Below are 115,343 nucleotides of genomic sequence, written 5' to 3'. Positions count from 1 at the left end.
AGCAAAAAAAATGCAAGGAAATGATAGCGTGCAACCACAACGTGAAGCACGTGTTAATGAGATCAAACAAGCAGTTGAAAATGGAACTTACAATATTGCGCCGAAACAAACAGCTGAGAAACTTTTGAATTTTTGGAAATAGGGTTGTCTGGCAGATAATAAATAGGTAACGATTAAAGTACTATTTGAAAGCAGAGGGAGGACAGTTTTATGTCCATGCAAGAAATTAATGCGTCTTTACAACAATTATTGGAGCTTCATCAAAGCTTGTATTCTATCTCTAAAAGCAAAACAGACGTCTTGAAAGATGGCGATACGGATGAATTACAACAATTGTTAAAAAAAGAGAAAAAGCATGTGCAAGCAGTGAATCAAATTGAAAAAAGACGCCTTGAGCAAGTTTCTGCATGGGCAACGTCTAACCAGCTTGATTTAGAAGAACCAAACGTTACCTCACTATTAGAAGTAGTAGAAGATACGACAGAAAAGCAACAGTTAGAAGATATAACAACACAACTAGCTGAAGTATTAGTTAACTTAAAACAACAAGAACAATTGAACCAACAATTAACACATCAATCATTGCAATTTGTTCAATTATCAATGAATATGATCGCACCGACGATTCAAAGTTTTAATTATGGTAACCAAAATAAATTAAATTCGGATAAAGAAACGAAGCGATCCGTATTTGACTCTAAGGCATAAAAAGGAGGTAATTCGATGGTATCAACATTTAGCGGATTAGAAGTCGCAAAACGCGCACTTAGCACCCAACAAGCTGCACTCTATACAACTTCGCACAACATCGCCAACGCTAATACAGAAGGTTATACGCGCCAGCGTGTAAACTTTGAGCAAGTATCTACACTATCTGTTTCACGTTATACAGAAGGTGTGAAATCAGACATTGGGAGTGGTGTCCAAGCTGGTTCAATTGAACGAATTCGTGATCGGTTTTTAGATGTGCAATACCGCAATGAGAGTAGCAAGTTAGGCTATTATGAGCAACGTGCGGAAGCAATGGCGCAAATGGAAACAATTATGAACGAACCATCTGAAGAAGGTTTAGCTTATACCATGAGTCAGTTCTCCGATGCTTTACAGGACTTATCAACTAATCCAGAAGACTCTGGTTCACGATCTGTTGTAAGTCAGCGAGGACAAGCCGTTGCAGATACCTTTAGTTATCTTTCAACATCACTTGAACAAGTGCGTGGAGATCTGAATAGTCAAATAGATGTAACGGAAACAGAGTTTAACTCTATCCTTACACAGATCAATAATTTAAACGAACAAATTGGCTCAGTTGAACCACACGGTCATGTACCAAATGATTTGTATGATGAACGTGATCGTTTACTTGATAGTCTTTCTGCTATTGCTAATGTCAGTGTAAGCTATGAAAAAAGTAGTGGCCAACCAAGTGAAATTGCAATGGGTAAAGCAACTGTAACGTTAAACGGTGTTGGACAAGATGTCACATTAGTAGATGGCAATATATATCAAGTAAACCATATGGAAGTCACTTCTAATGAAAATAATAACGTCGAAAGTTTTACCTTTTCAAATCCAAATGACACAACTGCAACACCTGTAACAATAGATGCCGCAGATTATGCTTCAACAGGCGAATTGAAAGGTTTAATGGAAATGAACGGTTATGTTGACGCAGATGGAGAAGCTGCTGGTTATTATAATGAAATGTTAAGTGATCTTGATCAGATGGCTGTAGCATTTGTAGCCGAATTTAATCGTGTTCACCAAAACGGTTCTAATTTAACCGATGATGCTACAGGTGATTTCTATACAATCGATCCTGCTGCAACAAGACCAGCGGCTACGATGGCAGTTTCAGAAGATATTATCAATGATCCAAAGAGAATAGCAGCAAGTTTATCTGGTCCAAGTGGTGATGGAGAAAACGCAATTGAACTATCGAATGTATTTTCAAAATTACAAGCCGATTATGAAGTTCCAGCTGAAGGTTTAGGTAACAAAACCTCAATAAAAAGTTTTTATGAATCAATGATCGGTCAAATGGGTGTTGTCACACAGGAAGCAAATCGTATGGTTAGTAATGCAGGAGTACTGCAACAACAAGTAGAAGAAAATCGTTCTTCTGTTAGTGCTGTATCTCTAGATGAAGAAATGACAAATATGATTAAGTTTCAACATGCATACAACGCAGCTGCAAGAAGTATGACAGCAGTAGATGAAATGCTAGATCGAATCATAAATAACATGGGATTAGTAGGAAGGTAGGTTAAGATTATGCGTGTAACACAAAGTATGTTGACGAATAATATGCTTAAAAACCTCAGTAGTAGTTACAGTAATTTAGATAAATATATGGACCAGTTATCAACAGGTAAAAAAATTAATCGTCCTTCCGATGATCCAGTTATTGCAATGAAGGGGATGAATTATCGTACCCAAGTATCTGATGTGGAACAGTTTCAACGCAATATTAGTGAAGTAAATAACTGGATGGATAATTCAGATTCGCAATTAGATGAAACAACACAAGCATTACAGCGTCTTCGAGAATTAGCTGTTCAAGGTTCTAATGGTACGTATGAAGATGGACAACGTGAAAATATTGCAGCAGAAGTTGACCAATTAAAAGAACATCTAATTGACATTGCTAACACAGAGGTTAATGGTAAATATATATTTAATGGAACGAGTACAACAGGTGAAGCACCTGTAACTGTTGATGAAGATGGTAATGTTACAGGTGTTTCAACAAATGATGACGCAGTCCGAATTGAAGTAACGGATGGAACAAAACTGCAAGTTAATGTTACAGCAGGAAATGTATTCAGCGAGGAATTTTTTAAGGATATCGAAGCTTTTTCAACTGCTTTAAAATCTGATACTGATGAAGACCTTGATTCCCATATTGCAACAATGGACACACATATTAATAATACAGTAAATGAACGTGCTGATCTTGGTGCGCGTATGAATCGAGTAGAACTGATCGTAAATCGGTTAGAGAATCAATCAATTTCGGCTAATAAAATGATGTCTGATAATGAAGATGCAGATTTAGAAGAAGTTATTATTCAACTTACTACACAGGAAAGTGTTCATCGTGCTGCATTAAGTGCTGGTTCACGTGTGATTCAACCATCATTATTAGATTTTCTAAGTTAAGTAAAAGACTTGTCGCCGCTTTTGTGACAAGTCTTTTTTCAAATACCTTAAAAGGAGGATCCACCAATGGATTTCCCCCAAATACGTTTACAAACAAGAGCCGCTCAAATCAGTATTCAACATACAGAAGGACAACAACAAATTCGGCAACCCAAAGCACAACAAACCATCCAACAACCAAAGGGAGATTTAAAAATCAATACGACGCCTTCCAGACTAAGTATTGACCAATCCGAAGCTTGGGCAGATTTAGGCTTTAAATCCGTGAAAAGAATGACAAGAGAACAAGCACAAGAAGGAAAACAAGCAGTCTTTGCAGCGATCTCAAGGCGAATTCAACAAGGTGAAGAATTAATGAAGATAGAAAATGGTGGAAATCCAATTTCAAAACAAGCTGTTGATAATAGCCAAGACCCACCAAAGCAATTTAATATTGGTTGGATTCCATCAGCTGGATCAGTAAAAACGTCTTATCAACCAGCTAAAGTTAACATTCAATACACGGCACAAAAAGCTAACATTCAAACACAAGCACAAAAGCCAACAACCAATTATCAACCTGGAGCTGTGGATGTTAGTCTAGCACAGAAAAATCAACTGGATATTGATTTTGATAATCTTAAATATAAAGGTATCGGTGGTTTTGAAATTTTAATATAGAAAAGGTGAAAACATGCAAATAGAAACGAAATACTTTAATAAAATAACGATTGACGAAAATAAATTAATTGATTTTCCACAAGGTATTCCAGGTTTTATTGAAGAAAATCAATTTGTCTTATTACCATTAGAAAAAGAAACATTGTTTTATGTCTTACAATCTACAAAAACAAAAGAACTTGCATTTGTAGTAGTTGATCCTTTTCACTTTAGCAAAGATTATGAATTAAACATAGACGATAATACGATTGAAATGTTGCAGATTAAGTCAGAGGAAGATGTACAAGTGTTTGTAATAATGTCCCTAAAGGAACCATTTACTTCAAGTACTGCAAATCTTCAAGCACCAGTTATCATTAATCAAAAAGAACAAGTTGCCAAACAATATATTACGAATAGTAAGTACTATACGACAAAAGAAACAATCTTCACAAAAAATAGTACCTCCAAAAGGGAGGATTAAGATGTTAGTACTGACAAGAAAGGTAAATGAAACAATTAAAATTGGTGATGACATTGAGTTAAAAGTGTTAGGTATAGACGGAGATCAAATTAAGCTAGGAATTGATGCGCCAAAGAATATTGATATTCACCGAATGGAAGTTTATTTAGATATTCAAGCCGAAAACAGCGAAGCAGCAAGCTTTTCAACCGATTTGTTACATTTATTAAAAAAAAATTCAAAAAAAGATTAAACATCTGAAACATTCCTCCGATATTATATATGTAAAGCTAAACAGTACTAAAGACGGCCGCTTTAGTACTTTAGTGAAAACCACATGGATGTGGGAATACAACAAAACTCAAGGAGGAAATTATAATGAGAATTAATCACAATATCGCAGCATTAAACACACACCGTCAATTAGGTAGTGCAAACAACGCACAACAAGCTTCAATGGAGAAATTATCTTCAGGTCTTCGTATCAATGGTGCTAAGGACGATGCAGCAGGTCTTGCAATTTCAGAGAAAATGCGTGGTCAGATCCGTGGTTTGGATCAAGCTTCTACTAATGCTCAAGATGCCAACTCTTTATTACAAACTGCAGAGGGTGCTTTAAATGAGACACATGACATCCTTCAACGTATGCGTGAATTAGCAACACAATCTGCCAACGATACGAATACAGATACGGATCGTGCTGAACTACAAAAAGAAGTTAATGAACTTGCTTCAGAAATCACTAGAATTGGTGATAATACTGAGTTTAATACAAAGACTTTACTTGATGGTGAATTTAGTGCTACTTTCCATATTGGTGCTAATGAAGGACAAAATCTTTCTATCGAAGTAAATGATATGCGTTCGGACGCATTAGAAGTAGGTACTGTTTATACTGCAGATGCAACTGATGGAGCAACAATACTTGGACAAGATGGTACTACAGTATTGGGTACTTGGCAAGATGAGGTAGCTGAAAGTGCACCAGGAGCTGGTGATGGAACTGTTGCAGGTTATTTTGATGGTGCTGATCTAGTTTTAGAAGCAGAGACACAATTTGCAGCAAATACAAAAGGTGCAATTGGTATTGATATTTCTTCACAAGGTACAGCTGATACTGCAATCACAACAATCAACAATGCGATTGAAACAGTTTCTGCTGAGCGTTCTAAACTTGGTGCTACTCAAAACCGTTTAGATCACACAATTAACAACTTGGGTACATCTTCTGAAAACCTAACTGCTGCGGAATCTCGTATCCGTGACGTAGATATGGCGAAAGAAATGATGAACCAAACTAAGAATTCAATTCTTGCACAAGCATCTCAAGCTATGCTAGCTCAAGCAAACCAGTTACCGCAAGGCGTGCTTCAATTACTACAATAATATTAAATTATTCGAAAGAGACTCTAGCAAAGCTAGAGTCTTTTCTATTACATTAAAAGGATAGAAATTATTTATATTTATTTAGTGATTCCACAAAATTTCACCCTCAATCGCAAAACAAATTTCTTCGAGTTGATATATTCAAGACAAAAAATAGATTATAGCGTATGGTTATTTTAGTGTAATTCTTAATTCATGAATAGTTAAAATGTTAGAACAATCCGTTAGTCCATTTAGGAAATACTATTGATTTTAAAGCATAAGTAATTGCACTACTGCTAGCAATCGTTGTAGTGTTTTTTATTGTCAAGCAATTTTTTTGAAAAATATCTACACATATACGAACAATACTCCGATAATAGAAGAAATAGTATATCGAGAAGGAGATGGCACTTGCCATGAATGTTGAGGATATTAAAATTGGATCCCAACTCCTGCAAAGAAATGAGAACACGACGTTTTCGACACCTGCGCGAGATAAATCCAAAGATGAGAAATCTGTAGAGTTATATCAACAAGTTAAAGAAAATAGTATGGATCAGCCAAGTCGTGCTCAAACAGAACAATTAGTGGAGCAGTTAAATCAATTATTAGAACCACATTTTACAGACATTAAATTTGAATTTCATGAAAAGTTGGAAAAGTATTATGTTACAGTAATAGATTCAGAATCAAAAGAATTAGTAAAAGAAATTCCACCTAAAAAAATGCTGGATGTTTATGCATCGATAGCCGAGGCAATGGGATTGATCGTAGATGAGCGAATTTAACAAAGAGGAGTGATTATATGGCTTATAGTGTAGATACAGCAAGTAGGGTAACAGGTCTTGCATCTGGAATTGATACAGATACAATGGTAAAAGATTTAATGGCTGCAGAACGTTTACCATTAGATAAGATGGAACAAGATGTTTCATGGACAACATGGCAACGTGATTCTTATCGTGATATGAATAAGTTGTTTTATGATCTTGATCAACAGACTCTAGATATGAAATTGCAAAAAACATATCAATCCAAAACATCTGCTTCGACAAATGAAGCAGCAGTCACAGCAACAGCAACAGCTGGTGCTACTAACAGTTCGTATTCAATTGGGGTAAATTCACTTGCGACAACAGCTATTAATGTAAGTACAGCTGGTATTTCTGGAACAACAAAGATTGATCAATATGGGAAATTGAGTGAACAAGATTTTGGTGGGACTGATATCACTGGTGATGGTTCATTCGATATATCGTATTTTGATGAAAATGGGGCAGAGGTAACAACAAATATCGTGTATACAGCTGATGATACGTTAAATAGTGTACTTAAAAAAATCGGTACAGCAACTGGTAATGAAATTCGCGCAACATATGATACGCAAAGTGATAAGATTATTATGGAACGAACAACAACAGGTAATTATAATACAAATGGCAGTGAAATTGGATTTACAACAACAGGTTTTCTCGCTGATACATTGCGATTAGACACCGCACAAGAGTCTGGTGGAACAGATGCTACATTTACTTATAATGGTGTTGAGTTTACATCCAAAGAAAATTCCTATACATTAAACGATGTAACATTTAACTTTACGAGTGTAACTACTTCAGCAGCAACAATAACGATAGATAATGATATTGATGCATCATATGATAAAATTATGGCGTTTATTGAAAGCTATAATACAGCAATTGAAACAGTTAATGCTGCTTTACAAGAGGATCGCTATCGTGATTATAAACCGTTAACAGAAGCTCAAAGAGAAGAATTATCAGATACTGAGATTGAACAGTGGGAAGAAAAATCGAAGAGTGGTCTATTAAAAGGGGATACGACCTTATCGAATGGATTATCCTCTATGCGATATGGCTGGTATAGTAATGTTGATAATAGTAGTAATTTTAATAGCATCACAGATATAGGAATTTCTACTTCATCAAACTACTTAGACCGTGGAAAGTTAGAAGTGAATGAAGATAAGCTAAAAGCTGCCTTGCGAGAAGATCCTGATTCAGTCTATAAATTATTCTCTAACGATGTGGAAGGTTCTGGTCGTGGTATTATTAATCGTTTAGAAGACTCGATTGCAAGTACAATAAAAAATGTTGAAGTAAGAGCAGGGAAAGCAAGCTCAACTGAACAACAATATACATTAGGTAGAAAATTGAATGACATGGAAGATCGGATTTCAGCATTTGAAGATCGATTACGGTCTATAGAAGACCGTTATTGGACGCAATTTGGTGCTATGGAGAAAATGATCCAACAAATGAATTCGCAGTCTAGTTACTTGTCACAACAATTCAGCTATTAATATAAGGAGTGTTAAGATTTTATGGTTTATCAACAACAATACCAAGCGTATAAAAACAATTCAGTTAACACTGCCTCACCAGGTGAGTTGACGTTAATGTTGTATAATGGTTGTTTGAAATTTATTAAACAAGCAAAAAAAAATATGGAAGAAAAAAACATAGAATTAAAAAATACAAACATTCAAAAGGCACAAAAAATCATTAGTGAGTTCATGCTTACATTAGATCCAAAAGCTGAAATTACCAAAGAAATGATGCCGATGTATGATTATATAAATCATCGCTTGATGGAAGCGAATATCCAAAATGATATCTCGGCTCTCGACGAAGCTTATGGACTTGTCGAAGAATTTCGTGATACGTGGAAAGAAGTTGTAAAACAGACACGTCAACAGCAATATGCACAAGGCGCGCAAGTTTAATGGAAAGAATGGAAAGGCTAGAAGATATCTCGATGAAATTGTATCACTTATTAGATCAACCGATGTTAGGAATTGATAGAGAAAAGATGATTAAAGATGCTCAAGAATTATTAGCGGAACGCGAGTTGATTTTGCAAGAGGTGAAAGCACCATACACCGAAGAAGAAAATGAAATTGGGCAAAGATTAATTCCAATTGATAAGAAAATCGAGCAAAAGCTTAATCATCTTTTCACGAATCTAAAAGTAGAAATGCGTTCGGTTAAGAGACAAAAATCTTCTAATCAAAAGTATACAAATCCATACGAAAATGCGTCAAACTTTGATGGGACTTTTTTAGATAAAAAGAAATAGGTGATAACATGGTAGGAATGAAAGATGGTGATTACCAGCTGTTACGAGAGTATAAAGAGATGTTGCTTGTGATGAGCGAAGGATTCACATATGTAAAAGATAATTTATCAGAAGAGGCACCTGCTAAAGTCCAAGATGTCTTTAATGATTTGTTAGCTTCATTTCAGCAACTTAATGCCACACACGGGCAATTAGCGAACATTTTTGATGAAAGTGATGAGATGGAAGCATTGCTAAATGAATACAAAGAAATCGTTAAATTATTATCCGAATGGTTTGAGAAGAAGTCAAATGAAGAGAAAAGACAACTACTCAACGAGAAAGTTGTCCCTGCATTTGAAGCATGGAAAGAAAAAATCATAGCATTTGTTGAACCGTATACGGTGCAATAACCAAAGAAGCTCTTGAATCTAAATGATTCAAGAGCTTCTTTTTAAATTAATACATACTATTGCCGACTGCAATGCTGAAGAAAATTAGTAGTATAAGTAATAGTCCGTATAATGCTGTTCCAACAATACTAGTTACCAAACCCGCAACTGCCATACCGTTCCCAGCTTGTTGATAATTCGCAATTTCCTTTTTTGCCTTGCTTGATAAGACAATACCAATAATGCCGAAAATGAAACCAATCCATGGAATGACAATAGATAAGATACCAAGAACCAACGAGGCAATTGCCTTTCCATTTGTTACTGGTGCCTGTTGATAGTGTTGCTGCTCCTCCATATAAACACGTCCTTTCATTAAAAACTCCTGTTTATTATACCACTTTTTTATGGCTATAGAATCTTAAATTCCTTTCATAAGTATTATTGTATTAAAACGTTTTAATCAACGAAAATTGTGATGTAAGCTTATCGAGGCATCTTTTTAACTGTTATAGGTTTAGTTTTGTTCAATCTTGAGATAAGTGATGAAAAATCAAAAGTTATTAACTTAAAGAAAAATTTATCAGAATTTCTAGGATTCTCATTCCCAGAAATCAGGAAAGTAAAAACTAGGTTTAGAACCTTTCACTTCCATTTTATGTAATTACAGGGTAAAATACATAATAAAGTGGGGATTTGATGAAGAATAAAGTATGGTTTTTAGTAGCCACAGTTTCTATATTTAGTTGTACATGCATGTCTCCACCTCAAATTAATTATGCACGTACTACCTAAAAGTGTACATTCTTATTCAATCATTTTTGTGTATTACTAAGTTAGCATTTATACGTAGATTCATATCTCATGCGGTGTGCTTTTCATTTTAAGATCACTTGAATACGTTCCGAGATTACATGTCGTTTCATAAGCATTCTTTCCATCAATCTAATGCGACTTCCAAATATATTCTATTGGCATAAGATTGGTTACTCGTAATATATTCTACAATTGACGCAACATAAAAATCGTATATTTGCCACGTTTTAAATCTAATTCCGGTATTATCATTTTTTTATTAGACCATTCATAATTCCTACACATTTAAAAGTAACTTTTTAGTAATCCCTTCCAACTGTTTAGCCTTTTGAGAATTAAATGTTTTCATGGATACAACAGGTTTTGAAAGTCTATAAGCTGAGAAACTCTGCGATCTTGATTCCTTTAATACGTCAACAATACTATTCACGATTTCATCAACCTCATGTCCTACTAGACGGTGAACTACTCTCAAGAATATTCTCATTAATGGATTCGCAAAGACTGATCTAGCCCCAGATGTTCTTACAGCCATTGGATTATATAAAATATAACGAACGCCCTTGCGTTTGAATCCTGCACCCAACAAGTCATTTAGCCGGTTGGCATTGCCGTTAGCCTTCACGCTGTTAAACTTGCGACGATATTCTAAATCGTCAAAGTTGATGGGGCTGTAGATACCGGGGGTAGCAACATTTAAAATAAAAGAGTCATCATTAAATGCTAATCGATTTGAAAGGATATACCGACTTAAATACTGCAAAGCAAAGGTGAATTCTAAACCTTCTTGTGTGATAAAAGCGTCTTTACGAGATGTTTGTAGGACAGCGCAAAGAATCAATCCATCGATTGCGCCATAGGTCCTTTGGATATTCTCGATAATACGGTAGTTTTCCGAAACAAGACTCAGATCTGCTTGAAGATAAATAGCATTAGGTAGATCACCTTTATTTCTGCTTACGATAATGACCCTATTCCCAGTTGCTAAATAATACTTCGCCAGTCCTTTGCCAATGCCACTAGTACCTCCTGTAATTAACAATGTTTTCATTATTGAATCCCCTTTATTTTTGGTATATTATTTGTACTAGTATGATTATCGTACTAAGTGATATTCATTTCAAGTACGCAAAAATTCCTTACTAAGTACGGTGGACAATACTAAGGAGTGAAAAAAACAATGAACATACCGAATTTACAAGAATTAATGGCCCAAAATTTAAATAATCAAGAAAACTGCAATCCTAGTTTTAACCCGCTTGATCCTGTTTTCAATGTCTTGCAGGGGAAGTGGAAGAATCAAGTACTATTTGAAATTATCGCTTTAAAAAGCGCTCGTTTTGGTCAGCTTAATCGAGCTATCCCAAAAATTACAAATACTATGCTAACTACGACGTTACGAGAGCTAGAAAAGGATGGTTTAATCACAAGGAAACAATATAATGAAATCCCTCCACGTGTTGAATATACAATTACAGAAAAAGGGAAAGATTTACTTCCCGTTTATTATGAAATGTATAAGTGGGGCATCAAGTATCAAAAGGAATAAGAATTGAGCTTGTTTTTGCAGAAAATTTCTGGGGAAAATATATTTTTTCATTTACTTCGTTGGAGAAAGAGTGTGAATTGGTTAAGTGAATCGTCTAGTTGACGTGTTTCTTCTATCCACGTTTAACTTTAAACAATCATAAATCCATTCATATGTTGACCAAGGAGTTGTCGAATGTAGCAACTTCTATTTTGATAAATCACAGATAATATAACAATATGGGGGAAATCAACTAATTACCACAAAGTTATTTGCTGCACAGTACAAGACTACGATGCAATAAATAACTTCTGTTTCAGAATGATTTATTACTATTTTCGCTAACACTAACGGAAAACGTTACTTGAAGAAGAATAGGTAGTTATGGGCATACTTTTTAACTATCGGTTATAATAGAAATATAACCGATTAATCGGTATTTCACGAGTTAAAATATAAGGTAATAGGAGTTGAGTGGATGGTAGAGTCGAAGAAATTCCCGCTTATATCAGATAATCTCTCTATCGATATAGTTAACACTGAAATTGTAAGACGTGGAGAAAGGCAAGATCTATTAGTGGAGGAAGAAGACTTACTTAATTGGCTTGATGATATGAAAGTAAACTTGTTTTTGAATAAAGAGGATTATGAAAAGATTGAATCTCAAATTCGAAGTATCTTATCAAGGCTTTTAGAAATGCGCGCTATTTTACGCAATAATTTTGAATTAATAGCTGATGGACAGCCAATTCAAGAGAAATTTATAACTCTTTTAGAAAAAAAGATTGAGAATGCACCATTTATATATAAGCTTGTAAATAATAAACTTATACCTAAGCCAGTTGGAAAAATTGAGGATGTGTTAGAATCGTATATTGCTTATGACGCATTAAGCTTAATCCATCATAATAAGTTGTCTTATCTCAAACATTGCTCAAATCCTGAATGCGTCCTATTATTTATTGATGAGACTGGTCGTCGCAAATGGTGTTCAATGAAAATTTGTGGGAATAGGAACAAGGTTGCTCAATTTCAGTCAAGAAAAAAAAGCTAATATAGTAAAGGATCAACTCTTAGAAGGGTTGCTTTTTTTTAATTACAATAACTAACCTTTAAAATTAATATTGACAGGTTAGTATTAAAGAGTTAAACTAAAGCTATAAATTAAAAGGAGGAAAAAAATGGGTAATAAAAGTATCTCAGATCAAGAAAATCGAAGTGTTACACGATTAGCATATTTCTTGAAAATGCGAGGAGAGGGAAGGAGCACATTAAAAATAGTGCCAAAGGATGCACTAACAGGACTAATTGGAGGTTTTCTAACTATTTTTTCTTTAGTTATACTGACTAATATTACATCAATAGGATGGTTAATAGCGCCATTTGGTGCAAGTTGTGTGTTAGCGTTTGGTGTTTGGAATTCTCCGTTATCACAACCCAGAAATATTATTGGTGGACACGTTATTTCAACTTTCGCAGGTTTGTCTGTCTATCATCTATTTGGTGCTAGTCCCTGGTCAATAGGTCTAGCAGTCGGTCTAGCAGTTGCTGCAATGATGTTGACAAAAACGACACACCCTCCAGCAGGTGCTGATCCACTTGTTGTTATGATGGGAGAATATAGTTGGGGACTTCTAGTTTCACCGGTTTTAATAGGTTCAGTAATCATTGTATTACTTGCATTATTAATCAATAATTTACGTAGTGATAGGAAATACCCAACTTTCTGGGTTTAAATTTTACATAAAAGGAGACGATGAAAATGAGTGGTTTTATCTTTGAGCAATTATGGTTTGCACGCAACAATACAATTGAACGGGTTTCAGAATTAGATGAAGCGTCATCGCTTATCACACCAGAACATTTCAATAATAATATAAAATGGAATTTAGGACATATCTATTTAATTCATGAAAAATTCGCTTTTCATGTAACTGGAGAAGAAACTAAAATACCAGGTAATTTCTTAGATATTTTTAGTCCAGGTACAAGACCTAGTGAATGGATAAATGTAGAAATACCTAAGCTTGATGAATTAATTACAATGTTAAAAAAACAAGTGGATCGGATTGAAAAAACACAGAGGTCACAATTGAAAACGTACGTAGACAAACCATATACGACATCAACTGGTCTTACTTTATCAACGGTAGAAGCACTTCTTAGCTTTTGTTTGTACCATGAGGGAATGCATTTTGATGCAATTAAATCAATTAAACGGATAATTCAAAGTGAAATGTAGATGATGAATATCAAGTTGGAGATTCATGAATGGGAGAATATAATCTTGGTTCGATCGAAAAAGGAGCTATTGTATAGCTTTTTTTTTAGCTCTGTTAAAGGTTGATATTAATAATTTAATTCTTCGTACAAAGGGTCTTTATAAAATCAAAACATTAATAATTATCAAATAAGAAGATTGTTTCGACCTTTCCGGTTAAATTGAAAGTATAGTAATGTTTTTCATGCTCATAACATCAGTGATGACGAAGCGGTGGCTCATGCTTTTAATTAATTAGTTTAGCTAGTTATAAGAGAAGGAGAGGAGAGCATGGTAGGGTTACTATCTCTCCTGTTTTTTATGTAAAAAAACGCCTACCTATTATTTAAAATATTTATGATGAATCATTAATTGACATTTTTCAGTATCTTAGCTTCATGACATGGCTTCCGATGTCTAAAATTCTTGCTACAATTTCTCTAACAAGCCTTCTCCACACACACCCAGAACGATTTTAATCAAGAAAAAATAAAAAGGGATAGTAGTAGTCTGTACCCCTTATAGTGGTCATACTAATCAAAATCTCTCGTGAAACATGATTATTTGGGAAGCAGTACCTTTAGAAATTAGTGCAGCATCGGTAAAGAATTCAAGTGCATCTTCATCTACGGGCCATAAAAAGATGAAAAAAATGAAATCTATAATGAAACTCGTAGGAAAACTAGCAAGAATACTGGTGGCAATAGCTAAAAGTCATGAACCATATTGTTCTCAGAAAGTACAACCATTTGCAGCTATAGCAGCTTAATTCTAATTGTAAACCAAGTATGACTTTAAAGTGATTAATAGTAGTTTAATAATTCTTGAATGTTGGCTTATTCGTAGGATTACAGAGAAAGCGCGGAGTACTGGATACCGTTGTACCTAAGGCACTGACCCGTTTGCGCAGCAAAAACGGCCTCCACCCCTTGGATAGGCATGACGAAGGAATGAAAGGGCAAATGACCCGTTGAGACATGGGAGGGATAGCCTCCAGGGGCGGCGTGGAGAATGCCTACAGTATCTTATGGAAATAAATGGAGCTATTTATAACTCCTCTATTCCCGTATGCCTTCATATAGCCTTTATTATCAAAACTCATTCCATTCATCCGTCATTGTTCTTAGAAGTGGTCTGGAATCCTGCGTATAAGCGAGCATTTGTGAGTAAATAGAATCTAACTGAGGGAGTACAAGCATACTATTCAATAAAAAAAACGATATTGTGCAATCGAGCGTGGAAGACCATAAGCTAAGCCTAATTCCAAGTTGAAATATAGGTTTTTTATGGGTAAACGTTTGTAATGCAACAAACAACAGATGATCACACTATACTCTTTGATTGTAGCTTAGGGTAGTCGACTACTTGAAAATAAAGTTCAATTTTCTGCGTGCGGTGTAGGTTCAGGAAGTTAAATTCAAAGTCCAGCGGGAAAAGAAAGATCTGAAGATCCACTTCGGAAAGCAACTGCCCGAAGCGAAAATCAACATGGCAGTTACGCTGGAATAAATATTTTTAAATAACAACAATAATATAAAAGAAAAAAGCAGATTGTAGTTAAATACAATCTGCTTTCCTCATCTATCTAAAAGTTCTCTTTAATCTGTTGTGCTTCCTTAACTGTCTCTTCCATAATAACCGCTAGTTGTTTGTTGCTGTCTGTTTGTTCTGTGACAGAAGCACTTAATTCTTCTAAACTAGCGGAAGCTTGTTGGATGATCGCTGCAAGGTCATTGGTTGATCCTTCAACTTGGTTTGATTGGCCTTGCACTTTTTCGGCCATTGTAGTGAAACTTTTTAATTCACTGTGGAGCTTACTCATTGTTGTAGCAATTTGTTCAAAATAGCTTGTTACTTCATTTGATGAGGTAACGCCATAGGAAATTTTTTCTTTGCTTAGGGCCATTTGCTCAATTGCTTCTTGGTTACTCGTGTTAAGTTCCGTTAGATTACCTGTGATTTTCTCGGTTATTTGTTGTGTGTTATCTGCTAGTTTGCGAATTTCGTCTGCTACAACTGCAAATCCTTTTCCAGCCTCACCTGCACGGGCCGCTTCGATTGATGCATTTAATGCTAGTAGATTAGTTTGTTCGGTAATATCTCTAATTGTCCCCGCAAATTGATTGGTTTCAGCGATTTTATTAGTTAACACAGCAAAGGTATTGTTTAATTGGTTGATCACACTTTCCACTGCTTGGTTATTTTGGTTAAGACTGTCCATTTTTTTCTTACCATTGTCGGTTAATTCACTTGCTTGAATTGACTCTTTATATAGCATTTCTGATGTACTGTGGACATGGTCAATACTTTGTTTTGTTTGAATCGTGTTCTCCGAAATATCCGTAATTTGTTCAGATTGTGTTTGACTTCCTACAGCAATTTCATTGATGGCGATTGTCATCTCATTTTGTGATATGACATTTGTTTGTAGTTGTTCATTCACTTCAGAAATTTTTTCGACAATAGATGTGACGCTTTGTTCGATAATCGTACGTTGTCTTTCTTTATCTAGATTATATTGTGCTGAATCAGCTAACATGTCGCCTAGACGCTTATTTTGTTGACTGGATAAGTGAATTAATACAAAGAAGATCAAGCCAAATAATAAGTAAAGTAAGACGGTGTAACTAACTAATTCTTTTACAACAGTTGCTTCTGCTGTCATTGAATTAAAAAAGATGATTCCTAGTCCTAGTACATAGCCATATAAAAATATACCACGCTTCATTTGTATGGCGGAGAAAACAGTTAGAAAGAACAAGATTAAAACTATTTGTGCACTTCCACCTTGTGTAAATAAAAAGATATAAATCGATCCATAAAATGTCGTGATGAATAGGTATGGGACAATTGTTGGTTTTTTCCATATGCGTTGTAATAATACGTATGCGATAATACCGATCAGTAGTTCTGCAAGATAGAATAATAGTGTTGTCGTATCACTCCCAAAAAATGCATTTATTGTACCAGTAGCTAACGTGATCGACATGACGATCAACATTAACGTATTTTTCTTCAGTAGATCTTGCCACTTCATTTTTTCTATTTCATTCAATTTTAAAAACTCCTTTTCTAAATAGACCTTTATCCTTATATATCGGTTGAAAAGATGAAAAAATTTAGTTCGTTTTACTTATCTAGGTAATTTATTTTCATACTTTTTTCTTAATTCGCTTAATTTTTCCAATCTATTTACATTTTCAGCTGTATGTTGCATGCCAATCGAAATAATTAAATTCTCTATTAAAAAAGTTGGTGCAATCATTGAGTGAAAAGCGTGTTCTTCGCCACGACTTGCAAATAAGACAACATCAGCTTCCTTGGCAAAATCGAATATGACTTGATCGGTAATAATAATCGTTTGATAGCCAACCTTTTTAGCATGGTCTAAAATCACTTTTGCTTCAGGAAGTAGGCGGACAAAGCCAAAGATAACGACAACATCAGTTTGCTTCACATGCATTAGCTCTTCAAAAATTTCGCTACCGCCTTGCTGAATAATTGATATGTCACAGTCAAAGCGACTCATGCGGTACTGCATTAATGTAGCCAAACCAAGTGATGGCCCAGGACTATACAAATAAACTTTTCTAGCTTCCGTAAGCAATGAAACTGCCTTTTGAAAAGCATGGTTGGAGACATATTCCATCGTTTGATGTAAATGATGAACCGCAGCTTCTAATGTATGAAATTGCAAGGAGGACTGTTTTTCTACTTTATCTATTAAATCCTTCCATTTTCCAGCGGGTGAGACTTCTAGGCTTGTCTGCATCTTTTTTTTGAATGCTTTGAAATTGTGAAAACCGACAGCCTGCCAAAAACGGGAGACAGAAGCAATGCTAACATTAACTGCAATCGCAATTTCATTTTCCGTTGAGAGCAAGACCTGTTGGGTATTTTTTTGAATATAATTTGCAATTTTAACTTGCGTTGGTGACATGGATGACGTATCCCAATCGAAACTGATCATATGTGTGCGCTCCTTCTTGTACAGAATACTTTCAGACTAGCATATTTCAATCTAAAGTAGAGCTTTATGAAAGAAAATTTACATAATGATAAATAACGTTAATAAATTTACATCTTCTTTACGACAAGCCTAAAGTAGATTAATAACCCTACCTTACAATGAAAGTAAGTTAATATGAGGAGGGAAAAGAAAATGAGTCAATTAAAAAAAGAGCGCTACACATTAACACAAGCACAGAAAATGATGGTATTTATTTTATCAATGTCCTTATACGGTTTATCGAACATGATAACAGAATTGGTACCATCGGTTAATCTCGGTCCAATTGAATTTTCAATTGAGTATTTTGCTTTTATCCCACTTACGTTATGTATGTTGTTTCATCCGTTATATGCCGCAATTGGTGCGGCATTAGGGGAAGTTATTTTTGGCGAAATTATGCTTGGTCAATTCGGTGGATTTGGTGAATTAGAGAAGTTTATTGCTTTCTCATTAGCCATGTATATTGCTGGTACACTCGTGCGTGATCCACGTAATAAACGCCAAGTTGCGGTTGCAGCAATGATGGGTGTCATTATTCACCAAGCGATTAGCTCGATGGTTGATATTATGAAAGTTTGGGTTGGGGTGGAAGAGTTAGAAGCAGTATCTGGCTTAGCAGAGAGTGTCGTTATTATTGAAGGATTTGCGTTTTTAAATGATGTTCTGTTCTCCGGTATTCTGTTTGCTTTACTTCCAACGGTATACTTGGTTCCGCGTTTATACGGGAAGATGGAGCCTTTACTTGGGATGAAACCTCGTGATAATCAGACAAGGTATTCGCTTGGTGAAATTGTTGGGCCGCGTTTAGTTGTACTTGGGATCTTCTTAGCTGGTGCAGCGTTTCTATTTGAATATTTATCAGAGGCTGGTTTTAATTGGGAATGGGAAGCGGACTTTGTTGGGATGTTTGGTGATGGATTTATCTGGGTTAGTATTGCAGTCGCTGCAATCGTGGCAGGTATTACAATTGCTGTAATGATCAAGAAAAAGGCTACCAATTTAGAAGAAGAAAGGATTTCATAAATGACTGCACAAATTGAAATTGATCAGGTTACGTTTCAATATCCAGGTGGTGATGCACCCGTTTTAGAGAATGTATCCTTATCTTTAGAAAAAGGTACATTCGTCGCAATCATGGGTAGTAACGGTAGTGGTAAATCAACCTTATGTAAGCTTCTTAATGGCTTGATTCCACATTATTATGTAGGAGATTTCAGTGGAAAAGTAACTGTCAATGATCTTGTAACAACCGAACAAAAAGTAGCAGAACTGTCTCATGATGTTGGCTATGTGTATCAAGATTTTGAGAACCAATTGGTGAGTCCACGTGTTTTAGAAGACGCGAGCTTTGCGCCACTAAATTTTGGCTATGCTGATTTTAAAGAACGGGGAAAACGTGCTTTAGATCGTGTTGGTTTAGTCGGGTATGATCAAGAATTCATCTGGCAATTAAGTGGTGGTCAAAAGCATCTATTAGCTCTAGCTGGTGCGTTATCACTTGATCCTGATATTTTAATTATTGATGAACCTGTCGCACAACTCGATCCCCAACACGCGGAAGAGATCTATCAGATTTTACAAAGGATAAATGAAGAAGATGGCAAGACAATTATCGTAATTGAACACCATACAGAATTTATTGCATCATATTGTAAAGAGGTTGTTTTAATGGATCAAGGAAAAGTGGTTTGGAAAAAAGAGACAAATGCTGCCTTGCAAAATGTAGAGGCGTTGGTTGCTAGTCAAATCTATCCGCCGCAAGTAACGCAAGCATCTTATCAACTTGGGAATACGCAAGCTGTGAAATTACCGATCACACTAGCGCAAGCACGCACTTTTTTTGAAAAAGAAGAGCGAGTAGGAAGTCTGCTTGAAGAATCTGTCGAAGTAAGACCATTGCGTGAAACGATAGTCGAAATGAAGGACGTTAGTTTTTCCTATAAAACGATTACGCGATCGAAAAATCAAGTCTTAAATGGAATTGACTTAACGATTCATCATGGCGATCATATTGCATTAGTTGGCAATAACGGTGCAGGAAAATCTTCATTAATGCGTCTGATCACAGCCTTGGTTAAACCTGAAGCAGGCAATGTAATGGTTAAGAATATGAATACACGGGATGTTTCACCCGAGAAGTTGGCTGATCTTGTCACCTATGTCTATCAAAATCCAGAGCAAATGTTTATCGAGGATAGTGTACGTAAAGATGTTGAATTTTTCTTAAAAGCTAGGAAAGTAGAAGGCTATCAAGAAAAGGTTGATAAGATTCTCGAGCAATTCGAATTAACGGATTTACAGGATAGGGATAGCAGATTGATGAGTGGGGGACAGCAACGCCGGGCATCACTTGCGATTGGTGTTGCGATGGATCCAGAAGTGATTCTCTTAGATGAACCTACAGCAAACTTGGATATTGCGACCCGTAAACATATTACTAGATTAATTAGTGATTTAGAAGAAATTGCCGCAGTAGTAATCGCGACACATGATATGCAGCTTGTTGCAGAATGGGCGAATCGAATTATTGTCTTAAACAACGGGCAAATCATCCATGATGGTGATCGAGCTTCTGTGTTTGGTAATGCAGCATTGTTAGATCGCGCTGGATTGAAAGCACCGCAAATATTGGAGCTTAGTAAAGCACTACAGGTTGAACCTTTAGCTTATACGGTAACTGATTTTGTTGCTGCTTGGAAGCAGAAGGAGGAATTTGATGGAATATACGCGTAAGTTCTCCGATAAATTATCAGTAGAACAGATGAAAATCGAATTATTAAATACTGCTTATGGAAATGGTGATACATTTTTAGCAAAATTAGATCCGCGTACACTGTTTACTTGGTATCTCTTTTTCGGTATTGTGCCTTGGTTTATTCATAATCAAGTTGTCTTGTTAGGGATGTTTGCGTTGATGGTTGTGCTTACTTTTTTCGCGAAAGTCAGTCCGTTAATTGTCTTTATCCTTTGTTTAGGCTTACTTGGACAAGGCGGTTATCTTTTAATCGCATCACTCTTTTTTGGTGGCGATGTATCGGTAATTATTCCATTGCTCGTCTTGACGTTAAAACTGTCGGTGATCTCGCTTGCTAGTATTATTGTCTTTTGTTCAATGGATCCCGAGAAATTGAGTAATGGCCTGTTGAAAATTGGTGTTCCTGGCCAGGTTTCGTTCAGTATTGCGTATGGATACCGGATGCTTCCTAGTTTGTTAGAGGAATATCATCATGTTTTCTTATCATTTCGCTTACGTGGAAAAGCACCAGTTCGACATGGCTTTTTATACTGGCGCTCGATTACTTACTTTTGTAAAATAGCTGTCTTATCGTTTTATCCGCTGTTATTAAGCACAGCGAAGCGGGCACGAACAACTGTTGAAGCACTAGAAACGAAAGGTAGCTTCTACGGATTCAACCATCCAAAAGTGAAAAAGATTAAACTAGCCCATTTGCGAATGAGACGTAGAGATTACGCGTTTTTAGTTTTATCGATTGTTTATATGGTTGGTGTGTTTATGTTAGGAACTATTTCTTAATAAAAAGGAGAATACTAGAATGAAAATTGATTTTCATAGTCATGTAAAAATATCAAAAAAATCAATGTTTATGCCAGATTATTTTGCAGAAATGATGGAAGAGGCGAGTAAAAGTGGATTAACGGCACTTGCCATGACAGAGCATTTTAATACGAAACGATTTATGGACATTTATGATTATATCGATGGCAAATATACTTATGAAAATGGCTATTATGTAGTTGGCGATATCCGTGTTTTTCCTGGCATTGAGGTTGATGTCAAAGAGGTTGGACATATCTTATTGATAGGTGATCGCAACGATATATTGGAGATCCGTTCTGCACTTGAACCTTACACAGACCCAGCCAATTTTATTGAATTTGATCAATTGATGGATTTTGCGGCGGAATATAATATTTTGAAAATTGGTGCTCATCCATTTCGTAAGGGTACCCCATTAACACATTTACTGCCAGAACAATTACGCCGATTAGATGCACTAGATTTAAATGGTAAAGATTTATACGCACAAGGTGTGGAACCATACTATACGCAATTGATCGATTTTGCGAAAGAACTAGGTTTACCAATTGTCGGAGGTAGTGATACCCATCAATTCCTCCAGTATAGCGCTGTGTTTAATCAGTTTGAACAAGTATGCTCTACTGTTGGGGAACTAAAGACGGCAATTAGGAATGGGAATTATCAAGTAGAGATAGCAGACAATTTAATGATAAAAGTAAAAGCAGCTGCATTAGTGAAAAAATATATGAAAAAGTTGTTAGAAGATCAAACAGCTGTTAGATAAAAAATACGCGTGTGAGAATCGAGCGATTATAAGCTCGGTTTTTTTATTTGTTTATTTAAAATGTGTACGGTTTGTAAATTTTTTTAACAAATAGTTTTGCATACTGTTAGATGACAGCGTTAACAAAATGTTGATATATCAGTGTTCAGAGGTGATTGTAAAATTTTCTATCGTATTTTTTAAATTTTCGACAAATTTTTTATGAGTTTATGCAGGAATAAGACAGGGTAATATAGAAATATAGATATATAAAGGAGGACACTTATTATGAAATATAACATTCGTGGAGAAAACGTTGAGGTAACAGGGGCAATAAAAGAATACATTGAGAAAAAGGTTAGTAAGTTAGAACGTTATTTTGATACACCCCCAAAATCAGATGTAAACGTGAATCTAAGTGTCTATAAAGAAGAACAAAAAATTGAAATTACCATCCCGATGATAAATCTATTATTGCGTGCTGAGGAACAACATACTGATTTGTATGCCGCAGTTGATTTAGTAGTAGATAAGTTAGAAAGACAAATTCGGAAATATAAAACAAAAGTTAATCGCAAAGCTCGTCAACAAGGTGCACCAAAACATATTTTTGCGGAAATGGAAAAAGAAATAGAAGAAGGATACGATGAGGAAGAAGATGGTTTAGAAGTTGTTCGTACAAAACGATTTGACTTAAAACCAATGGATTCTGAAGAAGCGATCCTACAAATGGATATGCTTGGACATACATTCTATGTATTCACAGATGCAGAATCAGGAGACACAAACGTTGTCTATCGACGTAAAGATGGAAAATACGGTCTAATTGAAACAAGTTAACTATTACTTAATAATAAAGGGTTCCGCTTAGGCGGAACCCTATTTTGATGGAATTTTTTACTGGTGGAAGGCTTTGGGGCAATGTGCAGTAATTTAATCTGATGGAAGAGGGTGTTAATTCGGCGGAGTTGAGTGGTAATCCGGCGGAAGTGCCTATTAATTCGGCGGAGCGAGCAGTAATTCGACGGAAGTACCTGTTAATTCGGCGGAGTGAGCAGTAATTCGACGGAAGTGCCTGTTAATTCAGCGGAGCGAGCGTTAATCCGACGGAAGTGCGCGTTAATTCAGCGGAAGTGTGTATTAATTCGGCGGAGCTAAGCAGTAATCCAACGGAAGCACTATTACTCGAGTAGTCTATCTAAATAGTAAACGCGTCCTTTTGTTTTTCCTGTACTACTTAATTCTAAGTTTGCTAGGATACGCTTAGTTGCAGATTCAGATTCTAGGCCAAGGAATTGCCGTGCTTGTTTATTTGTAATAGAAGTTCCAAATAGTTGCGCATATTCGCGTAGTGCTTGGATATGGGCTGTATTATTTTTTTCGTGGCAAATTGGGCAGTACCAGTAGCGTTTTATGCGGTGCATTATATTTCTTAATCCATTAGATTGGCAACTTTGACACCATACGCCTTTACGAATTCTTTGGTCTGGTATCTGATATCTTTCGACTACAGAATAATGGTTAGCTTGATGCTTTTTATTTAGGAAGTGTGCTAGTTTATCGAGTTGTCTTTTTTGATAAACTACTTTTGAATGCGCGCTTTTAACAGCATTAATTCGATTGGGTAGTCGTTCGTTAGTGAGGATATCATCATATTTCTGGTCGGATTGAAGAATAACCCGCGGATGGGTAAATGTCACGATTGGGTGAATTGGAATTGCAGGAAATCCAGACTTCGCCAAAAATTCCCTCAGTTGCCTTTTCTGCACATCTGCTTGAATTTCTGGATTACGGAATGTCTCTGAAATTTGATCGAGGGTCCGAATCATCTGGTCGTTTTGATTAAAGGTAATCGTCCCTTTCATATTCTTCGCTTCAATGATAAAACAAATGGAACGTGTTAAGAGTAGTGCATCAATCTGGAATGCATTAGCTTCAGCTGGTAATCGTAATCCATATAAAAGTAATGTTTCCTTTATATTCGTTAAATTAAAGTAATAGTCTAATGATGTTTCACCAAAATAGCCAGCAGTCTCTCTGCCAAGGAGATTATCGAGCTTTTCATAATTAGGATTGGAACGGTCGAGCCGAGGGAGGAGTACTTCTAGTTGCTTAAGTAAGGGGTTCTTTACAGGGGGACGAATGATCAAAATAGATACCTCTTTTCTATTAAATTAAAGTTATTATACAATAAAAAAAGTCTCTAGCAAATACTAGAGACATCAATCAATTTGAAATAGTATTATTAAAGCGAATAGAAAATGCCTCAATCGTAAAAGCTGCCATGCCATATGCAGTGGAATGAGAGGTAAGACTTGAAAATTTAATTTTTAAGTCTTCTTGATGAAAACCGATCGCATGATTCTTGATATACCTTTCAAGCGCAGGCCGAATCCATTTTTCGGTTGCAGCCATTTGGTTGCCGATAATTACTGCTTGAGGATTAAAGATATTAATGCTGTTTGTTAATCCAACACCGATATATTCCCCAATCTCTGCAAATAAATCAATTGCTTCAACTAAACCATTATCAGCTAGCGCAACGAGCGTTTGAATTGGTGTGACATCATTTTTTTCAATTAATCCTAACCTAAGAGCCTTTTCAAGCAAGGCACTTTCAGATGCATAACGCTCCCAGCAACCTTTGTTCCCACAACGACAAGGAATGCCATCTTTTTCAATCGTCATATGTCCAAGTTCTCCAGAGAATCCATTAAATCCTTTAAAGAGTTTTTCTTCTAAAATCAGACCGACACCAATACCAGTTCCAATACTACAATAAACCATATTACTAAAATCTTGACCTACCCCAAACACCTTTTCACCATATGCACCAGCATTTGCTTCATTTTCTATCACAATTGGTAAATTAAAACGTTCCTCTAGTACGTGTAACAAATGAATTCTTTTCCATTCGAGGTTTGGAGCTAGTAGCAATTCACCATCATTACTTACAACGCCTGGAACACCAATGCCAATGCCGACTACACCATAGTGACTTTCTGGTGCAGCCTGTTGAAGATCTTCTATTATTTCAAATAAACGTAGCATGACGTGTTCAAATGTCTTATCTTTAAAATGAACACGCTGTTCACAAATGATATTTCCATTCAGATCAGTTAACAAGCCTAATATGTAATTCACGCCTAGGTCGATTGCAATTGAATAGCCTGCAAGGTGATTAAATAAAAGCATAACAGGTCGTCTACCACCGCTGGATTCTCCTGGTCCTGACTCCCCAATAATATTTCCATCGATTAGTTCACTTACAAGAGAGGATACTGTTCCTTTGTTTAATCCAGTAAGTTGGGCGACACGAGCACGTGAAATGGGTGTGTTCGTTTTAATTGTTTCAAGCACAAGTGTCTTATTTTCCTTTTTGACAACATGCTGGTTCCATGTTTGATTCATCGTTGTTCACATCCTCTTTGTATTTATAATATTAAACTTTCGCAGCGTGAAGTTGGCAAAAGATAGTGTATAAATAGGAAATCACACAATCTATAGTTGAAGTTGACTTCGTGCTCATTTCGTAAGCAACATTGCGACATAACGATCTGGAAATATACTTCGCTTTCCGTAGGCACGACTTCAGCTAACTTAGTAAAGCAAATGTTTTGGTGGGTCGAGTAACCACAGACCCAAAAGACGCTTTACTAAATGGATCTTTCAGCCCGTGGGATTGCGATTACTCATTCCATCGAAAACATTTGCTGTTCCCACAGGACAAGGAATGCTTCAAAGAGTTCACATCGTACGAAGAAAATAGATTTATATTTTCAAGGAGTCTCCCCCATTTGCTTCCTTTGCTTGATATCATATCTTTTCGACATGTAATTAAATTACGTTCTTGATAATATTACAGTAGATTAAACAAGCGTATCAAGTTAAATGGGTGACACTCCTGCGGAAAGGGAGCCCATTTCACTTGAGCAGCGGGTCCGTTTCACCTGCATTTATAGATGTTTCATAATAAAAGAATCTTTTATAAATCAGTCAAGGATTAGCAATTATTTTTTATGTTATTACTAATGTATCATAACATAAAAAATAATACTAAAAACTTTGTTTATTCACTAGACAAACTTAGTTAAGCTTGCTATACTAAGCCCATAGTAAGATAAAAAAACGTTTCAAGAGAGGTAGGTTTTTTTTATGACAGTATTTGAAAGCGTTAACAAGATTAAATATGAAGGTGCTCAATCGAAGGATCCGCTCGCATTTAAATTTTATAATCCAAATGAAGTAGTTAATGGGCAAACAATGGAAGAATATTTACGCTTTGGTGTTGCGTATTGGCATACCTTTACACAAGATTTATCGGATCCGTTTGGAGCAGGAACTGCCATTCGTCCATGGGATAAATTCACAGGAATGGATCAAGCAAAAGCTCGAGTGGAAGCCGCGTTTGAGTTTTTTGATAAATTAGGAGTGAAATATTTCTGTTTTCATGATGTTGATATCGCACCAGAGGGTGATACATTAAGAGAATCGAATAAAAATGTAGACACAATTGTTTCAATGATGAAAGGTTATATGAAGGATAGCGGTGTGAAGTTACTTTGGAACACCGCTAATAACTTTACACATCCACGTTTTGTGCATGGCGCAGCTTCATCAAGTGATGCGAATGTGTATGCATATGCTGCAGCTAAAGTGAAAAAGGGATTGGAAGTAGCAAAAGAACTTGGGGCTGAGAACTATGTCTTTTGGGGTGGCCGTGAAGGATACGAAACATTACTAAATACAGATCTTAAATTGGAACAAGATAATTTAGGACGCTTCTTTCATATGGCAGTTGACTATGCGAAGGAACTTGATTTTGATGGTCAATTTCTAATTGAACCAAAACCTAAAGAACCAACTACACATCAATATGATTATGATAGCCAATCAGCACATGCATTTTTGTTAAACTATGGTTTAGAAAAACACTTTAAACTTAATATAGAAGCAAATCACGCAACATTGGCTGGACACACATTTGAACATGAATTACGTTATGCACGTATAAATGGCATTTTAGGTTCTGTCGATGCAAACCAAGGTGATCCATTACTCGGATGGGATACAGACGAATTCCCAACTGACTTATATTCTACTACACTAGCAATGTATGAAATAATCAAAAATGGTGGACTAGGTAAAGGTGGTTTAAACTTCGATGCGAAAGTACGAAGAGGATCATTTGAGCCGGAAGATTTATTTTATGCGCATGTAGCAGGAATGGATAGTTTTGCAGTAGGTTATAAAGTGGCTAGTAAAATGATTGAAGATAATGTGTTTGAAGATATTCTATCAAATCGTTATAGCACATATAACGAAGGAATAGGTCTTGATATCGTAAGTGGAAAGACTGATTTCAAAAAGTTGGAGGCACATGCTTTAGACTTAGGTGAAATCAAGCATAAATCTGGTCGTTTAGAGCTAATTAAATCGACAATTAATCAGTATTTATTACAAGTGATGGCAGAGAAATAAACGAGGTGAACAGATGAAATATGTAATTGGTATAGATTTAGGCACAAGTGCAGTAAAGGTTTTATTAGTAGATCAAGATGGAAATGTAGCAGATGAAGTAACGAAGTCGTACCCGTTAATTCAAGAAAAAGCTGGTTACAGCGAACAAGATCCAGAGCAGTGGGTTATCCAAACAAAAGCAGCATTGAAAGAGTTAACAACGAATTATGCTGGCGATACCAAGGATATCCAAGGTTTGAGCTTTTCAGGTCAAATGCACGGACTAATTCTTTTAGATAAACAGCATAACGTGTTGCGCAATGCGATTTTATGGAATGATACACGGACAACGAAACAATGTCAGGAAATATATGAAAAAGTCGGGAAAGGCCAGTTTATTTCCATTACCAAAAATTTAGCACTAGAAGGATTCACGCTACCAAAGATTTTATGGGTCAAAGAAAATGAACCAGAACTGTTTGCAAAAGCAACGAAATTTGTATTGCCGAAGGACTACCTTCGTTTCCGCTTAACGGGTCAAATTGCAATGGACTATTCTGATGCAGCAGGTACTAGTTTACTAGATGTTGGTGCGAAGAAGTGGAGTGAGGAAATCTGTGAAACACTAGCGATTCCGTTCTCCCTTTGTCCACCACTAGTTGATGCAGAAACAAACGTTGGCACGATTGCAACGGAATTTGCTGAAGAAACAGGACTTAATCCAGAAACGAATGTTTTTGCAGGTGGAGCAGATAATGCATGTGGCGCAATCGGATCTGGCATTCTGTCTGAGGGGAAAACGTTCGCAAGTATTGGTACCTCTGGTGTAGTGCTATCTTACGAACCAACTGGTGAAAAAGATTATCAAGGAAAAGTGCACTATTTCAATCACGGTGAAAAAGATACTTATTATGCGATGGGCGTCACGTTAGCTGCTGGTCATAGTCTATCTTGGTTTAAAGACACTTTTGCACCGAATGAAGACTTTGATGCGCTCTTAAAAGATGTTGGTACAGTCCCAGTTGGCGCTAAAGGGTTGCTTTTCTCACCTTATATCGTTGGAGAACGAACACCGCATGCGGATGCAACAATTCGTGGCAGTTTTATCGGGATGGACAGCTCGCATCAGTTAAAAGATTTTGCTAGGGCGGTCTTGGAAGGTATTACGTTTTCGTTACACGAGTCGATTAAAATATTTCGTGAGAACGGTAAGCAGATTGATACGATTTATGCAATTGGTGGCGGCGCAAAAAACAAAGTATGGTTACAAATGCAAGCAGATATCTTTAATGCTAAGATAATCAAATTGAAGAGTGAGCAAGGACCTGGTATGGGAGCGGCTATGTTAGCGGCGTTCGGCTCAGGTTGGTTCGATTCGCTAAAAGATTGTGCAGATCACTTTTTAGAAGAAGCAGAAACCTACCAACCAATTCATGAAAATGTAGCAAGCTACCAGCAGTTATTTGAGCTATATCAAGACATTTACAAGCAAACAAAAACAATAAATCAAGGCTTAATGGCATTTCGTTAATAAACAACAAAGATATGATAAGGACTAGGTTGTTTAGTAGTTCTTATCATATTGTTTACATACATAGTAGATAGCTCATTTTTGAAAAAGAAAGGGATGGATTAATTGGGGAACTTATTTAGCAATCCAACTGTTCCGTTAGAAGATCGTTTAAATGATTTAATGACAGCGTTAACATTAGAAGAGATGATTACCCTTTTATCTACTTCGCAAAGTGCAATTCCGCGTTTAGGCATGGAAGCATACGCGATTGGTGGAGAAGCGGCGCATGGTATAGTAGATCGAAAAGGCGGTCAAACAACCGTCTATCCGCAACCAATCGGTCTATCAAGTACATGGAATAAAGCATTACTGCATAAAGTTGGCTCAGCAATTGGGGACGAAGCGCGGATATTTTACTACCAACAAGATCATAAGACGGGTTTAACATTATGGGCACCGACGATTGATATGGAACGTGATCCGCGTTGGGGACGTACAGAAGAAGCATACGGTGAAGATCCTTATTTAACAGGACAATTATCCAAAGAATTGATCAAAGGTATGCAAGGTGATGACCCTTTTTATTTAAAAATGGTTGCAGCTCCAAAACACTTTTATGGCAATAATAATGAATATGGACGAGGAAGTATTTCAAATAGTATCGATCCTAGAAATCGACATGAATATTATCTAAAAGCATTTGAACCGGCCTTTGTCGAAGCAAAAGCATTATCCATGATGACCGCTTATAACGGTGTAAATGGGATTCCGGCAATGCAGTTGAAGGAGATAGAAGAGGTAGTCAGAGACACGTGGCAAATGGACGGTTTCATTGTCAGTGATGGAGGCGCACTTAGTTTAAACGTCGAGGAATATGGTTATTATGACAGTCTCGCGAAAGCATTAGCTGATGCTTTTAAAAAAGGGATTGATTGTTTTGTTGATGATAAACAAACCGTCGAAGATGCAGCAAAAGAAGCGCTAGCCAACGATTGGATATCCGCTAAAGACATTAGAAAAGCTGTTTCTAGAATCTTGAAAGTCCGTTTTCGTCTCGGTCATTTTGATGCTGATCCTAGTAAGAATCCATATGCGAAATTAGAAAAGGAGACGATGTGCAGCCCGGAGCGTTCGAGGTTAGCCTTGAAAGTAACAGAAGAAGCACTTGTTTTATTAAAAAATGATAACAAGATCCTACCATTAGATGAAGAAAAACTTCAAAAAATAGCAGTAATTGGTCCAACAGCAACAGAAGTATTTCGTGATTGGTATACGGGCTATCCACCCTATGCTGTTTCCCCGTTAAAGGCTATTACGAGTAGATGCTTCCGACAAGCTGTTACTTACACCAGTGGTCATGATCGTATTGCACTAAAAGCACTAGATAAACAGCAGTATTTAGCTATTTCAGAAGATGGTATTGTCCATGCAGATGCAAAATCTATTACAGAAAGTGCGCAATTCATACAGGAAAACTGGGGTTGGAACGCTAACCTACTAAAAAGTGTATCGACAAATAAATACCTGACATTACCGGAACTAGCAAACGTGTTACAAACAAATAAAGAAGAAGTATTTGACTGGTTTGTTCGTGAGAAAATCGGTTTTTATCCGAACGATGAAAAAGCTTCGACATATCATCTTACTTCTTGGAAAGAGGAACCATTAGCGGTACTAGATGACCAGACAATTTCATCCGGCATAAAAGCAGATACGTTTGAAAAGGTTGTGATCCAATCAGGTATTGAGCAAGCTGTAGAACAAGCAAAACAGAGTGATGTTGCGATAGTTTGCGTAGGGAATCATCCAATGGTTAATGGTCGAGAGACAGAAGATCGCCCTGGTATTTCTTTACCGGAACACCAACAACAGTTGATTCAAGCAGTTTATCATGCAAATCCTAAAACTATTGTTGTAGTGATAGGCAGTTATCCATTCGCGTTAAATTGGGAACAAGATCATATTCCAGCAATTTTATATAGTGCACACGGCTCCCAAGAGCTTGGTACAGCTATAAGTAATGTTCTGTTTGGAGATACGTCTCCCTCTGGAAAACTGAGTATGACTTGGTACAAAAATACTGATATGCTGCCAGATATCTTTGACTATGACATTATCAAAGGTAAACGCACTTATATGTATGCAGACGAGAACATTCTTTATCCATTTGGACATGGGCTCCATTACGGAGATATAGTCTATCAAAACTTAGAAATTGATCAATCAGAAATAGTTGAGAATTCAAAAATAAAGCTAAAAATTAAATTGATCAACAAAGGTGAGCGTACCATAAAAGAAGTTGCCCAAGTCTACGCCACGATAGTAGATTCACAAGTAAAACGACCAAAGAAAAAACTAGTTGCATTTGAGAAGGTCAAATTAAATCCAGGTGAATCACAAACCGTTTCTTTCCCTGTTATGGCGGATCAATTACAGGTTTATGTTGTAGCAGAAGAAGCATTTTGTTTAGAACAAGGAAGGTGTATCTTTTCTGTCGGATCCTCAAGTGAAGCTATCTATGTAACAGCAGATCCAATTCCTGTCATTGGTCGTCAGTTGACAGAACGCTCTTTAACAAAGCGAACGATGGCAGAGAATTATGATGATTACGAGCGTGTAATTATTGATAAAGGAGAACATGAACAAAACTGTATTACCAATCAGTCAGACGGTTGGATTTGTTTTAAACAGGTGAATTTTGAAGTGATTAATCAGTTGCAATGTCGTGTTACGACGGATGGTGGTAGTGGAGAAATGCATTTTCATTTGGATCGATTAGATAATGATCCCGTCGCTACAGCAGTAATTGAAACAGGATTTCCATATCAATGGCTTGATCAACAGGTCAATATTGAAACAAGTAAAGGAAAACATGATATCTATCTTTCTTTTAAAGGTCCAATTTCTCTTTTAACTGTTCAACTAATGAAGGGAGAAGAGTAATCATGAAGATAAAAGACAAGATACCTTTGAGAGGTGTTTGGAACAAAACCCCCGCTAAGAAATGGGAAGAAGCTTATCTTGCGGGAAATGGTACGCAAGGTGTGATGGTATATGGTGACCCAATGCACGAAACGATAATTGGTAACCATTGTCGGTTATTTTTGCCACAAGGTAATAGCCACCAGCTACCAGAAATGGCAGAACATTTACCAGAGGTGAGAGAATTAATTCGTACACAAGGATACAAAGAAGCCTTAAAGTTTTACTACCAAAAAGCAAAACAATCTGGTTATCCAGGATTAACAATGAGTGATCCATATCACCCAGCTTTTCATTTGCATATTGATATGCCAGTAACAAATTATCAGAGCTATTATAAAAGTATAAATTATCAAACTGGTGAAATCGCAGTGAATTTTACAGAAGGAACGACAGATTATCAAAGTAAAACATTTGTATCCCGATCAGACGATGTTATTGTCTATCAATTAGAAGCGAATAAGGGAATGATTGATTGCAATGTAAGCTTAGCTAATTATGATAATCAAGGGTTAGATAGTAAGAAACAGTTAAGTGAAGAAGGGATAACAGCTCATTACCGTTATGTAAATGGTGCAGGTGGTTATGATGTTGTGATACGTTTGATTGCACCAGATGCTATATGTGAACAGAAGTTAGACAAAGTGCGTATTCGAAACACAACGAAGCTCCTCATAATCATGAAGATCTTCCCTTATCAGGATGAAAAAGATAGTAACATGGACAGTTTAACTAGTGTGATAGGGTTTGATAAAACTTATCAAGATTTATTTCAAGCACATGCTAGAATACATCAAGAAATGTTTGATCGTGTTGCGCTTAATCTTACAACTGATACACAACGCCAGCGCAATATTGAAAGCTTATTGGACGAAGCAAAGGAAAATTCCGTTTTACCTCAAGCATTAATAGAAAAAATCTATGATGCAGGTCGTTATATGTACCTATCAAGTGCAGGGGAGCTAACGCCAAATTTACAAGGGATTTGGACCGGTACATTTCATCCAGCATGGAGTGGAGATTTCACTTTTGATACCAACGTCCAGTTATCAATCGCAGCCGCACTATCTAGTAATTTATCAGAAGGATTGGCAGGTTACTTTCGACTCCTTAAAGAGTTACTTCCAGGGTTTCGAGAAAATGCACAAAAGTACTATGGGTGTAGGGGAATTATGTCATCCGCACATTCTAGTAACACCGGAAAGCATATCCATTGGAATGAGGAATGGCCGCTCCATTTTTGGACGTGTGGTGCTGGATGGCTTGGGCATTGGTTTTATCAATATTATCTGTTCACAGGTGATAAGAAATTTTTAGCAAAAGAGGCAGTACCATATTTAGAAGAAGTGGCACTATTTTATGAGGACTTTTTAATAAAAGATTCAGATGGAACGTACCGCTTTACGCCGTCTTATTCTGCAGAGAATGGCTGTGCAGATAATGCAACGCAAGACATCGCAGTCGCAAAAGAAGTGTTGCAGCATTTAATAGCTAGCTATCATGTCTTACAAATTCATTCACCAAAAATTGACCAATGGCAAGAAATACTAGATAATCTGCCAGGCTACCAAATAAACGCTGATGGAGCGTTAAAGGAATGGTCAACAGCAGAGAGTGAAGAAAATTTTAATCACCGGCATTTTTCTCACTTATATCCAGTCTTTCAAAGTAGAGAGTTTACCGAGGAAAGCGAGCCGGTGCTCTGGCAAGCAAGTAAAGTGGCATTTGATAAACGGTTAGAAGCATGGTTGAAAAGTGATGAAGGTGATACAACTTCTACGCATGGTAGGATGCACGCAGCTTTATGTGCAACACAGTTTCATATGCCAGAACTTGTCTATGATATTTTTACGATGTTAACAAAGTATGATTGTTTTTATCCATCATTGATGATGAGTCATTATAATAATCAAGAGGTTTTTAATGTCGATGGTAATGGTGCTTTTCCACAGGTAATACATGAAATGCTAATTGACTACCATAATCAGACGCTTTCCCTACTAGGTGCATTGCCTAGTCAAATAGATCAAGGCGAAATAAAAGGTATCCGTTTAGCAAATCAACTTGAAGTTGCACATTTGGAATGGGAGTTAGCAGAAGGTAAATTACGAGTGCACCTCCTAGCAAGTGGAAGTGATCAAAACATGGCAGTAAAACTACCGCTATATCCAAATGCGAAAGTAACAGCGTTTACTGGCTGCAAAATTGAAGAAAAAGCAGGTCATATCAGCTTGAACTTGCATGCTAATGAACACACAGAAATTGTATTTCAATTAAATAATAAATAAATCAACTTTCGCAGTGCTAAATAGGAACTTAATTTTTGGAATAAGAAGGAATTATAATCCAATTAGGCACTTCTGTTGCGTACTAAACTAGCGCATCAAGTGAAATTGGCGAGACTCCTGCAGGAACAGCACGGGCTGAAGATCCACTCGGAAAGCGTACTTTGCTTATCCGAGTTAGCTGAAGCCGTGCCTGCGGAAAGGGAGTCAATTTCACTTGAGGAGCGGGTCAGGAAGTTGAATTACATCACATTTTCTATCAAGTTCGTAATATGTATCGCGATAATGCTTACAGAAGTAGCGCGATGTCAACTTCAATTTTGGAATGCAGAACTTCCTAGTTACACTAAGACTTAATTGCATGTTTTACTCTGTAAAAGTTGAGTAATAAATAATAATAAAAGGAGCGGATAGATATGTACCATGAAAAACTTGATCCATTTCCAAAAGATTTCTTATGGGGAGCGGCTTCAGCAGCTTATCAGATTGAGGGAGGATGGGATGCAGATGGTAAGGGACCGTCTGTATGGGATGAATTTGCTAAAATTCCAGGGAAGACGTTTGAAGGAACAAATGGTGACGTGGCAGTTGATCACTATCATCGTTTCCAAGAAGACGTCAAACTAATGGCTGAAATGGGAATGAAATCCTACCGTTTTTCAGTTGCTTGGAGCAGAATTTTTCCAGAAGGAAGCGGAGAAGTAAATGAAAAAGGATTAGCATTTTATGAACAACTTATCGATGCGTTACGTAAATATAAAATTGAACCAGTCTTAACGTTGTATCATTGGGATATTCCAAAAGCTTTGCAGGACAAATATGGCGGTTGGGAATCAAGGAAAGTAATCGATGACTTTGATCAATATGCACGAACGCTTTTTACACGTTTTAAGGATAAGGTCAAGTACTGGGTAAGCTTTAATGAACAGAATGTTTTTACTGCAATGGGATATCGTTGGGATACACATCCGCCAAGAGTTACCGACGTAAAACGAATGTTTGCGGCGAATCATATCATCAATTTAACCAATGCAAAAGTAATAAATAGTTTTCATGAATTGGTACCAAATGGTTTAATTGGCCCAAGCTTTGGATATGGTCCGATGTACAGTTTTGATTGTGATCCATCGAATGTATTAGCTGCATTAAATGGCGAAGAGTTCCAGAACCACTGGTGGATGGATGTTTATGTTCACGGAAAATATCCGAAAGTTACATTTAAACATTTAACACGATTAGGTATCGCACCAACGTTGGAAGCTGGTGATGAAGCATTACTGCAATCTGCGAAACCAGATTTTCTTGGGGTGAACTATTACCATGGTGGAACAGTAAAAGCTAATGAAATAGAGCAACCACCAACAAGCGAAGATCAAGATGCTGAAGAAAAGGCATTTCAAGCAACAGATCCTTATTTAATGCAACCAAAAACGGAGCAAGCACAAAGTCCAGAAACAACGATGTTTAAAAATGTTGCAAATCCATTTTTAGAAACAACAAAATGGGGCTGGGAAATTGATCCGATTGGCATACGGATTGCTTTAAGAAGACTTCAAAATCGATATGATTTACCAATGATGATTACTGAAAATGGCTTAGGTGCAATTGATCAGTTAACGGACGAAGGAACAATTGAAGATGATTACCGGATTGAGTATTTACAAACGCATCTTATTGAGGTGCAAAAAGCAATCACAGACGGTGTTGAATTGTTAGGTTATTGTGCATGGTCTTTTACGGATCTATTAAGTTGGTTGAATGGTTACAAGAAACGATATGGTTTTGTATATATTGATCGTGATGATACAAGTGAAAAAGATTTAAAACGCATTCCGAAGAAAAGCTACTATTGGTATAAAAAAGTAATTGAAACAAATGGAAAAGAATTGTATAGTAATAGATAGACAATGTAAACGATTACAAAATAAAGAAGTAATCTAGTTGTGGGGGATAAATATGCGACAGATTATACAAAAGGCGCGAAAGCTGTTACAAGATTTAAAAATTCGCCACAAACTGTTAGGTATTTATCTCCTTGCAACAGTTCTACCAATCTTGTTGGTAGGTGCTTATATGAATTATGCAACGCGTGATGTTGTGTTAAGCAATGCTGTATACGAAGCTGAATCGAATGTAGATAAATTAGAAATGCGACTTGATACGATTTTAAATCGTGTCACTAGTATTTCCGATTTAATCTACTTAAGTGAAGACATGCAACATTTATTGCATCAAGAATATCTTACGAATTTACAAGTGTATAACGCATATAATGAATATCCAATTTTTGATGAATATTTAAAATATTATGATGAAATCGAGAATATTCAATTTCATATGAGTAAGCAAATGATTACGAATTCGCACTTTATTCATGCTGATAAAAATACAATGCAAGAAAAATGGTATCAACAAGCGGTGGAAAACAAAGGCAAAATCTACTGGGTTTTTAAAGAGGAAGAATATACTGGAGATTCCTTTTTAACCTTAACTCGTGCAATTTATGATCAGGATAATATATTTTTAGGAGTTTTAAGTATTTATGTTTCACCAGATAAATTAAAAGAGATATCAATAGGTGAATTACAAGATGTTTTTATCACCTTGGACGAAGAAGTCATTGTTTATCACCAAGACCAAAGAAAGATCGGTGACTATCCAGCCTTTCTAGAATCAAATGAAAAAAGTGAACATTCTAATTATGTCATCGATAAACACTATGAAGAAAAAGATGTAAAGATTAATGTCCACACTTTTCAACCAGAACGAGCGTTGAGTAACGACATTCAAGTGGCGAGTATTGTACCAGTAGAAGAAATTATGCAAGCACCGAATCACATTTTCTTTCGCGGATTTATGGTCATACTGGCTGCATTAAGTGTATCTATCTTTTCCATTATTATTTTTATTAAAACCTTTAATGTTCGAATTAATACGTTAAAAAAAGCAATGTTTCGCGTAGCAAAGGGCAAATTTAATATTAAAAAAGAGATTCCAGGTAAAGATGAAATTGGCGAAGTATATGACGAACTTTACCAAACGTCCCAGAGTATTCAAAAATTGATTGATGAAGTCTATGTTCATAAGATTAAAGAGGAGAGGTGGCGTAGAAAGCAAAAAGAAACAGATTTTAAAATGCTCTCGAGCCAAATAAATCCACATTTTCTTTATAACACGTTAGAAATGATTCGAATGAAGGCTTTATTAAATAAAGATAAAGAAGTTGCTGAGATTATTCAAAAGTTAAGTAAAATGATGCGATCTGCATTAGAACGAACAGACCTACCTGTGCCATTAAAAAAAGAAATCGATTTGGTTACTACGTATCTAGAAATTCAAACCATGCGTTTTGGTGAGAAGTTCAGTTACCAATTTGAACTGAACTGCGACATAAAGAAATATCAGTTGTTCCCGTTATTAATCCAGCCGATCGTTGAAAATGCCATTATTCATGGACTTGAACCAAAGGAAGGACCTGGATGGGTGGAAATCCATGTGGAGGAGAGAGAACAACATCTACAAGTAACTGTCGAGGATAACGGAGTGGGCATGTCGCGTGAACGTCTAATACAAGTTTATCAACGTTTAAATGAAGAGACAGATCAGCCGGATGGCGAAAGAATAGGTGTGCGTAATGTTCATCAGCGCATCCAGTTATACTACGGCATGGACTACGGAATTGAAATAACTAGCAAACAAAATGAAGGAACGAAAGTAGTCTTTAGTTTACCAGTAATCAAAAAGAAGTTTTAAAAAATTGCATTTTCCACCAAGTTTGTATGTTGAAAAGAATTAGTATCTGCGAAAGGATTCAGAAAGAAAAAGATATATAGTGACGATTCAATGATAAAGGGGTTGTTTTATCATGTTTATGGTGTTGCTAATTGATGATGAACCTTTAATTAGAGAAGGTTTACGGCAAGTAATAGAGTGGGAACGGTATGGTTTTACAATCTGTGATGTTGGGTTAGATGGTCGTGATGGTCTGAATAAGATTCGAATTCATCAGCCAGAAGTGGTTTTAATAGATATTAGAATGCCAGGTATGTCAGGTATAGAAGTAATTGAAAAAGCCAAACAAGAAGGATACACGTGTAAATTTATTGTATTATCAGGCTATTCTAGTTTCTCTTATGCAAAACAGTCGATTAAATTAGGTATTGAATCTTATCTCCTAAAACCAATAGATGAAGATGAATTGGTTGCGATATTAGCTGAGATTAAGACTGCCCTAACGAATGATAAAAAAATACACACCCAATTAACACAGTATCAACAGCTTTCTGAAGAACAAAGGTGGAAATCCGTAATTGAAGGAAGAGCGGATGATAGGCAGATACAAAATCTTATGGAAATAAGCCCAGATCACTTTCATTTAGCTGTTTTACATGCTGATGAAGACATGAAAAAGCAAGAAATAAAAGAAATTTTAAAACCATATGAAACACAAAAAGTGAAGTTAATTTGGAAAGATCGGGCGATTTATTTATTATGTATTTCCTGTGAGGAGCAGGAAGTAATAGCCTATCTTACACTTTTTAACGATAAAATCCAGGAGCTTGTTACTAATCCAATTAAAGGTTATCTAGCAAATTCTTTTCAATCTCTTAGTGAAATTGGCTTAGCACTTCGACAAATAGACCAAATTGACAAACTTGCTTATTGTTTTGGAGATACGCCATATTTGACGTATTCGATACTTGATAATGAAAGAATAGCAGAACCCGATTATAACCAAATCTCTTCCATCATTATTCGTTCTTTAGAATTCAAAGATAGAAACAAATTAGAAGAACAATCAAAAGTACTCATTCGGTATTATCAACTCGCAAAATTTGAAAAAAGTCGAATTCAGGCAGAAATGATTGAATTTGTATCAGAAATAATGAAGGAAATGTCAAAAACTTATCAAGACTTGCAAATAGGAGAAAAAGAGCCATTTGTTAAACAAGTTTACCAGACAAACAATATCCAAGAGTTGTTTAATGTTATTGAATTAAGACTTTGGTTACTTGCAAAACAAATCAATGGATTTTCTTTATCTGCTGAAGACAATATGAAAAAGATATTAAATTATACACAACAATATTATTATCAGGATTTAAATTTAAAAGTTTTAGCTAATTTATTTAATTATAACAGCTCTTATTTAGGGAAGAAGTTTAAAATCCACACAGGTGAGCACTTTCATACCTATCTAGATAAGATTAGGATTGCAAAAGCTAAACAATTGCTAGTGAAACAAGATTATAAAGTATATAAAGTATCGGATTTAGTTGGCTACAGTAATATGGATTATTTTTATAAAAAATTCAAGAAACATGTAGGGATGAGTCCTAAAGAGTATCAAAAAGAAAGTAGAAAAGAACGTTCAATTTTATAAAGACTAGTGGGGGATAAAAGTGGCAAATTCAATTATAGATAGACCAATATATAATGTGATTACTTATATTTATGCATTTTTAGTCACTAATTTTTATTTTTTTATAGCGAATAGCCTATTCGTTTTCGCGTTTTACTTTGTCGAGTTTACAATAGAAAACATTCTTTTGTTTTATGTAGCTATTCTCCCTTTTGGTCCTTCAATTACTGCTTTATTAGCAACTATGGATAAATTAGTGAAAGATAAGGTTATTCAACCAACAAAGGATTATTGGCATTTTTATGGTACTAACTTCAAGGTAACAATGAAGTATTGGCTAATACAATGGTCTGTTATAACTATTCTAATTATCGATATTCATTATGGAAATTTATACTTTTCACTATTATCTCCAATATTTTTAGTGTTTATCTTGGTAAATGTAGCAATTATGCTTTATGCGTTACCACTTATGACACGTTTTGAAGTGAAAATAAAAAATTTGTTTCTAGTTTCGTTTTATGCGAATTTCCGTTTTTTTAAAACTACCTTATTAAATATGACAACCATTGTTGCACTAGGAATTATCTATTATGCAGTCCCAAGTATTTTTATCCTTTTCTTAATGAGCATAACCTGTTTTTTCATCATGTTTAATATTCAACGCCCACTTAAACAAATGGAAATTGATTTATCAACTGAGTCAATTTCATAATTACAATATCAAACCACTCATAAAATAGATGGTTTGGAATATAAGTGGTGACTAAATTGGTATTATAAAATTGATTAAACTAGTAAATAAATAACAGTCTGTGAGGTTTTTATCATGAAACGTAAGTATCTACTGATAATCAGCATCGTGATAATTGGTTTGGCCGTGCTATTGTTTTTTTTAACTGATCAAGAAAAAGTTGCCAATGGAATTAAGCAATCACCTGAAATTTTGATTACAGAGAGTGAAAAGGTAGATCAAGTAACAATACAAATGGATAACACGGTTACCTTAGAAAAGGTTGAAGAAGAAACATGGACGATTAAAGATAGTCAACAAGCTGCAGATCAAGAAAAAATACAGAGTGCTTTAACAACCTTATTTAGCTTAGAAGGTGAAAAAGTAGATGTGAAGAAAAAGGATGTCGGATTAGATTTTCCACAAATTAAGTTGAAGGTTGGCTATTCGGATAAAGATACAGAAGAAACATGGACAATCGGTGATTTAAATGCAGCAGGTTCCGCTTATTACGTAGAGAATCAAAATGCGGGTACCATCTATCTTGTTGCAAGCACATTAATTGAAACGTTGCCATTACAAAAGCAAGGTTACACAGATAATCAAATTATTACGATTACATCTGAAACAGTTAATAAGATGACGATAGATAATGGAGCAGAAACAATAGAACTTACAAATGATGCTCCTTATCCTGAAGAAGAATCACGTGCAAACATAACGGGATGGTATGTGCATGTGCCTTATAGTGGATATTATAACGCAGCATACTCTAAAATGTCAGATATGATTTATGCAATTGATCAATTTGAAATGACTGAACTAGTTTCCACCAATCCAACTGATTTGAGCGAATATGGATTAGATGAAGCAGATTTCACAATAACGTTAGGGTCAGCTGAAAAAACAGAAAAAATAATAATTGGTGATCCAGCTGCTGGTGGTAATTATTATGCTATGTTAGACGGTAAATCAACTGTTTTTACGATTAATAATCAGTTATTAGATTTATATAGCTATCAGGCATTTGATCTATTGGATGGTTATGTAAAAATTATTGCTCTAGATGTTATGAATCAACTAAAAATAGAGTCCGCAGAAATTTCGGCTGCTATTATGATGGAACATACTACGGAAATAAACGCGGAGGGTGAAGAGGAAATTGCTTCTACTTTTCGTTTAGATGACAAAATATTAGACGAAGATACATTTCGTGATGCGTATAAGTTTGTAGCGGGTTTGAAGGTGGATAAAGTAGCTAAGGATGATGTCACTTATCAAGATCCAGAAATAGAGTTGACATATGTCATAAATATAGAAAATGATCAACAAAAAGAAGTTAACGTCGCATTTGTGCCATATGATGAAACACATTACGCTGTATTTGTTGACGAAGTAGTAGACTTCTTAGTCTTAAAAGATGATGTTAGTCAGATGCTAGAAGAGATGAAAAAGATTACAAAATAAAAGGCTTCTCGTAAACTATAATTTTTCCGATGGCTAGTTGTGTAAAGGAAGATCCCTTTAATTGATAATAGTTATTAATTAGTGTACATTAAATAGTAACAATACGTATAATAAAGGGGAATATATCATGCAAATATACTGGACTAAAATAAATAAGATCATTGAAGAAGCGGCTGAGGTGAAAACGTACCTACTCGACTGTCCGAAAGACTATACATGGGAAGAGGGAGCACACATCCACTTCGCACTGGAAGGTTTTAATGCAGGAGAAAAACCAAACCGCAGCCTAATTCGCCATATGTCAATCTCCACTTTACCGAACGAAAATTTAATTGGAATCACAACACGTATTAAAGAGCAGTGTTCTGAGTTTAAAGCGATTTTAAGAAATCTTAAAGTCGGCGATGAAGTTGCAATCTTTAAAACGCATTCAAATATACCGCTTAAAAGAGAAGACAAAAATGTGTACCTGCTATCATCAGGAGTCGGCTTGGCGACTTTTAGACCGCTTGTACTAAACTATTTCGAACATCAAGACAACGTTAATCAAATTCATTCCTTGAACATCGATTCATCAAAAGATTTCTTATTCACTAACATTTTTAAAACCGCATCTGAGAAGAATTTTACGTCACGGTTCGTCGACAACCGTAAAGACTTCTATGAAGAAGTGAAAAATCTCGCTTCAGACAAGGATGGACACTTTTATATTGTCGGTAGTGACGAATTCCTTGTCCAAAATATTGAAGTACTACGTGAGCAAGGCATCAACCCAGAACAGATTATGCTCGATAAGCATGAACAACAACTGCCTAATTTTTTATGATTAATCTTGTAAGTTTAACCCGAGATATTTTTAATGATAACCCCTAAATAGATGTTCAATTAATTGGTGCGATATCAGAATGAGAGCAATTGCTTCTAGCAGAATTGTGGAAGATGGAAGTGTCCGAAAATACTCTTAAGAGTCTGTTTTAAAAAACAGGCTCTTTTATATTTAGAAATGAAAATAGTTAGATTTCATAAAAAACCTATATTAGTTTACATCCCTCCATATCTTTTTGCATTTGATGTTGCATCCAATAATTAACGCTCCGTATAGTGCCCAGCTTAAGATCACTGCTAATGCCTTTGCTATAGTTTTGTTTTAAGTTTAAATATCGATTATGTCCTTCCTCATTTAAATAATAAAAATAGACTGAATAAAACGAATATGGTGTGAAACATTGATGGTTTTAATCTTTCGCTAGATCAAGCTAAGTATTCTTTAATTCCCTGAGTTGAAAGGAATTTGGGACACCCATGTTTTTGTTTGAATTGAATATTTACATATTAATGGAATATAACAGCAAAAACTTTTAAGTTTCTGGTATGGTATAGATATGAGGAATTGTTGGGTTGTTGAAAATTGTAATCAAAGGATAGCTATAAGGAGGAGTTTTGAGTGACGTCTTGGGCTGTTTGGATTGCAGGAATAGCATTGGTGGGATTAGTCTATGCGATTTATAGCGTATTTTCTAAAAAAACGATAGGTTTATATATTTCTGCAGTTGTCCATTTTGTTTTGGTAGTTTTGTTATTACTTTTCAATGTGTTTCAAATGGAATTTATAATTATGATATGTGCATTGGTGCTTGCGGTTCTTGAAATGATCGTAGGAATTATATTAAACAATTCTCGAATTATTAGAAAAGTAATTCATATAACAAATTTTATATTACTTGTTATTTTATTAGTTTTAGGCTTCTTTTCGGTTTTCGGACAGCATTTCGTTCCACAACAAGATCCCTACCTAGCAGAACACATACAAATCATGCTCATTTATGTTATATGGGGAATAGGTTACTATCTACAAATAAGACAATCAACTATGAGAAACTTTATAATTATTTTCGTTGTTTTCTTAGTGATGCAGGCACTGAACTTCTTCTTTGCATATTACGTTATTACCTTTTTAGAGTTTTTCTTAGAATAGGTTTCTCGTATTTTTGGAAGTTTTTTTCAGTATCGCTATAGAGTACAATTCAACATTAACATTGTAAAACAAATACGCAAGTTAATTTTAAAGGAGTGGGGGTAGTTCTACTGTGCAAAGGTGCGAGAAATGTTTAATTAAATTTAGCTGGAGCCAAATTTACAAATCCCAAATCGGAAATAATCAACCTATGAATTGCAAGGAATGTGATACAGAACATTTTATAGAAACTTCTTCAAAGGTCATCGTGTTTTTGATGATGCTAGTGATACTTTCATTAACGTTATTTTTAATAGAAGGGTTTTTATATACCTCATTTGTTTATTATTTATTGGCGGTATTAATATCAATAGGCATTCCCTCAATTTTATTTCCTTTCATTGCTAAATTTAAATCCAAATACCGTACTGATTATGAATCGAATTAATAAAAAGAAGTTGATATAGTTTTATTTAACAAACGTGAGCGATACTGGAAAAGCTGTAGTGGACTAACGAACCGCAGAGTTGAACAAGGAGAGAAAATATATTTAGAAACGATGGAGAATTAAAATGGCTTATGAATTTAGTGTCATGACACAAAAGCAAGCAGAAAATATTGCATTTAACTGGCATTATGAAGGCGAATATTCATTTTATAATATGGAATCTGATGAAGAAGATTTAGCTGAATTTTTAAACCCAGAAGAGCGAGGGAAATCAACATTTGCTGTAACAAAAGAAAATGAATTGGTTGCGTTCTTAAGTTTTAGTAAAGTTGCCGTCACAACTTGTGATATTGGTTTAGGAATGAGACCTGATTTAACTGGACAAAGCAATGGTGCAGAGTTTTTGAGGGCAGGTATTAACTTTATTCAATCTGAAATTAAACCTAAAAAAATCACATTATCAGTTGCAACTTTTAATCAAAGAGCAATAAAGTTATATAGAAAGGTCGGATTTCAAGGTATAGAGACTTTTATGCAAGATACAAATGGAAGTACATTCGAGTTTCTAAAGATGGAGTATAAATGTTAAAAACTCCTGTTAAAGAAATTGGTTGTTTAGTGGAACAAGGTGCTGTTGATGTCGCAGCTCTAATTGCTTGTTGAGCTGACGTAGCAGGTTTGTTGAACAAAGAAGCGTGTTCTGACTATGCTGAAGTGGAGTTAATAAGACGAGGAGATTGTTCAATGGGATATAGTTTGTATTTAGTTAAACCAACAGTGAATTTAAAGGAAGAGTATCTCAATTTTTATAGCGAGTGGCTAGATAGTGGTGAAAATATGGTACCTTGGGTTATTCAAAATGACCCTTCAAACTTTGAGAGTATGGTATCTTCTTTAGAAGATAATGAAAGTGCTACTAACCTTCCAAAAGGGTGGGTTTCTCATTCAACATATTGGTTAATAAACGATATGAATGTAATTATTGGGGCAGTTAATATAAGGCACCAATTAACAAATATTCTGTTAGAAAGTGGCGGACATATTGGTTACGGTATCCGTCCTTCAGAAAGAAGAAAAGGCTTTGCAACAAGATTATTGGCTTTATCTCTTATAAAAGCAAAAGAATTGGGTATAAAAAAAGCTTTAGTAGTTTGTGATCATGATAATGTAGGTTCATTCAAAACAATACTTAAGAGTGGAGGTATTCCTGACTCAGATTTTACAGAGGAAGATGGAAATATTATAAATAGATATTGGATAGAACTTTGAGTCTTATTACATTAACGGATGTAATAGTTAAACAAGGGATTATCGATAACAGCATCCCTATCTTTCATTTAATGGATTTAAGAGGATTTTAATTTAAAATAACTATGTGTCTAACAGTGTTTGAATACTTAGTGGGTTTAGTAGAAGAGCGTTAATGTAAAATGAAATAGACAAATAAATAATTAGATTTATATATGGGTAGATAATTTGGCGAACAAAAAGTTGTTGAAGTAACTCAGTAGGTTAATTGAATAATACATATTATTAAGGGGTGGAATATTTTGAATAATAATTTAAAGTCTTTATCCATTATCATTTTAGGTTTGTGTATTCTTGCGGGAAGTTGGTTTATCTCACAATCATTAAGTTCCAGTCAGGAGATAGAAGTAAAGACAGAACAAGAACAGTTCAGATATGAATTTTTATCTCCAAATGAATCTAACATTATCATCTTTGATAAACAGACTGGTGAATACTGGAGAAAATTTATCACACCGAATGAAGGGCCAAGTAATTGGGAGAAACAAGATTCACCTGTTTCCACCATTTCAGAATAGTAGTTTATATTATGATAGCGTGTACGATGTTTCGCTAATATGTAAGTTAATAGATGGGGAAATATTTAAATTGGGGTGGGAATGGCTTGGAAGACAAAATAGTAAATATATTGAAGGAAATCCCTAAAGTTGAACAAGGTAAAAAAGTTGTTCTTGGAATAGATGGATTAATTCGTTCAGGGAAAACAACATTTGTAAGATACATTGAACAGTATATTCAGGAAAAAAACATTTCGGTTTGTATTTTTCATATAGATGATTACATTGTAGAAAGAAAAAGGCGCTATAACACTGGCGATGATGAGTGGTATGAGTATTACCATTTGCAATGGGATATAGAGGGGCTCAAAGAGAATTTATTCAACAGACTAAAAAAAACGAATGAACTAAACTTACTAACTTATGATTATAGTTCTGATAAACAAAAATTACAGACAGTTAAAATACCTGATACTTGTCTAATTATAATCGAAGGCGTATTTTTACAACGAAAAGAGTGGAGACATTTCTACGATTTTATGGTTTATTTGGATTGTTCAAGAGAAAAGAGATTTAATCGTGAAAGTGATGTAACACAAAGTAATATCGAAAAATTTGAAAAGAGATACTGGAAAGCAGAAGACCATTATATGAGAAGAGTTTCACCATTAGAAAGAGCTGATTTAGTGATTCAAAATTAAACTAAAATAAATTGCTTGAAGTTTTCAGATCGCTTCGATTTCATTATTACTCATTGCAGGATTAGTGGGGACATGGTAGTAGAGAAGGTTTAAAAACAAGACCTCTTGTTTTTACATGATTTTATATCCTTATTGTTCTGTTTTTATTGTAAGCGTTTACTTATATAATATAAATATAAAGAAAAGGTACTTCTACTCATCATGCAGTAAGGAGAGAATATAAAATGAGTAAACATATGAAAGCAAGTGGAGAGCAATCAAACCTCGCTGTTGATACAGCTACAAAGATTGGATTAGATAAAAAGGCCAAAAAACCACAGCTTCAACCAAAAAAGAATGGCTTTTGGAAAAGAGTTAATAATCAGAAGGCATTAATTTTAATGGCCTTACCATTTATACTTTGGTTATTTATTTTTAAGTATATACCAATCGCAGGGTGGACAATGGCATTTCAAGATTATAAACCACAGAATGGTTTATTTAATCAAGAATGGGTAGGCTTGGATCACTTTAAAGATTTATTTAATGAGCCAATGTTCTATCAAGCTTTAGAAAACACATTGGGCATGGGGATTTTAGGAATAATATTTGGTACATTAGCCGCAATTATTTTCGCATTATTACTAAATGAAATGCGATTTCAGACATTCAAGAAGTTTACCCAGACGGTATCTTATTTACCGCACTTTGTATCTTGGGTTATTGTAGCGAATATCGTGACAACTATGCTATCGCAAGATGGACCGATCAATGCAGTATTAATGGGTTTAAATATCATTGATGGACCAATCAGTTTCATGTCCAATCCTGATCTATTTTGGGGCATTATAACTGTATCAGATGTTTGGAAAGAAATGGGTTGGAATGCAATTATTTATTTTGCTGCAATGGCAGGTGTTGACCCACAGCTTTATGAAGCAGCAAAAGTAGATGGTGCCAGCAGGTTTCGCCAAATGTGGCATATCACATTACCAAGTATTCGCCCGGTCATTATCGTTCTATTAATTTTAAGCATTGGAAACTTAATAAACATTGGTTTTGAAAAACAAATGCTATTAGGAAATAACGTTGTTGCGGATAAAGCACTAGTTATTGATTTATATGCTCTAGATTATGGTATTGGGATGTTCCGTTATTCCTTTGGTACAGCAATTGGTATATTTAAATCCGTGATAAGTATTATCCTGATTTTAATAGCAAATGGTTTTGCCAAACGAATAGGTGAAGGAAGAGTATTTTAATACAATTTATAAATAGATTATCCTTCATACCAAGGCACATTATGGAAAGGAGAAACACCATGGCTAAGAAAAAGTTTACAATGTTTGATATTTTACTATTAATCTTAATGTTCTTCGTATTAGTTCTTACACTCTATCCATTTTTAAATATACTAGCAATCTCATTAAATAATGCGATAGATACCGCTAGAGGCGGGATTAATATATGGCCAAGAGAATTTACTTTTGCAAACTATACGGAAATTTTTGGTAGTAATGATCGACTATTACAAGCACTATTTATGTCGATTCTAAGAACTGTAGTTGGGACGATAACAGGTATCATTGCGAGCACTATGCTAGCTTATACACTAAGTCGTCGTGATTTTATTTTTAATAAGCAAGTAGGTTTTTTATTAGTAATTACGATGTTTATCAGTGGAGGATTAATTCCTGATTATATGTTAATTAGAGAGCTTGGCTTAATTAATGACTTTATGGTGTATATTCTACCATTGTTAATTACAGCATTTAACGTCATTATTATCCGGTCCTTTATGGACAACATACCAATGGCGTTGACAGAATCAGCAAAAATTGATGGAGCAAATGACTTTACTATTTTCTGGCGTATCGTGATTCCATTGAGTTTACCAGTTATCGCGACGATCGCTCTGTTCTTGGCGGTAGGGCAATGGAATATGTGGTTTGATACGTATTTATATGCTAGATCAAGTGATAATTTAACTACTTTGCAATTTGAGTTAATGAAAATACTCGACAATGCTAATATCTCGGGTGGAGATGTCACCTCACAAAATGCTGAGGTTTTAGCAGGTCAAACAAATCCACAATCTATTAAAATGGCAATCACTATTATTGCAACAGTACCAATTTTAATGGTGTATCCATTCTTACAAAGATATTTCGTTACAGGACTTACTTTAGGTGCTGTGAAAAGTTAATTATGTTATTAATGAAAATTAATATAAAGTATTCATTTACAAAAAATGGAGGGGAAATGATGAAAAAGCATTTATCTATATTCATGTTGGTATTGATCTTTGGTGCACTTATCTTAGCAGGATGTAGTGACGACTCGTCAAGTTCATCAGACGATTCAAATGATGGAGGAAATTCGGATGAACCAGTCACACTTACATTCTTTAGTGCCGACGGGGAAGAGAAAGAGTTTAATGATCCTGTAGCTCAAAAAATCACAGAAGAAACTGGTGTTAAATTAGACATTGATTATCCAGTTGGTGGAAATGATGAAACAATTCCATTAATGATAGCAAGTGGGGACTATCCAGATTTAATTTATGCGAAAGGTGATATAGGAAAGCTGATTGACGCTGGTGGCGTAATTAAATTAGATGAGTTAATTGAAGAAAAAGGCGATAATTTGAAAGCGCTTTATGGCGATAATTTAAACCGTTTACGTAATACACTTGATGATCCAAGCATATATACAGTAGGAACCTATGGTGTAGAAAATGCATATTGGGCAACGAGTGGAACGTTCCAACTTCAATTAGATGTCCTACGTGAATTGGGATATCCGGAAATTAACACATTAGAAGAATTTGAAGCGGCACTGACAGAATACTATGAGATGTATCCAGAAATAGACGGTCAAAAAACGTTACCTTTATCATTACTAGGTAGTGATTGGCGTTGGTTGATTACTGTTGGTAACCCAGCTGGTTTTGCAGCAGGTCTTGAGGATAATGGCCAATGGGCTGTTGATAATGAAACTGGAGAGACAACTTATAAGTTCTTACTTCCAGAAATGAAGGAATATTTTGAATGGCTGAATGGGATGAATGCAAAAGGATTGTTAGATCCAGAATCGTTTACCCATACGTATGATACGTATATTTCCAAATTATCATCCGGTCGTGTATTAAGTGTTGCTGACCAAGATTGGGATATCGCAGATGCAGATAAAGCGTTAGTATCAGACGGTAGAGAAGAAAGAACGTACGCACCATTACCTGTAACACTTGGTGATGACTATCAATCTAAAGGATTACAAGACTATGGTTTTGCTGGTGGATGGGGTATTGCAATCTCTTCTACAAGTGAACATCAAGATGAAGCATTTGAATTTTTAGATTGGATGGCATCAGAAGAAGCTCAGATTCTTGTTAACTGGGGTATTGAAGGAGAAAACTATGACATAGTTGATGGTAAACGGGTAATGAAAGAAGAAGACCGTGAGCGTATGAACACGGATAGTGAATATGGCAAGGAAACGGGTGTAGGATATTATATCTATCCATTCCCACAAATGGGTAACGGTGCAGTTGATTCGACTGGTCAATCGATTACACCAAATTCAGAACAAGATATTATTGACAACTTTAATAGTGTTGAAAAAGAAGTGTTAGCAGAATATGGCATGACTAACTGGATTGAGTGGTTCCCTGCAACAGAAGATTTAGGTGTAACAAAACATGGTACGGTTGCAAACTATACTATTCCATCTGGTAGTGATGTTCAAATTATTCAGCAAAAAGCGGATGATTTAACTGAACAACGAATAACACAAGCAATTTTAGCTGATCCAGCAGAGTTTGACGAGATGTGGGAAAGCATGATTAAAGATCTAGAAGCAATGGATATTGAAAAGGCAAATCAAAATATGACGCAAATGACGCAAGATGTTATCGAACTTTGGCAAACAAACTAATAGAACATGTAACAAGCCTGTTTCCATACGGATACGGGCTTGTATTTTAAAAAAAGAAAGATGTGAAGTAAATGAATACAAAGCTCTATTTGTGTTTTGATGTCGGTGGAACGAACGTTAAATATGGAATATTAACCGCTGAAGGAGAATTTATTAAGAAATCGAGCTATCCAACTAGAAAAGAAACAGCTGATCAATTTATAGCTGATATGGTAAATGTTATTGAGACCATAACAGCGACAAATGTAATCGAAAAGATAGCAATTAGTTTTCCAGGCTTTATTAATCCTAGTACTGGATTTGCAGCACTTGCTGGTGCAATAGATGTTCTAGATGGAACAAATATAAGAACGCTACTCAGTCAAAAAACTTCCTTACCAATTATCATAGAGAATGATGCCAATTGTGCTACACTTGCTGAGAAACATAGTGGGAACGCTATCAATTGTAACGATTTTATTTGTATGACGATTGGAACTGGAATCGGTGGCGGTATTTTTATTAATGGTGAGATTGTACATGGTCATGCTTTTCAGGCAGGTGAGTTTGGTCTAATGACCGTAAATGGTTTAGACAATGGTTATCAGAATTTACACGATATTGCCTCAACAAGTGCCTTAATTAATAACTATAAAGAGATAAAAAAAATCGATCAAGAAACAAGGATAGAAGGTGAAATAGTATTTGAAGATGCCCTTGTTAATCCTGAAGTTGAAGCAATGCTTGATCGCTGGTTTTCCTATGTAAGTGCAGGCATATTTAATCTCGTTGCTACATTAAATCCTGAGAAAATTTTAATCGGTGGCGCAATTAGTGTAAGAGAAGACTTGTACGAGAGAATTAACGATAAATTAAAGCAAATTTATAATTGGAAGGACATTAAAGTGCCAATTGAGGCTTGCCACCACCACAATAATGCAGGACTTTTAGGTGCTTTGTTTAAAGCGGTTCAGACAGAGCAACTACACACTTAAGGCAGGAGGAATTGAATTGATAAATAAAGCATTACCGAAGATTTGGTATGGGGGAGACTATAATCCAGAGCAATGGGACCAAGAAACTTGGTCAGAAGATGAACGGATGTTTACATTAGCAGGTATTGATGTTGCAACTATCAATGTTTTTTCTTGGGCACTTAACCAACCATCTGAGAATACGTATGATTTTAGTTGGCTCGATGAAACGATTGACCGTCTATATGAAAAGAATGTGTATGTTTGTTTAGCTACAAGTACAGCTGCACACCCAGCTTGGATGGCTAAGCGTTATCCTGATGTGCGACGCGTAGATTACGAAGGGAGAAAGCGTCAGTTCGGTGGTAGACATAACTCTTGTCCCAATAGTCCCACCTATCGAAAATATGCAAGTAGAATGGCAGAAAAATTAGCTGAACGTTATCAAAATCATCCAGCTGTTTTGATTTGGCATGTTTCAAATGAATATGGTGGATATTGTTATTGTGACAACTGTCAAAAAGAATTTCGAGTTTGGCTCAAAGATCGTTATCAGACACTTGATGCAGTTAATCAGGCATGGAATACGACATTTTGGGGGCATACATTTTACGAGTGGGATGAAATAGTCGTGCCTAATGCTTTAAGTGAAGAATGGGAACATGGCAATAATACGAATTTTCAAGGAATTTCACTAGATTACCGTCGTTTTCAATCTGATAGTCTACTAGATGTGTTTAAACTAGAACGGGATCAATTAAAAAAACATACACCCGCTATTCCAGTTACAACAAATTTAATGGGCTTTTTCCCGGAATTGGATTACTTCAAGTGGGGAAAAGAGATGGACGTTGTATCATGGGATAACTATCCATCAATTGACACACCAGTAAGCATGACGGCAATGACACATGATTTAATGCGCGGCTTAAAAAGTGGTCAACCTTTTATGTTAATGGAGCAAACGCCTAGTCAACAAAACTGGCAAGCATTTAACGCACTAAAGCGACCTGGCGTTATGCGACTTTGGAGCTACCAAGCAGTTGCCCATGGTGCAGATACGGTAATGTTTTTTCAATTACGACGTTCACGTGGTGCAACAGAGAAATATCATGGGGCTGTAATTGAACATGTTGGCCATGAACATACAAGAGTATTTAAAGAAAGTGCAAAATTAGGTGAAGAATTAGGCATCCTTTCTGATCAGATTATTGACAGTAGGACGCATGCAAAAGTTGCAATCGTGTTTGACTGGGAGAATCGTTGGGCTATTCATTTATCAAGTGGTCCATCCGTAGCGCTTGATTACGTAAAGGAAGTGCATAAATATTATGACGCCTTTTATCAAAAGAACATTCCAGTTGATATCATCGGTGTAGAGGAAGACTTGAGTCAATATCAAGTCGTAATCGCGCCTGTATTATATATGATCAAAGCAGGTCATGCTGATCGTTTGAAGCATTTCGTTAAAAATGGGGGGACATTTGTTACCACATTTTTTAGTGGGATTGTAAACGAGAATGATTTAGTGACACTTGGTGGTTATCCTGGTGAACTTCGTGAACTAGTAGGAATATGGTCAGAAGAAATAGATGCATTAGAACCTTCACATACAAATGCAATGGTATTTGATACAGCTATTGGCGCATTGCAAGGCTCGTACACATGTAACAGTTTATTTGATCTGATACATGCAGAAGGTGCTGAAGTTCTAGCAACCTATGGGTCTGATTTTTATCAAGGAATGCCAGTTTTAACAAAGAATACGTTTGGTCAAGGAGATGCGTATTATGTAGCGTCAAGTCCAGATCCTACATTTATGCGTGATTTTATTGAAAATATCTGTACAGATAAGAATATAGATACATTGATGATAGCGGCAGAAGGTGTAGAAGTAACGGAGCGTGTGAAGGATTCGGTTTCCTACTTGTTTGTAATAAACCATAATCCAGAAGACGCAAGCTTTGAAGCTGGAGAAATAGTATATAGCAACCTGATTACAAATGATACGTATACCGGAACAGGTAAAATAAAAGCGCGAGATGTGCTCGTTTTAAAACAACAATAAAGGGGTTTTAATAGATGAAATTCACAGATGGAAATTGGCTTGAAAGAGAAGGGTATCAGATTCACTTTCCTAGAGTCGTACATGAAGTTATCGAAGAAGAGAATGCAGTTACATTATATGCTCCTTGTAAGTTTATAAACCACCGTGGTGATACACTAGATGGACCATTACTTACTATTAAATTATCAGCACCAATAAATAACGTTGTACGGGTGCAAACTTGGCATTTCAAAGGTGGAAAAGAAAGGTATCCGAATTTTGACGTGAAAGAAGAACGAAAATCAATCGATCTTACGTCAGAACAAGAAACAGTATCTTTTTCTAGTGGAGAATTAAAATTGACAATAAATAAGGAAGTATTTGGCCTCGTTTTTGAAAACGCTATCGGAAAATTAACGGCAGTTGATAGTAAAAGTTTAGCATGGATTGAAGGTCCAGAAGGAAAAACATTTATGCGTGGACAATTAGGTTTAGGTGTTGGTGAGAATTTATATGGTTTAGGCGAACGCTTTACGCCCTATGTGAAAAATGGGCAGTCAGTAGATAGTTGGAATAAAGATGGTGGAACAAGTTCAGAACAATCTTATAAAAATATTCCATTCTATTTAAGTAATAAAGGTTATGGTGTGTTCGTCAATCATCCAGAAGAAGTTAGTTTTGAGCTTGGATCTGAATTAGTGTCTCGTTCTCAATTCAGTGTAGAGGGAGAATATTTGGATTACTATTTAATTAATGGTCCAACACCAAAAGAAGTAGTGAGTCGCTATACAGAACTTACTGGAACACCAGCATTACCACCAGCATGGTCTTTTGGACTATGGCTATCGACGTCATTTACTACTGATTATAATGAAGAAACGGTTATGCATTTTGTTGATGGTATGGAGAAACGAGGGATTCCGTTAAGCGTATTTCATTTTGATTGCTTTTGGATGAAGGAATTTGAATGGAGTAATTTTATCTGGGATCGACGTAATTTTCCGGATCCAGAAGGCATGCTAAAACGCCTGAAAGATAAGGGATTAAAGATATGTGTATGGATTAACCCGTATATTGCACAAAAATCGGAGTTGTTTAAAGAAGCATGTGATAACGGCTATTTACTGAAAAAAGCAAATGGCGATGTATGGCAATGGGATCGTTGGCAAGCTGGTATGGGCATAGTTGATTTCACAAATCCAGATGCAGCAACATGGTTTCAATCCAAACTGAAAGTGCTTATTGATATGGGAGTAGACTCATTTAAAACAGATTTTGGCGAAAGAATACCAACAGACGTAGTATACTTTGATGGATCAGATCCCCAGAAAATGCATAACTATTATGCTTATAAATATAATGAAGTCGTATATGATTTGTTGAAAGAAGAAAAAGGATCAGAAGAAGCGGTAGTATTCGCACGGTCAGCTACAACAGGAGCACAGCAATTCCCAGTACATTGGGGTGGAGACTGTGATTCAACGTATGAGGCGATGGCGGAAAGTTTACGTGGAGGTTTATCATTAACAACATCCGGATTCGGTTATTGGAGTCATGATATTGGCGGCTTTGAAAATACGGCGACTCCTGATGTATTTAAAAGATGGACTGCATTTGGCTTACTATCAAGTCACAGTCGTTTTCATGGTAGCTCTTCTTATCGTGTACCATGGAATTTTGATGAAGAGGCTGTAGCTGTTGCGCGCCATTTCACAAAATTGAAAAATAGTTTGATGCCGTATTTATATGGGCAAGCAGTAGCAAATAGTAAGACTGGGGTTCCAGTTATGCGCTCGATGCTACTTGAATTTCCAGAAGATCCAGCTTGTGAAACACTTGATCGCCAATACATGTTGGGCGACTCCATTTTAGTTGCACCAATTTTCAATGAAGAAGGACTCGGTTCGTTTTATTTACCAGAAGGAACGTGGACGCAGCTTTTAACTGGTGAAGAAGTAGAAGGTGGAAAATGGATTAAACAAAACTATGATTATTTTAATCTGCCATTGTTTGTTCGAGAGAATAGTATTTTACCAATTGGCGTAAATGAGGAAAAACCTTCATATGACTACAATAATAATGTTACTTTTGAATTATATCAGATTAAGGAAGGTACCCATGTTGAGAAACATCTCTATGATACTTCTGGCAAACTAACTGGCTCGTTAACTGTTTCACGCCAAGGGAACGTTTTAGAGGTTGAAACAGACTTAACAGAAAAGCCTTACCACATAAAGTTAATAGGAGAAAAAGGTAATATTTCTGCATCAAATGGGAGCATAAAGTTGGTTTCATATGGTACAATGATCTCACCAAAGCTTGGAACTACTAAACTGTCTATTACGCTGTAACGTTTGAAAAAGATTTTAGTTTTAAGATGCGGTCTATAAATTCCGAAACTTATCTAATTTTGATGCGTATTCAAATGGTTTCACTTTTCATGTCGAGCCGTTTGTTATATACGCATCAGAAAACAGTGGAAAGTACAGTAGCATGTTTCAATTTGTTTTGTACAGGAGAGGTATCTTATGAAGCGATTAATCGCCACATTAAAGACGATGTCAAGTAGAAGAGAAAAAATAGATTATATTTGGGAGTATTATAAATTACATATAATTGGTAGTGTTTCTGCGGTTTTATTTCTCTATATAATGATAGGAAATATTTTTGGAGAAGAAGAAAAAGTTGTGGAAATAATGGTAGTAAGTGAAGCAAGTTTACCTGTGATTGAACAAGTGGAAGAAGACCTGTCAGAACATTCATTTGAGGCGTTTACATTATACATTGAATACATACAACACAAAGGTGGTAAAATTGAAGAAAATGCCTTTGATCAAATGCAAAAAATGTCTGCAGCTATTTCTGTTGGTCAGATCGATATTATGATAACTGATGAAACACTAGCAACACAATTAATAGAAGAAGATATTTTTCTTCCCCTTTCTGAGGTAATTGATTTGAAACAGCTTAATCAAGAACAATACGAATTAATTGATTTTGGAACAAATGAAGTATACGGTATAAGCACCAAAAACATAGCTTATTTTGATGATGAGAGTTTTAATGACACATTCATTCTCATACCTGCTACTAGTAGCAATTTGGAATATGTCCAAAGTGTAATGGACGTGTTATTACCCTGAATGGAATGTAAAATAAAAATGCGTGGAAGTAATTAGAAGTAGTGACTGCTTATTAAGCTAAAGTCGCTACTTTTTCAATTCTTGTCATTACGAAATGCTAGTGTTATGATTGAGAATAGACGAATAGTATCATGATATAATATAAAAAAAGAACATTTTAATCAATAGAGGAGCGTATGACATGCGTGGATTACTAAAAAAAGTTTTTGACGGTAACCAGAGACAACTTAATCAATTGCAAAAAACAGTTGATGAAATAGAAGCGATGGAGCCAGAATATCAAAAGTTATCTGATGAGGAAATACGTGAAAAAACTACAGAGTTTCAAAAGCGCTATCAAGATGGGGAAACTTTAGATGATTTATTAGTAGAATCTTATGCGATTGTGCGTGAAGCAGCAAAACGTGTATTAAATATGCATCCATTTCCAGTTCAGATATTAGGAGCTTTAGTATTGCATCAAGGTGATATTGCTGAGATGAAGACAGGTGAAGGTAAGACATTAGCCTCTACTATGCCAGCATATCTAAACGCCGTAACAGGTAAAGGTGTACACATTATTACAGTCAATGAATATTTAGCAGAACGTGACGCACGTGAAATGGGTGCTCTGTTCACCTTCCTTGGGCTGACTGTTGGATTAAATGTCAATAGTTTAACTAAAGAAGAGAAAAGAGCTGCCTATTTAGCAGACATTACGTATGGAACAAATAACGAATTTGGTTTTGACTATTTAAGAGATAACATGGTGCTGTATAAAGAACAAATGGTTCAACGCCCATTGCATTTTGCTATTATTGATGAGGTCGATTCGATTTTGATTGATGAAGCACGTACACCATTAATCATTTCTGGATCTGCACGTAAATCTGCTAGTTTATATAACCAGGCAAATGCATTTATTGGTGGACTTAAGGACGAAACAGATTATACCTACGATGAGAAAACAAAAGGTGTTCAATTAACAGAAGAAGGTATAAATAAAGCAGAACGCTTTTTCAATATTGAAAACTTGTTTGACCTTAATCATGTAACATTAACACACCATATTAACCAAGCATTAAAGGCAACTGTAGCGATGCAACGCGATATGGATTATGTTATCGAAGAGGAACAAGTCGTGATTGTTGACCAATTTACTGGTCGTTTAATGAAGGGACGTCGTTACAGTGATGGTCTCCATCAAGCAATTGAAGCAAAGGAAGGCTTACAGATTCAAAACGAAAGCATGACACTTGCTTCTATTACATTCCAAAACTTCTTCCGAATGTATGATAAGTTAGCAGGTATGACAGGTACAGCAAAAACGGAGGAAGAAGAGTTTCGGAATATATATAACATGGTTGTTATTGCGATCCCAACTAACCGTGTAATTGTCCGTGATGACAAAGCAGATTTAATTTTCAAATCAATTAACGGTAAGTTCCAGGCTGTGGTTGAGGATATTAAAGAACGATACGAAGCAGGGCAACCAGTATTGGTTGGTACTGTAGCGGTAGAAACATCAGAAATAATATCAAACTATCTTAAAAAGGCCGGCGTGAAGCATAATGTATTAAACGCGAAGAACCACTATCGTGAAGCAGAAATCATCGAAAATGCCGGACAACCTGGCGCAGTCACGATTGCTACAAACATGGCTGGTCGTGGTACGGATATTAAACTTGGTGAAGGTGTAATTGAACGTGGAGGATTAGCTGTTATTGGTACAGAACGTCATGAATCTCGACGTATTGATAACCAGTTGCGTGGTCGTTCAGGTCGTCAAGGTGATCCAGGTATTACAAGGTTCTATTTATCAATGGAAGATGAATTGATGCGTCGATTCGGTTCTGATAATATGCGTGCCATGATGGATCGCTTTGGTATGGACGATAGCCAACCAATTGAAAGTAAAGTTGTATCTCGTGCAGTCGAATCTGCACAAAAACGTGTAGAAGGAAATAACTTCGATGCACGTAAGACAGTTCTTTCGTATGATGATGTTTTACGTGAACAACGTGAAATTATTTATAAACAGCGTTTTGATGTAATAGATTCTGATAATTTACGTGATATTATCGAAGAAATGATTAAAACGGTAGTAGAACAGACAGTCCATACACATACACAAGATGATGATGCGGAGAAATGGGAAACGCAAACGATCATAGAATATGTCCATGCTAATTTAGTTGAAGACGACTATTTAGTAGAGGAAGATCTAAAAGGTAAAGAGCCTCAAGAAATGATCGATTTTATCCTTGAAAAAGTCGATGAAAAATATGATAAAAAAGAGGAAGAACTGACACCAGATCAAATGCGTGAGTTTGAAAAAGTTATTGTACTTCGAACAGTTGATACAAAATGGATGGATCATATTGATCAAATGGATCAGCTTCGTCAAGGTATTCACCTACGTGCATATGGACAAAATGATCCATTACGTGAATATCAAATGGAAGGCTTTGCGATGTTTGAACAAATGGTTGAGTCCATTAATGAAGAAGTTGCACGTTATGTAATGAAAGCACAAGTCCGTGAAAACTTAAAACGTCAAGAAGTAGCAAAAGATGCAACAGCAGTTTCAGGTGATCAAGAGAAGAAGAAAAAGAAAAAGCAACCTTTTATCAAAGCAGACAGCGTTGGACGTAACGATCCATGTCCTTGCGGAAGCGGTAAAAAGTATAAACAGTGTCATGGTAAGTAATGAGATAAGATAGAGAGACACTTCCTTAATTGGAAGTGTCTTGTCTATTGTATGAATGCTAGAGAAATGAATGATTATAAGAGGTGTAGAAAATGGAATTAGCAGAGATAAGACATGAATTAGATAGTATAGAGCAACAACTAACAGACTTTAGGGGGTCTCTTTGACTTAGAAGAGAAGCGCACGCGCATTGCAGAGTTAGAAAATCAAATGTCAGAGCCTGGTTTTTGGGATAGCCAAGAAACAGCACAAAAAGTTATTGCGGATGTAAATGAATTAAAAGAGTTTGTTCATACGTTTGATCAGCACGTGGAAAGTTTGGAAAACGTTGTGCTTTCATATGAGCTTGTTAAAGAAGAAAATGATGAAGAGTTACGAGCTGATTTGGAAAATGAAGTACACTTATTAAGCGAAGCGTTAAAACGGTTTGAATTATTTATGCTACTTAGTGAACCATACGATAAAAATAATGCGATTTTAGAATTGCATCCTGGTGCAGGTGGTACGGAGTCACAAGATTGGGCTAGCATGTTACTTCGGATGTACACACGTTGGGCAGAATCGAAAGGATTTAAAGTTGAAACATTAGACTATTTACCTGGAGAGGAAGCGGGTGTGAAAAGTGTGACTTTATTAATTAAAGGTCACAATGCCTATGGTTATTTGAAAGCAGAAAAAGGTGTACATCGTTTAGTGCGAATATCGCCATTTGATGCTTCAGGTAGACGCCATACTTCTTTTGTATCCTGTGATATTATGCCGGAACTAGATGATGATATTGATATTGAAATTAATACGGAAGATCTTAAGATTGACACATATCGTGCAAGTGGTGCAGGTGGTCAGCATATTAATACAACTGATTCAGCTGTCCGAATTACCCATGTACCTACTAATTCTGTTGTTACATGTCAGTCAGAGCGTTCACAAATTAAAAATCGTGATCAAGCAATGAAGATGTTGAAAGCAAAGTTGTATCAATTACAAATTGAAAAACAACAGTCTGAATTAGATGAGATTAGGGGAGAACAAAAAGAAATTGGCTGGGGCAGTCAAATACGTTCCTATGTATTCCATCCTTATTCCATGGTAAAAGATCATCGTACAAATATGGAAGTAGGAAATACGAACGGTGTAATGGATGGGGATATCAATCCATTTATTGATGCATATTTGCGCTCACAATTGGCTTAACTAGTAAAGATAAAGGAACTTCAGCTGAAATATGCTAAAGTTCCTTTTTTTTATAATAAACTATATTTGAAGAGTTGTGCTTTAAAGCTTCTCTTACCGAGCACTTTCATATGAATTATTGAGTTTGCTACATTACTCCATTACTATACTCTACTAAAAACGGTTGTCCTCTTATTATAAACAATGATATACTCCTTAAGGTTGAAAATGACGGATAGTAATATAGAAAGTTTGAGGTGTTTTATTTTGATTGCAAAATATAGACGGGAACCTGTGCCAATCGTCTTCATTCATATAATAGAATATAGTTATGTATTAATAGGTGCATTTTTGGTAGCTATTGCATTTAATCTATTTCTTTTGCCAAATGAAGTAGCTTCTGGTGGAGTTGCTGGAATAAGTACGATTACGAAGTCTGTTTTTGGCTGGGAACCCTCATTAGTTCAGTGGGCGATAAACATTCCACTCTTTATAATCGGTATTCTAATATTAGGAAGTAAGTTTGGATTAAAAACTTTAGTAGGAACAATCGTTTTACCTTTGTTCGTATTCGTAACAAGTGATTGGAATGCAGCCACACCAGATCCATTGTTAGGTGCTATATTTGGTGGCATGAGCGCTGGCCTTGGAATAGGTATCGTATTTCGTGGTAAAGCGTCTACTGGTGGTATTGATTTAGCGGCACAAGTACTGCATAAATACTTTCCATTACCTTTAGGGATATGTGTTGCACTATTTGATGGCCTGATTGTAATAACTGCCACCTTTGTCTTTTCTGTGGAACAAGGGTTATATGCTTTAATTGGCTTATTTGTTACAAGTCGCACGATTGACCTCGTTCAAGTTGGTTTTAATACGTCGAAGAATATTATGATAATAACAGATCAAGTTGAAGAAGTTCGACAAGTGCTTTTAAAAGATATAGATCGTGGTGTGACTGTTTGGAATGCTGAAGGTGGTTATACGAACGAAAACCGTAAAATTATTATGTGTGTTGTTACCCAAAATGAATTTAGTAAAGTGACACAGATGGTGCGTCGTGTTGATTCAAAAGCTTTTGTTGTTGCAATGAATGCAAGTGAAGTATTAGGAGAAGGATTTAAAAATACATGAATTGAGTAACTAGAGTATAGATCTACTAAATCTAAGAAGAAGATTCGATGATAATTTAGAATCTTCTTCTTAGTTTTTATTTAACAGATTAAGTAAGGGAATGTTCCAAATCATAACAAAAAGTTTACCGTATTTGCGAATTTTGTAATTATTAACAGGGTTTGAAATGAAAATGTAATAAAAAAATGTCTAAAAAAAGTGAAAATAGATGTTATAATGAACAGGTCAAATATTTTAAGACAAGCTGTGACTATCATTTGGTAACAGTTGTCCTACATCTAGAAAATAAACTAACAATAAAGGTGATAAAAAATATGATACAAATGCAAGGTGTATATAAAACATATCCAAATGGTGTTACGGCACTAAATGGTATAGATATAGCAATAGAACCTGGTGAATTTGTTTATGTTGTTGGTCCTAGTGGTGCTGGTAAATCAACATTTATTAAACTAATTTTCCGTGAAGTATTAGCCTCAAAAGGAACAATAAAAGTTAACGATAAAGATATCTCCAAAATGAAACGAAAACATGTCCCCTACCTAAGAAGAGATATTGGCGTTGTCTACCAAGACTTTAAACTATTACCAAAACTCACAGTCTATGAAAATATAGCTTTTGCTTTAGAAGTATTAGAAGAGTCACCACGTGGTACTCGTAAACGTGTGATGGAAGTTCTTGACTTGGTTGGTTTAAAAAATAAGGCGCGATTTATCCCAGATGAACTTTCAGGTGGCGAACAACAAAGAGTGTCAATTGCCAGAGCGATTGTCAACTTCCCCAAACTAGTCATTGCGGATGAACCAACAGGTAATCTAGATCCGGAAACATCTTGGGAAATTATGAAGATACTAGAAGAAATAAATGCAACGGGTACAACAATTATTATGGCTACCCACAGTAAAGAAATTGTCAACACGATAAAAAAACGCGTAATTGCTATTGAAGATGGCTTAGTTGTGCGTGATCAACATCGAGGTGAATACGGCTATGAGATTTAATACAATTAAAAGACATCTTCGTGAAGGTACAAAAAATATTTGGCGTAATGGATGGATGACCATTGCTTCTGTCGGTGCAGTAACCACGACATTAATTTTAGTTGGTGCATTCTTAGCGCTCATGCTTAACTTGAATCATGTCGCTGATAATTTAGAAGAAGACGTTGAAATTAAGGTTTTAGTTGAATTAACTGCAGATGAAGAAGAAATTGAAGCAGTCGGTGACCAGATAGATGAGATTGCAGAAGTATCGACTGTTGACTTCGCAACAAAAGAGGAAGAGTTAGAAAGCCTAATATCAAGCATGGGTGATGAAGGCGGCGCATGGGAGTTATATGAACAAGATAATCCTTTAAATAATGCTTATATTGTTAAAACAACAGATCCTCAAGAAACATTGACAATTGCACAAGAAATTGAAGAGATAGAAAATGTTGAAAAAGTAAATTATGGACAAGACGTTGTGCAAAATTTGTTTAAATTTAATGAATATGCTCGGAATATAGGTCTTGTCCTTATCTTAGGATTAGTATTCACAGCAATATTCTTAATCTCAAACACAATAAAAATTACGATAATGGCACGTAGTAAAGAGATTGGTGTAATGAAGTTGGTTGGTGCAACGAACGGATTTATTCGCTGGCCGTTCTTTGTCGAAGGTCTTTTACTTGGTGTACTAGGAAGTATTATTCCAGTTGCGGTTTTATTAACAGGTTATTACTATCTAGATGCTAATGCTTCATCAATTAATCAATTTAGTTTTCTAGAAATACTACCATTTTCACCATTTGCATGGCAATTGGCATTACTGATTTTAGTAATTGGAGCATCAATAGGTATTTGGGGAAGCGTTATGAGTGTTCGGAAGTTTCTAAAAGTATAAATCTCTTCTTTAAGAGATTTATACTTACATAGATTATCGGAACTAAAAAGCTAGATTACTAGAGGGGGAGGATTCTTTACCATGAAAAAAATCATCATGTACCTTTTAATTTTCACAACGATAATTGGGTTTACGATATCACCAGTAACTGCAGAAGACATCTCTAGTTTGGATGAGAAATTGAATGATCTAGAAAGTGAAAAGAGCACTATAAATGAAGAGTCTGGCAATGTTACAAGTGAAACGGAAGAAACAGAAGAGAAAATTGCTGAAAATGAAGCTGAACAGAGTGAAGTTACAAGTGAGATAGAAACGATTAATGCTGATTTACAAGCAACGCAAACGAAGTTAGCAAACAAAGAAAGTGAAATATCAACTACTAATCAAGAGATTAGTTCAACAGAAACAGAAATAGAAGAAACAGAAGAAGAGATAGTAGTCTTAGAAGAAGAAATAGTAGTCTTAGAAGAACGAATTGCTGAGCGCGAAGAGTTATTGAAAAATAGATTGCGTGCTATTCAACAAAATGGTGGAGATATCAGTTATTTGCAAGTACTGATGGGTGCACAAAACTTTGGTGATTTTCTAAATCGTGCAACAGCTGTAACGAAAATCATGGATCAAGATCAAAGTATCATGGAAGCACATCAAGCTGATAAAGAAGATATGAAAACCAAAAAAGTAGCAGTTGAAGATAAGAAGACACAATTAGAAGATGATAAAGCTAGCTTAGAAGATAAACGAGCGAATTTAGTTGTCCAAAAGCAAGATCTTGAATCTATTCAAGCGACACTAGATAGTCAAGTGGCGGAAAAAGAAACGTTAATGGTGAACTTAGAGGATCAGCATAGCGAATTAGAAGAATACACAATGACGTTAGCAGAACAACAGCAAACATTAAATGATCAAGCCTCTATTATTGCTAACGCAATGAAAGAAGCAGAATCAAAAAAACAAGAATTAGAACAATTAGCTGAAGAGAAAGCAAAAGAAGAAGCTGCGGCGGCAGCAGAAAATAATAGCGACTCAAGTAGTGGTGAAAGCTCTACTCCAGCTGCATCACAGCCAGCTCCATCTACTAGTAATGCTGCATTTGTGATGCCAGCATCTGGAACACTCACTTCTCCTTATGGCTATCGTAGCTTTAATGGCGGTGGCATGCATTATGGTTTAGACATTGCGAATAGTGTCGGTACAACAATTAAAGCAGCAGCATCAGGTGTTGTTACCAGATCTAACTATTCTTCAAGTTATGGTAATGTAATTTATATCTATCATCCAGACTTAAATCTAACTACTGTATATGCACACTTAAATAGTAGAGCGGTATCGCTTGAGCAAAGTGTATCCCAAGGGCAAACAATTGGTGGAATGGGTAATACAGGTAACTCATTTGGAAGTCATTTACATTTTGAAGTACACAATGGCGGATGGAGTTATCATGGCGCAATTAATCCATCACCATATTTACCATAATAAGTACACATCTTTTCACAATAAAAGCATAATCTAAATAAACAAAGGCATCGCACGAAATGTTGTGGTGCCTTTTTGTGTCATACATATGGTACACTAGGAAAATAATATTGAACAAAAAAATCGGGGTGAAAAAAGTGCAAATCAAGAAAAATTATCTAGTTCTAATTATAGTTGCTGCAGTACTTATTGGTGGAGTAGGTACTTTCTTCAGTATGCAATTGTTGCAAGAAACTGTATCAACCGAAGAAAATATCGACTCAGTTAATTTTTCCGATCTTTCTGAGGATGAACAAGAAGAAATTCTTAGTGATGCTGGAGAATCAACTACTTTTTCAAAAGTTATGCAAGCATACAGTGTCATACAGGACAACTACTTAGAAAGTGCTGATGAAGATCAGTTGATCGAAGGTGCAGTTGAAGGTATGCTCGCAACTTTAGATGATCCATATAGTGTTTATATGGACCAAGAAACGATGGAACAATTTAATGAACAGATCGAGTCTTCTTTTGAGGGGATTGGTGCAGAAGTTAGTATGGTTGATGGTAAGGTTACTATTGTTGCACCGATAAAAGATTCTCCTGCAGAACAAGCAGGTTTAAAACCTAATGATCAAATACTAAAAGTTGATGAAGAGAGTATCGAAGGTCTTGACTTATATGACGCTGTTTCCAAGATTCGTGGGGAACAGGGCTCCGAAGTAACGTTAGAAATCCAACGACCTGGTGCTACAAATACAATTGAAGTTGAATTAACAAGAGATGATATTCCACTGGAAACAGTTTATTCGGAAACAACTGAAGTAAATGGTAATAAAGCAGGAATAATTGAAATAACTTCTTTTTCCGAAGATACTGCTACTCGTTTTGAAGAAGAGTTGACAAGTTTAGAAGAAGAGGGGATTGAAGGTTTAGTCATCGATGTAAGAGGAAATCCGGGTGGTTTATTACCTTCTATTCAAGAAATCTTGAAGAACTTTATAACAAAGGACACACCGTATATGCAGGTGGAAGATGGTGAAGGAAATAAAGAACGCTATTTCTCTGAATTGGACAATGCAAAAGATTACCCAATTAGTGTTTTAATAGATGAAGGTAGCGCATCGGCTTCTGAAATCTTAGCCATTTCAATGAAAGAAGCAGGAAATGCCGAAATAGTTGGTACAACAAGTTTTGGAAAAGGTACAGTACAACAAACGATCCCAATGGGAGACGGTAGTACAATTAAACTAACTTTATTTAAATGGTTATCTCCAGAAGGGAATTGGATTCATGAAGAGGGAGTTGAGCCGACTGTAGAGATAATGCAGCCAGCATACTTTTATGCGAATCCTATTCAAGTAGAGGAAACTTATTCCTATAACGATAGCAATGAAGACATTGAGAATGCACAAATTATGTTGGAAGGTTTAGGATATAATCCAAATCGAGAAGATGGCTACTTTAGTCGCGAAACAGAAACTGCTGTAGAAGAATATCAAGCAGAAAATGATTTAGAAGTAACAGGCGAGATTGATGAAGCAACCGCTGAGAAATTACAAACAAGTGTCATTGAAAAAGTAAGAAGTGGTGAAGAGGACGCGCAACAAGAAAAGGCATTAGAAGTATTATTTGATTAATCAAGAAAGTAAGCAATTCCCTTATGAAGTAAGTTTATTCATAAGGGAATTGCTTAAAATTTTCTTATAAAAGCAGGAAAAGATCATCTTTTATCGAATTATAATAAATAAAGGCTCATTAGACAAAGAAGTGAAAGGGGTGTGCAAAATATATGGAGACATGGTTAATTGAATTAGCAAAAGGTGTAGGCAAACTTTTCTTTAATCCGCTAATATATTGGTTTTTTATTGTTACATTCATAGCATCATTTACCAGGATTAAGAAAGAACGAAAATACTTTGGTACGAAAATGTTTACTATATTTGATGAACTACGTTACACATGGAAAACGACACTTTTAGCTGGATTAAGCTTATCTTTAGGTATGTTAATTATTGGTGCGTCGCTTCATTATCTCATGATTGCAGGACTTGTTTTGTTTACTATTTTATTTTCAATTGGGAAAAGGTTCACGTGGTTATCAGCAGCGTATACATTTGGATTTACCTACATAGCCTTACTCTTTTCTCCATATTTCATATCCTATCTACCAACTTCATGGAATACGGAGATAAAAGACTCTCAATGGTTGATATTCACTACTTTAATGGGGATTTTTATTTTAATCGAAGCGATTAAAATGATACGTATACAACAAGATGAAACCTTTCCTGAATTAAAGAAAGGCAGTCGTGGTAAATGGGTAGGACAACACCGAGTAAAAAAAATAATGCTCATACCTTTCATAAGTCTATTGCCAGCTGGGTTAATTACACCATTTGCTGATTGGTGGCCGATATTTTCTATAGGTGAAACAGAATTTGGACTCTTATTTATTCCTGCAATAATTGGTTTTGAACATGTAATAAGAGGTTCAATGCCTATAAAGGCGACACATAAATTTGGACAATCGTTATTAATATTAGGTTTTATCGTAATTGGGTTTTCGATAGCAGGCTATTATATTACTATTTTTACATTAATAAGTGTGGTTATCGCGATTATTGGACGTGAGCTATTAGCGTTACAATTCCGATTACGTGATTTAAGAAATCCTACTTATTTTGCAGTAGAAGAGACTGGATTAAAAGTATTAGGAATTATCCCAGGTACACCAGCAGAGAATATTGGATTAATGATTGGTGAAAAAATTATCAAGGTTAATGGCCAACCTGTTTCCAGTGAGCAAGCATTTTATGAAGCACTTCAGCTAAACAGTGCATATTGTAAACTTGATATTCGAGATGAAAGAGGGGAAATAAGATTTGCGCAGCGCGCCCTCTATCAAGGAGAACATTATGAATTAGGAATTATTTTTCCTAGCGAAACAACATGGAAAATAGAAAAGGCGCAATAATTTAATTTTCATATAAATTTAATAGAAATTTCATCATTTTGCCGTTAATTCAATGTATAATTACTTAGTAATATAACTTGAGTGCCTTATGAAAGGTTGAGCGGAATGAATACTTTACAAAAAAGGTTTAATGATTGGAAAAATGGTTTATTAGTGTACAAATTCGCTTTAGATGAAATTGATACAAAATTAAGTATTCTAAGTGAAGAGTTTGAATTTATTCATAATCACAATCCAATGGAGCATGTTAAATCGAGATTAAAAGAACCGAATAGTATTATGGACAAGTTAAATAGAAAAGGGTTAGAAGTCACACTATCTAATGCAAGAGAACATGTACGTGACATTGCTGGTGTTCGAGTAACTTGTTCATTTGTTGCGGATATTTATAAAGTTTACCATATGCTTAGTCAGCAAGATGATATTAAAGTACTTGAAGTAAAAGATTATATTAAACATCCAAAACCAAATGGATATCGTAGTTTTCACCTCATTGTTGAAGTGCCTGTTTTTCTTGCTAATTCAACTGAACATGTCCCAGTAGAAGTACAAATACGAACAATCGCGATGGATACATGGGCGAGTTTGGAACATAAAATTTTTTACAAATATGATCAAGAAATCCCTCAAGAATTAAAAAATGAATTAAAACAAGCAGCAGATACTGTAAGAGCACTTGATGACAAAATGGAATACATTCATACGCAAGTGGAAAGAGAAAAACATAAAGTAACACCGACTATATTGAAATAACAAGACGCGCATACAATCATGATTGTATGCGTGTCTTTTGATATGAATGGGACAAAAAATAAGTGCCACTAGTTGGCTGTTATGAATCTGGAATGTATTCATTATATAGCTTGTTAAAAGAGTTTGTTAACAATACTGTCGTTTATGACTGAATAACTATAGACTCTGTCGTAACTGCCACGTTGATTTCCGCTTCAGGCAGTCGCTTTCCGCGGGCAAATGTTTTCGGTGGGGCGAGTAATCGCAGTCCCAAGTCTTCAGCTAACTCCGTAAAGCACAAATCGCATTAAGGAGTGGATCTTCAGATCTTGCTTTTCCCGCAGGACTTTGAATTTACTTCCTGAACCAACACCGCACGAAGAAAATCGAACTATATTTTCGAGGATCGACTGCCCTACGCTACAATCAATCGGTATAATGTGAACAACTGTAGTGATAAGTACAATAAAACTTTATGACAAGCAGATAACGTATTATTTTTAAAGTCTGTCCAGTGACCGATTGCCTGTGTTATAAACTAATTCGAATAGCTATTCAAAAAAACGGTTTTCTTTGGATGATAATTCTTCAAAAAGTTGGCGAACATAAGAAGCATGGTAGTTTTGTATGTAGTTGATTTAATGTTTGCTAACTTGTATTTTAATGACAAATAACAAGCATTTTATATAATTCTTAATTAGCAGGCTACACTAGCGGATCAAGCGAAATGGGCGAGACTCCTGCAGGAACAGCACGGGCTGAAGATCCATTCGGTAAAGTGGTTTTCTTTACCGAATTAGCTGAAGTCGTGCCTGCGGAAAGGGAGCCCATTTCGCTTGAGGAGCGAAGCATAGATTATCTTGTATTGAACTTTATATAAAGTGAGTTATATTACGACTGAGTTTACCTCAAGTTCGTGATCAGATGCAGATGCTTTCAAAATGAGCACGAGTCAACTTTAACATTGGATTGCAGACTTCTCAAGTTTGCCAAGATCTAAATTCGTGTTTTATCAGTGAAAGTTGCGTTATAAAAAACAGAAATAGCTTCACCATGCGCAGTTAACTAAATGCTTCGTTACTTATTTCCTGGGGAATAAAGAGTCTGTTTAAAATATAAATACATTCTGAGCATCTATTAAATGATCAAGGTTATCCTATTAGCGTTTTGTATAGGGATGCAAGGGGTATAACTACAGTATCCTGATATGAAGGAAGGTTAAGAAATATGAGAAAAGTTGCAGTAATATTTAACCCTGCAGCAGGGAAAGCAAAACTGCTGCAATTAAAAGAAAAAATTATAAATACATTAGAAATAGCTTTTGAGGAAGTAACTGTTTATGAAACAAAGCAACCAGGAGATGGTGCAACATATGTGAACCAAGTTTCAAGTCAAGTTGATCTAATTATTGCGGCTGGCGGTGATGGTACAGTAAATGAAGTGATTAATGCGATCGCCCCGCTAGAAAAACGACCTGCTTTTGCGATCATCCCTGGGGGCACAAGCAATGATTTTTCTCGGGAAATTGGAATGTTACAAAACCCGTTAAAAGCAGCTGAACAAATTGCTGAAAAAGAAACAAAAATGATTGATATTGGACAAAGTGATCATTACTATTTTCTGAATTTTTGGGGCATCGGTATCATTACCCAAGTTTCTGAGACAGTTGATTCAAATTCGAAACAAAATATCGGACGATTAGCTTATTACTTACGTACCCTACAAACAATTGGCGAAGAAAAGGCTTTTCATTTAAAAATAGAATCTGATAATGGAATTTGGGAAGATGAAGCTGTTATGCTTATTGTGGGTAATGGTACATATACTGGTGGGATTCGAGCTTTCTTTCCAGAAGGAAGCATCCATGATGGGTTGTTAGATGTATTGGTTATCAAAGAAGCATCTTTACCAACTTTTTGGTCTATTCTTCAATCAAAAGTAGATAATAACGAGCAAATTAATGAAGGAATTAAAGCTTTTAAAACAAAAAGTATAACTGTTACAGCAGATCCAGCACAAAATATTGATTGTGATGGAGAAAGACAGAATCAAACACCATCAAGTATTACTGTTTTACACAACCATATACAAATGGTAGTCGGAAATATCGAATAGTTAAACGAAAACACGCCAAAAGTTAGAATGTAATCTAACCTTTGGCGTTTGGCATAATGGGATCATTCTATTATCGTTCGATGGTCAATAGTTCTCGTAATTCATTTTCTGATAACGTAGATAGCATCGTTTCACCTGGTTTAATGATTTGATCCACAAGCTCTCTTTTTTCATGTTGTAATTGAAAAATCTTTTCTTCGATTGTTCCTTCAGTTATTAAACGTATAACTTGGACAACCTTCTTCTGTCCAATTCGATGTGCACGGCCCGCTGCTTGTTCTTCAACAGCTGGATTCCACCATAAATCAAATAGAATAACAGTGTCTGCTCCAGTTAAATTAAGTCCTGTACCACCTGCTTTTAAGGAAATAAGGAAGACTGATTTCTCACCTTCGTTAAAAGCATCAGCCATTTCTAATCGCTGTGATGGTGGAGTGGAACCATCTAAATAAAATACCTCATGTCCGTCTGCTTGTAGTTCTTTGTTGATTATTTTTAACATGCTTGAAAATTGTGAGAAGATTAATAGTCGCTTACCACTTTGCCTTAATTCATCGACTAATTCTTTTAGATGTTCTAATTTACCAGATTTTCCGGTATAGTTTTCTAAGAACAACGATGGATGACAACAAATTTGTCGTAAACGTGTAAGGCCAGCTAATATTTCTAATTTACCTTTTTCAAAGCCTTTTTGTTCAATTGTTTCAGCAATCTTCTCTTGCATTTTTTCCACATATGCAAGGTACACTTGCTTTTGATTTTTAGTTAGCTCTGAATATTGTTCTGTTTCAATTTTATCTGGTAATTCTGCTAACACATCCCGTTTTAGACGGCGTAAGATAAATGGTCTTGTAATCACTGCGATATAAGCAGGATCTTGTTGTAAGAAGTGCTTTTTTGTTCCGAAAAATCCTGGTGATATCGTATGAAATATTGACCATAATTCATCTAATGTATTTTCAATAGGCGTACCACTCAATGCGAAGCGATGTTTTGCTTGAAGTGAACGAACAGCTTTTGCTGTTAAAGTAAGATGGTTCTTAATCGCTTGTGCTTCATCAAGAATCAATGCATCAAATGGTACTGATGCGTATATATCTTGGTCTTTTCGCATTAGTGGATAAGAAGTAATTAACACATCCACATCAGTCAATTGTTCTACGATTGCTCTACGTTGTTGTTTTGTCCCGACAATTACTTCTGCACGTAAAGAAGGTGCAAACTTCGTAATTTCCTTTCGCCAGTTATAGACCAGTGAAGCAGGTGCAATGACTAACGCTTGATATTTACCATCTGTTTTTTCTGCTTTTTCACTTAATAAATAGCTTATTGTTTGAACTGTTTTTCCTAAGCCCATATCATCTGCTAGAATGCCACCTAAATGGTAGTAAGAGAGCGTTTTAAACCACTGAAATCCTACAAGTTGATAGTCGCGTAAATCGGCATCTAATGTAGTTGGTAAATTAAATTGCAAATCTTCTGGATGTTTTAAGGCAGTTAACATTTGTTCAAACGTATCTTGATAATGTGCAACTTCAGCTGGAAAAGTCTCTTCTATTTGTAAACTTCGCGCTGCTGAAATTTGAACTTGTCCATCCTGAAGATCAGACTTACTTAATTGTAGTTGGTCAATAAATTGTTGAAACGATTCAAATGATTCATTTTCCAAAGCAAGTAAAGGCCCATCTGGAATCCGGTAATAGCGTTTTTTCTCTACTAATGCTTGTAGAAGTTGTTGTACTTCCGTATTTGATATCCCTTTAACATCAAAGGAAACGTCTAACATTCCGGTAGTGTTATTCACTTGAATATTGGCTTGTAATTCTGGTTCTTCTGCACGAACTAATTTTTTCACCTCATCAGAAATATAAACAAGTGCATGGTTATGAAGTTCTGGTAAAGCATCATGTAAAAACCTGTAGATATTTTCATTATTAAATAGTTGAAAACGACCATTTAAATAATAAAAACCAGCTTGTTCAAGAAGTTGTAAAATTGATCGTTCGGCTTTCATTTCACGTTTTATTACTAAATTAGAAGCCTGATGTGATTCATATGGTGCAAGTTCATAATCTCCATACTGAAAAACAACATTTGCTGTAAGTGTATCCTGTAATTCATCTAAATATATTTTTGTCTTAAGTGATGTTATCGCAAGTAGTTCGTTTGTTTTTTCAGAATAAATGGGTTGCCCTATTCTTTCTAATTTCGGCATGACATTTGATACAAATGCTTCCATCTTATCTCGGGCAATCAAATGTACATGCTTGGTACGATAAGGCAATAATGAAAACAGCTGATCAATAATTAAGCGCTGTTTAGCATTTGTAAAATAAAAGGTGTGTGCTTCATATAAATAACCATATCCATCAAAATAATCAAAACGAAGCAAAGCACCCAGATTAATAGAGAAGCTATCTTCATTCTCAAGATCTATTGGAAAAGTAAGTGGTGGTAGCTTATCTTCCAAGAAAAAGCTTCCGAATATTTGGCCTTGTAAATCTTTCATCGTATGATCTCTTGCACTAATTCCTTCTAATAAAGGCTTGGCTGAATTTGGTGGTATTCTAACCGCACGTTTGTTTGTCATTCCATAGTCATTATCATATAGAATTTCATTTTGATAGGCCTGTATAAGCTGATCTATGATGTCTTTGTCCTCTTCTGCAAACTTATGAAGTAAAGGATCATATGTGAATGTATTTGTAACAGGGTATGGTTGCTGATTTTTAACGTGGGTAAGAAAGGTACGGATTTCTTTAATTATATACGTTTTTTTTATACCAACTTGTAACTCAACTTCTAAAAACAGTTTTGCATTTTGTGTGTTTTTACGTTGAATTAACGTATAATCAATCCGAAGCTCTTTTGCATCCAAAACATGCGCTCTATTTTCACTACTAAAAGCTTCTAGCATTCGTAATGTGAATGGATCACTTTTAGCTTGCGGTCTCGTTGGCAATGTTGGGTTTGGTTTCGTCGTACTAGTCAAGACTGTCTGACTAGGGTCATTAGAATTACTGTTACTTATTGCGAGTAAAACTGCTGCAATGTGTTTACAAGTGAAATGTGTGGCGTATGCAGGACAATCACAATTACCTTCTAGCTCATCGTCATCAAAAAAGAAAATACGAACGTTGTAGCTACTTGCTCCACGAACTTGTGCACTCCATGTGTTAATTGTTTGATTGTATGTTAAACCAATGACTCTTCCTTTTTTGAAGTAGTCAAAGCCCCTTTTATAAAACCGTTGGCCGGTTATTTTGACAATGTCTTGTGTTTCTAAAAAAAAGGTACGCATAATTATTTCCCTACCTTGTCTTGTATTAGCAAAAGTATATCTTTTCATTATAACAAATAATTGTCGTCAAAAACTGTAAGAATAAAAATTTTTATTTGTATTTTAAGGATCAATTGATTAAAATGGGCAGTCATTTGGCGTGAAAATAGTTGACTTTATCCTAAAAAACGTGCTATTTTTACTAACGTGAATAGACATTTAAAAAGCACTTATACATTAGATGAAGGAGCATTATACCGATGTAGAAATCCCTTAGTAATCCATGTTTTATAAATGAATCAAATTAAAGATAGGAAGGGATTTATAAAATGACAATGCAAGAAGAAGTAAATAAGAGAAAAACATTTGCGATCATATCACACCCTGATGCTGGTAAAACAACATTAACAGAGAAATTGTTATTGTTTGGTAACCTAATTCGAGAAGCAGGGACTGTAAAAGCAAAAAAATCAGGTAAATTTGCTACATCTGACTGGATGGAAATTGAGAAACAACGTGGAATTTCTGTAACGTCCAGTGTGATGAACTTTCCATATAAAGATTATAAAGTTAATATATTAGATACACCGGGTCACGAGGATTTTAGTGAAGACACGTATCGTACATTAACAGCTGTAGATAGTGTTGTGATGATTATTGATGCAACAAAAGGTATTGAAGCCCAAACTATTAAATTATTTAAAGTTTGTAAAATGCGTGGTATTCCGATTTTCACTTTCATCAACAAAATGGATCGTGAAGGTCGTGAACCATTAGCACTTTTAGAACAAATTGAAGAAGTTTTAGAAATCGAAACATATCCAATGAATTGGCCTGTTGGCATGGGTAAGCGTTTCTTAGGCATATTTGATCGTCAAAATAAACAGTTTGTACAATATAATGGAAATGAAGCAGAAACAACTATTCCTTATGCAGATTTAGATAATCCAGAGAATAAGGCACTTGTGGAAAATCCAACATATCAAGATACATTAGATGAGTTGGAATTAATTGAAGAAGCAGGAGATGACTATTCATTAGATGCGGTCTTGAGTGGGGATCAAACACCAGTTTTCTTCGGTAGTGCTTTAGCGCCGTTTGGTGTGCAAAGTTTTTTTGATACGTTTATCGAAATGGCTCCCAAACCTGTTCCTAGAAAGACAACAGAAGGATTAGTTAGTCCCGATAACCCGGATTTTTCAGGATTTGTCTTTAAGATCCAAGCAAACATGAATCCAGCCCATCGTGATCGTGTAGCATTCCTACGGGTTTGTTCAGGTAAGTTTGAGCGTGGAATGAGTGTTAGATTAGAACGAACAGGTAAACAAATCAAATTGTCTCAAACACAACAATTTGTGGCTTCCACTCGTGATACAGTTGAAGTTGCCTATGCAGGTGATATTATCGGGATATATGATCCGAATGCATATCGAATAGGTGATACATTAACAGAAGGTAAAGAATCTTTTGTTTATGATGAATTACCACAATTCCCACCTGAGTTATTTAAGCAAGTAACTGCAAAAAACGTAATGAAATCAAAACAATTCAGAAAAGGTTTAGAACAACTGGTCCAAGAAGGTGCAATTCAATTATTTACACGTTATCCGATGGAAAGCTACATTATCGGAGCTGTTGGTGAATTACAGTATCAAGTATTTGAACATCGTATGAAACACGAGTATAATGTAGAAGTAACGTTAGAATCTATCGGTGAACGAGTACCACGCTGGTTAAACCAGGAACAAGTCGATACGACGTTATTCGACGATCGAAACCTGTTAGTTAAAGACCGTGAAGGAACATTTTTAGTATTATTTAAGAATGATTTTGCTCTTCGTTGGTTTAAAGATAAACATAAAGATATCGAGTTAATTGACTTGTTTGAAGTCAATCAGTATGATCAATCTTATTAAAAGATAATGTAGTAAAGAAGCTTGGGGTAACTGTACCTCAAGCTTTTTGTTACATATCTTTTTAAATATGAATAAAACGAATATTTGTTCGCATTTTGGTTTGAAAAGTAGTATAATGTGGTATCATAGATAAGTGAAGAGTAGAACGGAGGGTGCATCGTGGTAGATAAATTTGAGTTAGTGTCGAAATATAAGCCCGAGGGTGATCAGCCATCAGCAATTAAGGAATTAGTTTCCGGAATTAATGCTGGTAGACGTGAACAGACATTACTTGGAGCAACAGGAACTGGTAAGACATTTACGATGTCTAATGTTATTACAGAAGTAAACAAACCGACGTTAGTCATTGCTCATAATAAAACACTTGCTGGACAACTATATAGTGAATTCAAAGAGTTTTTTCCTAATAATGCTGTAGAATATTTTGTTAGTTATTATAATTATTATCAGCCTGAAGCATATGTTCCTTCGACGGATACATTTATAGAGAAAGATGCAAGTATTAATGATGAAATTGATAAATTACGACACTCAGCAACGTCTGCCTTATTTGAAAGAAAAGATGTTTTAATCGTAGCAAGTGTATCGTGTATTTATGGTTTAGGTTCTCCTGAAGAATACCGAAATCAAGTATTATCCATTCGGGTTGGAATGGAGAAAGACCGAGACGCATTACTTCGTGAATTAGTCGATATTCAGTATGCACGTAATGATATAGATTTCCAACGTGGTACATTCAGAGTTCGTGGAGATTCGGTTGAAATTATTCCGGCTTCTCGAGAAGAACACTGTATACGAGTTGAATTTTTTGGTGATGAGGTTGATCGTATACGAGAAGTAGATGCGCTAACTGGAGAAATTGTTGGTAATCGCGAACACATCGCTATTTTCCCTGCTTCCCACTTTGTTACTGGTGAAGAAAAATTAAAAGTCGCTATGAAAAATATTGAAAAAGAATTGGAAGAACAGCTAACGTTTTTCCGTGAAAATAATAAATTACTTGAAGCACAGCGAATTGAACAGCGGACGCGTTATGATTTGGAAATGATGGAGGAAATGGGTTTCTGTTCAGGGATTGAAAACTACTCTCGTCATTTAACATTGAGAGAAGCTGGTTCAACTCCATATACGTTAATTGATTATTTTCCAGATGATTTCATGATTGTTGTTGATGAGTCACATGTAACGTTACCACAGGTTCGTGGAATGTTTAATGGTGACCAAGCAAGAAAGCAAGTTTTAGTTGATCATGGATTCCGATTACCATCTGCAATGGATAACCGTCCGTTGACATTTAAGGAGTTTGAAGAGAAGGCGAAACAAATGGTCTTTGTTTCGGCAACTCCCGGTCCATATGAATTAGAGCACACGCCTCAAATGACAGAACAAGTTATTCGTCCAACAGGTTTACTAGATCCTCCAGTGGAAGTTCGCCCAATTGATGGTCAAATAGATGATCTGATTGGCGAGATAAATAAACGGATAAAACTAGATGAACGGGTACTCATTACAACGTTAACTAAAAAAATGTCAGAGGATTTAACCGACTATCTAAAAGAGATAGGAATGAAGGTTGCTTATTTGCATTCTGAAATTAAAACATTAGAGCGGATTGAGGTTATTCGTGATCTACGGGTCGGTAAGTTTGATGTCATTGTTGGAATTAACTTATTACGTGAAGGTATTGATATTCCAGAAGTATCTTTAGTTGCTATTCTTGATGCTGATAAAGAAGGTTTCTTGCGGTCTGATCGAGCATTGATTCAAACAATGGGACGAGCAGCACGTAATGAAAATGGACGTGTCATTATGTACGCGGATCGGATGACAGATTCAATGAGTCGGGCAATTGAGGAAACAGAACGACGTCGTGAAAAACAACAAGCATATAACGAAAAACATGGTATTGTACCTACGACAATCAAAAAAGAAGTTCGTGACGTTATACGCGCAACTATGGCTGCTGAAGATTCAGCGAAGTATGAAGGTGATGCACCAAGTTATAGTAAGATGACGAAGAAAGAAATTGAGAAACTGATTGAAAATATGGAAAAAGAAATGAAACAAGCTGCGCGTGACTTGAACTTTGAAAAAGCTGCTGAGTTACGTGATATCGTTATACAGCTGAAAGCGGAGGGGTGACAATCAATGGCTAAAAAAGCAATAACCATTAAAGGTGCACGTGCACATAATTTAAAAAATGTTGATATTGAAATTCCAAAAGAAAAATTAGTTGTGCTTACAGGGCTATCAGGTTCTGGGAAATCATCATTAGCTTTTGATACGATATATGCTGAGGGACAACGACGCTATGTTGAGTCTTTATCTTCCTATGCGCGTCAATTTTTAGGACAAATGGAAAAACCAGATGTTGATGCTATTGAAGGGCTTTCTCCAGCCATTTCAATTGATCAAAAAACAACGAGTAGAAATCCACGTTCTACAGTTGGAACAGTAACAGAAATTTACGATTACATGCGTTTGCTATTTGCTCGAATTGGCCATCCAGTATGTCCGAAGCATGGTGTAGAAATTTCATCACAAACTGTGCAACAAATGGTTGACCGAATTTTAGCTTATCCAGAAAGAACGAAACTTCAAATTCTTGCGCCAGTAATATCTGGGCGTAAAGGTGAGCATGTTAAAGTGTTAGAAAAATTAAAACAAGAAGGTTATGTACGTTTACGCATTGATGGAGAGATGCGAGAAATTAGTGAAGAGATTGAGCTTGAGAAAAATAAAAAACATTCGATTGAAGTTGTTGTTGATCGAATTGTTGTTAAAGATGGTATTTCTGGTCGACTTACTGATTCGTTGGAAACAGCATTACGTTTAGGTGAAGGAAAAGTGAAAGTTGATGTAATGGGAGAAGAAGAATTGTTATTTAGTGAACAACATGCATGTCCCATTTGTGGTTTTTCCATTGGTGAACTTGAGCCACGTTTATTTTCCTTTAATAGTCCATATGGCGCTTGTGAACGTTGCGATGGTTTAGGGACGAAATTGGAAGTTGATGTTGACTTAGTAATCCCTGATACTGAATTAACCTTAAATGAGGGGGCAATTGCAGCTTGGGAACCAACAAGTTCACAGTATTATCCACAACTCCTTAAAAGTGTTTGCGAACATTACGGTATTGATATGGATACACCAGTCAGTCAATTACCTCCTGATCAGTTAGATAAAATACTAAATGGAAGTGGAAAAGAAAAAATTCACTTTCATTATGAAAATGATTACGGTATGACGCGTGAAAATGATATCTTTTTTGAAGGAGTTCTTGCTAACCTTGCGCGCCGCCATCGTGAAACATCTTCAGATTTCATTCGTGAACAAATGGATAAATATATGGCACAAAAGAACTGTCCGAAATGTAAAGGATATCGTCTGAAAACGGAAGCAACAGCGGTATTAATAAATGGTAAACATATTGGCAAAGTAACAGAGCTCGCCGTTACGGAAGCAAATGATTTTGTTTCTAATCTTACTTTATCTGAGAAGGACAAAACAATAGCTGAAATGATTGTAAAGGAAATTCAAGATCGACTAACCTTTTTAACTAATGTTGGGTTGGATTATCTAACATTATCACGAACAGCTGGTACGTTATCAGGTGGAGAAGCACAGCGAATTCGCTTGGCAACACAGATTGGCTCAGCATTGACAGGTGTTTTATACGTGTTAGATGAACCGTCTATCGGATTACATCAGCGTGATAACGATCGATTAATTGCAACACTCAAACAAATGCGCGATTTAGGCAACACGTTGATTGTTGTCGAGCATGATGAAGACACAATGCTAGCAGCCGATTGGTTAATTGATATTGGCCCTGGTGCAGGAGAACATGGTGGTACTGTTGTTGCAAGTGGCACACCAAAACAGGTGATGAAACAGAAGAAATCACTTACAGGCCAATATTTATCCGGTGAAAAGTTTATTCCATTACCAGCGAACCGTCGTAAAGCTGATGAAAGATTTGTAGAAATTATTGGTGCGGAAGAAAATAACCTTAAAAAAGTTAATGCGAAGATTCCAATTGGTGTTATGACAACTGTTACCGGTGTATCTGGTTCTGGTAAAAGTACGCTTATTAATGAAATTCTTCATAAAAGTTTAGCAATGACATTAAATCGTGCGAAGCAAAAACCAGGTAAACATAAATCAATTAAAGGTAGCGAACATTTAGAAAAGGTAATTGATATTAATCAAGCACCAATTGGTAGAACACCACGTTCTAATCCTGCCACCTATACAGGTGTATTTGATAATGTTCGAGATGTCTTCGCTTCAACAAATGAAGCAAAAATTCGTGGCTATAAAAAAGGAAGATTTAGTTTTAATGTTAAAGGCGGACGGTGTGAAGCTTGTCGTGGTGATGGTATCATAAAAATTGAAATGCACTTTTTACCAGATGTGTATGTATCTTGTGAAGTTTGTCATGGTAAACGCTATAACCGGGAAACGCTTGAAGTAAAATATAAAGGGAAAAATATTTCTGAGATTTTAGATATGACAATAGAAGAAGCATTAGGCTTTTTTGAGAATCTTCCAAAAATCAGAAGGAAATTACAAACCGTTTATGACGTAGGTTTAGGCTATATCCGTCTAGGACAGCCTGCAACAACACTTTCTGGTGGAGAAGCACAACGTGTGAAGTTAGCAAGTGAATTACACCGGCGCTCAGATGGAAAAACGCTATATATATTAGACGAGCCGACAACCGGTTTACATGCTGATGATATATACCGTTTGTTAGGCGTATTACAACGTTTGGTCGAAAACGGAGATACTGTTTTAATTATAGAACACAATCTTGATGTGATTAAAACCGCCGATCATATTATTGACCTTGGTCCAGAAGGTGGAGATCGCGGTGGTCAAATCATCACAACCGGAACGCCAGAAGAAGTTTCAGAGATTAGTGAATCGTATACAGGATATTATCTAAAACCAGTTTTAGAAAGAGATCGTTTACGAATGGAAACAAATATACAAGAAAAAGAAAAACTAGCACAATCTTAAAAGAAAAGCTTGGAAGCACTTCTTGCGTCCAAGCTTCTCTTTAACTTTTGCTTAATTGAATCGAGCGAACAGTCTGCAAACATCTAGATAAATAAAAATGGCTATCTGAAGTCAGCTTTTTGACGTTTTCACCTTTTTTGGGTAGAGTATAATTAGTTAGAAGAGTCGGAAGGGGTGTTTCGTAATGAATGTAATTGATCAAGAAAAAGTGCAATATGAATTAGAAAAATTCTTAAATAAAGATGTTTATATACATATCGAGACGACAAATGGCGCATATGCGAGTCATCATAATGAGAAAGCTTTTAATGTTGGTGTATTTATGCGAAATGCTAAAGTACGTTATAACCAAGCGAAAATAGTTGGAAACCCAACAAGTTATCGTGTAGGTTTAAAAACAGAAAACGGCTGGATCTATGCGGAAGGTGTTCGCGAATATGAAATAGATGAAGAAGGGCACCTACTTATTGCTGGACATGATCAAGAAGGAAGATTATTAGTTACATTAGAAATTAGTGAGAATCCGTTTGTAAATTAACAAAATTGGTAGATCAAGCTTAAAAGGAGCTGAAAATAGAATGGAAAAACACGTTGTTGTTATTCTTCCACACCCAGATGATGAAGCATTTGGAGCTGCTGGTACAATTGCACGATTTCGTGAAGAAGGTGTACCAGTTACCTATTTATGTGGCACGCTAGGAGAAATGGGTAGAAACATGGGTAACCCTACCTTTGCAACACGCGAAACGCTACCTAAAATAAGAAAAGAAGAATTAATTGCGGCATGTAAAGTATTAGATATTGAATTAAATATGCTTGGTTATCGTGATAAAACATTGGAATTTGAAGCAAGAGAAGAGGTTGCCAAGGATTTATTAGCACGCCTAGAAAAAATAGAGCCAAGTCTTGTAATTACACATTATCCTGATCATGCTGTACATCCCGATCACAATGCATTTGGGGCTGCGGCGATTGAAGCAGTTCGTTTAATGGACGCTGAGAAAAGACCAAAAGTGTGGGCGCAAGCTATTACAAATACAAGAGTAGAAGACATAGGTGAAGCGGATATTTCGATAGACATTACACCTTTTTTCGAGAAGAAATTAGCAACAATCATGGCTCATACATCGCAAGCATCTGGTGTGTTAGGTAGTATAAATCAAGTAGCTGCGGATATGGAAGAGATTGTGAAGAAGAACTTATCTGTAGAGCAATTCTATACGTGGAATTTCAATAAGTAATAAAGAAGTAGTACGCGATTCAAGTGTGCTACTTCTTTATTTTTTTATACGTTTTAAAAATGATCAAAAGTGGAATATAAAGAATATGTAATTTAGTTGCTTAATTGAATAAAAGGATAATTTATTTAAGAAAGTCATACAATATAGATAGATAAGAGGAGGATGAAAAGATGGATAAGAAATTATACCGTTCAAGTAGTAATAAAATGGTGTCAGGTGTTTTGGGTGGTTTAGCAGAATATTTTAATTTTGATGCAACAATTATACGCTTGATTTTTGTTGTCGCCTTGTTGTTCACTGCAGTTTTCCCATTGTTATTTGTTTATATTGCAGCAGCATTTATTATGCCAATTGATGGAGAAATATAAAATGACCCGTTGGATCGTTTCGCTATTATTAAATGCTGTAGCTTTAGTTGTTGTCGCGTACCTATTTGATTCTTTTTATCTGGAAGGATTCGGTACAGCATTACTTGCAAGTCTTATTTTGTCAGTTTTAAATGTAATTGTGAAACCTATTTTGGTTTTGCTGACATTACCCATTACGATTGTTTCACTTGGCTTTTTCTTATTTGTAATCAATGCGATTACTTTAATGTTAACGCAAGCGTTCATTGGTGATACATTTGTGATTAATGGCTTTGGTATAGCGATTTTATCGGCAATTATTTTAGCTATCCTAAATCTCATATTAAATCGATTAATTAAAGATACACTATTTTTGAATAGATAAAGCGTAAAGGTATAACCCTTTACGTTTTTTTCTTTTGGCTCTTTTCGCAACATTGTATCTTTTTAATAATCAGAGTTGATAGAAAATGTGCATAACATGCCGCTTTGGAAATATACTTCGCTTTCCGTGGGCACGTCTTCAGCTAACTTAGTAAAGCAAAAAACGCTTTACTAAGTGGATCTTCAGCCCGCGCTGTTCCCACAGGAGTCTACGTATAATTCCAAAGCTAGTTCAGATTCTACATGATGATTGTGTATGTAATAATGACACTCTAGTGGGAACTGCCCAAGTTTTCGATGGGATGAGTAATTGAATTGCAGTACCACAAGCCACAGAAAGGGAACCCACTTGCTTCATTCCCTAGATAACCTGATTCTTCATAGTGAATATTGTTGTTTACTTCTCCTAACTAGCGTATCAAGTGAAATTGGCGACACTCCTGCAGGAACAGCGCGGGCTGAAGGTCCACTCGGAAACGTTCTTTGTTTCCGAGTTAGCTGAAGCCGTGCCTGCGGAAAGGGAGTCAATTTTACTTGAGAAGCGGGTCAGGTAATTCTGTTGTGTCGCAGTTGATGATAATTCCGACGCAATGAACGCTACGTCGTAGTTTATGATAATTAAGTCGTAAATAACAATCTTTTAGAAGTTACCCTTTCTTTATAACTATATTTAAACATCTTTTTAAGCTATAATTAGCATTGATTTTAGAAAGTTAAATGAGGTGAAAATATCGCAATGAATCCAGACCTTATTTTCGAGTTTATGGATCATGATGGGAGTACACAGAAGACTGAATTCCGTGAGCCAATTAAAATATATCAAACAAAGTTATTAACAGAGGTTACGTCTATTTTTAGAAAAGCTGAAAAGGCAATCGATGCTGGCTTTTATGTAGCTGGATATGTTTCATACGAAGCTGCAGCTGCTTTTGAAGCGCGTTATCATGTCAAAGAAAGTGGCAACCTACCACTTGTATGGTTCGGAGTATACGAAGCTCCTTCAGCAATCGAAGCAACACCACTATTACAAGACTACACTGTTTCCGATTGGACATTTACATCAAGTGAGGAAAGCTACCAAGAAGGCATTAAAAATATTAAACAAGCTATTGCGCGTGGAGATACATATCAAGTTAATTATACGAGCCGGTTACAGGCAACTTTTACTGGGGATGATTTTGCTTTTTACAAACAGTTGATTAAAAATCAGCAAGCACCATACAGCGCTTATTTAGATATTGGAGATTTTAAAATACTATCTGCCTCACCAGAATTATTCTTTCGAGTGAACAATAGTACCATCACAACAAAACCAATGAAGGGGACGGCACCTCGTGGTCGTTATGGTGAAGAAGATAGGCAGTTAATAGAACAATTAACCTCCTCTGAAAAAGAGCGTGCAGAAAATATGATGATTGTTGATCTTTTACGAAATGATTTAGGAAAAATCGCAAAAAAAGGCACAGTAGCTGTACCGAATCTTTTAGATGTGGAGTCCTATCCAACTGTTAATCAAATGACCTCGACGGTAACCGCAGAACTTGAAAAAGATACTCATTTATTAGACTGGTTTACTGCGCTATTTCCATGTGGATCGATTACTGGTGCACCAAAAATAAAAACGATGGAGTATATAGCAGAACTTGAAGATACTCCTAGAGAGGTTTATTGTGGTGCGATCGGTTTTATCACTCCTAATAAAGAAGCAACATTTAATGTACCGATTCGCACAGTTATTATTGATAAAGAAAGTCAAACAGCTACTTATGGTGTAGGTGGAGGGATTACTTGGGATTCCACAGTTGAAAATGAATATCAAGAGATGAAAACAAAAGCAAAAATGTTAACAGAAAAGCGTCCTGATTTTGATTTACTAGAATCGATCTTACTTGATCATGGGAATTATCCATTGCAAGAATATCACTTGAAACGGTTGCTTGAGTCAGCAAGCTATTTCAATTTTAAGATAGACATAGCGACCGTTAAGCAAAAATTAAATCAAGTATTGCAAGGTCATCCATCTAAAAAATATAAAGTTCGACTCCTTGTTTCTAAGCAGGGCGAGGTTTCCACAGAAGTTCAAGAAGTAAAAGAGATAATTGGCGATGTCGTGTGTACATTGGCATCATTACCAATTGATAAACAGGATCCTTTTCTATTTCATAAAACGACTAATCGAACGCACTATAAGCAACACCAATTAGACGATCCAAACGTATTCTCTACTTTATTATGGAATAAGCAACATGAAATAACAGAATTTATAATTGGTAATGTTGTAGTAGAAAAAGCTGGTACATACTATACGCCACCACTAGATTCTGGTTTATTAGCTGGCACCTATCGTGCACACTTGTTAGAAACAGGTATTATTCAAGAAAAAGTCATTAACCGTAATGATTTAGCAAGCTTTGATCGTATTTGGTTTATCAATAGTGTTAGAGGTTGGCTTCCAGTTACATTAAATAATATGTAAATAGTATTTTAACTAATCGACTAATTTGGTGAATGTATATATAATAAATGCTACAATAAGTATACACTATAAATCCACAGCGATGATGATGGTATGATGGAGGGATTAAGATGACAAAGGTTCACACGCAAGATTTATTGGATCAATTTAAATTAGAATTACTAGCTGGTAAAGAAGGCTTACAGCGTGAAATAATTATGAGTGATATATCTAGACCAGGAATTGAAATGACGGGTTACTTCAGATATTATCCGAAAAAAAGATTACAATTACTTGGTAAAACAGAACTTTCTTATTATAAGGATCTTTCTTCAGCGGAAAGAACAGATCGTGCGAAAAGAATGTCTACGGATGAAACACCAGGAATAGTCGTATCAAGAGGGATGGAAGTTCCAGATGAATTAATCAATGCTTGTGAGGAAGCGAACGTTCCGTTATTACGTTCTCCTTATAAAACCACACGTGTTGTAAGTAGATTGACTAACTTCTTAGAAGCGAAATTTGCACCATTCACAGCAATGCACGGTGTATTAGTAGATATTTATGGTGTCGGTGTTTTAATTATGGGACAAAGTGGTGTCGGGAAAAGTGAGACAGCTTTAGAATTAGTAAAACGAGGACATCGTCTTGTAGCAGATGATAGTGTCGAAATTAGACAAGAGGATTATGATCGTTTAATTGGTTCTTCTCCTCCACTAATTGAACATTTATTGGAGATAAGAGGCTTAGGCATTATTAATGTTATGACATTGTTTGGTGCTGGATCCGTTCGCTCCTATAAAAAAATATCTTATGTGATTAACTTAGAATCTTGGGATGATAAAAAAACGTATGATCGACTAGGATTAGAAGAAGAAACGATGAAAATTATCGATGTAGATGTGCCAAAAGCGATTTTACCAGTACGTCCAGGTAGAAATTTAGCAGTTATTATTGAAGTTGCAGCAATGAATTTCCGTTTAAAACAAATGGGTGTTAATGCTGCAGAGGAATTCTCAACAAGATTAACAACAATGATTGGAAAAGAGAAGACAAATCTTGGTCCGGATTTTGACTTAGATTAGAAAGAAGAAGGGGGAAGTTTGCTTTGCTATTTACTGTATCACCACCAATTGATCGAATCTTTTTAGAAGTGGGACCATTCACCATTTATTGGTATGCGGTCATTATTGTATCAGGCGTATTTTTAGGATTGTGGATGGCAACTAGAGAATCTGAACGACTGGGTTTGCAGAAAGATATATTTACAGACTTAATTATTTTTGCACTTCCAATCGCAATTATCTCAGCCAGAATTTATTATGTGATATTTGAATGGGAACAATACCAAGGAAGGCCTTGGTGGAGCATCTTTGCAGTTTGGGAAGGTGGAATTGCAATACATGGTGCGTTAATAGGATCCGTGATCACTGCAATAATCTTCGCTCGTGTTAAAAAAGTGTCGTTTTGGCAACTAGCAGATATCGCAGCACCTGGTCTTCTTTTAGGCCAAGCAATTGGTCGTTGGGGTAATTTTGTCAATCAAGAAGCACATGGCGGTCCAGTGTCAGATGCAGCTTACGATAATTTCATTCGATTCTTGCCAGATTTTATAGAAAATCAAATGTACATAGATGGTGTATTATACCATCCAACTTTCCTATATGAATCGGTATTAAGTTTCATTGGTATTATCCTACTGCTTATACTGAGAAAATATAACCCTTTACGTGGGGAAGTATTTCTTAGCTATATTATATGGTATTCAATTGGACGCTATTTCATAGAAGGAATGCGTACAGATAGCCTCTATATTATTGGTACATTAAGAACTGCTCAAGTCATTTCAATTGTGCTTGTCCTAGTTGGTATAGCTCTTATTGCATATCGTCGGAAATCAAAAACTGTCAATAGACGATATAATGGCAAAAAAGTCTAGGAGGATTGAATGTGAAAGAGATGCTGATTCGAGGTGTGAAACAAGGATTAGAGGTAACATGGACACTAAGTAAGGTCATATTCCCCATTACCGTGCTTATTACGATTTTACAATTCACACCTGTGTTGCCTTGGGTTGTAGACGTGTTGACTCCAATGATGAGTTGGATAGGTCTTTCTGGTGAGGCGGCAGTGCCATTAGTATTAGGTAATACGTTAAATCTGTACGCCGGCATTGCTGCAATTGTTTCTTTTGATTTTACTGTAAGAGAAGTGTTTATTATGGCAGTTATGCTGTCTTTCTCTCATAACTTATTTATTGAGTCATCTGTTGCAACACGTGTCGGAATTAAATGGCCAATTGTTGTTGGTATTCGCATTACACTTGCACTATTTTCTGCATTTATGATCCATACTTTTTGGGAAGGTGGACAGGAACTGGCGCAGTATGGATTTATTTCATCAGATCCTGCTCCTCCTGAAGGTTGGTTAGCTATAGGAATCGAAGGTATCCAGACGGCAACTGTTAGTGTACTGCAACTTGCACTTATTGTTATACCATTAATGGTTATACTACAAATATTCCGTGAAATAGGCTGGATGAAGAAAATATCTGATCGTTTAGAACCATTTACAAGACTAATGGGTATGAATACTAATGCTTCAATGACTTTAGTCGCGGGTTTATCAATTGGTTTGGCATATGGGGCAGGAGTAATGGTTCAGGCAGTAAAAGAAGACGGAGTGTCAAAGAAAGACATGTACTTGGCTTTCATTTTCCTTGTGTCTTGTCACGCTGTTGTGGAAGATACACTTGTTTTTATCCCACTTGGTATACCAGTTTGGCCACTATTATTGATCCGGCTCTTTACTGCACTTATTTTAACAGCATGCATCGGCTTCATTTGGAACCGAAATCAGTTGAGAAAAAGAAAGGAAGAATTAGCAGATGGACATTCGTACGATTCTGTTTGATTTAGATGGTACATTGATAGACACAAACGAATTAATTATTGCATCTTTTACACACACATTAGAAAAACATAGTGAAACACCTTATACGAGAGAGCAAATATTATCATTTATTGGTCCGCCTTTATATGATAGTTTACAGCAAGTTGATCCAGATAATGTCGAGACAATGGTTGCAACATACCGAGAACATAATTTAGCTAATCATGACAAATATGTTACGGCCTATCCTACTGTCGTTGATACGATTAAGACATTAAAGGAAAAGGGCTATCAACTTGGAATTGTTACGACAAAAATGCGTGATACGGCTCTACTTGGTCTAAAACTTACAGGAATGGAAGACGCGTTTGATATTGTGATCGGACTCGATAACGTTACAAATGCTAAACCACATCCTGAACCAATTATTAAAGCATTAACGCAATTAAAAGCAAACCCGCTTCATGCAATTATGGTAGGAGATAACTATCATGATATAGAAGCCGGACAAAATGCAGGAATAAAAACTGCAGGAGTGGCATGGTCTATCAAAGGCAAAGAAGCTTTAGCTGCTTATAAACCTGATTATATGCTTGAAGAGATGCGCGATCTATTAAAGATTCTCGAGGTGTAGATAATGCGAAACACGGAACGCTATTCTGTAAAAGGTGCAAATTCATTATGGCATATTTACAAAACAGTTCCTTTTTGGAAAGTGATTAAAAATTTTATTGTGATTCAACTGGCAAGATACACGCCAGTTCTATCATTAAAAAATTGGTTGTATCGAACTTTTTTGAGAATGAAAGTTGGCGATCAAACAGCTTTTGCTTTAATGGTTATGTTAGATATTATGTTTCCAGAACGCATATCTGTAGGAAAAAACACGGTTATAGGATATAATACAACTATTCTCGCACATGAATACTTAATTAAAGAATATCGTTTAGGAAATGTTTCAATAGGCGATGAAGTGATGATTGGTGCCAACAGTATTATATTACCTGGTGTTACGATCGGTGATGGCGCAGTTATAGCCGCAGGTACAGTTGTACATAAGGATGTAACGAGTGGGACATTTGTAGGTGGAAATCCGATGCGGTTAATTTACTCGGAAGAAGAAATGAAAAATAGGTTAAAACAAGATGATTTTTTTAAAGATCATGCATAAGTAAATAATCATAAACTGCGCGCGAAACAAAATTGTTTCTCGCGTTTTCCTATATTTCTAGAGAAATAGAGAAAGGGGGTAGGCTATGTTTTCGAATATATATCGTCAAGAAATGTGTGAAGCATTAGCAAGTGAATCATATGATGTATTTGTTATTGGTGGAGGGATCACTGGAGCAGGTATTGCTTTAGACGCTACGTCGAGAGGCATGAGAACAGCTCTAGTCGATATGCAAGATTTCGCTGAAGGGACATCAAGTCGATCGACAAAACTAATTCACGGTGGTCTCCGGTATGTGGAACATAGTGAAGCAAAAGTAGTCACTGAAGTTGGGAAAGAAAGAACAATTGTCTACGAGAACGGTCCCCATCTTACAAAACCAGAAACAATGTTATTACCACTCTACCAAAAAAGTAAACTTACACCAATAAAAGCAAGATTAGCACTACAATTATATGATTTCTTAGCTGGAGTAAAAAAACAAGAGCGTCATCAAATGCTTTCCAAAAAACAAACACTAGAAAAAGAGCCACTATTACAACGTGCACATTTAAGAGGTGCTGGCTATTATGTTGAGTATAAAACAGATGATGCTCGTTTAACAATTGAGGTAGTCAAAAAGGCAGTCGAGTTAGGCACAAAAGCAATGAACTATATCAAAGTGTCTAACTTGCTTTATGATGAAACAGGTAAAGCAAACGGAGTAGAATTAGAAGATCAAATTACAGGAGAAACGTACCAAGTATTCGCAAAAAAAATTGTGAATGCAACGGGTCCATGGGTTGATACAATTAGAGAAATGGATAATTCCAAACAAGAAAAATCGTTGCATTTAACAAAGGGTGTTCACCTCGTATTTGATCAAAAAGATTTCCCATTACAACAAGCAATTTACTTTGATCATAAAGATGGCAAAATGATATTCGCTATACCACGTGACGAAAAAACATATGTTGGAACAACCGATACTGTTTATAAGGGAGATATTTTTAACCCGACTGTAGATGAGGCTGATCGTACGTATTTATTGGAAGCAATTCATCACATCTTTCCCACATTACAAGTAGATGAAATGAAAATAGAATCTAGTTGGGCTGGTTTACGACCGCTAATTGCTAAAGATGGCAAAGATCCTAGTTCAATATCACGAAAAGATGAAATATTTGTTTCGCCATCAGGACTTATATCCATTGCTGGTGGTAAATTAATAGCTTATCGTAAGATGGCTGAAAATGTAGTAGATGAAATTGTAAAGCAATTCAAACAAGAAATTGGCATCTTATACTCCAAATCTGATACAAAACGGATTCCAATCTCTGGTGGAGATGTTAATGGTTCAAAAGGTTTTACACTTTTTAAACAAGAACAATTGATAGAGATAAAAGATATAGAAATAGATAAAAAAACAAAGATAAAGTATATCGATCGTTATGGTTCAAATGTAGTGAAAATTTGGGAGTATTATCGTAATTTTAAAGCAGAAGCTCTTAGGTATGGTGTTGATCCTATCGTTTTCTCTGAACTTGTTTATAGTCTTCAAGAAGAATGCATATACAAACCACAAGACTTTTTCATTCGACGAACGGGTGCCTTGCTGTTTGATATAACTACTGTTAAACGAAATGCACGCGGTGTGTTGGATTATTTACAAAGTGAACTTTACTGGAATTCAGAAGAAAGAGCCTACTATCACCGCGAGCTAATGCAAGGAATTAAAGAAATGACCAATCATACGAACAAATAACCACTATTTTGTTAAAAACTTGATATTTGTCAAGTTTTTTTAGGTAAAAAAACAAATTAAACAATGTTTCCTCATTTAATGCAATAAGAAAATGTGATATACTTCACTCGGGTAACAAAAATTTTCATAGAAGCTTTGTTGTTTTTGTGTAATTTTGGGGGAGACATATGACTATAACAGAAGATACAGATACGCAATATAAAACAAAAGATAATGTCATCCCATTTATTCCTGAAGGTGATTTTTATTTCTCAAAAGGTGTAGATGCCTTTTATAAACGAAAATTTGACATTGCATTAAAATGGCTCAAAAAAGCGACAGAGGCAGATCCAGAAGAAGCATTATACCCTTGTCAAATATCAATTATATATACTGAAATTGGCTCTTATCATACGGCTAATCAAATATTAACAGGCATCATTAAGGAACATGGAGATGACTATCTCGAATGTTATTATCTAATTGCTAATAATTATGCGCATTTAGGTTTATTAAAAGATGCAAAAAAATATGCGGATTTATATTTAGAAAAAGACCCAGCTGGTGAATTTAAAGAAGAAACAGAGCAATTATTAACTGTTTTAGATATTGGTGCTGACGAAGATGATGATTGGTTGGAAGAAGAAGATGAACTATTGGTTTATCAAGAAACTGCATTTTATCATTTGGAAAGACAAGAATGGGAACTTGCAATGCCACTATTAAAAGAAATGATGGCACTGTTTCCAGACCATCAAACTGCTAAACATGAATACTGTTATGCACTCTTTTATTCGGGAGATCAGGAAGAAGCAATACGGATAGAGGAAAAGTGGTTAGAAAAAGATCCACAGTCTATTTTTGTACGAACTAATTTAATCTTATTTTATTATGAACGACAAGAAGTTGAAAAAGTTGACCGATTACAAGGTACCCTTATGAATGTTTATCCGATTCATGAAGAACAAAAATTACGAATAGCTACTACTCTTGCACAAATAAAGTATTATCAATATGCATACCAACGATTTATTCGCTTAGCAAAATCAAAAGTAAAAGGACATATGAGGTATTACAAATACTTCAGTATTACAGCATATCAAGTTGGAGATAGAATTCAATCTGAGCGCATTTGGAATGAGGGATGTAAGCAACATCCTCTTCTAAAATCAGAACCACTTCCATGGGAAATAGAACAATAGAATAGAAGTATTTCTCATTTAATTAATATTGAGCAGAATAATAGACGCGCACTAATTTATATACGATAATGGGTATAATAATCGTTACGATTTGCAAAAGAAAGGATGAATAATATGTCTGAAGAACGTATTTACGATGTTATCATTGCTGGTGCTGGACCTGCTGGTATGACAGCTGCTTTATATACATCCCGAGCTAATTTGGATACCTTAATGTTAGAGCGTGGTATTCCAGGTGGACAAATGGCTAACACAGAGGACGTTGAGAATTACCCTGGTTATGATAGTATTCTAGGACCAGACTTATCTAATAAAATGTTTGAGCACTCAAAAAATTTCGGTGCTACTTATGCATATGGAGATATTAAAGAAATAATAGATGGTAAAGAATATAAAACAATTATTGCTGGTAAGAAAGAATACAAAGCTCGTGCTATTATTCTTTCAACTGGTGCACAATTTAAAAAATTAGGTGTTCCAGGAGAAGAAGAATTAGGAGGACGTGGTGTTTCTTATTGTGCAGTTTGTGATGGGGCATTCTTTAAAGAAAAAGATTTAATCGTCGTTGGTGGCGGAGATTCGGCCGTAGAAGAAGGTATCTATTTAACACGCTTTGCTCGTAAAGTTACGATTGTACATCGTCGTGACACGTTGCGTGCTCAAAAAATCATTCAGGATCGCGCATTTAATAACAATAAAATTGATTTTATTTGGGATACTATTGTTAAAAACATTAATGGAAAAGACGGTAAAGTTAGTAGTCTAACCCTATTGGATAAAAAGACAGGATCAGAATACGAGCATGACGCCCATGGAACATTTATCTATATAGGTATGAATCCATTAAATGAACCATTTAAAGAACTTGGAATTATAAATGAAGAAGGTTACGTAACAACAAATGAAAAAATGGAAACAGCTATCCCTGGTATTTATGCGGCTGGAGATATTCGTGATAAAGAACTACGTCAGATTGTTACAGCAACAGGCGATGGAAGTATTGCAGCACAAGCAGCACAAGCATATGTGGAAGATTTAATGGAATCATTAGAGACCATTAAATAGATCCGTCATAAAAAGATAATATAAAGTCATTGCATTTTAACTCTCCTGTAATACGGATGCAATAAAGTTTGGTTATACTATAAGTAACTAATTAACCCCCTTTTTTAATATAGTTTGCACAGGCGATATTGCCTGTGTATTTTTTTTGCCATCAAACGAAAAGTGAATTTTAAATTAGATAGGGGATCGGAGATATAGTATAATAGTATATATTGCTATAGAAAGAGTGAATTGATTTGCAACGGATAACAAACTGTATATTAAGGCATAATGATCATATTTTATTATTAAAAAAACCGAGCCATGGCTGGTATGCAATGCCTGGCGGTAAGATGGAACTAAAAGAATCAATAAAAGATTCAGTTGTAAGAGAATATCGTGAAGAAACAGGTCTAATATTACAAACTCCTCAGCTGCGAGGTGTTTTCTCAATGATTAAAAGCAATGAGGGAGCGGTCATAAGTGAATGGATGATGTTTACGTTTATTTGTGATCATTATGAAGGACACTTGGTTGACTTTTGTGATGAAGGAGAATTAGAATGGGTGCCAATTAATAAAGTATTAGAAAAGCCGATGGCACCAAGTGATAAATATATACATCAGCAGTTATTAAATCATTCTCAGCTTGTATATGGAAGTTTTGAGTATACAAAAGACTACAAAGTGTTGAAGTATAACTTAGACTAATGATCTTTAAGAGGATGTTCAAAAAGTCACTAAATGATAAGCGGCGCATCTCTTCGTTGGCTTGTTCTTCCGGTCCTCATGTAGGGAAAACCTACACTTCGGTCCTCAGAAGCTTCGCCGCCTCGACCTGCTTGCTTCTAATTTACCGACTTTTTGAACACACACTTTAAACAGGGAGAGATGGATGATGGCCAAAGAGCAAGAAACAAAGTTAGTCATTATTACAGGCATGTCTGGAGCTGGTAAAACAGTTGCTGTCCAAAGCTTTGAAGACTTAGGCTACTATTGTGTGGATAATTTACCCCCAGCATTACTTCCTAAATTTTTAGAATTAATGAAGGATGCGAGTAACAACATTCATAAAGTTGCATTAGTAATGGATCTAAGAGGGCGAGAGTTTTTTGATACATTATTTGAAGCGTTGGATAATTTGGGTAAAGCAGATTGGCTAGAAGAGCATATTTTATTTTTAGATGCACAAGAAAAGATGCTCGTATCTAGATATAAAGAAACAAGACGATCTCATCCACTTGCACCTGATGGATTACCACTGGATGGTATTAAACAGGAACGTATGATGCTGGATGAATTAAGGGGAAGAGCGCAATACTTCATTGACACGACAAACTTAAAGCCAAAAGAGTTGCGCGATAAAATTGTTAGTAAATATGGTGAAGACGAGCAAAAGATATTTGCTGTTCATGCGGTCTCTTTTGGATTTAAATATGGGCTTCCAATTGATGCCGATTTAGTATTCGACGTACGTTTTTTACCTAATCCACATTACGTAGAAAATATGCGACCTTTAACTGGATTGAATAAAGAAGTAGCTTCCTATGTATTTAAATGGTCCGATACACAGAAATTTATAGAAAAAATAGTTGATTTACTTACATTCATGTTGCCTCAATATAAGAAAGAAGGGAAGAGTCAGCTTGTAATTGCAATTGGCTGTACTGGTGGTCAACATCGCTCTGTTGCACTTGCTGAGTTTTTAAAAAGTCATTTTGCATCACAATATGTGACACATGTGAGTCATCGAGATATTGACAAGAGAAAGGGACATTAATATATGATGGATAGGAAGCAAAATGTAGTAGTGATAGGTGGTGGAACAGGAATGCCTGTGCTATTACGTGGATTAAAAGAGTATCCGATTGATTTATCAGCAATTGTAACAGTTGCTGATGATGGAGGAAGTTCTGGAAGATTACGAACGGAAATGTCAATGCCTGCTCCTGGAGATATTCGAAATGTCATTGCTGCTTTATCAGAAGTAGAACCTATGTTATTACAGCTGTTTCAACATCGTTTTGTGAATGGCAATGGATTATCTGGACATTCAATGGGGAATTTATTATTAGCTGCAATGACATCTGTTACAGGAGACTTTTATGATGGGATTAAGGAAATATCCCGCGTCTTGAATGTAAAAGGTAATATATATCCGATCGCTAATCAAAATATGTTTTTGCATGCCGAAATGGAAGACGGTGAAATTATAGCAGGTGAATCAAATATTCCGCTTGCTGGAAAAGTAATTAAACGTGTATTTTTAAAGCCGGAGATCGTATTGCCATTACCAGAAGCGATTGTTGCTATTAAAGAAGCAGATTTAGTAGTGATTGCACCTGGAAGTTTGTATACGAGTACAATGCCGAATTTAATTGTACCGGAAATTGGTGATGCGTTAAGAGATGCTAGAGGTAAAGTAGTATATGTTTGTAATGTTATGACACAAGAAGGAGAAACAACAGGATATACGGCTGCTGATCATGTCAAAGCAATTACACAGCATGTAGGAGAAGGTTGTATTCATTCTGTACTCGTCCATAACAAACCAATTGATGAAAGTTTGCAAAAAAAATATGCAAAAGAGAATGCCGAACCAGTCATCTATGATACGGATCGCCTAATTGAAATGGGTTTAGAAATTATTGAAGCTGATATCATTGATTATACTAAAAAAATGTTACGTCATGATACTGGAAAAGTGGCGAAAATTTTAAGTAACTTAGTAGGATAATGGAGAAGTAAGACAGGAAGGTGAAAAAATGTCTTTTGCATCTGAAATTAAAAAGGAATTAACACAAATTGATAATAAAACGTGTTGTATAGAATCAGAACTTGCTGCCTTAATAAGAATGAACGGTGCAATTTCTTTCTCTCGACATGAATATGTATTGGATGTACAAACGGAAAACGCTGCAATAGCCCGTCGCATCTATACCCTAATAAAATCTTTATATAACTATCCAATAAAGTTACTTGTACGAAAGAAAATGAAATTAAAGAAAAATAACGTATATATCGTTCGCATGACAGAAGGGGCACAAGAGATATTATCGGAATTAGATATTCTAGATGGTCCATTTTCCCTTGTACGAAATATTTCTACTAAATATCTTAAAAAGAAATGTTGTAAACGTGCTTATTTAAGGGGCGCCTTTTTAGCAGGAGGATCGGTTAATAATCCTGAGACATCTTCTTATCATTTAGAAATATCAAATGCTTATCAAGAGCATAATGATTCTTTATGTGAATTAATGAATTCTTTTAATCTTCACGCCCGTATTTTAGAAAGAAGAAATGGATATATTTCATACATTAAAGAGGCAGAAAAAATTACAGAGTTTTTAAATTACACGGGTGCACATAATGCATTATTTAAATTTGAAGATGTTCGAATTATGCGTGATATGAGAAATTCCGTTAATCGTCTAGTAAATTGTGAAACAGCTAATTTGAATAAAACAATTGGTGCAGCGTTTCGTCAAGTAGAAAATATTAAATTCATAGAACGAACAGCCGGATTAGAATCTTTACCAGACAAACTTCAAGAAATTGCACAATTACGGGTTCAAAACGCAGACTTATCTTTAAAAGAACTAGGGGAATTAGTATCTGGTGGTAAGATTAGTAAATCAGGTATTAACCATCGACTCAAGAAAATTGATGAGTTTGCAGAACACTTGCGTTCGAATCAACAACAAATGTAATAAAGTAATGTAGACCCACATCGATAGTTACTAATTATAAAGACGTGCTTCTTTATATATTAGTAAATCGATGTTTTTTATCTTTGAATAATATTATTGTTTATGCATGCGCTTACATGTATAATAGTTAAGAAGATAACATACATTTTATTATAGCACATTGAAATGATAACGCTTTCTCTATTTAGTTAATTTTGAGAGGAGATAAAATGATGGAAAGTAAAACGTTAGTGGTGGCAGTAGAACCTGGGTTACAAGCAAGGCCAGCCTCGGAATTTGTTCAAAAAGCAAATAATTTTGCCTCTGAAATATTTTTGGAAAAAGGTAGTAGACGAGTAAACGCAAAAAGTATTATGGGATTGTTAAGCTTAGCAATAGCTAGTGGTGAAACGATAACATTATCTGGTGAAGGTGCAGATTCAGAAGTTGCTATTGAAACATTAGCAACATATTTAAGTAACGCAACTAACGTAGTAGAGCACTAATATAATGTATAGGAATAAAAAGAACGGAGCAAATTTAAATTTGCTCCGTTCTTTAATTATTAATTATTCAGTTGGTTTCTTTTCCATTACTTGGTCAATTAAACCATATTCTTTTGCTTTATGTGCACTCATAAAGTTATCACGATCTGTATCTTTCTCAATAACTTCAATTGGTTGACCTGTAGTATCAGCAATAATTTGATTTAGTTTAGCACGCATTTCAATAATACGATTAGCATGGATCTGAATGTCGGATGCTTGCCCTTGTGTACCACCAAGCGGTTGGTGAATCATTACTTCACTATTTGGCAGTGCATAACGTTTACCAGGCGCTCCAGCAGTTAGTAAGAATGCACCCATAGATGCTGCCATACCAACACAGATTGTTGAAACATCTGATTTAATAAATTGCATTGTATCATAAATTGCCATTCCAGCTGTAATGGAACCACCTGGTGAGTTGATGTAGATAGAGATATCTTTACCAGGACTCTCAGCTTCTAAGAATAAAAGCTGTGCAACAATGCTGTTAGCAACATTATCATCAATGCCACTACCTAACATAATAATACGATCTTTAAGTAAGCGAGAATAGATGTCATATGCACGTTCTCCGCGGTTTGTTTGTTCAATAACTGTTGGTATTAAATTCATTGTAAAATTTCCTCCTTATAATGCTTCATTCTTCTATTAGTGAATTAACTTCCTATGTATATAGTAACTAAATGGTCAATAAAGGTCAAACAAAACACATTCTATTTTAACTTTATTTTTAGGATACACCTAACTGTATCCTACCCATTCGGTTGGCAATATAAACCTTATTATTTATTATAACAGAGAGTACTTATTTTTTGTGGATGTAGCTATTTAAAATATATATGTTTCTTTTTTGTTTAAATGATCATAAAGTGTATTGTTATTTAAGATATAAAAGAAGTGATATGATTGTAATTGAATTACTTTCTATCATCCGTTATAATAGTGCTTGTCCACATTTTCAGAATTTATCCTGCGCTCGTAGCTCAGGGGATAGAGCATTGGTTTCCGGTACCAAGGGTCGGGGGTTCAAATCCCTCCGAGCGCACTTATGTAAACACAGTGATAGCAAGGATTCCGCTAGTCAGGGATCCTTGCTATTTTTTATTATGATCAGTAAATTTTAGTGAAACTACTACATTATTTAAATAGTATTCCGATTAATATAGTATAATCTATTAAAAGATAAAGTTACTAATAAAGGGGAAGATCCATCATGATAGCACAATCTATTAAAGTAATACTTATTGCTAGTGTATGTCTACTATTTCCTACAGTGATAAGTGCTGAAGAAGGCTCGGAAAAAGTTATCATTCTATTTAAAGAGGATATAAATGAAAGTGTAATAGAAAGTGCTGAGGGTGAGATTAATAGAGAAATGGAAAGTGTTCCAGCAGTTGCTGCTACGGTTCCAACTGATGAAATGGAAGAACTAGAGAATAATCCAGATGTCATTGCAGTGGAAAAGGATATTACTTTTGATGTAACAGACCAGACAGTTGATTGGGGAATAGAGCGTGTAGGCTCTCCAAAAGCTATGGTAAAGAATCTCAATGGAGAAGGAGTTAAGGTTGCTATATTAGACACAGGGATTTCTGTGCATGAGGACTTAACGATTGCAGGTGGAATATCTTTTACAAGTTATACAGAATCATATGCTGATGACAATGGTCATGGGACATTTGTTGCTGGAATTATAGGTGCAAAAAACAATAGTATCGGTACAGTTGGGGTTGCACCCGAATCGAGTATATATGCAGTAAAGGTTGCTAATAAAGCGGGAGATGCTTATTTATCTGATATATTAGCAGCTATTGATTGGTCAATTGAAAATCAAATGGATATTATTAATATAAGTTTAGGAGCTACTACGGATTCGGTTATCTTAGAAGAATCTGTAAACAATGCTTATCAAAATAATATTCTTGTTGTTGCTTCAGCTGGCAATGATGGTTTAGGTGATGTTTCTAGTGATGTGGTAACCTACCCTGCTAAATATGATTCTGTAATTGCTGTTGCCGCAACAGATAAAAATGATCAAGGAGCTAGTTTTTCAGCAACTGGTCCTCAAATTGAAATCGCAGCACCAGGTGTTAATATTATGAGTACAAGTTTAAATAATGCTTATGGACTTATGGATGGAACATCTGCTGCTGCACCATTTGTTACTGGAAACTTAGCATTACTTAAACAACAAAATAAAACGTTAAATGCAAAACAATTACGTGCTAAGCTTCAAGAAAATGTTGTGGATTTAGGTGATAAAGGAAGAGACAACATATTTGGATATGGATTGACACAATCACCTTATGAACAAGATGGATTACAAGAAGTCCTTTCAGGGATAACATTAAAAAGTCCTACTCATGTGTATGATAGTTATGGTAATCAGTTAAAAACGTATAACCAAGGTAAACCGGTGATATATAAGTCTTTTTCAGGTGATTGGTATGAAGCTATTGTATATATAAATGGAAAGTCTACAACAGGTTATTTTAAAACAAATGATGTTGAAAATACCGATACTGACCCTATTTCATTAAAAGGTGTAGGATTGGAAAATAAAACCAATGTTTATACATTAGCTTCCACAGGTTCGAAAGTGTTAAAGTCTTATGCCCAAGGAAAAACATTATTGTATAAAACATTCTCTAGTGACTGGTATCAAGCAACGGTATATGTAAATGGAAGAGCAACTAATGGTTATATAAATAAAGCAGATGTTGAAGAAGGAACAACTAATCCAGAATCGCTTAAAGGGATAGGATTAAAAAATAAAACGAATGTTTATACATTAGCTTCCACAGGCTCGAAAGTTTTAAAATCTTATGCCCAAGGAACAACACTTCTGTATGAAACATTTTCTAGTGACTGGTATCAAGCACTGGTATATGTAAATGGAAAAGCAACTAATGGCTATATAAATAAAGCAGATGTTGAAGAAGGAACAACTAATCCGGAATCACTTCAAGGGATAGGATTAAAAAATAAAACGAATGTTTATACATTAGCTTCCACAGGCTCGAAAGTTTTAAAATCTTATGCCCAAGGAACAACACTTCTGTATAAAACATTTTCTAGTGACTGGTATCAAGCACTGGTATATATAAATGGAAAAGCAACTAGTGGCTATATAAATAAAACTGATGTTGAAGTAATAACAGATAGTCCAGAAGCTCTTAAGGGAACTGGTTTAAAAAATAGAACCAACGTTTATGCGTTAGCATCTGAAGGTTCCAAAGTTTTGAAGTCTTATGCCCAAGGTAGTACATTACTGTATAATACGCATACTACTAATTGGTACCAAGCAATTGTATATTTGAATGGAAAGGCTACTACCGGATATATAAATGACTCTGATGTTCAAACAAATTGATTTTAAAATGTACCTTTAAAGGATTCCAGTAAAAAGGGATCCTTTTTATTATATATTACGTATCTTTTTCTTTACATGTGTTAAAATTCTAGGCAAGCAAAGTTGTATGATAAGACGAATAACTACTATAATTACTAGACATAAGTCTATAAAATAACATTAAAGAATAGATTTCATATAATGGCAATGAGGATTTTATAAATCTTTTATTGGAAGGTGAGGTCGTGAATAAGAAAGAGCAAGAAGCTATCTGTCTATTATTATCAAAACACACAGCAAAAAGCTATTTTTATTACAGTAATTTATCAGACAAAAGGTTGTTAAAGGCGCTACAGGGATTTAAAGGACAGATGGTCAATAATAGTGCAGGTGAGGTGAATGAAGGTGATGAAGAATAAAAAAGTAGGCGTTATCGTAAAAGTGTTACACTCTTGATAACGCCTACTACTAAGTTGTTCATTTACTCTTAATTTTTTAGAAAATCAGGTTTCTCGAAGCTTGGATTAGGATATTTGTAAAAGCCTTCTCCAGTTGCAGTGCCCAGTTTTCCTTTATCAATATATGAAGTTTTTAATAACTGAGCCAACTTTTTAAACTGTGGATCACCAGTTGCTTCGGCTTTAGCATTTACAATGTTATAAGACGTAGTGATTCCTACAACATCTAAAATTGCAAATGGGCCTTTCGGTGCACCTGTTGCTATCATCCATGTTTTATCGATTGTTTCTACGTCAGCCACTTCGTTCGATAATAATAATTCTGCAGCGTCAAGTAGGGGAACTAATAAAGAGTTCAAGATGTATCCCGGTTGCTCTTTATGTAACGGTAGAGCAACCATCCCTATAGCTTTTGCGAAAGCAATCACTTCATCAAACACAGCTTGATCTGTTCCAGGATGTTTCATGATTTCTGCCGTATTGTTTGTCCAAATTTCATTAGCAAAGTGTAAAGCTAAAAATTTCTCTGGTCTACCTGTTGCTTCCGCAAATTGACTAGGTAATAGTGTAGAGGAATTAGTTGCGAAAATTGTTTTTTTAGGAGCCAGTGCACCTAACTCGTTGTAAAATTCAGTTTTAATTTTAACTACTTCAGGTATGGCTTCTATTACAAGATCTGCCTCAGCTACTGCAGTTGATAAATCTGAGCTGAAAGAGATACGATTATAAGCAGTGTTGAGTTCTTCCTCTGTAGCTTGTAAATCTTCTTGATAACGCACTTTTAATTTATTGATTCTTTCTTTTGCCTGTTCTAAAGCCTCATCATTAATGTCGTAAATAAATACATTAAATCCTTTGAAAGCAGTCTGATAGGCAATTTGACTTCCTAAAACCCCACTACCAGCTACTGTAATATTTTTATAATTCATAAACTAAGTCTCCTTTTTCAAAAAGTAAGTATGTTATATAGTATTACATAAATAGTACTAAATATGGAGTAATCTGCTTGTTATTGGAAAAGGTAGATTAAGCTGCTACGGAAAATCATTTGAGAAGCGGGGTGGGATATTGTGTTGTGTAGCAGTTTATAGAAATCCAGTCATAAAGAACACTTTTTAAAAAACAGCCAATATAAATGAATGCATTACATAGAATAAACCTTTATACTGTTCATTAATGAGTAAAAAGTATTTGGAGGCTAATAATGAATAATAACGATGTATTAATGAGACTAAGATATGCGCTCGATATAAAAGATACTAACATGGTGGAGATTTTTGATTTAGGTGGTTTCCAAACGTCTAAAGAAGATATCCAAAAAATGTTGACGAAACAAAACAGCGATAGTAATAACGATCAATCCAGTGAATTTCTGGAGAATGAATACCTTCAGAAGTGTGAAGATTATATGTTGGAATCATTTTTAAACGGCCTTATTACCTATAAAAGAGGAAAACAAGATGGCAAACAAGAGGAACCGTCAAAACACGAATTAGATGATAGAACGGTTAACAATATTTTGTTGAAAAAGGTTAAAATTGCACTTTCTCTAACAAGTGAAGATATGCTTGATATATTAGAAGAAGCAGGCGTAAATATATCAAAAAGTGAATTGAGTGCAGTCTTACGAAAAGAAGGACATCGAAATTACAAAGCGTGTGGCGATAGATATGCTAGAAACTTCTTGAAAGGACTTGCATTAAGATATCGCTCATAAGGGCTCTTATCAAAAAATTGGTAGTGATAATTCGTTCATTTATCCACAAAATAACATGTGGAGGTGATTGTGATGGGCAAAAAGAATAATGAAAAAAAGGGCGTTAGTGATGAGCAGGCGATTAGAGGAACAATGCCTACAGAATTCGATCATGAGTTTGCTAATGAACCACTAACATCGAATGAAAAGCTAAATAATAAAAAAACAAAAAAACGTCAATAACAGATCAGAAAGCATTCTTCTTTATAGAGGAATGCTTTTTTCGTAAAGTCATTTCATAATAGCGAAATAAAACAAGCGAATATAATATGTTTAAGATGAACTTCTACTATTATGTAAAGCACATCGTTTAAATTTATTGAGATGCAAAACCGAGGTAATACACTCCCCTTGAAATGCAAACGTGTCACTTACTTAAAATTAATATTTAATAGGTAATCAATAGCTTCTTTTGCAGAAAGCTACCGCTATAAATAATAGAAGTACCTTTCGTTAAATATGTAATGTTAACTTTTGGCTATTTGATCTAAATAAAAAAGTATATTATAAATGATTCATTATGCTTGAGAGGAGACTATATACCAAATGCAAATTGATAAACTTACTATCCATAACGAGTTAATAGTTAAATTACGCCAACAAGAACAAACCATTGCTCAATTGGTTACAATTGTAGCTTCAACAAATCGCAGGTTAGAAGAAATGGAGCGTAAATTAAATAATTTTGACCATTTAAAAACGTCTTCATGCTAACGGTCTTGTGCGTCATGCATTGATTTTAAATTACTTGTTTTTATTTTAAGTATTATCGTTTATAATAATGTAGTTACAAAGTAAAGTTTATGTAAATTTAGTTCAGTTGAATAACTAAGATGGAGGTGTGTGAATGAAATACATGTATTGGGTATTAATTTCACTACTTATTTTTTGGGAAACAAATGCGTTGCAGGATATTTATGCTTTTTCGGTTATATGGCAGTACACTACAAATATTTTACTTGTAGGATACTTCGCTTACCTATTAAATATTTCGATACCATACAGAAAAGCGTCACAATTATTAAGATTACAATAATAAATTAGGAAACTTCTTTCTATAAACACGCACATAGATCATATATGTGTGTTTTTTTATGTAGTATAAAGGTGACATAATCTATAACAATAAAGGGTACGGTAATATATAGCAAGAAATGATAGAATAGTTAGTAAGGAGGGATGAAAATGACAATTGGTCAATCAAAAACAAGAAAAGTCGTTATTATTGGTACAGGATTTGTAGGGGCAAGTTATGCATATGCATTATTAAATCAAGGTATCGTTAATGAACTAGTCCTAATCGATTTAAATATGGAAAGAGCTGAAGGCGAAGCCCGTGATTTAAACCACGGTATGCCGTTCGGTTCACCGATGAAAATTCGTGCAGGAAATTATGCAGAATGTAAAAACGCAGATATGGTTGTTATCACAGCCGGTGCAAACCAAGGACCAGGTGAAACACGCTTGGATCTAGCAACAAAAAATGCAAAGATTATGAAAGGCATTGTGACAAACATCATGGATAATGGATTTACAGGGATTATGTTAGTTGCTACAAATCCAGTAGATGTTTTAAGTCATGTAGCGCTGGAGGTATCTGGTTTACCAAAAGAAAGAGTTATCGGTTCAGGAACTATTTTAGATACTGCTCGTTTTCGCTATTTGTTAAGTGAGTATTATCAAGTGGATTCGAGAAATGTGCATGCCTATATTATGGGAGAACACGGTGATTCGGAATTACCAGTTTGGAGTCATGTGCAAATTGGAGGAGTGCCTCTGAAGAAATATGGTAACATTTCATCTATTGATGAAGATAAAGATATGCAAAAAATCTTTGAAAATGTTAGAGATGCAGCCTATCACATTATAGAAAGAAAAGGTGCTACCTATTATGGTATCGGTTTAGGGTTGGCTCGTTTAACAAAGGCAATGCTCTATAATGAGAATTCGATTGTAACAGTTTCTACATTATTCCAAGGTGAATATGGGATTAAAGATGTTTATCTTGGCGTCCCAGCAGTTGTAAATGAATATGGAGTCAGAGAAATGCTTGAGTTAGACTTAAATGATACAGAGTTAAAACAACTTCATGATTCGGCTGACATCCTAAAGGATATGACGAAAAAAGTTATGCCTAATTAGTATTAAGTTCCTCTTTGATAGAAGAGGAACTTTTCTTTACATTTTAAAGATCATAAAAATGGGGATGGTAAGGTGGAACAAAAATTAATACAATCGATTCAACAAAGCACAAAGATGACACACGCGTTATCACAATCGATTCAATTATTACAACTGAATGGATTGGAATTAATGGCGTACATAAACGAAGTGATGGAAGAGAATCCTTTAATCGATGAAATCGAGCCACCTTTTGATTACGTTGTAACCAATACCAACGTTTCACAACATATTAATGGTGATATCGATACTACAGAATCAAAAATAGAGTCAATGTATGATCAATTAAAACAACAAGTTGGTCTACTTAGGATAGATAAACAACTGCTTAAAGTAGTACTGTATGGAATAGACTGTTTAGATGATAATGGCTATTTAGCTATTACCTTAGAAGAATGGGCTGGAAAATATACTTCCTCGATAAAGATGGTTGAGAATGCTTTAACTATTATACAATCCTTAGATCCTAAAGGAGTAGGGGCACGCAATCTAAAAGAGTGTCTTGTCTTACAAGTGAAAGATGATAATTTAGACGGGACTATCTTAGTTGATCTGATAACAGATCATTTGAAGTGGATTGCACAGCAGGAGCTTGAATTAATTGCAGATACGTATGAGATAGATAGAAAGACAGCAGAACGTTTGATAGAAAAGGTTAAAAGGTGCAACCCGAAACCAGCTCAACTATTAAATCAAGAACCAGTTGTAAATATTGTTCCTGATGCGGAAATTAAGAAAGAAAAGAACGAGTGGAAAATTATAATAAATAAATGGAATTCACCGAAGATTCATTTGAACGGCATGTATAGGGATTTTAAAGATACTGATAAAGAAACAGACACTTTTTTACGTGACAAACACCAACAAGTAAAATGGCTTCTTCATACACTCGATTACCGTAAGCTTCAAATGGAGCAAGTACTACAATTATTATTAGTTGAACAGTTTTCGTTCTTCGAGAATGGCCCATTTTCGATGAAGCCCTTAAAATTAAAAGATATAGCAACGCAATTAAATGTAAATATTTCTACAGTAAGTCGGATGTTTAAAAATAAATATGTACAAACTCCATACGGAACCTTTCCTTTCCACTTTTTTTTGCAAACAGGATTAGTTAATAAAGAAGGCGATGTATCCTCTGCTTATACAATTAAACAACTACTAAGAACTATGATTAATGAAGAAGATAAAAAAAAGCCATTAGCAGACGAAACAATTCGACAAATTCTTGCTGAAAATCATAATATTAAAATTTCTCGTCGAACAATTGCGAAGTATCGGACTTCAATGAAAATCCTAGCATCAATTGAAAGGAAAAATAGATGAATAAATTTCACGAAAGAGAGATAAATTAGTTGAGTAAAGAAAACATATCTGCTACAATAATGGTTGTAAAGGAATTTTTTTGCTGTATGCGGGACGCGATATGGCTAGCAGGGACATTTTTATCCCTAACCATATCAGAAAAGGAGTTAAATCATGAGAGCATTACTTGATCTTCAAAAGAAATTATTTCCTGATTTACTCGATGTTATGCAGCGAAGATATAAAATTCTACATTATATTCAATTGATGGAGCCGATTGGGCGTCGCAGTTTGGCTGAGCATATTGAAATGAAAGAAAGAGTTGTACGAAGTGAAATTGATTTTCTGAGCAAGCATGTTCTTATTGACGTAACACCAAAAGGTATGTGTATAACTAAAGTGGGTAAAGATGTGCTATATCAATTAGCAAACTTTATGAGTGAACTTTCAGGATTTAGTGTAATAGAACAGCAGATTAAGGATACATTACACTTAGACCATGTTATAATAACACCTGGTGATAGTGATGAACATGATTGGGTTAAGCAAGAGCTAAGCAAAGCAGCAGTCGATTACTTGCAATCGCTAATACAAGCGAATCAAACCATTGCTGTTACAGGTGGGACATCAATGGCTGCAGTAGCAGAAATGATGAGTCCATCTTCATACGCTAAAAACTGCATGTTTGTGCCAGCACGTGGTGGACTTGGTGAGAGAGTGGAAAACCAAGCTAATACAATTTGTGCAGAGATGGCTAAGAAGGCAAAAGGGGAATATCGATTGTTGTATGTGCCAGACCCATTGAGTGAGGAATCTTATCAATCGATCATTGAAGAGCCTTCTGTAAAAGAGATTTTGCGTGTTATTCGCCAAGCTGATGTCGTGATGCATGGCATAGGCGATGCTTTAACAATGGCGAAAAGACGTAAGGCTTCTGAAGATGTTTTACATAAGATTGAAGCGGGTAAAGCAGTAAGTGAGGCTTTTGGTTATTATTTAAATGATGTGGGTGAAGTTATCCATAAAGTGCGAACAGTTGGAATGCAATTAGAAGATTTGTCTAAAATAAATTGTGTAATAGCTGTTGCAGGAGGAAAATCAAAAGCAAAAGCAATTTATTCGTATTTTAAACAAGGAAAAAGTAATGTGTTAATTACGGATGAAGCTGCTGCAAATGAGTTGATAAAGGGTTTTTCCCTTTAAATATAATGAAACATACAAGGAGGAAACAAGAATGACAGTAAAAGTTGGTATTAATGGTTTTGGTCGTATTGGCCGTTTAGCATTTCGTCGTATGCAAGAAGTAGAAGGTATTGAAGTGGTGGCTATCAATGATTTAACAGATGTTGATATGTTAGCACATTTATTGAAATATGATACTACACAAGGACCTTTTAAAGGTGAAGTAACTGTAAAAGATGATCACTTCACTGTTAATGGTAAAGATGTTAAAATCCTTTCAAATCGTAACCCAGAAGAATTACCATGGGGAGATTTAGGTGTTGAAATCGTATTAGAATGTACAGGCTTCTTTGCTACTAAAGAAAAAGCTGAATTACATCTTAAAGGTGGAGCTAAGAAAGTTGTAATTTCTGCTCCAGGTGGTAATGACGTTCCAACTGTTGTATATAATGTAAACCACGATATTCTAAAAGGTGACGAAACAGTTATCTCAGCAGCTTCATGTACTACTAACTGTTTAGCTCCTTTAGCTAAAGTATTGAATGATGAATATGGCATTCACCAAGGTCTAATGACTACTATTCACGCTTATACTGGTGATCAAAATACATTAGATGCACCACATCCTAAAGCTGATTACCGTCGTGCACGTGCAGCAGCTGCTAATATTGTGCCAAACACAACTGGTGCTGCAAAAGCAATCGGCCTAGTTATTCCTGAATTACAAGGTAAATTAGACGGTGCTGCTCAACGTGTTCCTGTTACAACTGGTTCACTAACTGAGTTAACTGCAGTTCTAAACAAAAATGTTACTGTTGATGAAGTAAATGCAGCTATGAAAAAAGCAGCTAATGAATCATATGGTTACAATGAAGACATGATCGTTTCTTCTGATATTGTTGGAAGCACATTCGGTTCTATCTTTGATGCTACACAAACAAAAGTTATGGACATTGATGGTAAACAACTAGTGAAAACTGTTGCTTGGTATGACAACGAAATGTCTTATACTTCACAGTTAGTTCGTACACTAGAATACTTCGCAAAATTATAATTTTTAAAAGTTTAGCTCGAATCCTATTATCATTATGTAGGTCAGAAAGCGGGAAGCCATCGCGCTTCCCGCTTTCTATTTTTTAAAAAGTAATGAAGAGAAATCTTTCTAGAAATAAAATAGACCCAAACATTTGTATATTGACTTTAGCATTATACTGTTTGGTTTTGAAAAATGGAGGATTATAAAATGGTCAAAAAAATTGTCACTGACTTAGACGTTAAAGGCAAAAAAGTATTAGTACGTGCTGACTTTAATGTACCAATGAAAAATAATAATATTACGAATGATAATCGTATTGTCGAAGCATTACCGACAATAAAATACTTAGTTGAACAAGGCGCAAAAGTAATTGTCTTCTCTCACTTAGGTAAAGTAGCTGAAGAAGCAGATAAAGAAGGTAAATCATTAAAACCTGTTGCAAATCGTTTAGGCGAATTGTTAGGTAATGATGTAACATTTGTACCTGAAACACGTGGAGAAAAATTAGAAAAAGCTATTGATGCATTATCTGATGGCAATGTTTTAGTTTTTGAAAACACACGTTTTGAAGATATTGATGGTAAAAAAGAGAGTAAAAATGATCCTGAATTAGGCAAATATTGGGCTAGTTTAGGTGACATATTTGTCAATGATGCATTTGGTACAGCACATCGTACACACGCGTCTAACGTAGGAATTGCATCTAATCTTGAAACAGCTGCTGGATTCTTAATGGAGAAAGAAATCAAGTTTATTGGTGAAGCTGTTGATAATCCGGTCCGTCCTTTTGTAGCTATCCTAGGTGGTGCAAAAGTTAGTGATAAAATTGGTGTAATTGAAAACTTACTAACAAAAGCTGATAAAGTTCTTATTGGTGGTGGAATGGCTTATACATTCTTTAAAGCACAAGGAAAAGAAATTGGTAAATCATTATTAGAAGCAGATAAAGTTGATTTAGCAAAAGACTTACTAGAACGTGCAAACGGTAAAATTGTATTACCAGTAGATAACTTAGTTGCAGATGACTTTTCAAATGATGCTAATATCTCAGTAGCAGCATCAGGTGGAATTCCTCCAGAATTAGAAGGTTTAGATATTGGACCAAAAACAATCGAGTTATTTAAAAAAGAATTAGATGGTGCAAAAACGGTTGTTTGGAATGGACCTATGGGTGTGTTTGAACTTTCGAAATTCGCTGGTGGTACAATTGGTGTTTGTGAATCAATTGCAGCTTTAGAAGATGCTACGACAATTATTGGTGGAGGAGACTCAGCTGCTGCCGCAATGGACTTAGGTTATGCTGATAAGTTCTCGCATATCTCTACTGGTGGCGGAGCTTCATTAGAGTATCTTGAAGGAAAAGAATTACCAGGATTAGCATCAATTAACGATAAATAATTTTTATCTAATCTGGATTAAATGACAGAGAGGGAGCATATTATGCGCAAAAATGTAATCGCAGGTAACTGGAAAATGAATAAAGTAGCAGCTGAAGCAGAGAAATTTGTTGCTGATACGAAAGACAAAGTACCAAGTACAGATAAAGTTGAATCAGTTGTATGTGCACCTTTTCCTTATCTACAATCACTAGTTAAGCAAAGTGAAGGAACAGATTTGAAAATCGCTGCACAGAACATGCATTATGAAGAAAATGGTGCGTTCACAGGTGAAGTTAGCCCATCTATGCTTAAAGATATCGGCGTAACTTATGTTGTATTAGGCCACTCTGAACGTCGTGAACTTTTTGCAGAGACGGATGAAACTGTTAATCAAAAAGCGCATGCTGCTTTCAAACACGGTTTAACACCTATTGTTTGTGTAGGGGAAACGCTGGAACACCGTGAAAGTAACCAAACAATGGATGTCGTTTCTGATCAAGTGAAAAAAGGTTTAGCTGGACTTTCAGATGATCAAGTGAAATCGACAATTCTTGCTTATGAGCCAATTTGGGCTATTGGAACTGGTAAAACAGCTTCTTCTGAGCAAGCAAATGAAGTATGTACACACATTCGCAAGGTTGTAGCAGAAACATTCTCAACTGATGCAGCAGAAGCTGTTCGTATTCAGTATGGTGGTAGTGTTAAACCAGCAAATGTTGATGAGTTATTAGCACAATCTGATATTGATGGCGCATTAGTTGGAGGAGCTAGTTTAGAAGCGGATTCCTTCTTGCAATTAGTGGAGGCTGGTGCAAAATGAGTCAAGATAAATTAGCAGCTCTCATTATTCTTGACGGATATGGACTCCGTGATGAAGAAAAAGGGAATGCAGTAAAACAAGCAAAAACACCTAACTTTGATCGTTTTTACAATAAGTACCCACACAGTCAATTAATTGCTAGTGGAGAAGAAGTAGGTCTCCCTGCTGGTCAAATGGGTAACTCGGAAGTCGGGCACTTAAATATTGGTGCCGGTCGTGTTGTATATCAAAGTTTAACGCGGGTTAACTTATCGATTCGTGAAGGTGACTTCTTTGAAAACAAAGTGCTCGTAAAAGTAGTTGAACGTGCGAAAGCTGCAGACAAACCATTACATGTATTTGGTTTATTGTCGGATGGCGGAGTACACAGTCATATTGAACACTTATATGCGGTACTTGAACTTGCAGCTAAAAAAGGCGTTAAGAAAGTATTCGTACATGGATTCTTAGATGGACGTGATGTCGGTCAAAAATCCGCAAAACAATACATTCAAGCAGCTGAAGATAAAATGGCTGAAGTTGGTGTAGGTGAATTCGCGACTATTTCTGGTCGCTACTATTCAATGGATCGCGACAAGCGTTGGGACCGTGTGAAAAAATCATATGATGCAATGGTTTATGGCGATGGTCCTACGTATTCAAATGCATTAGAAGTTGTTGAAGATTCTTATGCAAATGAGATCTATGACGAGTTCGTTTTACCGTCAGTTATAACAGATGAGAATGGTAATGCTAAAGGAAAAATACAAGATGATGATTCTATTATCTTTTATAACTTCCGTCCAGACCGTGCAATTCAAATTTCTCGTACTTTTGCGAATGAAGACTTCCGAGATTTTGATCGTGGAGAGAAAGCACCAAAGAATGTACACTTTGTATGTTTAACAAACTTTAGTGAAACAGTTGATGGTTTTGTTGCATATGAACCTGTTAATTTAGATAATACTGTTGGTGAAGTTTTATCTCAAAATAACTTAAATCAATTACGTATTGCTGAAACAGAGAAATTTCCACACGTTACATTCTTTATGAGTGGTGGGCGTGAAAAAGAATTTCCTGGTGAAAAACGTATTCTTATTGATTCACCGAAAGTTGCTACATATGACCTTCAGCCAGAAATGAGTGCATATGAGGTAACGGATGCATTACTTAAAGAACTTGATGAAGGTAATCAAAATGCCATCATTTTAAACTTTGCAAATCCAGATATGGTTGGTCACTCAGGTATGCTAGAGCCAACAATTAAGGCGATTGAAACCGTTGATGAGTGTCTTGGTAAAATAGTTGATAAAATCATAGAAAAAGGTGGTCAAGCGATTATTACAGCTGACCATGGTAACTCAGATGAAGTTGTTTCAATGGACGGAACACCAATGACAGCTCACACTACTAATCCAGTACCTGTAATTGTTACGAAAGATGGTGTGGAGTTACGTGATGGTGGTATCCTTGGTGACTTGTCACCGACATTGTTAGATTTACTTCAGGTTGAAAAACCAAAAGAAATGACAGGTACTTCATTAATTAAAAAATAAAACGCTATAAGAAAAAGGAGAAAAAATTATGCCATTTATTACAGATGTTTATGCACGCGAAGTTTTAGATTCACGCGGTAACCCAACAGTTGAGGTAGAAATTTATACAGAATCAGGAGCATTTGGTTCTGCATTAGTACCAAGTGGTGCTTCTACTGGAGAACACGAAGCAGTAGAATTACGTGACGGAGACAAAGACCGTTATTTAGGTAAAGGTGTTTTAAAAGCAGTACAAAATGTAAATGAAGTACTTGCACCAGAACTACTTGGTTTAGATGTTACACGTCAAGTTGTGATTGATTCATTATTACTTGAACTTGATGGTACAGAAAACAAAGGTAAATTAGGAGCAAACGCTATTCTAGGTGTATCAATGGCTGTTGCACACGCTGCTGCTGACCACTTAGGTGTACCGCTTTACACTTACTTAGGTGGATTCAATGCGAAAACACTTCCTACACCAATGATGAACATTTTAAACGGTGGAGAACACGCTGATAATAACGTTGATATTCAAGAATTTATGATCATGCCAGTAGGAGCTCCAACTTTCCGTGAAGCACTACGTATGGGCGCAGAAATTTTCCATAACTTGAAGAAAGTATTAACTTCTAAAGGTTACAACACAAGTGTTGGTGATGAAGGTGGATTCGCTCCTAACCTTAAATCAAATGAAGAAGCACTTTCTACAATCATTGAAGCTATTGAAGCTGCTGGTTACAAGCCAGGAGAAGAAGTACAACTTGCAATGGACGTAGCATCTTCTGAGTTTTATGAAGATGGTAAGTATAACCTCAAAGGTGAAGGTGTTGTTCGTACTTCTAAAGAAATGGCTGACTGGTACGAAGAAATGGTTAACAAATACCCAATCATCTCTATTGAAGATGGTCTAGATGAAAACGACTGGGAAGGTCACAAAATGCTTCAAGAACGTATTGGTGACCGCGTTCAATTAGTAGGTGATGACTTATTTGTTACAAATACAGTTCGCCTTGCTAGAGGAATTGAAGAGGGAGTAGGAAACTCTATTCTTGTAAAAGTGAACCAAATTGGAACACTTACTGAAACGTTTGAAGCAATTGAAATGGCTAAACGTGCTGGTTATACAGCAGTTATCTCACACCGTTCTGGTGAAACAGAAGATGCTACTATTGCTGACATCGCTGTTGCAACAAACGCTGGTCAAATTAAAACTGGTGCACCGTCTCGTACAGACCGTGTAGCTAAATATAACCAACTTCTTCGCATTGAAGATGAATTAGTTGGAACAGCAATTTATGCTGGTAAAAAAGCTTTCTATAACCTTAACAACAACAAATAAGGAATAGTAAAGTGAAAACAAAAAGCTTGCCTTTCATTAGGCAAGCTTTTTGTTTGAATAAAAGTTAGATGACAATGTCCAAAAATTTAATTTAATAAAAAACTTTGGCAGCGTGAAACAGGCATTTAAGTCTTGGCATAATCGGAAGTCTCGCAATCAAAGTTGAGATAAAGTACGACTTAGTTACTTCCCCGCTACTCAAAAGAAATGGACTCGCTTTCCTGTGGGCACGACTTCAGCTAACTTGATAAAGAAGAACACTTTACCAAGTGGATCTTCAGCCCGTGCTGTTCCGACGGGAGTCTCACCCATTTCGCTTGATCCGCTGGTTTGTAATTACAAACGATGAATTAAACTGGATAGAAATAATAATTTACATGCTAGTTTTTAGCTAACAAATTTGATTAAGATCCGCTCATTTCTATGTACAGATTTTACTCTTTGTTAGTGATAGGAGATGGAAATTAGCATGTCAAGTAAAATTAATGACATCCTCGAAAATCAAATAACATTTTGATAACATTATCTTCGTATAATAGTGAGGTTATTTTCGTAATAGTTGTTGATTACAAGAAGCTTAGCCCTGGACGTTTCGTGCATTGTGTCGCTGTTGAGGCATTCCATGTCCTGCAGTCTACCTATATTTCTATCGCTAGTACAGATGCCTTCTTTTATGAACTAAAATTATAACTATGAAAGAAGGACAAGCTCTTTATCGTTACTATGTATTGCAAAGATGTTTATTTATATGAGAAAATAGCCTGTGGAAATGGAGTCATTTTCATATATTACGCTAACTTGCATTAAACGTACTGTATAATGCTCGAGTATAAAAATCAATTACATTTTAACTACAGACAAGCTCATCAATTGTTTATATACTACATTAAAGTTTTTCTTCAAACTAGCGCAGGAAGCAAATAGCTGAGGTTCGTGCCCCATAGCCGTCAAGCTAAGCACTACGGTTTAAAGAACTAGAAAAATACGATACCCTAACGGATAAGAAATAGTTATTTGGAGGGGATATCGATGTATTTCAAGAAAGAAATGGAGCCATTTATTCAAGGCATTCATCAAGTGTTATCAGTCTCTGAGGTGCGTCAATGGGCGCGTGAAATAGGCTTTGTTCAACGCCAAAATAAATTAAAGCCAG

Annotated in this window: 99 protein-coding genes, 1 tRNA gene and 1 pseudogene (1 of these 101 running past the window's edge); 92 read left to right on the top strand and 9 right to left on the bottom strand. The window is 35.6% G+C overall.

Translation table 11 applies throughout. The features are described 5' to 3' along the window. From flgM to D2K62_RS09950, 13 genes are all read left to right on the top strand, one after another. Window positions 1–142, top strand: partial view of a flagellar biosynthesis anti-sigma factor FlgM gene (gene flgM / locus D2K62_RS10010; protein ID WP_332871738.1) — the 3' portion only. The gene continues 125 nt to the left of window position 1, outside the view; 142 of the gene's 267 nt are visible here — the last part of the coding sequence; its start codon lies beyond the left edge, outside the window; the stop codon is at window positions 140–142. Between the two features lie 68 nt (window positions 143–210). Beyond that, complete coding sequence (locus tag D2K62_RS10005; RefSeq protein ID WP_117148967.1) at window positions 211–708, top strand: flagellar protein FlgN; 498 nt, start codon at window positions 211–213, stop codon at window positions 706–708. A gap of 15 nt (window positions 709–723) precedes the next feature. Next, window positions 724–2,265: a flagellar hook-associated protein FlgK gene (flgK, locus tag D2K62_RS10000; RefSeq protein ID WP_112181907.1), complete on the top strand. Its 1,542-nt coding sequence runs from the start codon at window positions 724–726 to the stop codon at window positions 2,263–2,265. 9 nt (window positions 2,266–2,274) lie between these two features. After that, on the top strand, window positions 2,275–3,162 hold the full coding sequence (flgL, locus tag D2K62_RS09995) for a flagellar hook-associated protein FlgL (RefSeq protein WP_112181906.1): 888 nt from the start codon (window positions 2,275–2,277) through the stop codon (window positions 3,160–3,162). Window positions 3,163–3,228: 66 nt separating this feature from the next. Further along, window positions 3,229–3,822 (top strand): DUF6470 family protein, encoded by a 594-nt coding sequence (locus tag D2K62_RS09990; protein WP_112181905.1) that lies wholly within the window; start codon window positions 3,229–3,231, stop codon window positions 3,820–3,822. 13 nt (window positions 3,823–3,835) lie between these two features. Next, window positions 3,836–4,285, top strand: coding sequence for a flagellar assembly protein FliW (gene fliW, locus D2K62_RS09985; RefSeq protein ID WP_112181904.1), 450 nt, complete (start codon window positions 3,836–3,838; stop codon window positions 4,283–4,285). A gap of 1 nt (window position 4,286) precedes the next feature. Further along, window positions 4,287–4,517: a carbon storage regulator CsrA gene (gene csrA, locus D2K62_RS09980; RefSeq protein WP_112181903.1), complete on the top strand. Its 231-nt coding sequence runs from the start codon at window positions 4,287–4,289 to the stop codon at window positions 4,515–4,517. Between the two features lie 125 nt (window positions 4,518–4,642). Next, the gene (locus tag D2K62_RS09975) at window positions 4,643–5,650 is read left to right on the top strand and encodes a flagellin N-terminal helical domain-containing protein (RefSeq protein ID WP_112181902.1); all 1,008 of its coding nucleotides are present in this window, start codon (window positions 4,643–4,645) and stop codon (window positions 5,648–5,650) included. A 398-nt stretch (window positions 5,651–6,048) separates the two neighbouring features. Then, window positions 6,049–6,420, top strand: a complete 372-nt coding sequence (gene flaG / locus D2K62_RS09970) for a flagellar protein FlaG (RefSeq protein ID WP_112181901.1) — start codon at window positions 6,049–6,051, stop codon at window positions 6,418–6,420. A gap of 17 nt (window positions 6,421–6,437) precedes the next feature. Next, a complete protein-coding gene (locus D2K62_RS09965) occupies window positions 6,438–7,955 on the top strand; it encodes a flagellar hook-associated protein 2 (protein ID WP_112181900.1) in 1,518 nt (505 codons plus the stop codon). A 21-nt stretch (window positions 7,956–7,976) separates the two neighbouring features. Further along, window positions 7,977–8,378 carry a flagellar export chaperone FliS gene (gene fliS, locus D2K62_RS09960; RefSeq protein ID WP_112181899.1) on the top strand — a complete coding sequence of 134 codons (402 nt, stop codon included), beginning with the start codon at window positions 7,977–7,979 and terminating at the stop codon, window positions 8,376–8,378. Beyond that, window positions 8,378–8,731 carry a flagellar protein FliT gene (fliT, locus tag D2K62_RS09955; RefSeq protein ID WP_112181898.1) on the top strand — a complete coding sequence of 118 codons (354 nt, stop codon included), beginning with the start codon at window positions 8,378–8,380 and terminating at the stop codon, window positions 8,729–8,731. The genes fliS and fliT overlap by 1 nt, the downstream gene beginning before the upstream one ends. Before the next feature lie 8 nt (window positions 8,732–8,739). Beyond that, window positions 8,740–9,123 carry a DUF8042 domain-containing protein gene (locus D2K62_RS09950; RefSeq protein WP_112181897.1) on the top strand — a complete coding sequence of 128 codons (384 nt, stop codon included), beginning with the start codon at window positions 8,740–8,742 and terminating at the stop codon, window positions 9,121–9,123. 46 nt (window positions 9,124–9,169) lie between these two features. On the opposite strand, the gene D2K62_RS09945 is transcribed toward D2K62_RS09950, so the two are convergent. Together D2K62_RS09945 and D2K62_RS09940 are read right to left on the bottom strand one after the other, a co-directional pair. Beyond that, window positions 9,170–9,478 (bottom strand): DUF4190 domain-containing protein, encoded by a 309-nt coding sequence (locus tag D2K62_RS09945; protein ID WP_112181896.1) that lies wholly within the window; start codon window positions 9,476–9,478, stop codon window positions 9,170–9,172. A 717-nt stretch (window positions 9,479–10,195) separates the two neighbouring features. Then, complete coding sequence (locus D2K62_RS09940; protein WP_112181895.1) at window positions 10,196–10,969, bottom strand: SDR family NAD(P)-dependent oxidoreductase; 774 nt, start codon at window positions 10,967–10,969, stop codon at window positions 10,196–10,198. A gap of 129 nt (window positions 10,970–11,098) precedes the next feature. Here D2K62_RS09940 and D2K62_RS09935 point away from each other — a divergent pair, with 129 nt between their 5' ends. The 5 genes and pseudogenes from D2K62_RS09935 to D2K62_RS19150 form a co-directional block, all read left to right on the top strand. Next, window positions 11,099–11,467, top strand: a complete 369-nt coding sequence (locus D2K62_RS09935; RefSeq protein ID WP_232824122.1) for a winged helix-turn-helix transcriptional regulator — start codon at window positions 11,099–11,101, stop codon at window positions 11,465–11,467. A 457-nt stretch (window positions 11,468–11,924) separates the two neighbouring features. After that, on the top strand, window positions 11,925–12,500 hold the full coding sequence (locus D2K62_RS09930; RefSeq protein ID WP_112181894.1) for a CGNR zinc finger domain-containing protein: 576 nt from the start codon (window positions 11,925–11,927) through the stop codon (window positions 12,498–12,500). Window positions 12,501–12,627: 127 nt separating this feature from the next. Then, a complete protein-coding gene (locus tag D2K62_RS09925) occupies window positions 12,628–13,182 on the top strand; it encodes an HPP family protein (protein WP_112181893.1) in 555 nt (184 codons plus the stop codon). 26 nt (window positions 13,183–13,208) lie between these two features. After that, a complete protein-coding gene (locus D2K62_RS09920; protein ID WP_112181892.1) occupies window positions 13,209–13,688 on the top strand; it encodes a DinB family protein in 480 nt (159 codons plus the stop codon). Window positions 13,689–14,343: 655 nt separating this feature from the next. Next, window positions 14,344–14,475 (top strand): annotated as a pseudogene (locus D2K62_RS19150) (IS110 family RNA-guided transposase); the annotation flags it as partial. Between the two features lie 816 nt (window positions 14,476–15,291). On the opposite strand, the gene D2K62_RS09910 reads toward D2K62_RS19150, so the two are convergent. Continuing rightward, the gene (locus D2K62_RS09910) at window positions 15,292–16,761 is read right to left on the bottom strand and encodes a methyl-accepting chemotaxis protein (protein WP_112181891.1); all 1,470 of its coding nucleotides are present in this window, start codon (window positions 16,759–16,761) and stop codon (window positions 15,292–15,294) included. Window positions 16,762–16,839: 78 nt separating this feature from the next. Further along, window positions 16,840–17,676: a MurR/RpiR family transcriptional regulator gene (locus tag D2K62_RS09905; protein WP_112181890.1), complete on the bottom strand. Its 837-nt coding sequence runs from the start codon at window positions 17,674–17,676 to the stop codon at window positions 16,840–16,842. Window positions 17,677–17,868: 192 nt separating this feature from the next. On the opposite strand from D2K62_RS09905, the gene D2K62_RS09900 reads away from it, so the two are divergent. From D2K62_RS09900 to hpf, 5 genes are all read left to right on the top strand, one after another. Continuing rightward, window positions 17,869–18,741: a DUF8171 family membrane protein gene (locus D2K62_RS09900; protein ID WP_112181889.1), complete on the top strand. Its 873-nt coding sequence runs from the start codon at window positions 17,869–17,871 to the stop codon at window positions 18,739–18,741. Beyond that, entirely contained in the window at window positions 18,742–20,451 is a 1,710-nt protein-coding gene (locus D2K62_RS09895) for an ABC transporter ATP-binding protein (RefSeq protein WP_117161381.1), read from the top strand. Beyond that, window positions 20,435–21,253 (top strand): energy-coupling factor transporter transmembrane component T family protein, encoded by an 819-nt coding sequence (locus D2K62_RS09890; protein ID WP_112181887.1) that lies wholly within the window; start codon window positions 20,435–20,437, stop codon window positions 21,251–21,253. Before D2K62_RS09895 ends, D2K62_RS09890 begins: the two co-directional genes overlap by 17 nt. A gap of 19 nt (window positions 21,254–21,272) precedes the next feature. Further along, window positions 21,273–22,043 carry a PHP domain-containing protein gene (locus D2K62_RS09885; RefSeq protein WP_112181886.1) on the top strand — a complete coding sequence of 257 codons (771 nt, stop codon included), beginning with the start codon at window positions 21,273–21,275 and terminating at the stop codon, window positions 22,041–22,043. Window positions 22,044–22,310: 267 nt separating this feature from the next. Next, the gene (gene hpf, locus D2K62_RS09880) at window positions 22,311–22,862 is read left to right on the top strand and encodes a ribosome hibernation-promoting factor, HPF/YfiA family (protein WP_112181885.1); all 552 of its coding nucleotides are present in this window, start codon (window positions 22,311–22,313) and stop codon (window positions 22,860–22,862) included. A gap of 341 nt (window positions 22,863–23,203) precedes the next feature. Here the strand turns inward: hpf and D2K62_RS09875 are convergent, their stop codons facing one another. Then, window positions 23,204–24,172, bottom strand: a complete 969-nt coding sequence (locus tag D2K62_RS09875; RefSeq protein ID WP_157967878.1) for a nuclease-related domain-containing protein — start codon at window positions 24,170–24,172, stop codon at window positions 23,204–23,206. Between the two features lie 76 nt (window positions 24,173–24,248). Next, entirely contained in the window at window positions 24,249–25,433 is a 1,185-nt protein-coding gene (locus tag D2K62_RS09870) for an ROK family transcriptional regulator (protein ID WP_117161379.1), read from the bottom strand. Between the two features lie 744 nt (window positions 25,434–26,177). On the opposite strand from D2K62_RS09870, the gene xylA reads away from it, so the two are divergent. The 33 genes from xylA to D2K62_RS09700 all read left to right on the top strand — a co-directional run bounded on the left by xylA (window position 26,178) and on the right by D2K62_RS09700 (window position 70,949). Next, window positions 26,178–27,503, top strand: a complete 1,326-nt coding sequence (gene xylA / locus D2K62_RS09865) for a xylose isomerase (protein ID WP_117161378.1) — start codon at window positions 26,178–26,180, stop codon at window positions 27,501–27,503. Between the two features lie 13 nt (window positions 27,504–27,516). Beyond that, a complete protein-coding gene (gene xylB, locus D2K62_RS09860) occupies window positions 27,517–29,013 on the top strand; it encodes a xylulokinase (protein WP_117161377.1) in 1,497 nt (498 codons plus the stop codon). Between the two features lie 105 nt (window positions 29,014–29,118). After that, window positions 29,119–31,938 carry a glycoside hydrolase family 3 protein gene (locus tag D2K62_RS09855; protein ID WP_117161376.1) on the top strand — a complete coding sequence of 940 codons (2,820 nt, stop codon included), beginning with the start codon at window positions 29,119–29,121 and terminating at the stop codon, window positions 31,936–31,938. A 2-nt stretch (window positions 31,939–31,940) separates the two neighbouring features. Beyond that, a complete protein-coding gene (locus D2K62_RS09850) occupies window positions 31,941–34,265 on the top strand; it encodes a glycosyl hydrolase family 95 catalytic domain-containing protein (protein ID WP_117161375.1) in 2,325 nt (774 codons plus the stop codon). Window positions 34,266–34,678: 413 nt separating this feature from the next. Beyond that, entirely contained in the window at window positions 34,679–36,166 is a 1,488-nt protein-coding gene (locus D2K62_RS09840) for a glycoside hydrolase family 1 protein (protein ID WP_117161374.1), read from the top strand. A gap of 52 nt (window positions 36,167–36,218) precedes the next feature. After that, window positions 36,219–38,015, top strand: coding sequence for a sensor histidine kinase (locus D2K62_RS09835; RefSeq protein ID WP_112181876.1), 1,797 nt, complete (start codon window positions 36,219–36,221; stop codon window positions 38,013–38,015). A gap of 112 nt (window positions 38,016–38,127) precedes the next feature. Next, window positions 38,128–39,645, top strand: a complete 1,518-nt coding sequence (locus D2K62_RS09830; protein ID WP_112181875.1) for a response regulator transcription factor — start codon at window positions 38,128–38,130, stop codon at window positions 39,643–39,645. A gap of 19 nt (window positions 39,646–39,664) precedes the next feature. After that, window positions 39,665–40,339 (top strand): YesL family protein, encoded by a 675-nt coding sequence (locus tag D2K62_RS09825; protein ID WP_112181874.1) that lies wholly within the window; start codon window positions 39,665–39,667, stop codon window positions 40,337–40,339. Window positions 40,340–40,453: 114 nt separating this feature from the next. After that, window positions 40,454–41,824 carry a DUF4340 domain-containing protein gene (locus tag D2K62_RS09820; RefSeq protein WP_112181873.1) on the top strand — a complete coding sequence of 457 codons (1,371 nt, stop codon included), beginning with the start codon at window positions 40,454–40,456 and terminating at the stop codon, window positions 41,822–41,824. A gap of 127 nt (window positions 41,825–41,951) precedes the next feature. Next, entirely contained in the window at window positions 41,952–42,650 is a 699-nt protein-coding gene (locus D2K62_RS09815; protein WP_112181872.1) for a dihydropteridine reductase, read from the top strand. Window positions 42,651–43,268: 618 nt separating this feature from the next. Further along, the gene (locus tag D2K62_RS09810; RefSeq protein ID WP_112181871.1) at window positions 43,269–43,799 is read left to right on the top strand and encodes a hypothetical protein; all 531 of its coding nucleotides are present in this window, start codon (window positions 43,269–43,271) and stop codon (window positions 43,797–43,799) included. A gap of 112 nt (window positions 43,800–43,911) precedes the next feature. After that, window positions 43,912–44,226: a TIGR04104 family putative zinc finger protein gene (locus D2K62_RS19465; protein ID WP_112181870.1), complete on the top strand. Its 315-nt coding sequence runs from the start codon at window positions 43,912–43,914 to the stop codon at window positions 44,224–44,226. Between the two features lie 124 nt (window positions 44,227–44,350). Then, window positions 44,351–44,815, top strand: a complete 465-nt coding sequence (locus tag D2K62_RS09800) for a GNAT family N-acetyltransferase (RefSeq protein ID WP_112181869.1) — start codon at window positions 44,351–44,353, stop codon at window positions 44,813–44,815. A 155-nt stretch (window positions 44,816–44,970) separates the two neighbouring features. Continuing rightward, window positions 44,971–45,495 (top strand): GNAT family N-acetyltransferase, encoded by a 525-nt coding sequence (locus D2K62_RS09795; protein ID WP_112181868.1) that lies wholly within the window; start codon window positions 44,971–44,973, stop codon window positions 45,493–45,495. Between the two features lie 281 nt (window positions 45,496–45,776). After that, a complete protein-coding gene (locus D2K62_RS09790; protein WP_112181867.1) occupies window positions 45,777–46,052 on the top strand; it encodes a hypothetical protein in 276 nt (91 codons plus the stop codon). An 86-nt stretch (window positions 46,053–46,138) separates the two neighbouring features. Next, the gene (locus D2K62_RS09785) at window positions 46,139–46,732 is read left to right on the top strand and encodes a kinase (protein WP_232828000.1); all 594 of its coding nucleotides are present in this window, start codon (window positions 46,139–46,141) and stop codon (window positions 46,730–46,732) included. Between the two features lie 224 nt (window positions 46,733–46,956). Further along, window positions 46,957–47,973, top strand: coding sequence for an ABC transporter permease (locus tag D2K62_RS09780; protein WP_369974646.1), 1,017 nt, complete (start codon window positions 46,957–46,959; stop codon window positions 47,971–47,973). Window positions 47,974–48,032: 59 nt separating this feature from the next. After that, window positions 48,033–48,917, top strand: a complete 885-nt coding sequence (locus D2K62_RS09775; RefSeq protein WP_112181865.1) for a carbohydrate ABC transporter permease — start codon at window positions 48,033–48,035, stop codon at window positions 48,915–48,917. Between the two features lie 59 nt (window positions 48,918–48,976). Further along, a complete protein-coding gene (locus D2K62_RS09770) occupies window positions 48,977–50,647 on the top strand; it encodes an ABC transporter substrate-binding protein (protein ID WP_117161373.1) in 1,671 nt (556 codons plus the stop codon). 71 nt (window positions 50,648–50,718) lie between these two features. Further along, window positions 50,719–51,621: an ROK family protein gene (locus D2K62_RS09765; RefSeq protein WP_112181863.1), complete on the top strand. Its 903-nt coding sequence runs from the start codon at window positions 50,719–50,721 to the stop codon at window positions 51,619–51,621. Between the two features lie 16 nt (window positions 51,622–51,637). Further along, window positions 51,638–53,668 (top strand): beta-galactosidase, encoded by a 2,031-nt coding sequence (locus tag D2K62_RS09760; protein WP_117161372.1) that lies wholly within the window; start codon window positions 51,638–51,640, stop codon window positions 53,666–53,668. Window positions 53,669–53,682: 14 nt separating this feature from the next. Beyond that, complete coding sequence (gene yicI / locus D2K62_RS09755; protein ID WP_112181861.1) at window positions 53,683–55,998, top strand: alpha-xylosidase; 2,316 nt, start codon at window positions 53,683–53,685, stop codon at window positions 55,996–55,998. 177 nt (window positions 55,999–56,175) lie between these two features. After that, window positions 56,176–56,790 (top strand): type 2 periplasmic-binding domain-containing protein, encoded by a 615-nt coding sequence (locus D2K62_RS09750; protein ID WP_112181860.1) that lies wholly within the window; start codon window positions 56,176–56,178, stop codon window positions 56,788–56,790. A gap of 181 nt (window positions 56,791–56,971) precedes the next feature. Further along, window positions 56,972–59,479: a preprotein translocase subunit SecA gene (gene secA, locus D2K62_RS09745; protein WP_112181859.1), complete on the top strand. Its 2,508-nt coding sequence runs from the start codon at window positions 56,972–56,974 to the stop codon at window positions 59,477–59,479. Between the two features lie 92 nt (window positions 59,480–59,571). Next, a protein-coding gene (gene prfB, locus D2K62_RS09740; RefSeq protein WP_112181858.1) for a peptide chain release factor 2 occupies window positions 59,572–60,673 on the top strand; the annotation gives its coding sequence in 2 pieces (ribosomal slippage) (window positions 59,572–59,643 and window positions 59,645–60,673; 1,101 coding nt in all). Window positions 60,674–60,919: 246 nt separating this feature from the next. Next, window positions 60,920–61,786 (top strand): YitT family protein, encoded by an 867-nt coding sequence (locus D2K62_RS09735; protein WP_232824120.1) that lies wholly within the window; start codon window positions 60,920–60,922, stop codon window positions 61,784–61,786. 314 nt (window positions 61,787–62,100) lie between these two features. Next, window positions 62,101–62,787: a cell division ATP-binding protein FtsE gene (ftsE, locus tag D2K62_RS09730; RefSeq protein WP_112181856.1), complete on the top strand. Its 687-nt coding sequence runs from the start codon at window positions 62,101–62,103 to the stop codon at window positions 62,785–62,787. Next, window positions 62,777–63,670: a permease-like cell division protein FtsX gene (gene ftsX / locus D2K62_RS09725; RefSeq protein ID WP_112181855.1), complete on the top strand. Its 894-nt coding sequence runs from the start codon at window positions 62,777–62,779 to the stop codon at window positions 63,668–63,670. Before ftsE ends, ftsX begins: the two co-directional genes overlap by 11 nt. Before the next feature lie 81 nt (window positions 63,671–63,751). Then, on the top strand, window positions 63,752–65,146 hold the full coding sequence (locus tag D2K62_RS09720) for a murein hydrolase activator EnvC family protein (protein ID WP_112181854.1): 1,395 nt from the start codon (window positions 63,752–63,754) through the stop codon (window positions 65,144–65,146). Window positions 65,147–65,283: 137 nt separating this feature from the next. Further along, window positions 65,284–66,765 carry a S41 family peptidase gene (locus tag D2K62_RS09715; protein WP_112181853.1) on the top strand — a complete coding sequence of 494 codons (1,482 nt, stop codon included), beginning with the start codon at window positions 65,284–65,286 and terminating at the stop codon, window positions 66,763–66,765. 152 nt (window positions 66,766–66,917) lie between these two features. Beyond that, entirely contained in the window at window positions 66,918–68,102 is a 1,185-nt protein-coding gene (locus tag D2K62_RS09710; RefSeq protein ID WP_117161371.1) for a PDZ domain-containing protein, read from the top strand. Window positions 68,103–68,207: 105 nt separating this feature from the next. Continuing rightward, window positions 68,208–68,855: a GTP pyrophosphokinase gene (locus D2K62_RS09705; protein WP_112181851.1), complete on the top strand. Its 648-nt coding sequence runs from the start codon at window positions 68,208–68,210 to the stop codon at window positions 68,853–68,855. 1,206 nt (window positions 68,856–70,061) lie between these two features. Next, a complete protein-coding gene (locus D2K62_RS09700; RefSeq protein WP_117148943.1) occupies window positions 70,062–70,949 on the top strand; it encodes a diacylglycerol/lipid kinase family protein in 888 nt (295 codons plus the stop codon). A 70-nt stretch (window positions 70,950–71,019) separates the two neighbouring features. On the opposite strand, the gene D2K62_RS09695 is transcribed toward D2K62_RS09700, so the two are convergent. Beyond that, a complete protein-coding gene (locus D2K62_RS09695; protein ID WP_117148942.1) occupies window positions 71,020–74,250 on the bottom strand; it encodes a DEAD/DEAH box helicase in 3,231 nt (1,076 codons plus the stop codon). A gap of 308 nt (window positions 74,251–74,558) precedes the next feature. On the opposite strand from D2K62_RS09695, the gene D2K62_RS09690 reads away from it, so the two are divergent. The 21 genes from D2K62_RS09690 (at window position 74,559) to D2K62_RS09590 (ending at window position 97,823) form a co-directional block, all read left to right on the top strand. Then, a complete protein-coding gene (locus tag D2K62_RS09690) occupies window positions 74,559–76,145 on the top strand; it encodes a peptide chain release factor 3 (protein WP_112181848.1) in 1,587 nt (528 codons plus the stop codon). A 159-nt stretch (window positions 76,146–76,304) separates the two neighbouring features. Then, window positions 76,305–78,287: an excinuclease ABC subunit UvrB gene (gene uvrB / locus D2K62_RS09685; RefSeq protein ID WP_117148941.1), complete on the top strand. Its 1,983-nt coding sequence runs from the start codon at window positions 76,305–76,307 to the stop codon at window positions 78,285–78,287. Window positions 78,288–78,293: 6 nt separating this feature from the next. Further along, window positions 78,294–81,170, top strand: a complete 2,877-nt coding sequence (uvrA, locus tag D2K62_RS09680; protein WP_117148940.1) for an excinuclease ABC subunit UvrA — start codon at window positions 78,294–78,296, stop codon at window positions 81,168–81,170. Between the two features lie 184 nt (window positions 81,171–81,354). Continuing rightward, the gene (locus D2K62_RS09675; protein ID WP_112181845.1) at window positions 81,355–81,708 is read left to right on the top strand and encodes a YojF family protein; all 354 of its coding nucleotides are present in this window, start codon (window positions 81,355–81,357) and stop codon (window positions 81,706–81,708) included. Window positions 81,709–81,748: 40 nt separating this feature from the next. Further along, the gene (gene bshB2 / locus D2K62_RS09670) at window positions 81,749–82,411 is read left to right on the top strand and encodes a bacillithiol biosynthesis deacetylase BshB2 (protein ID WP_112181844.1); all 663 of its coding nucleotides are present in this window, start codon (window positions 81,749–81,751) and stop codon (window positions 82,409–82,411) included. 170 nt (window positions 82,412–82,581) lie between these two features. Beyond that, window positions 82,582–82,779, top strand: a complete 198-nt coding sequence (locus tag D2K62_RS09665) for a PspC domain-containing protein (protein ID WP_112181843.1) — start codon at window positions 82,582–82,584, stop codon at window positions 82,777–82,779. Between the two features lies 1 nt (window position 82,780). After that, window positions 82,781–83,143 (top strand): phage holin family protein, encoded by a 363-nt coding sequence (locus D2K62_RS09660; protein WP_112181842.1) that lies wholly within the window; start codon window positions 82,781–82,783, stop codon window positions 83,141–83,143. A gap of 735 nt (window positions 83,144–83,878) precedes the next feature. Then, complete coding sequence (pabB, locus tag D2K62_RS09655) at window positions 83,879–85,618, top strand: aminodeoxychorismate synthase component I (RefSeq protein WP_112181841.1); 1,740 nt, start codon at window positions 83,879–83,881, stop codon at window positions 85,616–85,618. A 110-nt stretch (window positions 85,619–85,728) separates the two neighbouring features. Then, the gene (gene hprK / locus D2K62_RS09650) at window positions 85,729–86,682 is read left to right on the top strand and encodes an HPr(Ser) kinase/phosphatase (protein ID WP_112181840.1); all 954 of its coding nucleotides are present in this window, start codon (window positions 85,729–85,731) and stop codon (window positions 86,680–86,682) included. Between the two features lie 23 nt (window positions 86,683–86,705). After that, the gene (gene lgt, locus D2K62_RS09645) at window positions 86,706–87,536 is read left to right on the top strand and encodes a prolipoprotein diacylglyceryl transferase (protein ID WP_117148938.1); all 831 of its coding nucleotides are present in this window, start codon (window positions 86,706–86,708) and stop codon (window positions 87,534–87,536) included. 11 nt (window positions 87,537–87,547) lie between these two features. Beyond that, a complete protein-coding gene (locus tag D2K62_RS09640) occupies window positions 87,548–88,510 on the top strand; it encodes a nucleoside recognition domain-containing protein (protein ID WP_117148937.1) in 963 nt (320 codons plus the stop codon). After that, window positions 88,485–89,123 (top strand): pyrophosphatase PpaX, encoded by a 639-nt coding sequence (ppaX, locus tag D2K62_RS09635; RefSeq protein ID WP_112181837.1) that lies wholly within the window; start codon window positions 88,485–88,487, stop codon window positions 89,121–89,123. The genes D2K62_RS09640 and ppaX overlap by 26 nt, the downstream gene beginning before the upstream one ends. 3 nt (window positions 89,124–89,126) lie before the next feature. Then, window positions 89,127–89,660 (top strand): acyltransferase, encoded by a 534-nt coding sequence (locus D2K62_RS09630; protein WP_112181836.1) that lies wholly within the window; start codon window positions 89,127–89,129, stop codon window positions 89,658–89,660. Window positions 89,661–89,745: 85 nt separating this feature from the next. After that, the gene (locus D2K62_RS09625) at window positions 89,746–91,404 is read left to right on the top strand and encodes a glycerol-3-phosphate dehydrogenase/oxidase (RefSeq protein ID WP_112181835.1); all 1,659 of its coding nucleotides are present in this window, start codon (window positions 89,746–89,748) and stop codon (window positions 91,402–91,404) included. A 167-nt stretch (window positions 91,405–91,571) separates the two neighbouring features. Further along, window positions 91,572–92,585: a tetratricopeptide repeat protein gene (locus D2K62_RS09620; protein WP_117148936.1), complete on the top strand. Its 1,014-nt coding sequence runs from the start codon at window positions 91,572–91,574 to the stop codon at window positions 92,583–92,585. Between the two features lie 114 nt (window positions 92,586–92,699). Beyond that, complete coding sequence (gene trxB, locus D2K62_RS09615; RefSeq protein WP_112181833.1) at window positions 92,700–93,650, top strand: thioredoxin-disulfide reductase; 951 nt, start codon at window positions 92,700–92,702, stop codon at window positions 93,648–93,650. 236 nt (window positions 93,651–93,886) lie between these two features. Then, window positions 93,887–94,339 (top strand): 8-oxo-dGTP diphosphatase, encoded by a 453-nt coding sequence (locus tag D2K62_RS09610; protein WP_112181832.1) that lies wholly within the window; start codon window positions 93,887–93,889, stop codon window positions 94,337–94,339. Between the two features lie 187 nt (window positions 94,340–94,526). Beyond that, window positions 94,527–95,408, top strand: a complete 882-nt coding sequence (gene rapZ / locus D2K62_RS09605) for an RNase adapter RapZ (protein ID WP_112181831.1) — start codon at window positions 94,527–94,529, stop codon at window positions 95,406–95,408. A 3-nt stretch (window positions 95,409–95,411) separates the two neighbouring features. Then, complete coding sequence (locus tag D2K62_RS09600; protein ID WP_112181830.1) at window positions 95,412–96,365, top strand: gluconeogenesis factor YvcK family protein; 954 nt, start codon at window positions 95,412–95,414, stop codon at window positions 96,363–96,365. Window positions 96,366–96,393: 28 nt separating this feature from the next. Further along, complete coding sequence (gene whiA, locus D2K62_RS09595; protein WP_112181829.1) at window positions 96,394–97,338, top strand: DNA-binding protein WhiA; 945 nt, start codon at window positions 96,394–96,396, stop codon at window positions 97,336–97,338. 212 nt (window positions 97,339–97,550) lie between these two features. Beyond that, window positions 97,551–97,823: an HPr family phosphocarrier protein gene (locus D2K62_RS09590; protein WP_112181828.1), complete on the top strand. Its 273-nt coding sequence runs from the start codon at window positions 97,551–97,553 to the stop codon at window positions 97,821–97,823. Window positions 97,824–97,886: 63 nt separating this feature from the next. Here D2K62_RS09590 and clpP read toward each other — a convergent pair whose 3' ends face one another. Continuing rightward, complete coding sequence (gene clpP / locus D2K62_RS09585) at window positions 97,887–98,477, bottom strand: ATP-dependent Clp endopeptidase proteolytic subunit ClpP (RefSeq protein ID WP_112181827.1); 591 nt, start codon at window positions 98,475–98,477, stop codon at window positions 97,887–97,889. Window positions 98,478–98,837: 360 nt separating this feature from the next. Here clpP and D2K62_RS09580 point away from each other — a divergent pair. From D2K62_RS09580 to D2K62_RS18760, 3 genes are all read left to right on the top strand, one after another. Further along, window positions 98,838–98,910 (top strand) — tRNA-Arg (locus D2K62_RS09580). A gap of 168 nt (window positions 98,911–99,078) precedes the next feature. Further along, window positions 99,079–101,238 (top strand): S8 family peptidase, encoded by a 2,160-nt coding sequence (locus tag D2K62_RS09575; RefSeq protein WP_117161370.1) that lies wholly within the window; start codon window positions 99,079–99,081, stop codon window positions 101,236–101,238. 224 nt (window positions 101,239–101,462) lie between these two features. Next, the gene (locus tag D2K62_RS18760; RefSeq protein WP_157967326.1) at window positions 101,463–101,636 is read left to right on the top strand and encodes a hypothetical protein; all 174 of its coding nucleotides are present in this window, start codon (window positions 101,463–101,465) and stop codon (window positions 101,634–101,636) included. A gap of 68 nt (window positions 101,637–101,704) precedes the next feature. Here D2K62_RS18760 and D2K62_RS09570 read toward each other — a convergent pair whose 3' ends face one another. Beyond that, window positions 101,705–102,604 carry a 3-hydroxyacyl-CoA dehydrogenase gene (locus D2K62_RS09570; RefSeq protein WP_117148934.1) on the bottom strand — a complete coding sequence of 300 codons (900 nt, stop codon included), beginning with the start codon at window positions 102,602–102,604 and terminating at the stop codon, window positions 101,705–101,707. 275 nt (window positions 102,605–102,879) lie between these two features. Here D2K62_RS09570 and D2K62_RS09565 point away from each other — a divergent pair, with 275 nt between their 5' ends. The 12 genes from D2K62_RS09565 to eno all read left to right on the top strand — a co-directional run bounded on the left by D2K62_RS09565 (window position 102,880) and on the right by eno (window position 114,190). Then, a complete protein-coding gene (locus D2K62_RS09565) occupies window positions 102,880–103,392 on the top strand; it encodes a YehS family protein (protein ID WP_112181824.1) in 513 nt (170 codons plus the stop codon). A gap of 72 nt (window positions 103,393–103,464) precedes the next feature. Continuing rightward, complete coding sequence (sspO, locus tag D2K62_RS09560) at window positions 103,465–103,614, top strand: small acid-soluble spore protein O (protein ID WP_112181823.1); 150 nt, start codon at window positions 103,465–103,467, stop codon at window positions 103,612–103,614. A gap of 363 nt (window positions 103,615–103,977) precedes the next feature. Next, on the top strand, window positions 103,978–104,145 hold the full coding sequence (locus tag D2K62_RS18755; RefSeq protein ID WP_157967325.1) for a hypothetical protein: 168 nt from the start codon (window positions 103,978–103,980) through the stop codon (window positions 104,143–104,145). Window positions 104,146–104,278: 133 nt separating this feature from the next. Next, window positions 104,279–104,467 carry a hypothetical protein gene (locus tag D2K62_RS09555; RefSeq protein WP_112181822.1) on the top strand — a complete coding sequence of 63 codons (189 nt, stop codon included), beginning with the start codon at window positions 104,279–104,281 and terminating at the stop codon, window positions 104,465–104,467. Window positions 104,468–104,616: 149 nt separating this feature from the next. Further along, window positions 104,617–105,573: an L-lactate dehydrogenase gene (locus tag D2K62_RS09550; RefSeq protein ID WP_112181821.1), complete on the top strand. Its 957-nt coding sequence runs from the start codon at window positions 104,617–104,619 to the stop codon at window positions 105,571–105,573. 72 nt (window positions 105,574–105,645) lie between these two features. Then, window positions 105,646–106,938, top strand: coding sequence for an RNA polymerase factor sigma-54 (gene rpoN, locus D2K62_RS09545; RefSeq protein WP_112181820.1), 1,293 nt, complete (start codon window positions 105,646–105,648; stop codon window positions 106,936–106,938). A gap of 153 nt (window positions 106,939–107,091) precedes the next feature. Next, the gene (locus D2K62_RS09540; protein WP_112181819.1) at window positions 107,092–108,120 is read left to right on the top strand and encodes a sugar-binding transcriptional regulator; all 1,029 of its coding nucleotides are present in this window, start codon (window positions 107,092–107,094) and stop codon (window positions 108,118–108,120) included. A 31-nt stretch (window positions 108,121–108,151) separates the two neighbouring features. Then, complete coding sequence (gene gap, locus D2K62_RS09535) at window positions 108,152–109,153, top strand: type I glyceraldehyde-3-phosphate dehydrogenase (protein ID WP_112181818.1); 1,002 nt, start codon at window positions 108,152–108,154, stop codon at window positions 109,151–109,153. 189 nt (window positions 109,154–109,342) lie between these two features. Next, window positions 109,343–110,533, top strand: a complete 1,191-nt coding sequence (locus D2K62_RS09530; protein WP_112181817.1) for a phosphoglycerate kinase — start codon at window positions 109,343–109,345, stop codon at window positions 110,531–110,533. A gap of 42 nt (window positions 110,534–110,575) precedes the next feature. Continuing rightward, window positions 110,576–111,334, top strand: coding sequence for a triose-phosphate isomerase (tpiA, locus tag D2K62_RS09525; protein ID WP_112181816.1), 759 nt, complete (start codon window positions 110,576–110,578; stop codon window positions 111,332–111,334). Next, window positions 111,331–112,869, top strand: coding sequence for a 2,3-bisphosphoglycerate-independent phosphoglycerate mutase (gene gpmI / locus D2K62_RS09520; protein WP_112181815.1), 1,539 nt, complete (start codon window positions 111,331–111,333; stop codon window positions 112,867–112,869). Before tpiA ends, gpmI begins: the two co-directional genes overlap by 4 nt. Before the next feature lie 28 nt (window positions 112,870–112,897). Beyond that, window positions 112,898–114,190 (top strand): phosphopyruvate hydratase, encoded by a 1,293-nt coding sequence (gene eno / locus D2K62_RS09515; protein WP_112181814.1) that lies wholly within the window; start codon window positions 112,898–112,900, stop codon window positions 114,188–114,190. The last annotated feature ends 1,153 nt before the right edge of the window (window positions 114,191–115,343 follow it).

It is taken from the genome of Paraliobacillus sp. X-1268, from assembly GCF_003426095.1.
In the GTDB taxonomy this organism is placed as follows: Bacteria; Bacillota; Bacilli; order Bacillales; family Amphibacillaceae; genus Paraliobacillus_A; species Paraliobacillus_A zengyii.
This window is presented reverse-complemented; position numbering and strand designations above follow the sequence as displayed.

Excerpts from the sequence above, each read along its gene's own strand:
- D2K62_RS10005 (WP_117148967.1), top strand. The coding sequence starts at position 211 with ATGTCCATGCAAGAAATTAATGCGTCTTTACAACAATTATTGGAGCTT.
- flgK (WP_112181907.1), top strand. The coding sequence starts at position 724 with ATGGTATCAACATTTAGCGGATTAGAAGTCGCAAAACGCGCACTTAGC.
- flgL (WP_112181906.1), top strand. The coding sequence starts at position 2,275 with ATGCGTGTAACACAAAGTATGTTGACGAATAATATGCTTAAAAACCTC.
- D2K62_RS09990 (WP_112181905.1), top strand. The coding sequence starts at position 3,229 with ATGGATTTCCCCCAAATACGTTTACAAACAAGAGCCGCTCAAATCAGT.
- fliW (WP_112181904.1), top strand. The coding sequence starts at position 3,836 with ATGCAAATAGAAACGAAATACTTTAATAAAATAACGATTGACGAAAAT.
- csrA (WP_112181903.1), top strand. The coding sequence starts at position 4,287 with ATGTTAGTACTGACAAGAAAGGTAAATGAAACAATTAAAATTGGTGAT.
- D2K62_RS09975 (WP_112181902.1), top strand. The coding sequence starts at position 4,643 with ATGAGAATTAATCACAATATCGCAGCATTAAACACACACCGTCAATTA.
- flaG (WP_112181901.1), top strand. The coding sequence starts at position 6,049 with ATGAATGTTGAGGATATTAAAATTGGATCCCAACTCCTGCAAAGAAAT.
- D2K62_RS09965 (WP_112181900.1), top strand. The coding sequence starts at position 6,438 with ATGGCTTATAGTGTAGATACAGCAAGTAGGGTAACAGGTCTTGCATCT.
- fliS (WP_112181899.1), top strand. The coding sequence starts at position 7,977 with ATGGTTTATCAACAACAATACCAAGCGTATAAAAACAATTCAGTTAAC.
- fliT (WP_112181898.1), top strand. The coding sequence starts at position 8,378 with ATGGAAAGAATGGAAAGGCTAGAAGATATCTCGATGAAATTGTATCAC.
- D2K62_RS09950 (WP_112181897.1), top strand. The coding sequence starts at position 8,740 with ATGGTAGGAATGAAAGATGGTGATTACCAGCTGTTACGAGAGTATAAA.
- D2K62_RS09945 (WP_112181896.1), bottom strand. The coding sequence starts at position 9,478 with ATGAAAGGACGTGTTTATATGGAGGAGCAGCAACACTATCAACAGGCA.
- D2K62_RS09940 (WP_112181895.1), bottom strand. The coding sequence starts at position 10,969 with ATGAAAACATTGTTAATTACAGGAGGTACTAGTGGCATTGGCAAAGGA.
- D2K62_RS09935 (WP_232824122.1), top strand. The coding sequence starts at position 11,099 with ATGAACATACCGAATTTACAAGAATTAATGGCCCAAAATTTAAATAAT.
- D2K62_RS09930 (WP_112181894.1), top strand. The coding sequence starts at position 11,925 with ATGGTAGAGTCGAAGAAATTCCCGCTTATATCAGATAATCTCTCTATC.
- D2K62_RS09925 (WP_112181893.1), top strand. The coding sequence starts at position 12,628 with ATGGGTAATAAAAGTATCTCAGATCAAGAAAATCGAAGTGTTACACGA.
- D2K62_RS09920 (WP_112181892.1), top strand. The coding sequence starts at position 13,209 with ATGAGTGGTTTTATCTTTGAGCAATTATGGTTTGCACGCAACAATACA.
- D2K62_RS09905 (WP_112181890.1), bottom strand. The coding sequence starts at position 17,676 with ATGATCAGTTTCGATTGGGATACGTCATCCATGTCACCAACGCAAGTT.
- D2K62_RS09900 (WP_112181889.1), top strand. The coding sequence starts at position 17,869 with ATGAGTCAATTAAAAAAAGAGCGCTACACATTAACACAAGCACAGAAA.
- D2K62_RS09895 (WP_117161381.1), top strand. The coding sequence starts at position 18,742 with ATGACTGCACAAATTGAAATTGATCAGGTTACGTTTCAATATCCAGGT.
- D2K62_RS09890 (WP_112181887.1), top strand. The coding sequence starts at position 20,435 with ATGGAATATACGCGTAAGTTCTCCGATAAATTATCAGTAGAACAGATG.
- D2K62_RS09885 (WP_112181886.1), top strand. The coding sequence starts at position 21,273 with ATGAAAATTGATTTTCATAGTCATGTAAAAATATCAAAAAAATCAATG.
- hpf (WP_112181885.1), top strand. The coding sequence starts at position 22,311 with ATGAAATATAACATTCGTGGAGAAAACGTTGAGGTAACAGGGGCAATA.
- D2K62_RS09870 (WP_117161379.1), bottom strand. The coding sequence starts at position 25,433 with ATGAATCAAACATGGAACCAGCATGTTGTCAAAAAGGAAAATAAGACA.
- xylA (WP_117161378.1), top strand. The coding sequence starts at position 26,178 with ATGACAGTATTTGAAAGCGTTAACAAGATTAAATATGAAGGTGCTCAA.
- xylB (WP_117161377.1), top strand. The coding sequence starts at position 27,517 with ATGAAATATGTAATTGGTATAGATTTAGGCACAAGTGCAGTAAAGGTT.
- D2K62_RS09850 (WP_117161375.1), top strand. The coding sequence starts at position 31,941 with ATGAAGATAAAAGACAAGATACCTTTGAGAGGTGTTTGGAACAAAACC.
- D2K62_RS09840 (WP_117161374.1), top strand. The coding sequence starts at position 34,679 with ATGTACCATGAAAAACTTGATCCATTTCCAAAAGATTTCTTATGGGGA.
- D2K62_RS09835 (WP_112181876.1), top strand. The coding sequence starts at position 36,219 with ATGCGACAGATTATACAAAAGGCGCGAAAGCTGTTACAAGATTTAAAA.
- D2K62_RS09830 (WP_112181875.1), top strand. The coding sequence starts at position 38,128 with ATGTTTATGGTGTTGCTAATTGATGATGAACCTTTAATTAGAGAAGGT.
- D2K62_RS09820 (WP_112181873.1), top strand. The coding sequence starts at position 40,454 with ATGAAACGTAAGTATCTACTGATAATCAGCATCGTGATAATTGGTTTG.
- D2K62_RS09815 (WP_112181872.1), top strand. The coding sequence starts at position 41,952 with ATGCAAATATACTGGACTAAAATAAATAAGATCATTGAAGAAGCGGCT.
- D2K62_RS09800 (WP_112181869.1), top strand. The coding sequence starts at position 44,351 with ATGGCTTATGAATTTAGTGTCATGACACAAAAGCAAGCAGAAAATATT.
- D2K62_RS09795 (WP_112181868.1), top strand. The coding sequence starts at position 44,971 with ATGGGATATAGTTTGTATTTAGTTAAACCAACAGTGAATTTAAAGGAA.
- D2K62_RS09780 (WP_369974646.1), top strand. The coding sequence starts at position 46,957 with ATGAGTAAACATATGAAAGCAAGTGGAGAGCAATCAAACCTCGCTGTT.
- D2K62_RS09775 (WP_112181865.1), top strand. The coding sequence starts at position 48,033 with ATGGCTAAGAAAAAGTTTACAATGTTTGATATTTTACTATTAATCTTA.
- D2K62_RS09770 (WP_117161373.1), top strand. The coding sequence starts at position 48,977 with ATGAAAAAGCATTTATCTATATTCATGTTGGTATTGATCTTTGGTGCA.
- D2K62_RS09765 (WP_112181863.1), top strand. The coding sequence starts at position 50,719 with ATGAATACAAAGCTCTATTTGTGTTTTGATGTCGGTGGAACGAACGTT.
- yicI (WP_112181861.1), top strand. The coding sequence starts at position 53,683 with ATGAAATTCACAGATGGAAATTGGCTTGAAAGAGAAGGGTATCAGATT.
- D2K62_RS09750 (WP_112181860.1), top strand. The coding sequence starts at position 56,176 with ATGAAGCGATTAATCGCCACATTAAAGACGATGTCAAGTAGAAGAGAA.
- secA (WP_112181859.1), top strand. The coding sequence starts at position 56,972 with ATGCGTGGATTACTAAAAAAAGTTTTTGACGGTAACCAGAGACAACTT.
- ftsE (WP_112181856.1), top strand. The coding sequence starts at position 62,101 with ATGATACAAATGCAAGGTGTATATAAAACATATCCAAATGGTGTTACG.
- ftsX (WP_112181855.1), top strand. The coding sequence starts at position 62,777 with ATGAGATTTAATACAATTAAAAGACATCTTCGTGAAGGTACAAAAAAT.
- D2K62_RS09720 (WP_112181854.1), top strand. The coding sequence starts at position 63,752 with ATGAAAAAAATCATCATGTACCTTTTAATTTTCACAACGATAATTGGG.
- D2K62_RS09710 (WP_117161371.1), top strand. The coding sequence starts at position 66,918 with ATGGAGACATGGTTAATTGAATTAGCAAAAGGTGTAGGCAAACTTTTC.
- D2K62_RS09705 (WP_112181851.1), top strand. The coding sequence starts at position 68,208 with ATGAATACTTTACAAAAAAGGTTTAATGATTGGAAAAATGGTTTATTA.
- D2K62_RS09700 (WP_117148943.1), top strand. The coding sequence starts at position 70,062 with ATGAGAAAAGTTGCAGTAATATTTAACCCTGCAGCAGGGAAAGCAAAA.
- D2K62_RS09695 (WP_117148942.1), bottom strand. The coding sequence starts at position 74,250 with ATGCGTACCTTTTTTTTAGAAACACAAGACATTGTCAAAATAACCGGC.
- D2K62_RS09690 (WP_112181848.1), top strand. The coding sequence starts at position 74,559 with ATGACAATGCAAGAAGAAGTAAATAAGAGAAAAACATTTGCGATCATA.
- uvrA (WP_117148940.1), top strand. The coding sequence starts at position 78,294 with ATGGCTAAAAAAGCAATAACCATTAAAGGTGCACGTGCACATAATTTA.
- D2K62_RS09675 (WP_112181845.1), top strand. The coding sequence starts at position 81,355 with ATGAATGTAATTGATCAAGAAAAAGTGCAATATGAATTAGAAAAATTC.
- bshB2 (WP_112181844.1), top strand. The coding sequence starts at position 81,749 with ATGGAAAAACACGTTGTTGTTATTCTTCCACACCCAGATGATGAAGCA.
- D2K62_RS09665 (WP_112181843.1), top strand. The coding sequence starts at position 82,582 with ATGGATAAGAAATTATACCGTTCAAGTAGTAATAAAATGGTGTCAGGT.
- D2K62_RS09660 (WP_112181842.1), top strand. The coding sequence starts at position 82,781 with ATGACCCGTTGGATCGTTTCGCTATTATTAAATGCTGTAGCTTTAGTT.
- pabB (WP_112181841.1), top strand. The coding sequence starts at position 83,879 with ATGAATCCAGACCTTATTTTCGAGTTTATGGATCATGATGGGAGTACA.
- hprK (WP_112181840.1), top strand. The coding sequence starts at position 85,729 with ATGACAAAGGTTCACACGCAAGATTTATTGGATCAATTTAAATTAGAA.
- ppaX (WP_112181837.1), top strand. The coding sequence starts at position 88,485 with ATGGACATTCGTACGATTCTGTTTGATTTAGATGGTACATTGATAGAC.
- D2K62_RS09630 (WP_112181836.1), top strand. The coding sequence starts at position 89,127 with ATGCGAAACACGGAACGCTATTCTGTAAAAGGTGCAAATTCATTATGG.
- D2K62_RS09625 (WP_112181835.1), top strand. The coding sequence starts at position 89,746 with ATGTTTTCGAATATATATCGTCAAGAAATGTGTGAAGCATTAGCAAGT.
- D2K62_RS09620 (WP_117148936.1), top strand. The coding sequence starts at position 91,572 with ATGACTATAACAGAAGATACAGATACGCAATATAAAACAAAAGATAAT.
- trxB (WP_112181833.1), top strand. The coding sequence starts at position 92,700 with ATGTCTGAAGAACGTATTTACGATGTTATCATTGCTGGTGCTGGACCT.
- rapZ (WP_112181831.1), top strand. The coding sequence starts at position 94,527 with ATGGCCAAAGAGCAAGAAACAAAGTTAGTCATTATTACAGGCATGTCT.
- D2K62_RS09600 (WP_112181830.1), top strand. The coding sequence starts at position 95,412 with ATGATGGATAGGAAGCAAAATGTAGTAGTGATAGGTGGTGGAACAGGA.
- whiA (WP_112181829.1), top strand. The coding sequence starts at position 96,394 with ATGTCTTTTGCATCTGAAATTAAAAAGGAATTAACACAAATTGATAAT.
- D2K62_RS09590 (WP_112181828.1), top strand. The coding sequence starts at position 97,551 with ATGGAAAGTAAAACGTTAGTGGTGGCAGTAGAACCTGGGTTACAAGCA.
- clpP (WP_112181827.1), bottom strand. The coding sequence starts at position 98,477 with ATGAATTTAATACCAACAGTTATTGAACAAACAAACCGCGGAGAACGT.
- D2K62_RS09575 (WP_117161370.1), top strand. The coding sequence starts at position 99,079 with ATGATAGCACAATCTATTAAAGTAATACTTATTGCTAGTGTATGTCTA.
- D2K62_RS09570 (WP_117148934.1), bottom strand. The coding sequence starts at position 102,604 with ATGAATTATAAAAATATTACAGTAGCTGGTAGTGGGGTTTTAGGAAGT.
- D2K62_RS09565 (WP_112181824.1), top strand. The coding sequence starts at position 102,880 with ATGAATAATAACGATGTATTAATGAGACTAAGATATGCGCTCGATATA.
- sspO (WP_112181823.1), top strand. The coding sequence starts at position 103,465 with ATGGGCAAAAAGAATAATGAAAAAAAGGGCGTTAGTGATGAGCAGGCG.
- D2K62_RS18755 (WP_157967325.1), top strand. The coding sequence starts at position 103,978 with ATGCAAATTGATAAACTTACTATCCATAACGAGTTAATAGTTAAATTA.
- D2K62_RS09555 (WP_112181822.1), top strand. The coding sequence starts at position 104,279 with ATGAAATACATGTATTGGGTATTAATTTCACTACTTATTTTTTGGGAA.
- D2K62_RS09550 (WP_112181821.1), top strand. The coding sequence starts at position 104,617 with ATGACAATTGGTCAATCAAAAACAAGAAAAGTCGTTATTATTGGTACA.
- D2K62_RS09540 (WP_112181819.1), top strand. The coding sequence starts at position 107,092 with ATGAGAGCATTACTTGATCTTCAAAAGAAATTATTTCCTGATTTACTC.
- gap (WP_112181818.1), top strand. The coding sequence starts at position 108,152 with ATGACAGTAAAAGTTGGTATTAATGGTTTTGGTCGTATTGGCCGTTTA.
- D2K62_RS09530 (WP_112181817.1), top strand. The coding sequence starts at position 109,343 with ATGGTCAAAAAAATTGTCACTGACTTAGACGTTAAAGGCAAAAAAGTA.
- tpiA (WP_112181816.1), top strand. The coding sequence starts at position 110,576 with ATGCGCAAAAATGTAATCGCAGGTAACTGGAAAATGAATAAAGTAGCA.
- gpmI (WP_112181815.1), top strand. The coding sequence starts at position 111,331 with ATGAGTCAAGATAAATTAGCAGCTCTCATTATTCTTGACGGATATGGA.
- eno (WP_112181814.1), top strand. The coding sequence starts at position 112,898 with ATGCCATTTATTACAGATGTTTATGCACGCGAAGTTTTAGATTCACGC.